This is a genomic window from Amphritea sp. 1_MG-2023, assembly GCF_030547545.1.
GTDB lineage: Bacteria > Pseudomonadota > Gammaproteobacteria > Pseudomonadales > Balneatricaceae > Amphritea.
Genome location: NZ_JAUOQE010000012.1, coordinates 1 through 110,324 on the forward strand (window position 1 = coordinate 1; position 110,324 = coordinate 110,324).

At 47.5% G+C, this 110,324-nt stretch carries 49 protein-coding genes, 2 tRNA genes, 3 pseudogenes and 1 CRISPR repeat array; of the genes and pseudogenes, 33 read left to right on the top strand and 21 right to left on the bottom strand.

All coding sequences use genetic code 11. The annotated features are described in order from the left end of the window. Positions 1-730: 730 nt before the first annotated feature. Positions 731-1,171, top strand: a pseudogene (locus Q4488_RS08335) (GNAT family N-acetyltransferase); the annotation flags it as partial. A 342-nt stretch (positions 1,172-1,513) separates the two neighbouring features. Here the strand turns inward: Q4488_RS08335 and Q4488_RS08340 are convergent. The 4 genes and pseudogenes from Q4488_RS08340 to Q4488_RS08355 form a co-directional block, all read right to left on the bottom strand. Beyond that, a pseudogene (locus tag Q4488_RS08340) lies at positions 1,514-2,548 on the bottom strand (IS110 family transposase). A 220-nt stretch (positions 2,549-2,768) separates the two neighbouring features. Beyond that, positions 2,769-4,175 carry an APC family permease gene (locus Q4488_RS08345; protein WP_303580018.1) on the bottom strand — a complete coding sequence of 469 codons (1,407 nt, stop codon included), beginning with the start codon at positions 4,173-4,175 and terminating at the stop codon, positions 2,769-2,771. A 59-nt stretch (positions 4,176-4,234) separates the two neighbouring features. After that, positions 4,235-5,179 (bottom strand): agmatinase, encoded by a 945-nt coding sequence (gene speB / locus Q4488_RS08350; RefSeq protein ID WP_303580019.1) that lies wholly within the window; start codon positions 5,177-5,179, stop codon positions 4,235-4,237. Between the two features lie 164 nt (positions 5,180-5,343). Then, positions 5,344-6,765 carry an aminotransferase gene (locus Q4488_RS08355; RefSeq protein ID WP_303580020.1) on the bottom strand — a complete coding sequence of 474 codons (1,422 nt, stop codon included), beginning with the start codon at positions 6,763-6,765 and terminating at the stop codon, positions 5,344-5,346. Positions 6,766-6,940: 175 nt separating this feature from the next. On the opposite strand from Q4488_RS08355, the gene Q4488_RS08360 reads away from it, so the two are divergent. Further along, positions 6,941-9,088 carry a methyl-accepting chemotaxis protein gene (locus Q4488_RS08360; RefSeq protein ID WP_303580063.1) on the top strand — a complete coding sequence of 716 codons (2,148 nt, stop codon included), beginning with the start codon at positions 6,941-6,943 and terminating at the stop codon, positions 9,086-9,088. Positions 9,089-9,238: 150 nt separating this feature from the next. Next, a complete protein-coding gene (locus tag Q4488_RS08365) occupies positions 9,239-10,099 on the top strand; it encodes a response regulator transcription factor (RefSeq protein ID WP_303580021.1) in 861 nt (286 codons plus the stop codon). 294 nt (positions 10,100-10,393) lie between these two features. Here Q4488_RS08365 and Q4488_RS08370 read toward each other — a convergent pair whose 3' ends face one another. The 6 genes from Q4488_RS08370 to Q4488_RS08395 form a co-directional block, all read right to left on the bottom strand. Next, positions 10,394-11,812: an aldehyde dehydrogenase family protein gene (locus Q4488_RS08370; RefSeq protein ID WP_303580022.1), complete on the bottom strand. Its 1,419-nt coding sequence runs from the start codon at positions 11,810-11,812 to the stop codon at positions 10,394-10,396. Between the two features lie 421 nt (positions 11,813-12,233). After that, complete coding sequence (locus tag Q4488_RS08375) at positions 12,234-13,034, bottom strand: ABC transporter permease subunit (protein WP_303580023.1); 801 nt, start codon at positions 13,032-13,034, stop codon at positions 12,234-12,236. Continuing rightward, complete coding sequence (locus tag Q4488_RS08380; RefSeq protein WP_303580024.1) at positions 13,034-14,005, bottom strand: ABC transporter permease subunit; 972 nt, start codon at positions 14,003-14,005, stop codon at positions 13,034-13,036. The genes Q4488_RS08375 and Q4488_RS08380 overlap by 1 nt, the downstream gene beginning before the upstream one ends. Before the next feature lie 12 nt (positions 14,006-14,017). Then, positions 14,018-15,169, bottom strand: a complete 1,152-nt coding sequence (locus Q4488_RS08385) for an ABC transporter ATP-binding protein (protein WP_303580025.1) — start codon at positions 15,167-15,169, stop codon at positions 14,018-14,020. Between the two features lie 83 nt (positions 15,170-15,252). Continuing rightward, on the bottom strand, positions 15,253-16,359 hold the full coding sequence (locus Q4488_RS08390; protein WP_303580026.1) for a polyamine ABC transporter substrate-binding protein: 1,107 nt from the start codon (positions 16,357-16,359) through the stop codon (positions 15,253-15,255). 120 nt (positions 16,360-16,479) lie between these two features. Next, positions 16,480-17,229: a TorF family putative porin gene (locus Q4488_RS08395; RefSeq protein ID WP_303580027.1), complete on the bottom strand. Its 750-nt coding sequence runs from the start codon at positions 17,227-17,229 to the stop codon at positions 16,480-16,482. Between the two features lie 229 nt (positions 17,230-17,458). On the opposite strand from Q4488_RS08395, the gene Q4488_RS08400 reads away from it, so the two are divergent. The 3 genes from Q4488_RS08400 (at position 17,459) to Q4488_RS08405 (ending at position 19,519) form a co-directional block, all read left to right on the top strand. Beyond that, positions 17,459-18,424: an IS5 family transposase gene (locus tag Q4488_RS08400; RefSeq protein ID WP_303580028.1), complete on the top strand. Its 966-nt coding sequence runs from the start codon at positions 17,459-17,461 to the stop codon at positions 18,422-18,424. Further along, positions 18,417-18,761 carry a TetR family transcriptional regulator C-terminal domain-containing protein gene (locus Q4488_RS18840; protein ID WP_368411569.1) on the top strand — a complete coding sequence of 115 codons (345 nt, stop codon included), beginning with the start codon at positions 18,417-18,419 and terminating at the stop codon, positions 18,759-18,761. Before Q4488_RS08400 ends, Q4488_RS18840 begins: the two co-directional genes overlap by 8 nt. A 329-nt stretch (positions 18,762-19,090) precedes the next feature. After that, complete coding sequence (locus tag Q4488_RS08405) at positions 19,091-19,519, top strand: transposase (protein ID WP_303580064.1); 429 nt, start codon at positions 19,091-19,093, stop codon at positions 19,517-19,519. Here Q4488_RS08405 and Q4488_RS08410 read toward each other — a convergent pair. Together Q4488_RS08410 and Q4488_RS08415 are read right to left on the bottom strand one after the other, a co-directional pair. Continuing rightward, positions 19,490-20,455 (bottom strand): hypothetical protein, encoded by a 966-nt coding sequence (locus tag Q4488_RS08410; protein WP_303580029.1) that lies wholly within the window; start codon positions 20,453-20,455, stop codon positions 19,490-19,492. The genes Q4488_RS08405 and Q4488_RS08410 overlap by 30 nt on opposite strands. Before the next feature lie 214 nt (positions 20,456-20,669). Beyond that, complete coding sequence (locus Q4488_RS08415; protein WP_303580030.1) at positions 20,670-20,876, bottom strand: helix-turn-helix domain-containing protein; 207 nt, start codon at positions 20,874-20,876, stop codon at positions 20,670-20,672. A gap of 86 nt (positions 20,877-20,962) precedes the next feature. Here Q4488_RS08415 and Q4488_RS08420 point away from each other — a divergent pair, with 86 nt between their 5' ends. The 7 genes from Q4488_RS08420 (at position 20,963) to cas6f (ending at position 30,900) form a co-directional block, all read left to right on the top strand. After that, complete coding sequence (locus Q4488_RS08420) at positions 20,963-21,670, top strand: hypothetical protein (protein WP_303580031.1); 708 nt, start codon at positions 20,963-20,965, stop codon at positions 21,668-21,670. Between the two features lie 726 nt (positions 21,671-22,396). Beyond that, positions 22,397-23,365, top strand: a complete 969-nt coding sequence (cas1f, locus tag Q4488_RS08425) for a type I-F CRISPR-associated endonuclease Cas1f (protein ID WP_320136062.1) — start codon at positions 22,397-22,399, stop codon at positions 23,363-23,365. Next, positions 23,362-26,760, top strand: coding sequence for a type I-F CRISPR-associated helicase Cas3f (gene cas3f / locus Q4488_RS08430; RefSeq protein WP_303580032.1), 3,399 nt, complete (start codon positions 23,362-23,364; stop codon positions 26,758-26,760). Before cas1f ends, cas3f begins: the two co-directional genes overlap by 4 nt. Before the next feature lie 236 nt (positions 26,761-26,996). Further along, positions 26,997-28,259 (top strand): type I-F CRISPR-associated protein Csy1, encoded by a 1,263-nt coding sequence (gene csy1, locus Q4488_RS08435; protein WP_303580033.1) that lies wholly within the window; start codon positions 26,997-26,999, stop codon positions 28,257-28,259. Next, the gene (gene csy2 / locus Q4488_RS08440; RefSeq protein ID WP_303580034.1) at positions 28,256-29,203 is read left to right on the top strand and encodes a type I-F CRISPR-associated protein Csy2; all 948 of its coding nucleotides are present in this window, start codon (positions 28,256-28,258) and stop codon (positions 29,201-29,203) included. The genes csy1 and csy2 overlap by 4 nt, the downstream gene beginning before the upstream one ends. Positions 29,204-29,232: 29 nt before the next feature. Beyond that, entirely contained in the window at positions 29,233-30,258 is a 1,026-nt protein-coding gene (gene csy3 / locus Q4488_RS08445; protein ID WP_303580035.1) for a type I-F CRISPR-associated protein Csy3, read from the top strand. A gap of 9 nt (positions 30,259-30,267) precedes the next feature. Beyond that, complete coding sequence (gene cas6f, locus Q4488_RS08450) at positions 30,268-30,900, top strand: type I-F CRISPR-associated endoribonuclease Cas6/Csy4 (protein WP_303580036.1); 633 nt, start codon at positions 30,268-30,270, stop codon at positions 30,898-30,900. A 128-nt stretch (positions 30,901-31,028) separates the two neighbouring features. Beyond that, positions 31,029-37,897: a CRISPR direct-repeat array (repeat unit 28 nt; unit sequence GTTCACTGCCGCACAGGCAGCTTAGAAA). A gap of 356 nt (positions 37,898-38,253) precedes the next feature. Here the strand turns inward: cas6f and Q4488_RS08455 are convergent. Further along, positions 38,254-38,340 (bottom strand) — tRNA-Leu (locus Q4488_RS08455). A 90-nt stretch (positions 38,341-38,430) separates the two neighbouring features. Next, on the bottom strand, positions 38,431-39,204 hold the full coding sequence (locus Q4488_RS08460) for a ferredoxin--NADP reductase (RefSeq protein ID WP_303580037.1): 774 nt from the start codon (positions 39,202-39,204) through the stop codon (positions 38,431-38,433). Positions 39,205-39,349: 145 nt separating this feature from the next. On the opposite strand from Q4488_RS08460, the gene Q4488_RS08465 reads away from it, so the two are divergent. The 4 genes from Q4488_RS08465 (at position 39,350) to Q4488_RS08480 (ending at position 44,293) form a co-directional block, all read left to right on the top strand. Continuing rightward, positions 39,350-40,228 carry a LysR family transcriptional regulator gene (locus tag Q4488_RS08465; RefSeq protein ID WP_303580038.1) on the top strand — a complete coding sequence of 293 codons (879 nt, stop codon included), beginning with the start codon at positions 39,350-39,352 and terminating at the stop codon, positions 40,226-40,228. A gap of 202 nt (positions 40,229-40,430) precedes the next feature. Next, the gene (locus Q4488_RS08470; protein ID WP_303580039.1) at positions 40,431-41,777 is read left to right on the top strand and encodes a VWA domain-containing protein; all 1,347 of its coding nucleotides are present in this window, start codon (positions 40,431-40,433) and stop codon (positions 41,775-41,777) included. A 46-nt stretch (positions 41,778-41,823) separates the two neighbouring features. Beyond that, the gene (locus Q4488_RS08475) at positions 41,824-43,575 is read left to right on the top strand and encodes a HAMP domain-containing sensor histidine kinase (RefSeq protein ID WP_303580040.1); all 1,752 of its coding nucleotides are present in this window, start codon (positions 41,824-41,826) and stop codon (positions 43,573-43,575) included. A gap of 22 nt (positions 43,576-43,597) precedes the next feature. Next, the gene (locus tag Q4488_RS08480; protein WP_303580041.1) at positions 43,598-44,293 is read left to right on the top strand and encodes a response regulator transcription factor; all 696 of its coding nucleotides are present in this window, start codon (positions 43,598-43,600) and stop codon (positions 44,291-44,293) included. A 154-nt stretch (positions 44,294-44,447) separates the two neighbouring features. Here Q4488_RS08480 and Q4488_RS08485 read toward each other — a convergent pair whose 3' ends face one another. The 5 genes from Q4488_RS08485 to hisI form a co-directional block, all read right to left on the bottom strand. Next, complete coding sequence (locus Q4488_RS08485) at positions 44,448-45,434, bottom strand: rhodanese-related sulfurtransferase (RefSeq protein WP_303580042.1); 987 nt, start codon at positions 45,432-45,434, stop codon at positions 44,448-44,450. Positions 45,435-45,902: 468 nt separating this feature from the next. Beyond that, on the bottom strand, positions 45,903-46,463 hold the full coding sequence (locus Q4488_RS08490; protein WP_303580043.1) for a DapH/DapD/GlmU-related protein: 561 nt from the start codon (positions 46,461-46,463) through the stop codon (positions 45,903-45,905). A 3-nt stretch (positions 46,464-46,466) separates the two neighbouring features. Continuing rightward, positions 46,467-47,384, bottom strand: a complete 918-nt coding sequence (gene folE2, locus Q4488_RS08495; RefSeq protein WP_303580044.1) for a GTP cyclohydrolase FolE2 — start codon at positions 47,382-47,384, stop codon at positions 46,467-46,469. A gap of 14 nt (positions 47,385-47,398) precedes the next feature. Then, entirely contained in the window at positions 47,399-48,739 is a 1,341-nt protein-coding gene (locus Q4488_RS08500; RefSeq protein WP_303580045.1) for a dihydroorotase, read from the bottom strand. Then, entirely contained in the window at positions 48,736-49,161 is a 426-nt protein-coding gene (gene hisI, locus Q4488_RS08505) for a phosphoribosyl-AMP cyclohydrolase (protein ID WP_303580046.1), read from the bottom strand. The genes Q4488_RS08500 and hisI overlap by 4 nt, the downstream gene beginning before the upstream one ends. A 244-nt stretch (positions 49,162-49,405) precedes the next feature. Here hisI and Q4488_RS08510 point away from each other — a divergent pair. From Q4488_RS08510 to serB, 16 genes and pseudogenes are all read left to right on the top strand, one after another. Continuing rightward, positions 49,406-49,750, top strand: a pseudogene (locus Q4488_RS08510) (DUF1826 domain-containing protein); the annotation flags it as partial. 34 nt (positions 49,751-49,784) lie between these two features. After that, positions 49,785-49,964 carry a DUF1826 domain-containing protein gene (locus Q4488_RS08515; protein WP_303580047.1) on the top strand — a complete coding sequence of 60 codons (180 nt, stop codon included), beginning with the start codon at positions 49,785-49,787 and terminating at the stop codon, positions 49,962-49,964. A gap of 560 nt (positions 49,965-50,524) precedes the next feature. Continuing rightward, a complete protein-coding gene (gene queA / locus Q4488_RS08520) occupies positions 50,525-51,562 on the top strand; it encodes a tRNA preQ1(34) S-adenosylmethionine ribosyltransferase-isomerase QueA (protein WP_303580048.1) in 1,038 nt (345 codons plus the stop codon). A gap of 193 nt (positions 51,563-51,755) precedes the next feature. Next, a complete protein-coding gene (gene tgt / locus Q4488_RS08525) occupies positions 51,756-52,880 on the top strand; it encodes a tRNA guanosine(34) transglycosylase Tgt (protein ID WP_303580049.1) in 1,125 nt (374 codons plus the stop codon). A gap of 39 nt (positions 52,881-52,919) precedes the next feature. Next, a complete protein-coding gene (yajC, locus tag Q4488_RS08530) occupies positions 52,920-53,255 on the top strand; it encodes a preprotein translocase subunit YajC (RefSeq protein WP_303580050.1) in 336 nt (111 codons plus the stop codon). 172 nt (positions 53,256-53,427) lie between these two features. Further along, complete coding sequence (secD, locus tag Q4488_RS08535; protein ID WP_303580051.1) at positions 53,428-55,278, top strand: protein translocase subunit SecD; 1,851 nt, start codon at positions 53,428-53,430, stop codon at positions 55,276-55,278. A 14-nt stretch (positions 55,279-55,292) separates the two neighbouring features. Beyond that, positions 55,293-56,216 (top strand): protein translocase subunit SecF, encoded by a 924-nt coding sequence (gene secF, locus Q4488_RS08540; RefSeq protein ID WP_303580052.1) that lies wholly within the window; start codon positions 55,293-55,295, stop codon positions 56,214-56,216. Between the two features lie 357 nt (positions 56,217-56,573). After that, positions 56,574-59,306 (top strand): ribonuclease R, encoded by a 2,733-nt coding sequence (gene rnr, locus Q4488_RS08545; RefSeq protein ID WP_303580053.1) that lies wholly within the window; start codon positions 56,574-56,576, stop codon positions 59,304-59,306. Positions 59,307-59,792: 486 nt separating this feature from the next. Further along, positions 59,793-61,148 (top strand): TolC family outer membrane protein, encoded by a 1,356-nt coding sequence (locus Q4488_RS08550; protein WP_303580054.1) that lies wholly within the window; start codon positions 59,793-59,795, stop codon positions 61,146-61,148. A gap of 119 nt (positions 61,149-61,267) precedes the next feature. Then, entirely contained in the window at positions 61,268-99,109 is a 37,842-nt protein-coding gene (locus tag Q4488_RS08555; RefSeq protein WP_303580055.1) for a DUF4347 domain-containing protein, read from the top strand. Between the two features lie 33 nt (positions 99,110-99,142). Continuing rightward, positions 99,143-99,448, top strand: a complete 306-nt coding sequence (locus Q4488_RS08560) for a DUF3467 domain-containing protein (RefSeq protein WP_303580056.1) — start codon at positions 99,143-99,145, stop codon at positions 99,446-99,448. A 93-nt stretch (positions 99,449-99,541) separates the two neighbouring features. Next, a complete protein-coding gene (locus tag Q4488_RS08565; RefSeq protein WP_303580057.1) occupies positions 99,542-101,365 on the top strand; it encodes an HlyD family efflux transporter periplasmic adaptor subunit in 1,824 nt (607 codons plus the stop codon). A 34-nt stretch (positions 101,366-101,399) separates the two neighbouring features. Further along, on the top strand, positions 101,400-103,547 hold the full coding sequence (locus Q4488_RS08570; protein ID WP_303580058.1) for an efflux RND transporter periplasmic adaptor subunit: 2,148 nt from the start codon (positions 101,400-101,402) through the stop codon (positions 103,545-103,547). Then, the gene (locus tag Q4488_RS08575; RefSeq protein ID WP_303580059.1) at positions 103,540-105,534 is read left to right on the top strand and encodes a prepilin peptidase; all 1,995 of its coding nucleotides are present in this window, start codon (positions 103,540-103,542) and stop codon (positions 105,532-105,534) included. Before Q4488_RS08570 ends, Q4488_RS08575 begins: the two co-directional genes overlap by 8 nt. After that, a complete protein-coding gene (locus tag Q4488_RS08580; protein ID WP_303580060.1) occupies positions 105,531-106,277 on the top strand; it encodes an efflux RND transporter periplasmic adaptor subunit in 747 nt (248 codons plus the stop codon). Before Q4488_RS08575 ends, Q4488_RS08580 begins: the two co-directional genes overlap by 4 nt. 181 nt (positions 106,278-106,458) lie before the next feature. Next, positions 106,459-107,685, top strand: a complete 1,227-nt coding sequence (serB, locus tag Q4488_RS08585) for a phosphoserine phosphatase SerB (RefSeq protein ID WP_303580061.1) — start codon at positions 106,459-106,461, stop codon at positions 107,683-107,685. 84 nt (positions 107,686-107,769) lie between these two features. Here the strand turns inward: serB and Q4488_RS08590 are convergent, their stop codons facing one another. Further along, complete coding sequence (locus tag Q4488_RS08590; RefSeq protein WP_303580062.1) at positions 107,770-109,905, bottom strand: EAL domain-containing protein; 2,136 nt, start codon at positions 109,903-109,905, stop codon at positions 107,770-107,772. A gap of 343 nt (positions 109,906-110,248) precedes the next feature. Beyond that, positions 110,249-110,323: transfer RNA gene (locus tag Q4488_RS08595), tRNA-Gln, on the bottom strand. Position 110,324: the final 1 nt, after the last annotated feature.

Genomic DNA, 110,324 nt, shown 5'->3' on the forward strand with positions numbered 1-110,324 from the left:
CCGATGTATGACTGGTTGAGAAAGCTACGCGCAAACAAATCATTCAATACGGTGTGCATTGCCTTAGCGAATAAGCTGTCGAGAATAGCCTATGCCATTTTAAGTAAGAATGAGCCTTATCAAGCGCAGCAAGTTTAATCCGGTTTGCAATAATAGAGCGTGATGATGAAAACGGTTGACCGTCTGGGTAGTAAACTTGTCACAAAAAACAGCTGTTATAGGCTGTCGGCTTTTTAAGGGCTATCTGGAGTGGATGCTCATCGTGGAGCGGGAATAAAAGCTTCCCAACTTAAGACTCCGAATACATTAGCGCAAAACCACCTCACGATCACAAATCTATGTTGCAATCATGAGGGGAACCATACATTTTTGTAAGGGCTGGTGAGGTACGAACCACACTATTAGCTGTTTTCAGAAGTTTAGCAAGTATTCTACAGAGGCCGCTCAGTGCCAAGAGCTGGCATCGGCACTTGTATCTGGCTTGGCTCTTACCGACCCTGAGGGGATATCTTCTTGATAGCAGAGCTGGATTCTTGTCGCCCCAAGCGGGATTCCAGGTCGATCTGTGTCGAAAATTCTCTACGAGGCAAGGCATGAGCTAATAGTTGGCATGTTGTATCTACCAACCAAATAACTGCATGCTCTTTCAAGATAGAATTTACGGGAGGTGCCCATGAAAATAATCTAGGCTGATCTATCACATGTTGCGGTAGTTGCTCGCTTATTTGATCTATATCGTCAGTTTTATAACTGTGAAACCGATCTCGAGCTTGCCACTGAATTTATAACAGAACGTCTGATTAATAACGAATCAGTGATCTTTTTAGCACTAGATGATCAGGGTAAAGAGATGGGATTTACGCAGCTTTACCCCTCATTCTGTTCAGTTGAAGCAGTCAAAATCTATATTCTGTATGATTTGTATGTAGATATTAGTTCACGCGAATTAGGTCTTGGGCGCTCATTGATGAAGAAGGCGAATGAATACGCCAGGGAAACGGGGACTGCTCGTATTGATTTACTCACAGCCAAGGATAATCTCCCAGGCCAAAAGCTTTATGAGCAACTAGGGTATATGAGAACTAATGAAGATTTTTTCGCCTATTCTTTAGCTATAACCAGCTATAACCAGCTAAAACGTCTTAGTCGCTTCCAAAAACGTTTGAAATAAAACACGTCAGATGGCTGTTAGCAGAAATCATGTCGATCAAAATCGAAGGTTCGCTTTGTGCCCTTTGCTAAAATTCAGAAGTACATGCTGGAGGTCGGCTTTGTATATGGACTCCTCCTGTTTAGCAAGGAAGCATTGTTTCAGAGTTAAGACGCGTCTGTACATTCGGCTTTTCGGTGGAGACGCTATCTTCTAGCCCACTATGTATGCGCACCCCAATTCTTCTACGTGTCGTTGGCTTCTAGGGCCACAAAGCGGAACAGGTTTAATCAGGGCGGATATCTCTATCTGATCCTGGCTTGCTTGCTGAACTCGTTACATTTCTATCTGAGCTATCGGGCTTCAGGCTACTGATGGCTCACTTAATATTGCTCTATTGTATTCTGAACCTGTGGTTAGCAGCACCCAGACAGTGCGGACATTCTTGTTGGCCAGAGTAACTGCGGCCTTTCCGTATCCTGCCCGCTGAATCAGTGACTAAAGCCACTTTTGTTTCGGTGTCTGAGGTTCTTTCAGTCGATGTACATAGGCTCTTGCTCCTTGGGTCAGGACCGATCTCAAGCGGTGATTGGCAATATGTCGACTGATACCTATCAGATTGGTCTTCCCGCCACTGCTGTATTGCTTGGGCGTCAGGCTGATATAAGCAGAGAACTCACGGCCATTCTTGAATGCTTTTCCTGTGCCCAAAGTGGCAAAGAGTAAAGCTGCGCTGATAGGGCCAACACCTTCAATATTCAGTAAGCGGGTGCAGGCTTCGTTTTGTTTAACTAGTTGTTTGATCTGTTCATTTAGGAAATTGATATCCTCTTTAAGCTGGAGATACCGTTGGTACATCCGATGTAACGTAGGGCGAAACATATGCGGAATACCGTTTTCTGCATCCTCCAGTACAAGAGAAATATGTTGATGCAAAGCAGCCCACCCTTTGGGTATAACAACATCAAATTCCATCAAAAGACCGAGAATATGATTCGATAGCGCTGCTCTGTTTTGTACCAGCAGCTCACGAGAACGTTGCACGGATTGAAGACCTTGCTGTTCAACACTTTTCAGCGGGGCTTCTTTAATGTTGAGACGGCTTGCTGTTTCGGCAACCGCCAAAGCATCAGTCTTGTGCCCTTGTCGAAAAGGAGCTACTGCAACAGCAGGGATGATCTTGGCCTGGTGATCATGCTCCTGTGCATATCTAGCTCAGTAATGCGAGCTGGCACAGGCTTCGAAAGCAACCAGATACGGTTTCTGTTTGATTAGAAATTCAGCGAACTTGGTACGGGACAGGTCTTTATTCTGGAGTTCTTTACCTGAGGGCGATACGACAGAAACCTGAATGACATTCTTTGCCAGATCGAAGCCAATAGTATTAACTTTAGCTATGTGTGGATTCCTCTTTTAGTGTTTTGGTCGACACTAAGCCTAGTATCTCGCTGGGAGGGAGGAGTCCATACATTGTGTCGAAACCAGTCCCGGGCTTATATAAAACCGAGCTTACAAACCCAAACATTACGCCCATAAAAAAACTCGACGAACAATCCTGAACGGCGAGCTTATACCTGCTGGGTTCTCTTTATTCAGTCATAACATTATTTTGAGCTGATTAATTACTTGGTTGTAGTGCTTCTTCATGCTTTGTGATGGTGTTCTTCTTTTTTTCGCAATATCGGATAATCAGCTCGCCTACGATCAGTGAAGACGCGATGCCACCCAGTACCTGCAGGGTAAATGTCCAGTCGATAGGCTCACCAGGGATGTAAACAAACATTACAATACCACCGATGATATTCAGTACTACGAAACCGGCAATGACTACCGCTACTGAATTTGAAACAGGCATTCTGAATGGTCGTTCAGTATTGTCGGTCAGGCGCAGTTTGATGAAAGCCAGTACCATCGCAACATATGGCATCAGGAAGATCATGGCGCTGAATGACATCAACGACCAGAACAGATCTTCAGCGGTGTTAGCCATCAGGCTGTAAATCAGCAGTGAAGCTGAGCTGACTGCTGCCGCCAGCAGGGCTGAACCTAACGGTGTCTGGTATTTAGAATGGACGATACCAAATACCCGTGGTAATTCACCCTCATCTGCTGCTTCTATCGCCGCACGGTTGGTACCCATGCTCCAGGTAACCATGTTGGTGAACAGGGTAAAGATCACAAAGCAGGCGATTAGGGTGGCAAACAGATAACCAAATCCGGTATCACCATAGAGATTGTACAGGGAGTGGACAAAGATCTGAGTGATTTCGGTCTGCTCGATAGGTACTGCCGCCAGTACGCCTAAAGTACCGAAGATGTTGAAAGCTGCAACGATCAGGCTGGAAGCCAGGATCGCCCGTGGAATATCCCTAGTCGGGTTTTTCATTTCATCGGCACTGCTACAGGCCAGCTCTGTTCCCATTACGCCGTAAACCATAATGCCCAGGGCGGCAATCTCCAGCCCTGAAGTCGGCACCATGGTTTCCCATGTCAGCACGTTGGCAAAACCGTTGGCCATACCATAATTGATGCCGGCAATACCGATCGCCAGTACGCAGATTATTTTTAGCACAGCGCCCAGGTTAGGTAGCCATTTACCCATTTTCAGGGAAACAATATTGAAGATGGCAGTGAAGATACTCAGGGCTATACCGATAAAGACCTGTTGCCAGAGGCTGAGTCCTGGAAAGAATAGCTCGCTGAGCATGCCGGCGAAGAGAATGTATACGGTTGGCATCCAGGTAGCGTTGGTGATCCAGTACAACCAGGAAATTCGAGCTCCCCAGCGGTAGCCGAAAGCGGTTCTTACCCACTGGTATACCCCGCCATTTTTAGGATAGGTGGTACCCAGTTCGGAACTGATCATTGCCATTGGGATAAACAGGAAAATCAGCACATAGCCCCACCAGAACATACTAGTGGCGCCGAGGGAAGCTGCCAGTGCAATCTGATCCATGAAGAGCATGGCGGAAACGGTATAGAGGGTTACATCCTTGAACCCGAGAACTTTATATTTATGATGCATAATATGTACTTCTTATACTTATAATTTAGATTAGTTGATAAAGCAGTGCTCGGTCAGCGTTAAGGCAACTGTTTTTGTCTTTTGTTTGCAGCTAGCACATAGAGCATCTCTAGTGCCAGGGTGGCGCCTGCCAGTGCTGTGACTTCTGCGTGATCGTATGAAGGGGATACTTCCACGACATCCATACCGACAAGATCTATGCCTACCATACCGCGAACTATTCTTAGCGCTGCGGTAGTGCTAAGGCCGCCGGATACCGGGGTACCGGTGCCAGGTGCAAAGGCTGGGTCCAGGCAGTCGATATCGAAGGTCAGGTAGGTTTTTCGGTCGCCAACAATTTCTCTGATCCGTTCCAGCGTTGCTTCTGCGCCGTGCTGGTCTACCCAAGCGGCATCCAGAACATTGTATTTATGGTTTTCTGCGTCATAGGAGGTGCGGATACCAATCTGAACTGAATACTCAGGATTGACCAGGCCTTCTACCATTGCATGGTGGAACATAGTTCCATGATCGATAGCACCGCCTTCGGAATAGGTATCGGTGTGTGCATCGAAGTGAATAAGGGACAGTGGCCCATGTTTTTCGGCGTGGGCTCGCAACACTGGCAGGGTGATGAAGTGATCGCCGCCAAAGGTCAGCATGGTTTTATCGTTTTCCAGCAATCGCTGGGCGTGAGCCGTCAGATTTTCAACCAGCATGGCAGGCTCGCCGTATTTAAACCAGACATCACCGTAATCAGCGACCTTCAGTTCATCTTGTACCGCAAACTGCCAGGGCCAGCGATATTCTTCCCAAGCCAGGTTGGCTGAGGCCAACCGAATTCCTTTAGGACCGAGTCTTGCTCCTGGGCGGCCGGATGTTGCCAGGTCGAAAGGTACACCTGATACCACGACATCTGCATCAGACTGCTCTATATTGCGGACCGGAGGGACTCCCATAAAAGTGGGAAGCAGGCCGTAGAGTGATTGCTCGTCGCTGGAAACATCATTGTGATCGTTCATCATTTCTCTCGCTTTGAAATCTTTTCGGAACAGCTGTTACAAGAGGGGGCTGAAATTGCTGTGGCGGAGGAATCAGCTACTGTGACCGAGGTTACAGTTAGCTGATAGATTGAAAAAGCACACAGGGCCGGGAGCAGTAATATCTTGATTTGCTCCCGGAGGGCATATTACATATGCCCGGCTTTTTCTAGGTCTTCGACGGTATCAGCGATACTTAGACGCAGTGTGCTTACGATCTCATCCACCTGATCATGGGTTAGAATCAACGATGGTGACATGATATTTAGGTGCACAGTTGGGCGGACAATAAGACCGCGCTTTTGTGCGTGCTCATGAACGATACCCCCTATGTTGAGCTCTTCAGGGAATAAGGCTTTAGTTTCCTGGCTGGCAACAAACTCCACGCAAGCCATAAAGTGTGAACCTCGTACTTCGCCAACGATCGGTAGGTCTGAGAGTGTTTTCAGTTGTTCCATGAAGTAGGTACCCACCTCTTCGACATGGCTTAGAATATTTTCACGCTCAATAATTTCGATGTTTTTCAGGGCTGCGGCACAAGCGACTGGATGGCCGCTGTAAGTGAAACCATGAACAAAACAGCGTCCCTTGCCTTCTTCGGCGATAACATCCCAAATCTTATCGGATAGAATGCAGGCACCTAGCGGCATATAGCCCGAGGTTAAGCCCTTGGCGGTTGTGATGATATCCGGCTGGATATTAAATCGGTCTTTTGAAGCAAAAAACTTACCTAGACGGCCGAAGGAGGTTACCACTTCATCGGAAACATATAGCAGATCGTATTTTTGACAGATCTGCCACATTCGGTAGTGATAGCCTTCAGGTGGCACAATTACACCGCCGGAACCCATGATTGGCTCAGCAAAAAAAGCTGCGACATTGTCTGCTCCCAGCTCCAGAATCTTGTCTTCGAACTCCTTTACCAGAGATTCAAGAAAATCCGCTTCGGTCATGCCTTCAGGGGCACGGTAATAGCCAGGGCTGGAAATATGATGAATAGTGTCGGAAATATAATCGAACTCTTCCGGGTGGTCAGATTTCTTGCCGCCGATCGACATAGAAACATAGGTTGACCCATGGTATGCATTTACCCGGGAGATAATATGTTTCTTCTGGTGCTTGCCGCGGCTGTTCTGATAATACTGAATCATTCGATATGCAGTATCGACAGCGGTAGAACCACCCGTTGTCAGGAATACATGATTAAGATCGCCAGGCGCCAGCTCTGCCAGTTTCTTACTCAGCTCGATGGCGGTTACGTTCGCCATATCGGCAAATGGGTTTGAGTATGCACAGTTGCGCACCTGTTCTGCGATAGTGTCGGCCATTTCATCACGGCCCAGCCCGATGTTGGTACACCACATGCCACCGACAGCATCCAGGTATTTGTTGCCTTCAGCGTCGTAAATGTAAGCTCCTTCACCTGCCGCCACGTTAAGAGAGCCATCTGCTCTATGTTCATCAAAACAGTGATACGCATGCATATAGTGAGCCTTATCGGACTCAGTGATTGCGGCATTATCAAACTTAGAAAAGTGTTCTTTTGGAAAAGAAGCCATAGTGATCTCCATTTGTTCTTGTTGCCCTCTATCGTGTCAAGCAAGTGGAATCTTACACATACCGCATTTGGGGGGGAGGGTTGCGAAACTTCTGTCCATATAATCGTATGTCTTGGTTCTTAAAGGGAATTTGGATACTAAGGAATAGCGCTAACCAGACATAATTATAAAAAGAGGGCTTGTGCGAATGATCGCAATAAGAAAATTGAAAACAATTTCATTTTTCAGCAAATTTCTGTTTATCTCCGTAACGCTGATCGTATTAACTAATTTGCTTCAGCTGTATCGTTCATATCAGACCATGCAGGTCACGAATCAGTTCTCCGTGGAGCAAAGTCAGAAAGCTCTGAAAAAGGAAGCAATACATCGGCTGGAGTCAGCGGCTAAAGAGCTGGCTGGAGAAAGTGCCGCTTATCTGGAGAATGCTTTTCAGACCTCATCTTTCGTAGCCAGCCAGCTCGAAGAGTCGATCCGGGGGGAGTATTCCAACCGTTTGTCGCGGCGCCAGGTGGAGTTAATTACTAAAACCGCACTGGAGGATAATGCCCTGATTAACTCTATTTATGTGGACTTTGAGGCGGATGCCTTTGATGGCTCCGATGATCTGTATGCCAGGGGCTTTAGTCACAGTATTCCTGAAACGGGTATTTTTTCATTGTACTTTGTGCGCCAGAGGGATGAAATTATTCAGTATGAAAACGATGCGGCGACCAACGATCTGCGGTATAGCCAGTCGCTTAATGAGTTTGGTTTTCGTGATGGTGAGTGGTATCTATGCCCGATGGAAGGGCTTACGGCCTGCCTGCTGGAACCATACTTTTATGAGTATGAAGAGGGGCGCTCTGATTACTTGACGTCACTGACTATGCCTATGGTCGTTGATGGAGAGTTTCTGGGGGTTGTAGGTGTCGATATCAACCTGCCAAAGTTTCAGGCGTTAACCATTGAATTGTCAGCGCGGTTGTATCAGGGGAAGACCCGGGTGACGCTGGTTAGCAGGTCGGGGGTGATTGTTGGCTCCAGTAACTATCCGGAGGCGATTGCAAAGCGATTAGCTGAAGTGGACCAAAATATAACCGACTATCTGGGCAATTCTGACGGCAAGGCCCGGATAGAGGATTTGGGGGAGCAGCTACTGCTGACTCAACCGGTGACTATTTCTCATGTTGAACAACCCTGGACACTGGTGCTGGAAGTTCCTGTCGCAGAGATCTATGCAACTGCTGAGCAGATAAAGCAGGAGATAGAAATTATTCAGCAGGAGAACACTTTTGATAATGTTTTGTTAGGGATAACCATCACGGTACTCGCAGGATTATTTATCTGGATGCTGGTGAAAAGTGCAACCGGACCAGTCAGGCAGATTAATAATAAAGTTGAGGCGCTATCTGATCAGGAAGGCAGTCTGAATATGATGTTGGATGTGCGTCAGCATGCTGAGTTTATTCGGATGTCGGAACTGATTAATCGGTTTATCGTCAAATTACGGAATATGGTGGTTGCATTGCAACAGGTTAATGTCAATGTCACCGCCGGTACAGATCTGGTTACCGGACAAATGGATACAATAAATAAACAAGTGGCGGAGCAAAGAGCTAATCTCGAAAGTGTTGCTTGTGCGATGCAGCAGATGAGTTCAACCTCAGTCCAATTAGCTGAAAATGCAGAACGCGCAGCCGATAATAGCCAGCAGGTAAAAGAGGCTGTGGTGTCTACTCAGCAAACGGTTATTACTGCCCAGCAGCAAATTCATGAGCTGACTGAGGATATGAGTCACACCCATGAGGTGTTTAACCGTGTTGCCAGCCAGAGTAAAGATATCAGTATGATTCTTGATGTGATTCGTAATGTTTCAGAACAGACCAATTTGCTGGCGTTGAATGCGGCGATAGAGGCCTCGAGAGGGGGTGAAAGTGGCAGAGGTTTTGCCGTAGTTGCAGAAGAGGTCAGGATGCTGGCCCAGAAAACCAGGAACTCAGTAGACGAAATCAGCAACAATATTCATGGTTTGATGGGCGAGATTGATAAAACCAGCGGGCTGATTCAGAACAGTTTTGAAAATGCGGACCAGGTCCATCAACTGACGTCGACAGCGTTTGAGGCGATGAATCAGACTGTCAATTCTGTTATCAGGGTTGCAGATGATATCACCCAGATGGCGTCTGCAGTTGAGCAGCAGAGTCTCGTGAATGAGGAAATTAATAATCGCCTATCCGATATAGCTAGTGGTGCCAGAGGGCTAGATGAAGCTGCCGAAATTGTCAGTGAACATTGCGATCGGTTGCACCGTGAAACTAGCCGACAAGAACAGCTGCTGTCGGGTTTACGTACCTGAAGAATGATCTGAGCCATCCCATCTTGGTTAATTCGGTTGTATACTAAAAACAGTTTGTTCTGATATTCAATTACCAGAATATTATTAATAATCGCTACTTTTGTCTGATTAGATCTAATCAGATTGAGCTGCAATGACCGGACAAAGTCTATGGATGTATCACTTTCTTCCTTCCAGAAGTGGCACCAAGCAGTTGCCCAGGCGGTTGCAAATCTAAATACCAACCAGTTTCCTGTAGCCCTGATCTCGGCGCTAGAAACTCTGGTACAAGGTGAAGCAGCCATGATTAGCCTGGAGTATAAGAATCGCTCTCCTGTTCTGTTGTTTGATCATGGTATTCCGTTGGAGAAAAGAGACCTGCTGGTCAGTCGTTATTTTTCCCGAGGTTATATGCTGGATCCTTTTTGCCTGGCTGTTTCGGGTGGATTACAGCAGGGATTCTATCATCTGGCTGAAATTGCCCCGGATGACTTTTTTAACAGTGATTACTATAAGACTTACTACATCAAAGCCGGCTCTGTAGAAGACTGCTACTTTGTTGTTGACCTTGGTGAAAACAGAAAGATAACGGTCTGTTTATATCATGGAGATCCTGCCTACCGTTATTCGCAAACAGAGTTTTCCCAGCTGCGGGCAGTAGAGCCTCTGGTGCGCGAACTAGTCCTGCGTCATTGGGGAGATACTAGCTTTGAGGAAACCGATCAGCAGTCGGGTGCACAAAGTCTGGCACGACCGCTGGATGCAGCATTCATGAATTTTGGTCGATCGATTCTGACTGAGCGGGAGCTTGAGACTACCCACCTGATTTTGCGTGGCCATTCATCCAAATCTGCCGCACGGGAGCTTGATATTTCACCTGATACGGTGCGTGAGCACCGTAAAAATCTGTACCGCAAGTTGTGTGTAAGTTCGCAATCCGAGTTGTTTTCGCTATTCATCGATGCAATTTCGCAGTTCAGCGAGGGCAGTAGTGAGGATCCGATGGAGAATCTTCTGAATAGCAAAACATAGTTGTACAAACTCAAACTAGATCAACTAAAAAGGTAAATTTGTTTGATATCTCCGTACTTTGTGAGTGAAGTGATAACTTATAGGCAAAACAGTTTTTTTTCTGTTATTGCTCACTGCATTTATTAGTTGAGATAGCTGATCTAGGTATTCTGTAATGTTTTTTAGTATTACAGCTTCAGGGTCTGAAACAGTTTTTTTCATAGAATACGAAATGAAAAAAGGCGGGCCAAAGGCCCGCCAAAAAGCGCGGGAGCGCAGGCATCGCGAATGCGATAGTGAAGGAGATGAATAGTTTCAGCGGAGCATGGATTTAGTTTCGAAGTACTCTTCTACCCCTATGTATCCTAGTTCCCGGCCATTTCCGGATTGTTTGTAGCCACCGAATGGTGCCGCATTGTTCCATAAGGCATCGTTGATATAGACTTGACCAGCCTGAATACGGCGGGCCAAGGCTTCAGCGTGTTGTTTGTCTTCGCACCATACCCTTGCTGATAGCCCATAAGGAGTGTCATTAGCAATATTTATCGCTTCTTCCTCATCGCTATAGGGAATCATGCAAAGCACGGGACCAAAGATCTCTTCCCTAGCAATTGTCATATCGTTGGTTACGTCGGCAAAAATAGTCGGTTGGATGTAATATCCAGTCTGCAGCCCGACGGGTTTGTCCAGTCCTCCTGTTACCAGTCTGGCGCCTTCACTTATTCCTTTTTCAATGTACATCAATACTGTTTCTAGTTGGGCTAACGAAGCCATTGGCCCCATAAAAGTTTCTTCATCCTGAGGATCGCCTACGTTGATGTTTTCAACATGTGATTTAGCGATAGCAACGGCTTCCTCATAGCGTTTGGCAGGTATCAGCATACGAGTAAGTGCTGTGCAGGTTTGACCGCTGTTGTACATGACATCGTCAACGCCAAGCTTTACTGCTACCTCTAGATCAGCATCCTCGCCTATTAGGAAAGGCGATTTACCGCCTAATTCAAGGCAAACTCGTTTTATCGCAGGAGCTGCTAGCTGGGAAATTCTCACCCCTGCTAAGGTGGAACCGGTGAAGGAGATTAGATCTACTTGCGGATGAGTGCAGAGTGGTTCGCCAACTTTTGGACCGTTACCGTTGACCAGGTTGAAAACTCCTGCAGGAAGACCTGCTTCATCGATTATTTCTGCCAGTAGGAACGCGTGTAAAGGGGTGATTTCGCTTGGCTTTAGGACCATAGTGCAACCCGCAGCTAGTGCTGGTGCTACCTTACCGATCAATTGATGTAGAGGATAGTTCCATGGCGTAATCAGGGCGCAGACACCAATGGGTTCATTGATTACTTTTGAATTACCGATTAGTTTTTCCTGATCGAGGAGTATGGTATGTTCAGCATGTTTGTAAAGCGCATCAATCGGGTCAAGCACCTGAACATCACGACAAAAGTTCAAAGGCGCGCCCATTTCTGAGGTGATGGTGGCAACCATTTCCTCACTGCGTTCACGTAAACGGTCAGCTATAGCGGTAATATAGCCAGCGCGCTCCTCCGCACTAGTTTGTGACCAGGAGATAAAGGCTTTTTGTGCGGCATTTATGGCCCGATTTACATCACTTGCATCGGCGAGTACTGCCTGTCCTGCTAGTGTTTCTGTTGCCGGATTGATAACGTCGATCAGTGTATCGTTGGTTGCTGAGCTCCAGCATCCATCGATGTACAATTGGTTATATACTTTCATTATTATCGTCCTGTTTGTAGCCGGGTGTTTAGCAGTAATTACGTATTAAACTCATCATATCCATCGTATAGAGAGCGGGCCTCCCCCCATTTGTGGTAGCTAAACGGTTTTGCTTCTGATCGTCTATTTCACAGCTAGTCTGGGCTTGTGATCGTACTGGTATATGTGGTGGGGCTGCTGTTAAAAGTTGCGATTCAAGCTGGATGTCGGGAGTGATCTGCCTGAGTTGCTTAAAGTCCTAGTGCAGCCTGTTGTTGGCTATAGGGAGAGCCAGAAAGTGAAGTGGCAATTTTCCTGAGAGGCTATTAGAAAACTAAAAAAAATAATAAACATAATTGCCTGTTATAACGTAAAAAACGGCGCTCAGGTGAGCGCCGGTTATACATACCCTGAGAACCCAGGCTATGCTGCCTGGCCTGTCTTAGTTTGATGTCTTTCGGTTTATCCAGCTTGATGCCAATACGCCGGTAAAAACCAGGAAGATAACAATCGTAGCAAGGGCATTGATATCCGGACTGATGCCCAGTTTGATCTTTGAAAAAATCACCATCGGCAGGGTACTTGCGCCAGGGCCGGTAACAAAGGTGGCAATTACCAGGTCATCCAGTGACAGGGTAAAGGCCAGTAGCCAGCCTGATATTATCGCGGGCAGGATCATTGGCAGGGTGATGTCGTACAGTATCCGAAGTGGTCGGCAACCCAGATCCATAGCAGCCTCTTCGATGGATTGATCGATACTAGCTAGGCGAGACTGAACAACTACTGTCACATAAGCCATTGCAAAGGTCACATGGGCAATGATGATTGTCGTAGTGCCACGTTCAGCAGGCCAGCCAAGTAGAGATTCCATCGATACGAACAGTAACAGCAGGGAAAGGCCGGTGATGACTTCGGGCATCACCATCGGTGCGGTAATCATGCCGGTAAACAGCATACGTCCCTTAAAGCGGCCATAGCGGATAATAGCGATACCCGCCATAGTGCCTAATATGACAGCAAAGGTGGCGGTTAAAAAGGCAATTTTAAGGCTTAGCCAGGCTGCTGCCATTATCTGTTCATTCTGAAACAGTTCAACATACCAGCGGGTTGAGAACCCGCCCCACACCGTCGCCAGCTTTGAATCATTAAACGAGTAAGCGATCAGCAGAAAGATTGGTATATATAAAAAGGCATAGCCAAAGCACATGGCCGACAGAACAAATGTTGAGCTTCTTTTAGCCATTATTTTGCCTCCATCTCTTTAGACTGAAAGTGGTTGAACAGCACGATTGGTGCGACCAGGAATATAAGCATCGCCACAGCGACAGTGGAAGCCATAGGCCAGTCCCGGTTAAGGAAGAACTCATCGAATAGCACACGTCCGATCATCAGGCTGTCATCGCCACCAAGCAATGCCGGGATAACGAATTCACCCAGTGCAGGGATAAAGACCAGCATCGATCCGGCAATTATGCCTGGAACTGACAGGGGCAGTGTTATGCGCATGAATGTTGTAACGGGCCGTCCGCCCAAGTCACTGGATGCTTCCATTAAGGACAGATCCATCTTCTCTAGAGTGGTATAGATCGGCAAAATCATAAATGGCAGATAGGTATAGACGATACCAATATAGATCGCAAAGTCGGTATACAGAAACTGGATAGGGGTGTCCGTTAGCCCCAGCCATTGCAGAATGTTGTTAAGGATACCGTTATTGTTGAGTATGCCGACCCATGCATAAACTCTTAGAATAAAGGCTGTCCAGAATGGCAGAATGATAAACAGCAACAGCCTGCGGCGAGTATGGGCAGGAGCTCTGGCGATACCATAGGCCATCGGATAGCCGATTAGAAAGCAGATTAAGGTCGATGTGGCTGCAATCCATGCTGAATTCAGATAGGACTTCCAGTAAATATCATCTTCAAATAGCATCAGATAGCTTTCGGTTACCAGTCTGATCTGAATCAGTCCCTCTTCTATCTCAACCAGTGATGTATAAGGTGGCCGGGCAATGATCGCTTCAGTAAAGCTTATTTGAAAAATAATAAAGAACGGCACCAGAAAAAAAACGCTTAGCCATAGATAAGGTACAGCTAGAATTGTTTTCTTACCGATTTCGTCAGCTTTTTTTGCCGGCAGAATATTTCGAACCAGGGTGCTAATCCGTGATTTGTTTGCAGTCCGGAAATGGTCTTGTTTTTCAGGAATACCCATTATACGTCTCCACTATTCAGCCAGTAGCAGTGCTGTCTGCTGGTGCCAGGAAATATATACAGCGTCGCCAATATTAATGCTGCGGTCTGATGAGTGCCGCATATTCTGCACCATTACTTTGACAGATTTGCCGCTATCCAGCTCAGCCTGGAAGGTTGATTGATTACCCAGATAACCGATGCCTTTTACTGTCGCCGGAACGGATATTATTCCGGCTTCGTTACTAGCTTCACGTTTGATTTTAAGCTTTTCCGGGCGAATGGCGATCGAAACTTCATTACCGTTTTTTGCGGGAAATTGTGCGTTTACAAATTCCAGTTGGCTGTTTAGTTCTGGGCTTGTCACAAATATTTTATCGCCCTGACGCTTGTCTACAGTCGCATCGAAAATATTAATCGAACCAACAAACTCGGCAATGTGTCGGTTTTTAGGAAATTCATAGACTTCTCTGGGTGTCCCTTTCTGAATAATCTGGCCTGAATTCATCACCGCCATGCGTGATGATAGTGTCATTGCCTCTTCCTGATCGTGAGTAACAACGACAAAAGTGGTGCCCAAAGATTGTTGTATGTTCATCAGTTCAAATTGTGTCTCTTCGCGCAATTTTTTATCTAGTGCCCCCAGCGGTTCATCCAGTAGCAATACCTTTGGATGCTTGGCCAGTGCTCGAGCCAATGCAACCCTCTGTCGCTGTCCGCCCGACAATTGATGCGGTTTGCGATCAGAGAATTGCTCCAACTGAACCAGTCCTAACATTTCCTGTACGCGAGACTGGATCTCTTGCTTAGGTAAACCATCGCGCTCCAGTCCATAGGCAATGTTCTTAGCTACTGTCATGTGAGGGAACAGTGCGTAAGACTGGAACATCATATTGACGGGACGTTCGTAAGGGGGGAGGTCGGTGACATCCACCCCGTCTAATATGATTCGCCCAGAGGAAGGGTTTTCAAATCCAGATAACATGCGTAATAAAGTTGTTTTTCCGCACCCTGATCCACCCAGCAGAGAAAACAACTCTCCCTTATAGATTTTCAGATCGACGTTATTAACCGCTGTGAAGTCTCCGAACTTTTTGTTTACATTACGAAACTCTATGATCGGTTTTTCTTTATCAAAGTTTTCAATGTTTTTGCTGGCAGATAAATTTTCAACTTTCTTATTCATGCGAAATCACTTCCTAAACCTGGACTCAGGTTTTTTAAAACACGGGCGTATATGTTATACGCCCGTTATATTGCGGTGGTGTATTAACGGCCTGTTTTTATTCGGCTCCAGGCCTTAGTGATTTGTCGAACGCTTTTGCTATCTTTAGGTGCTTTACTGATCAGTTGATTCAGGGTGTCCTCATCAGGATAAATGCCAGGATCGCTGGATATAGAAGCATCAATTAGTTCAGTCGACTTTTGGTTAGCGTTGGCATAGCCAATATAGTTAGTTACATCAGCAATGATTTCTGGTTGTAGCAGGAATGCCATAAACTGATGAGCAGCATCGACATTTTCTGAATCTGAGGGGATGTAAAGCGAATCAAACCAGATCGGTACACCTTCCTTAGGAATGGTGTATTTCAGGTTAACATTTGATCCTGCTTCTGCAGCACGCATAGAAGCGACTGCATAATCTCCTGACCAGGTAACCGACAAGCAATTCTCTCTATTTGGCAGAGCGCTTAGATATCCGGTGGAATCAAACTTTTTAATGTAGGGGCGAATATTGGAAAAGAGTTCCTCTACCGCTTTGATATCCGATTTCTTATTACTGTTTGGATCCAAGCCTAAATAGGACAGTGCAGCAGGCACCATGTCTGATGAAACATCGACAACGGTCACGCCGCAGTCTGCAAACTTAGATATAACCTCGGGCTTAAATAGCATGTCGAGTGAATCAACTGGCGCATCAGCCATTCTTTCGTTAATCATATCGACGTTATAGGTAAAGCCAACGGTGCCCCAGGTATAAGGCAGAGTGTATTTCAACCCAGGATCATAGCTTTCAAGCTTGCTCAGAACAGCTGTATCAAGGTTTGACCAGCCCGGAAGTTTGGATTTATCCAGTTGTTTGAAAATTTCGGCTTTAATTAGTCGTGGTGACAAAGAAGAGTCAAACATCACGAGGTCGTAACCAGATTTACCAGCCAGCAGTTTTGCCTCAACAGATTCATAAGAATCAAAAGTGTCATAAACAACCTTAATTCCTGTTTTTTGTTCAAACTTCGCGATAGTGTCTTCAGCGATATAATCTGACCAGTTATAAATGTGTAAAGTATTTTCGTCCGAAGCAGCCATTAAAGAACTGCTGAATAGGGCTGTGCTAAGAAGAACAGATTTAACTGTCGTAGATGTCTTATGTTTCATGACTTGACGCTCCTGATATTTTAATTTTGGAGTGTTAATTTGAAAACGTTTTTGTCGAGCTGGGTTACGTTGATTATTACTGTAATAAAAAAGCCTGCCCGAAAGGGGCAGGCTTAGATATCAGAAGCTCTTACTTACGCTGAATACAACAGCGTCAGAGTTGGCAAAATAATCTTTTTTTACCGAATAAAGATCATCAATATCGGTATCCATATAGGCCAGAGACAGGTCCAAGCCAGCAACACTCTTGTTCAGCGTGACGGAGTAATCGGTGTACTCTTCTAGCCATAGGTTATTCGGATCATCAAAGATCCCGCCAAATGAATGACCAGCATGCAGAGTCAGACCAAACTCATTAGGTAGTTCAAAGGTGTAATCCGCTTCAATGTAGCTGTAATAATCTCCCATATTGAAGTAATCGTTTGCGTGCCAGTAAGAGACGCGTAGCGCTTTGTAGTTAACTCCTACATTGATTTCGCTATAGTCAACATCAGTTGCAGAACCTGGATAGGTGTAATGATACAGGGTAGCGTCGTAGGTTAGGTTTTCATTCAGCTCACCGTAGTAGCCAATGTAGTAATCGCTTTCGAAGCTTTCATTGTTGTCCAGTGAGTCACCCGCTGCATAGTAATCTACGCTGCTGCCCCACCAACCGGCATAGAAGCCAGAGTCATGAAAGTATGAAATGCCGCCCTGAATAGCAGCTTCTTCGCCGCTCTGTGAAACACCGCGGAAACGGTAATCGTTAGTCAGGGAGATTTCTCCGCTGAATTCAGCCTGTGCTGATGTCGCGGAAATAAGTGATGCAACAAGCACCGCGTTGGTTAACAGCTTCTTCATCGTATGAAGTCCTTCTTTTTCAGTTTGCATTTATTTTTTTGAAGGGGATGTTGAGATCCATATTTACTATTCAATGAATGCTACCTTTTAGGTACCCCCCAAACGGGGGGAGGAATGACTTGCGGTAATGTGGATAAATCGTTTTATGACTTTTAATTAGTCTGTTTCGGAGCTGTAGGATTATTAATAGCTAGGGAACATGCGAAAAAGTCCCTCCGTATGAGATAATACCCGCCATAGCGTCAGCCAGGATCAGCACATGGAAAATCAGCTCAGCTTTGCCGATTGCGAGTATCGACAGAAGCGCTACCAAACCCGGAAGGAAAAGTTTCTGGCACGGATGGAAACGCTGGTTCCTTGGCAACGGATAGAAGCCGTCATTGAACCCTATTATCCCAAACTGGGTAACGGTCGACGGCCTTACCCACTGATGACGATGCTGCGCATTCACTGTCTACAACAGTGGTACAGCCTGAGTGATCGGGCAATGGAAGATGCTCTTTATGAAATTGCATCGATACGGATATTTACGAGTCTCTCGCTCGATAAACCAATCCCTGATCACACGACGATTATGAACTTCAGGCATCTACTGGAACGCAATGGACTTGGCCGGCAGATCTTCGAGGGAGTAAACAACTGGCTGACTGAGGCCGGTGTGTTGGTCAAGGAAGGCACCCTAATGGACTCCACCATTATTGAAGCTCCCAGCTCAACGAAGAACAAGGCGGGTGAGCGTGATCCGGAGATGCACCAGACGAAGAAGGGTAATCTCTGGTTTTTCGGCATGAAAGCTCACATTGGCGTTGATGCCAGAACAGGTCTGACGCACAGTCTTGAAACCACTGCTGCCAATGAACATGATTTGAACCAAGCAGACCGATTACTGCATGGTGATGAGCAGTTCGTATTCGCTGATGCGGGCTACCGAGGCATCGATAAGCGGGACAACCTAAAAGACAAAGCCGTTGACTGGCATATTGCGGAGCGGCAAGGAAAAGTCAGGGCTCTTAAGAAACACCCGAGAATCAACAAAGTTCCGATAAACATCGAATATATGAAGGCCAGTATTAGAGCCAAGGTCGAGCATCCATTCAGAATCATAAAATGTCAGTTCGGGTTTACCAAGGCGCGATACCGTGGGCTGATGAAAAACGACAGCAAGCTGCCGACGCTTTTTGCTCTAGCCAATATCGTCAGAGTGGGTCAGGTGCTACGTGCGTAGGACAAATCTATCTTCAGATGTGTTAACCGTGGGTACTGCACAATCATGGCTTACTTTGATATCAGGCTCATTTTCATGTACACAGAGGGAGCGTATTATTCGAATAATAAATCGGCGCCAATTCAGTAACATTATGTATGAATTACGCCTCCTGCTTCCAGACCTGTATGCACAGGATGTATATCGTGCAATTTCATTTTTTCTCGAAGGAATCTGGGTGCATTGTGCCATGCAGCAAGATGATTTCTCGCTTGAAGAATCTAAGAATCAACTAATAAAATTTGTGGATAATCAACTACTAATAGCCGAGAAAAACTCTAAATGGGCTTCTACTTAATTTTTATAACAACATATGCAATATCGTGTTTCAAAATGCCTATCGTTGACTCTTAGAGGCGGTACAATTAAGTAGCTTCATTTTACTAAGTAAGTTCTATACTTGGCTCTATCAGCCCGAAAAAACCATGATTTACGACCATTTCGACCCGCCTGAACAGCCTTTTCGTGGTATCCAGGTGGGCTTGACCTGCGTGACAGTATCGAACCAGCCCTGACAATATTGGCCAGAGCAAAAATCTTCGCTAGGGAAGGTACGATCAAGTCGCTTCTTTCCAGTCAGGCAGTCCCATCTGGCTATATCAGCCAGAAAAACCATGGTTTCTAACCATTTACTTCTGCCGGAATACCCATTTCACGGTATTCAGGCAGAGGTTAACTCAAAGTTTAAGCACGACAGCCACCAACGTACACGACATCACAGAAACAGAAAATCTGCTTCATGGCGAGGAGACCTTTATCTTGGCGGATTCAGGTTATCGGGGCGCACAAAAGCGAGAAGAATTGAAAGACATCGAGGCGGATTGGCTAATTGCGCTATTTATAAAAAAGGGCAAGCAAGGTGCGTCTTATCAAGAAACACCCGAGAATAAGCAATCCATCCGAACGGAATATCTCCAAGCTGGTATCCGAGCGAAAGTAGAGCACTCGTTGCGGATCATTCAGGGTTTTACACAAGCGAGCATTGCTAGTCAGATAGGCGTCAATCGGTTACTGCGACCGGCGGAACTAAAGAAGTTGATCCGGTTCACTGCCTGATTCCGACCTGTGCCTTGTTGAGTACTTTTGTTGTTTGATTTTTATCTCTTCGCTTATTTTTTGTAGGGTCAGTTCTTCTCCAATTTGCTTAGTGAGTCTATGGCTATTTCGCTGCTTTACTTTTTGGACTGTTTCTTTATCCGGTTTTATGTAGCTACGGGAAGACTTCGAGCTGCGGGGGTTGCCGTACACTTCTACGCTGTTGATTGACTGATGCCCCATTATTGCTGAGATTTCTTCTCGCGGCATGTCACTGGCTTTCAAATCAGCGCCCATTTGATGTCGCCATGAATATAGTGACGGGCGTACTTTGCGTTTAGGCCATAATCGTTGGGTCAACGTGTCTAGCCGTTTTTGCACATAGCGAATGGGGTCTGAGTAGGGCGCGTTTATTAGCATTTCATGACATTCTTTGAGACTGTTAAAAATTGAGTTGTCTTTTATCTCAAGAATGCGGTCAAGCCCTCTTGTACCATCTGCTGTTTTTTTAGCTGAAGGGATGGCGATATAGCAGCTTCCAATAAACTGAAGATTTCTGAGCTCAGCTGGGCGACAACCTAAGTGACTAACGAGTGTAACCCCGACAAAAACGGTACTTTCTTTTTCATCAACTAAGTAATTGAGAAGTTGCTTTTCGTCGGCGGCATTAACTGTTTTTTGTCTTTTTTGCTTAGTCTTTATTTGGATGCGTTTTTTGCTATCGGCGGTGATGGGGTTAACGGTTGCTTTAATCTTATTTGCAGCTTTGTAAAAACCACTTTCTTCTGCTGCTAATGCAAGCGCGGTGCGTAGGCGACGCCAATAGTCTGGTCTGTAGTCTGCTGCACAGTGTTTCAGCGCATCGCTAACGGTTTTGGCTGTAGGCTTCACGATTCCGTGCTTGGAATAAAAATGCTTTGCTAGTCTTCTGTATTCTTCCTTTGTTTTTTCATTCATAGTGACACTCCATATCATTGTGTTTTTGACGACAATCCTTGTCGTTATAAACTAGTATAGTGCTTAATTATCAATACCTTGTGATTTTTTAATAAATTTATTTCTTTATGGCATCTGTTGTTTGAGGAGCATTGCTGGTACATCAAATAACGTGGGTGGGGAGCTGCTTTACTGAAGAGTCACCGTTGCGTATCAACAATACGCGACAGTTCAATTAAAATAGCTGGTCAATGTTGACGTTCAATGCTTGTGCTAATGTCAGTGCTTCATAGTCACTGACCTTGCGAACTTTAGACTCTATTTTTGCCAGCGTCCCTCTGCTGATATCCCACCCGCAAATATTGCATTTCGCAGCTAGCTCGTCTTGGGTTAAATGTTGATGTTCTCTTAATTTTCGAACGTTAGGGCCAATAATATTCAATGTAATTGCTCCGTTAGCGGAGCTTGATTGTCGCAATAAATGTTGCTTTAATTGCTCCGTTATCGGAGCAGTTTTGGAGAAGGGTATTGAGCGCTAAGCAGTTAAAATTGATCGAGAGAATTAATGAATTGACTCTGTTAAGGGCATTTGCTCCTAACGACCGATGTTTGACGGTGAATGAACTCAATCGGCGACGTATTACACCGGTTGAAGCGTCTTTCTATGACCTTATTGATCACGCCACAGAAAAAGGGCTGGTTCATTATAAAGATGACATGTATGACAAGCACAACTACAGAGATGGCGAATGTACGGTTACGCTTGTGCGTAGCGTTGATTCTGCGCATATAGAGGCGCTATCTGACAGTATCAAAAAGGCAAAATTTCCAAGTAGTGCTCGGATATGTCCTGAATTGCGCGATCTATATGAGCGTATCGTTTATGCGGAACTAATTCATGTTATGAAAGAGGTTTGCAGGCTCGATGGCAACCGCTTTTATTTTATGACCCACTCGTCTAGGCGACTTTCGAGACCTGAACCATTCGCACTGCATGAAGTGACAGGGTTTATTCAGATGGCGAATAAGTTACTCACTAGGCAGCAATATTATCAATTGGGTACGCTGTTTAAGCTCACCGATGACTTGATGATGTTGGGATACAAATATGATTTCAGCTTGCCAGCAATGACAGAGATTACAAAATCGGACTATATTCAAAACCAAATATTTTTGGATGAATACATGTTCAAGGGCTCATGGTCACTGGCACAGGTGTTGCCTTTGCCGCTCTGAAAAATTAAATCGTACGCCTAATGTAATCGTTTTTTGTTGTCTTCAATGACCTTGTTGTTTTCAATCGTTTGTTGCACCCAATCAGCACCTTTTCAAGGTGCGCCCGCCATTCCAATGGCTGCTCCAAGCGTCAAGCTCTACTCAAAAATCACAAAAAGCGTGATTTTTTGCGTTCCAGCTTGACCCTCTCCGCATCCATTTCCATTCAGGGCCGGGGGTTCTCATCCCCTCTTCGCTCCTTCGTCGCTACGGGGGATTCCGTCGCCGGTACCCGTCGAACACCCCCATACTTGCCATGGCAAGTATGGGGAGAGCGGTTGGGTGCAAGTATGCCTGTTGAGGGCAATAATGTTGGCGCTATTATTTCTATGCTCGCGGCTTGCTGACCTGAAGGTCAGCAAGCTGCTTGCGCCAATTTTTAACACGCAAACATCTCGCTTACTCATCGTTATCGTGTTGATTTGAGTCGGTCAGTTTGGGTGTTGGTTGGCTAAGCCTTAGCCTGAAAAGTCATGTATTTCTATTCTCAAGTTTTGCTAACTATTGGCTTGAGCGGTATCAATAGGCTATAACATATTGTCAGTATTAGAAATAATTTGAACAGGTTTAGTTTGGTTGTTATTTTTGATTCTTTAAGCGATTGTAAACACTATGCTCTAATATAGAGCAGCGGTTCTCCAGAGGGAATGTCTGGGAATGTATGTCTAGATAAGGGATATCACAGGGATGATGGAGCAACTGACTGACCTTAAAGCAATATTGCACTCGAAGCGGGCCAACATCTATTACTTGGAAAAATGTCGGGTAATGCAGAAAGATGGGCGCGTCCTCTATCTCACCGAAGCCAGCAAAGAAAACCTCTATTTTAATATACCCATCGCCAATACTACCGTGTTGCTGCTCGGTAATGGCACGTCTATTACTCAAGCCGCAATGCGTATGCTGGCATCAGCAGGAGTACTGGTAGGTTTTTGCGGTGGCGGTGGGACACCGTTGTTAATGGCGACTGAAATTGAATGGTTATCCCCACAAAGTGAATATCGTCCGACTGAATATGTTCAGGGGTGGATGTCTTTTTGGTTTGATCCAGAAAAGCGTTTGTTGGCGGCAAAGCAGTTTCAGCTCGCACGCATTGAGTTTATGCAAAAGGTTTGGTCGAAAGATAAAGATCTTCAATTGCAGGGTTTTAACCTTAATGATGACACTTTAGTGCCAGCGTTAGATCGATTTACTCTTAAAACAGAAAACGCAATGACTGTTACAGAGTTGCTTCAGGTTGAGGCACAGTTAACCAAAAATCTTTACAAAATAGCCGCTAATCATACCCAATATGGCGATTTTGTTCGCACACGTGAAGCTGAAGATAACGCCAACGCTTTTCTCAATCACGGTAACTACCTCGCTTACGGGCTTGCTGCCACCACGTTGTGGGTATTGGGTATTCCTCATGGTTTTGCGGTGATGCATGGTAAAACCCGCAGAGGCGCGCTTGTATTCGATGTGGCTGACTTGATTAAAGATTCTTTGATTTTGCCTTGGGCTTTTATTTGTGCGAAAGAGGGGGCAACTGAGCAAGAATTTCGTCAGCAATGCCTACAGGCATTTACCGATCATAAAGCGCTGGATTTTATGTTTGATAAAGTCAAAAGTATTGCGATGAAATCAGACTGGGATGAAGAGGACCTCTCAAAATGATGGTCACTTTTGTTTCCCAGTGTGAAAAAAACGCTCTGAAGCGAACCCGCAGAGTGCTAGATGCTTTTGCTAACCGGATCGGCGATAACACTTGGCAGACAGTGATCACTGAGGAAGGTCTGTTAGCGGTTAAAAAACTGCTGCGTAAGACTGCGAGTAAAAGCACAGCTGTAAGCTGCCACTGGATGCGATCGCGATCACGCAGTCAGTTGTTATGGGTGGTGGGGAATAAAAAACAGTTTAATGCTGAAGGTTATGTGCCGGTGAATAGGACTGAACAGGAATTGCCCGGTAGTGATATGGCAGATAACTGGCGTTATTTACCGTTAATTAAAACCTTTACTGGGTTGGCAGCCCTGCTGCATGACTGGGGTAAAGCCACAAAGTTGTTTCAGGATAAGCTGAACCCCCAATCAAAACATAAATTCAAAGGTGATCCGTTGCGTCATGAGTGGATCTCCAGTTTATTGCTGATGTCGTTGATCCGTTCTGGTGAGAACCCTGCACAGGATCAAAGTTGGCTGGCTCCTTTGGTTGAGAAAAAACTAGACGAAAGTCATTTACAAAATGCCTTGTCTATACAAAAGGATCTATCCCGACCTTTTGAAAATCTGCCTGATGCTGCAAGTCTAGTGCTTTGGCTCGTGCTGTCCCATCATAGATTGCCGAAAGCTCAAGATCGGGATAAGGCTAGCTGTGCTGACAGAACCAACCAGACTCCCCAGGAGTTGCTCGCTCGAATCAGTTGTCACTGGGGCTATGAGAACCACTTTGATGACGATGAGTTTCAACAGCGTCTGCCCGATTGTTTTGTCTTTCCGCAGGGCTTGCTGAGTGAGTCATCTAAGTGGTGTACAGAACTTAGCCATCGAGCCCGTCAACTCAGTGAGCAGTTGCCGTTATTTTCCATGGCGGTTAACGATGGTAGCTGGCGAACGATTGCTCACCATGCCCGCTTATGCCTTATGCTAGGCGATCACTATTACTCTTCAAAGGATAGCGACAAAACGTGGGATTCCCCTGTTGATCTTTATGCTAATACGGGCTTGGGTCAGGATAATGAACGTCAGTTAAAGCAGAAACTTGATGAGCACCTAGTCAGGGTGGCAGAGGCGGGTGTAGATGCCTGTCGTTTACTACCTGATTTTGAGACTGAATTGCCGTTAGCTCAGGATATAGCAGAACTTACGCCTAAAAAACGCTTGTCACCGGAACTGAAAAAGCAGTTTGGCTGGCAGGATAAAGCCGTGAACGCTCTCAAAAACTATCGAAAAGAGACTGAGGACAAAATTAGCGGTTATTTTATCGTTAATATGGCCAGCACTGGACGTGGTAAAACGCTGGCCAACGCTAAAATAATGCAGGCGCTTTCGGACGACCAACAAAGCTTGCGTTTTATTCTGGCATTGGGTCTTAGAACGCTAACCCTACAGACCGGTGATGAATACCGGGACCGAATCGGCCTGAAAGAGGATGAGTTGGCAGTATTGATTGGATCAAAAGCGATTCTGGAACTGCATCAAGGGGATAAGACGCCTCACGAGAAGGAAGAGCTCGACTCTGATGAAGAAGGGTTGGGGTCAGAGTCTGCAGAGTCTCTTTTAGATACAGGTGAGCAGATTGACTGGAACGAAAATGACGAATGCTGGCAGAACCTGTTACCGGAAGAAGGCCTGACGACCGTATTAGAGAATAAAAAAGACCGAGCACTGCTTTATGCACCAGTACTGGCCTGTACCATCGACCATATTATGGGGGCGACAGAAACCATACGAGGCGGTCGTTATATTTTACCTTGTCTGCGATTGATGTCATCGGACCTAGTGATTGATGAAATTGATGACTTTGTCGGTGAAGACCTAGTGGCTATTGGTCGTTTGATCCATTTGGCTGGCATGTTGGGGCGCAAAGTGATGATATCCTCGGCCACTATTCCGCCGGATTTGGCCCTGGCTTATTTTACCGCCTATCAAAAAGGTTGGTCGCTATTTGCCGCTAGCCGTAATCAGAACGATCAGGTTGCTGCGGGTTGGACCGACGAGTTTAAAACCAGTCTGGTAACGATCAATCAGGATGAAAACGCAGTTCAGTATTATCAGAACGCCCATAAAGGCTTTGTTGCCGAACGTATCGTCAAACTGAAACAGGAGCCGGCTAAGCGACGGGCTGAAATTTTGCTTCTACCGGCAAAAGATGAAGTGAATACCGTTGAAAACCTGTTTTTTAGTACCGTGCAGCAAGGCATTCTGAGCAAACACCAGCAGCATTTCACGGTTGATAATAAAACCGGTGCACAGGCCTCTTTTGGCGTCGTACGTTGTGCCAATATCAAACCCTGCATTGAACTGACCGAATACCTGTTAGCTGCGGATTGGCCGGAAGATACCGAAGTACGGGTAATGGCCTACCACAGCCAGCAGGTACTGCTACTACGCCATGCCCAGGAGCAGCATTTAGATAAGGTATTAAAACGCAAACATTCGGTTAATGACCTGAAAGAAGGCGCTTTTTATCAGCCGGAGATACGGCAGCATCTGGATACTTGCGGCACCAAAAATCTGATTTTTATTCTGGTAGCGACGCCTGTTGAAGAAGTGGGCCGTGACCATGATTTCGACTGGGCGGTGGTGGAGCCTTCTTCTTATCGCTCTATTATTCAGTTGGCGGGCCGAGTGCGACGTCATCGAAGGGCTCTGGATAATGACAGCCCCAATATGGCTCTGCTGCAATACAACCTTAAGGGGTATAAGGATCCAAAAGCGGATAATGTTTTTAGTAAACCGGGTTATGAGCAGGGTAAATGGCAACTAAACCCTTCAAAAAGCTTGAATGACGTGCTGGATCTGAAAGTGATAACAAAAAGTGTGGATGCAATACCACGCATTGAAAAAGATTCAGCGCCACCTTCTAAGAAGCTTGCGGCCCTAGAGCACTTTTCCATCAGTCGAACGTTGGGCTGTCACTACCTGACCGGAGAAGCTAAAAGCGGTGTGTCGAGAAGCCCGAAAACGATATGGGGCTACACTGATGATTATTGGTGGATGACTGCACTGCCACAGCAGTTTAACCGTTTTCGTCACAGCGCCCCTAGCCTAAGTCTGTATCGGGTATTGGATGAAAAATCAGGACCCATCTTTAAGATTTATGATCGCCGAAACAGGTGCTGGGTGCCTGTTGAAAGAGAATTAGGTATAGCGTCAGAGCAACTGAAGGTACAGATTAGCAAGCGTTTATGGCTAGTACGGGATTATGAAGCGCTGATCGTAGAGCAAAGCGAAATCAGAGACGAAGATCCAGAACGTACATCGCAACGGCTGGGTGAATTGAATTTGAGTTTTTATCAGGATGGCAGCCGCTATCGTTATAACGACCAATTGGGGTTGGTTAGGGTTTAGTTAGCTACTCCAAAAGGAGTAGCTAACTAAGCTGCCTGTTTGGCAGTGAACTAAATAATAAGCATATAGTTTTCTAAGCTGCCTGTTTGGGCAGGCAAAGGATACTATCAGTCTTATGTTTTTTTTACCAAACTTGGCTTATCTTTTAACTTTTATAATAATAAACATATAGTGGTTGTTTTTTTGTGGCGATCAATTTATTCTGATTCTATCGTTAAGAGGGATAGGGATAGAAAATGCTTGATGCAGCAATAGAAACCTTCTTTGTAGAGCGCAAAGAGGGCTGGTTAAAGAAGAACATAAAAGCCAGCATGACTGAGGGAGAGGTTAGGGATAAAACCTTAGAGTGTGAAGAAGTTTTCGCGTTGAAAAATTGGTTGCCTAATGCTGCTAAGCGGGCAGGGCAGATCTCTTTATCAACACACCCAGTGACGTTTAGTCATCCGAGTGCGCGCAAAAATAAAAATGGTTACGCTAGCTCTATCATAGCTAAAGCTGATTTCAGGCCCGATGGTTTTTTGCGTACTGGTAATGTGCAGACAGAGCATGATGCTTTGGGTAATGCCGCAGCGCTGGATGTTTATAAATTTCTGACTTTGGTTATGGCGGATGGCGACACTTTACTGCATCACCTACAGCAGGGCAGCGAGTTGGCAATAGAGTTGTTAGAAATAGCTGGGGATGTAGAATCGTTGAAGCAAGGCTTTCTGGAGATGGTTGTTGCTAATGATGAGGCCGTCACTAGCTCAAAAATCAAGCAGGTCTATTTTCCAGTTGAGGAAGAGAAAGAAGGCTATCACCTGCTTTCCGTGCTTAGTCATTCCGGTCATCTATTTGAGATGCGTAAGCGTTTAGATCATTTACGCTTTTCTGATTTCACGAAAGAAAAGCGGGAGTTGAGAAAAAATAATAAATATACTGAAACCGGTTATCAGGAAATTTATAACCTGACGACTATCGGTTACGGCGGCACTAAACCGCAAAATATTAGCGTGCTGAATAATCAAAATGCAGGCAAGGCACATCTGTTGTTATCTATGCCTCCGGAGCTTTCTCCCCGAAATACTCGTTTACCGACCCGTAATTTTTTTGGTGATGTGCTTTATCCCAAACAACTGCAAGAAACCTTTCAGGCTTTTCATCGGCTGATTGCTGCTGATTACAACAACATTAATATTCGCAAAGGCTTGGACTATCGAATTGAAGAGTATCTGGATTATCTGATTTTAAAAATGTGGCAGGTACGTAAAGCGTTCTCAGAACAGACTCATAGTCGACCAGAAGCCTTGCCAACATATCAGAAACTTTGGTTGTTACCAGAACATGAGCAAGATCGTTTAGATAATCAGGTTTGGTTGGATGAGTTAATTCGAGAGGCCGCCCGTCATTTTAATGCTAGCTATAAAAGAGTATTGGGTCGGTCGGCGATGGAGCTGGGAGACGATCTTTATCAACGTGTCACGCTGATTGTTGAACAGAGTAAGGAGGCACTGTTATGAATACCCGCCGCTTATTAGTGTTGCCGCACTTAAAGGTACACAACGCCAACGCCCTATCTAGCCCCTTTACTATTGGTTTTCCCGCGATGACCGCTTGGCTGGGATTTGTCCATGCTCTGCAGCGTCGTTTAAACGCCAAAGGTTATCCTGAGTTAAGATTTACCGGTACCGGTGTCATCAGCCACCAGTGTGACCTGCAAACCTACCAAGGGCCGGGGGATTTTGTTCACTCAATCATCGGTACGGCAAACCCTGTCGATAAAGACGGCAACCGCTCCGCCTTTATTGAAGAAGCACGTTGTCATCTAGATGTATCCCTTCTAATTGAATATCAGGCGGATGAAGCCACTGAAGATGCCGTCTTACTGCCAGCTTTTTTAGACGATGTCAGCCAGCACCTGATGCGAATGAAAGTAGCGGGGGGCGATCTGCAAAGCTTCAAAGCGCCGGTTCTTCCCGTGATAGAAGGAGGCGATGAACAATCTCAAACTAAGTTAATGCGTTCACTGATGCCGGGGTTTGCCCTGATTGAGCGGCGTGAGTTGATGCAACAGGCGATGGAGCAGGGTAGTGATGCGCTGGATGCGATGTTGGAATACCTGACTGTGCATCACACCTGTACGAAGGGGGATGATGATAGCGTGAGTTGGAAAAGCCAGCGTAAATCTGATGCTGACGGTAACAAGCTTGGTTGGATTGTGCCTATAGCGACTGGCTTCCATGGCATTAGTGAATTAGGAGAAGCTAAAAATCAGCGTGACCCTGAAACACCGCACCGCTTTGCTGAGAGCATTGTCACTCTGGGCGAGTTCCGAATGGCGCATAGGATCAAGCAATTGAATGAGGTTTTATGGCACTACCATACTGATACCGGTAGCAACCTTTATCTATGCCAGCAGGTACAAACCCAAACTACAGAAATCGATAACGATGGCTTTCATTAAGCCGGATTAAGGAAGAAACGGAGAACAACATGGCTAAAACAAAAGATACAGCATCGGTATTGGCGTTTGAGAAAAAATTAGTACCGTCGGATGGTTATTTTTACGGCACCACTTGGGCTAACAAAGCAGAATCGACCCCGTTGGCACTACAGGAAAAATCGGTACGAGGTACCATCTCTAACCGTTTGAAGGCAGCGATAAAAAATGATCCAGCCAAACTGGATGCAGAAGTAGAGAAACCTAATCTGCAAACCGTGGATGCCTGCGCGTTAGGTACAGAACAAGATACTCTAAAACATTATTTCACCCTGAAAATTTTGGGTGGTGTTGAAACCCCATCTGCTTGCAACAATGCAGCCTTTAAGACCAGTTATCAGCAGGCCGCAAAAACTTATATCGAAAAAGAGGGCTTTAAAGAGCTGGCTCGTCGTTATGCGGTCAATATTGCCAATGCCCGTTTTTTGTGGCGCAATCGTGTCGGTGTTGAGCAGATAGAGGTAGAGGTTAACGTCCTGAACAAGGGACAGAAAGCCAGTTGGACCTTTGACGCTACTCAGTATAGTACCCGTCATTTTGACTATGAAGATGAGCAGATTAGTCAGCTGAGTGAAAAAATAGCTCATGCCTTGTCAACTGCGGATGGGTGTCTAATGCTGGAAATTACCACCTATGCTCAACTGGGTAAGGCTCAGGAAGTTTATCCATCAGAAGAGCTGGTGCTGGACAAAGGTAAAAGCAAAAAGAGCAAGGTGTTATATCAGGTACAGGGTCATGCGGCGATGCATTCGCAGAAGATCGGTAATGCGTTGCGCACTATCGACACTTGGTACCCTGCTTTTGAAGATGAACAAGCTACAGCAGGGCCGATTGCGATTGAGCCTTATGGCGCGGTTACTAACTTGGGGACTGCGTTTCGCACACCAAAAGAGAAGCAGGATTTTTATACCCATTTTGATAAATGGGCACGTGGCGAAGCGCTGTCACGGGTAGAGGATGAGCACTATGTTATGGCCATTTTGGTGCGCGGCGGTGTCTTCGGCGAGAGCGATAAGTAGGAGTCCGTTATGAACTACTACCAAGACATCACATTGTTACCGGATGCAGATATTGCACTAGGTTTTCTCTGGCAGAAAATCTATCAGCAAGTGCATATAGCCTTAGTGGAGCAGAAGGTGGATGCACAGCATAGTGCTATAGCGGTCAGCTTCCCGGCTTATGGGAGTAAAGGCTTTCCTTTGGGTAATAAGCTGAGGGTGCTGGCTAAAGAAAAAGAGCAATTGGAAACATTAAATCTCGCTGGATTTCTGAGTCGATTCGAGGATTACACGCATCTTAAATCAATACAGCCAGTGCCGGAGGGTGCATCTCTTGTTGCGTTTGTTCGCAAGAATATAAAAGGGCAGGCTCGTATCGAAAAAGATATGCAGGCTAAAGCGGAGCTTTGGGCAAAACAATCAGGACAAAGCATTGCGGACTGTCTAAAACAGCTTGAAAAAACCAAACCAAAGGCAGAATCAAAAGCGCCTTTTATTTGGATGGAAAGCCAAGAAACCAAAGCGAGGAATCTCAAGGGCTCCGCCAGATTCCCACTGTTCATTGAACGAATAAAGGTTAATAACGCGCAAGAAGGGCTCTTTAACTGCTACGGCCTAAGCGCTTTAGGAGGAGATCAAGTTTCTACTGTTCCTGATTTTTAACCAAAAAAATAGCTCTTTAAAAATAAGCAATAAAAACAGACGGTTACAGCAAGGCTGAAAATAAAGGTATTTCTTGGTATTTTTATTTAAGTCTTTGTTGTGACTGTTTTTTGTTGTACATTTTTAGAGTTCACTGCCGCACAGGCAGCTTAGAAAGACGTGCTCGCGCTATCAGTGGGAATACCTGAGTTCACTGCCGCACAGGCAGCTTAGAAAGGTTGTGTGGTTTCGATATCCGGTAGTGTTACGTTCACTGCCGCACAGGCAGCTTAGAAAATTGAAGAGAGTGGCGTGGCTGGCTTTATTGCGTTCACTGCCGCACAGGCAGCTTAGAAAATCGGGTGCATCGGCCAGCAACTTTTCGTCATGTTCACTGCCGCACAGGCAGCTTAGAAAATCAGAATGACTTTTATACAACCCGAAATATTGTTCACTGCCGCACAGGCAGCTTAGAAATACTTATACGATAGAGCGCGGAGCCGTCAACTGTTCACTGCCGCACAGGCAGCTTAGAAAATTCGGCAATAACGCAGACGTTAAGGCTGCTAGTTCACTGCCGCACAGGCAGCTTAGAAAATGTAGGCTCCGGCCTGCTCGGGATCTTTGATGTTCACTGCCGCACAGGCAGCTTAGAAATAGATTTTTCTTTAAGCTGCGTAGTGCGTTGAGTTCACTGCCGCACAGGCAGCTTAGAAATTCTGTGCCGCCGCTTTTTCCATGCCTTCCGGGTTCACTGCCGCACAGGCAGCTTAGAAATCAGAGGCATCGGTTATTGCGTCAACTGCTCCGTTCACTGCCGCACAGGCAGCTTAGAAACGATACCCCCGAGAAATGCAATAGCTTTAGATGTTCACTGCCGCACAGGCAGCTTAGAAATTAACAAAATCGCTCATCTATTGGGCGAAAACGTTCACTGCCGCACAGGCAGCTTAGAAAAGGTAGATCACGCTGCGCGTAAAATTCGGGTTGTTCACTGCCGCACAGGCAGCTTAGAAATTTGCCGTAGTCCTCAACCACATAGTCATCATGTTCACTGCCGCACAGGCAGCTTAGAAATGCCCAAGCGCAGGTGATTGGCATGTTGTACAGTTCACTGCCGCACAGGCAGCTTAGAAAACCGCGATCGGCAAGACTCGCTGTTCGATTGGGTTCACTGCCGCACAGGCAGCTTAGAAATGTTGCAAGGGGGCCGGCCAGCCCCCGCTTTAGTTCACTGCCGCACAGGCAGCTTAGAAAGTCGTCCCAGTTGTCATGTGTATAACAGTTTTGTTCACTGCCGCACAGGCAGCTTAGAAAATAAATGGGTGCATTTGCCGCCGCGGGCGTGGGTTCACTGCCGCACAGGCAGCTTAGAAAAGTTTGGGCGCGCACCGCCGCGATGAGCGAAGGTTCACTGCCGCACAGGCAGCTTAGAAAATCGCTTAAGGCCGTTTCTGGCTAGTTTTTGAGTTCACTGCCGCACAGGCAGCTTAGAAAAATTCGGTTTCTTTGTCCCGCGCCAGCGTTTCGTTCACTGCCGCACAGGCAGCTTAGAAACCTAGCCTATCAGCCAGCCCAAAAGCAAAATCGTTCACTGCCGCACAGGCAGCTTAGAAAGCGTAAGAAGATGGGGAACCATAAATGGGTGCGTTCACTGCCGCACAGGCAGCTTAGAAATATTGAGCGTCTACTCCAGCGATTCCCTACACGTTCACTGCCGCACAGGCAGCTTAGAAATTCAACAGATACCGCAGCGCCAAGCTGAGTTTGTTCACTGCCGCACAGGCAGCTTAGAAAAACCGGAACAGGTTTCAAGTGTGTCAGCCGTTGTTCACTGCCGCACAGGCAGCTTAGAAAACCGATGGAAACAACTTGAGGCGCATCTTCATGTTCACTGCCGCACAGGCAGCTTAGAAAGGACAAGAGTAGTTTTACAGTATGGTGGCAACGTTCACTGCCGCACAGGCAGCTTAGAAACAGTTAGAAGATGGATTCCCTAACTGTTTACCGTTCACTGCCGCACAGGCAGCTTAGAAAATGCAAAAGGGATAGCGACATTTAAAAGTTTTGTTCACTGCCGCACAGGCAGCTTAGAAAGATACGTTGGTGACAGTGAAGACGATGATGTGGTTCACTGCCGCACAGGCAGCTTAGAAATTAGCAACACCCCACGCGAAAGGAATGGCAACGTTCACTGCCGCACAGGCAGCTTAGAAATGAAACTTGCCGTCTTTTAGGATTAGCTGAGCGTTCACTGCCGCACAGGCAGCTTAGAAAAAACACCACCAACCCAGCAAGCAACATCAAAAGTTCACTGCCGCACAGGCAGCTTAGAAATCGATGGGATTGCCGTTTTCATCATGTAGATGGTTCACTGCCGCACAGGCAGCTTAGAAATGATTAACGCGATAACGCCCACCCTCACAACCGTTCACTGCCGCACAGGCAGCTTAGAAACTGAATTTCTCGCATCCATGAACGGCTCCCTGCGTTCACTGCCGCACAGGCAGCTTAGAAATTACGAACGCCACGTTTACCGAGATCAATACCGTTCACTGCCGCACAGGCAGCTTAGAAAATCATTTTACGAGCACCTTTGAACACTACTGGGTTCACTGCCGCACAGGCAGCTTAGAAACAAAGCGAATGGGACGCCGGCGAAGCCCACGAGTTCACTGCCGCACAGGCAGCTTAGAAAATCAGTAAACAACCCGAATGCCTGCAACCCAGGTTCACTGCCGCACAGGCAGCTTAGAAAAACGCCGATCCACTTTCTGAATCATCGTTTCAGTTCACTGCCGCACAGGCAGCTTAGAAAAGTTCAGACAGCAGAGCCAGATCAGCGATGCCGTTCACTGCCGCACAGGCAGCTTAGAAATTTCTGAGCTGCTTTTATTTTTATCTTCGTTCGTTCACTGCCGCACAGGCAGCTTAGAAACCGTCAGGGAACGACACCCCGAGGCCGAACAGGTTCACTGCCGCACAGGCAGCTTAGAAAATAACCGTCTGCTATATCGTAACGCCCGCCCGGTTCACTGCCGCACAGGCAGCTTAGAAAAGAGCTAAGCGCCGCAATAAGCCTGATATTAGGTTCACTGCCGCACAGGCAGCTTAGAAATGGCTCGATCAGCTGCGGTGTGATGCCAGCTTGTTCACTGCCGCACAGGCAGCTTAGAAAAAAGCGTGACGACCTGAACCCCGTGAAGAAACGTTCACTGCCGCACAGGCAGCTTAGAAATTATATTTTATTCTTTGGTGTGGACTTGGGTCGTTCACTGCCGCACAGGCAGCTTAGAAATGAATTCAAGAACGGCGATCTAATGGATCCTAGTTCACTGCCGCACAGGCAGCTTAGAAAAAGACTGCCGATTTTTATTGGCCACGATATTAGTTCACTGCCGCACAGGCAGCTTAGAAAATTACAGCATGAATCATTACCGCCTCTGCATAGTTCACTGCCGCACAGGCAGCTTAGAAAAACAGCTCCATCGAACTCGGGAATTGCTTCCAGTTCACTGCCGCACAGGCAGCTTAGAAAAGAACGCCATATTATTTATCCTTTTTGTTGAAGTTCACTGCCGCACAGGCAGCTTAGAAAAGTTTTGAGCAATAACCGCCATAGCTGGGTAGGTTCACTGCCGCACAGGCAGCTTAGAAAAGTTAGGGAATCTACCCCAAACCCCATCAGCAGTTCACTGCCGCACAGGCAGCTTAGAAATTCAAGGGATCTGAGCGCTTCAATTTGTGTGGGTTCACTGCCGCACAGGCAGCTTAGAAAATTAATAGTTCTTGCCCAGGCGAATACGTTTTGTTCACTGCCGCACAGGCAGCTTAGAAATCGGCAATGGTGCCAATGCGAATCAGGTTTTCGTTCACTGCCGCACAGGCAGCTTAGAAACGCTTTGAGGTTGAACGGCTGCTGATATCCGCGTTCACTGCCGCACAGGCAGCTTAGAAAATTAAGCTTGTGTGGTTGGCTGGTGTAATAGTGTTCACTGCCGCACAGGCAGCTTAGAAATAATTTTTGAGTTCTCAGGTTCATGGCTCGATGTTCACTGCCGCACAGGCAGCTTAGAAATCGAATTGAGAGCATTGAAAAGTGATGAAGCAGTTCACTGCCGCACAGGCAGCTTAGAAAAGTAGCTCGCTAATAGTACGCGCTCTGGACGCGTTCACTGCCGCACAGGCAGCTTAGAAAACCTACAGTGATAGCTGTCATGCCAGTCAAGCGTTCACTGCCGCACAGGCAGCTTAGAAATGTACTACTAAAGGCAAACGGAGTCACACAGCGTTCACTGCCGCACAGGCAGCTTAGAAACTAAAGCCAGCGCTTACCCCAAAGGCACTACCGTTCACTGCCGCACAGGCAGCTTAGAAATTGCCGTACTGCCGGTGATACTTTGTATGTTGGTTCACTGCCGCACAGGCAGCTTAGAAATTCGCGGTCGCCATCGATGTAGCACTGAAGCAGTTCACTGCCGCACAGGCAGCTTAGAAAAGGCTGAGTTTGATGCGCTAAACGAAGAATTCGTTCACTGCCGCACAGGCAGCTTAGAAACATTCGGCCATTTCGCTATGTAGCTCGCTAATGTTCACTGCCGCACAGGCAGCTTAGAAAGTTTGCAGAGTACCACCAGCGGGAACAAGAGAGTTCACTGCCGCACAGGCAGCTTAGAAATTTCTCTAAATCGGCCAACGCATCAAGGATCAGTTCACTGCCGCACAGGCAGCTTAGAAAAGGTTGCAGGGCTGTCTGAATTACAGGCGTACGTTCACTGCCGCACAGGCAGCTTAGAAACTGTAGACACCGCCACAACATTATCGGGGACAGTTCACTGCCGCACAGGCAGCTTAGAAAATTCCTAGTATCTGTTGTTGCTAAAACAATTCGTTCACTGCCGCACAGGCAGCTTAGAAAACCTGCTGGCTACGGATGGGAACAAATAGCATGTTCACTGCCGCACAGGCAGCTTAGAAAACGCAATGCAAGCCAATGCAAGCAAACTAGGAGTTCACTGCCGCACAGGCAGCTTAGAAAACTAGCGAGCCAACACAAAAGCAAAACAATCAGTTCACTGCCGCACAGGCAGCTTAGAAATAGATCAAAAACAACCTTTTTATAATAACGATGTTCACTGCCGCACAGGCAGCTTAGAAATAGCTCGATCTCTTTCTCTTCATCGCTCATGGGTTCACTGCCGCACAGGCAGCTTAGAAACTGATAAAGCAGGAGCATCAGTATCACCAGCTGTTCACTGCCGCACAGGCAGCTTAGAAAGTTACATATTATGACGCACAGCAGGTAATGAGGTTCACTGCCGCACAGGCAGCTTAGAAAAGGACCACCGCACCAGGCATCAGCGCAGCACCGTTCACTGCCGCACAGGCAGCTTAGAAATCTTCAATCAATACCCACATACCTGACTGTATGTTCACTGCCGCACAGGCAGCTTAGAAAGTGCTTTTGCTATACTATCGGTATTGGTTAATGTTCACTGCCGCACAGGCAGCTTAGAAACGCATGAAACGCAATCCCATAGCCGCCGGTTCGTTCACTGCCGCACAGGCAGCTTAGAAATCGTCAATATCGCCGTCACTGTCTGGCGTGATGTTCACTGCCGCACAGGCAGCTTAGAAAAATATATTCACCGCAAAACCTAGCAATAAATCGTTCACTGCCGCACAGGCAGCTTAGAAAGCCGAGATGTTTTAGACCAGTACACAGTATCAGTTCACTGCCGCACAGGCAGCTTAGAAATGGTTCCTGTTGAATGTGTAGATGATACGTTGGTTCACTGCCGCACAGGCAGCTTAGAAATGCCAGCCCTGCAGGCAGACGTTCAAATAGCCGTTCACTGCCGCACAGGCAGCTTAGAAATTGATCAGTTCTTCAAGCGTCATTTTGTCGCCGTTCACTGCCGCACAGGCAGCTTAGAAAGCGCCATGATCTACGGTAGTACCGCCATCTTTGTTCACTGCCGCACAGGCAGCTTAGAAAACAGCCCACCAGCGGCTATTTCATTCCTTGCCGTTCACTGCCGCACAGGCAGCTTAGAAATTCGGCATATATCGCGGGTCTATTGGGTTACTGTTCACTGCCGCACAGGCAGCTTAGAAACTCTTCATCTGCGAAACAACGCGGTAATGGATGTTCACTGCCGCACAGGCAGCTTAGAAAAGACCACCAGTGCAACAAAAACGACCGATTATGTTCACTGCCGCACAGGCAGCTTAGAAATGAACACGCTCAGGCCGAAATTCAATTTCACCGTTCACTGCCGCACAGGCAGCTTAGAAAAAGATGTTCGGTATATTGAGGGCGTCGGATTGGTTAACTGCCGCACAGGCAGTTTAGAAAGCAAGTATATGGATAAACGGGGCGTTACCAGTGTTCACTGCCGCACAGGCAGCTTAGAAATTCTTTTTTTATAATATCAAGCCATTGCTGAAGTTCACTGCCGCACAGGCAGCTTAGAAAACGCAGCGAGAAAACCAAAAAGCCATTTTAAAGTTCACTGCCGCACAGGCAGCTTAGAAAAGATCACCCGGCACCAGTTCACCCGGCACCAGGTTCACTGCCGCACGGGCAGCTTAGAAAGTATCAGTAACAGACCAAGTAGCGCCTACTGTGTTCACTGCCGCACAGGCAGCTTAGAAATTAAGGAGGCAGGGAAAGGGAAGGGAATGAAAGTTCACTGCCGCACAGGCAGCTTAGAAAACTAAAATACCGGATCGCCGAGTTAGAGGCCGGTTCACTGCCGCACAGGCAGCTTAGAAATGTACGCAGCATGTTTTCATAAGACTCGAATAGTTCACTGCCGCACAGGCAGCTTAGAAATGCCCAGGGTGTCCGCGTTCGCCCGTCTTTTCGTTCACTGCCGCACAGGCAGCTTAGAAACAAACGAACAGAGAAGCCCTTAGAGACATAATGTTTACTGCCGCACAGGCAGCTTAGAAAGACCAAATTGTACCGTTTTTTAACGCGTAGCCGTTCACTGCCGCACAGGCAGCCTAATAGAAAAAATTATTAAGTTTTAAGTGGAGCTGTTGCATGACTTGGCTCTGCACCAAAATCTACACGGAAGGGGGCGTTTTCACGGCCTATTTTTTCATGGAAAGTCTACATGGCTATTTCTGTAGACATAAAAAAACCGAGGGCTAAGTCAGCACTCGGTTATCTATTTAGTAGTTTTGAATCAATGAGTTAAGTGGTACCAGTGGCCGCTGATTCAGGATCTTGAACCGGCACGCTTTTAAGGGCGGGCAGAGATCTTATGGAAAGCGAATCCCCGATGTCTTTTTGACCAAACGTCAGATACAAAAAAGCCCTGCTTTCTATATAAGAATTAGCAAGGCTCAAATGATTTACGTTTGTGGTACCAGTGGCCGGACTCGAACCGGCACGCTTTTAAGGGCGGGGGATTTTGAATCCCCTATGTCTACCAATTCCATCACACTGGCCCAAACGTGGAGCGTATTATACGGCTCGTTTTGATGCGGTCAATGGGATTCATGAATATTTTTTTAAATCATGGATCTTATGGCCATTTTTTAACGTTCGACGAAGGCGCGTTCGATGACGTAATGGCCGATATGACCATTACGGGCTTCGGTAAAGCCCATTTTATCAAGGATATTGGTGGTATCTTTGATCATGCTGGGGCTACCGCAGATCATAAAGCGATCGTCGTCGGTATTGAGTGGCGGTAGGCCGAGATCTTGAGCGAGTTTACCCGTGGCGATTAGGTCGGTTAAGCGCCCCTGATTACGGAAGGGTTCACGGGTGACGGTGGGGTAATACAGCAGCTTATCGCTAACCATGTCACCAAAATATTCGTTGCTCGGTAGATGGTCTTGAATGACATCGGCGTAGGCCAACTCAGACAGTTCACGTACTCCGTGAGTTAAGATAACCTGATCATATTGTTCATAGATTTCCGGGTCTTTAATGATGCTCATAAAGGGCGCGAGGCCGGTGCCGGTGCTGATCAGATAAAGGTGCTTACCCGGCAGCAGGTTATCGTTGATTAGGGTGCCGGTGGGCTTGCGGCTGATCAGGATTTGATCGCCAACTTGGATGCGTTGTAGTTTGGAGGTCAGTGGACCGTCCTGTACTTTAATACTGAAGAACTCTAGCTGATCTTCATGGTTAGCACTGGCGATACTGTAAGCGCGCATTAGCGGGCGGCCTTCGTGTTCTAGGCCGATCATGGTGAAGTGGCCATTTTTAAAACGAAAACCGGGATCTCGACTAGTGGTAAAGCTGAACAGGGTATCGTTCCAGTGATGAACGCTGAGCACTTCTTCGCGACCGATGTTTGACATGGAACTACCTCAGACTAAATGGATGATAGTGATTTGGATTCAAGTTATAAGAACTGAGTCACTTATTTCTTAAGTGCATATTAATCCTGCCTGCTATATTGTTAAAGACGATTGTTATGATAATGCTTATCGGAAAAACAGATATATGAAATATACCTTACGGCAGTTGGAAGTCTTCTTGGCGGTCGCGTATTTCGACAATATCTCGCGGGCAGCGGAGAGTTTATCGATGTCGCAGTCGGCTGCCAGTGGTGCCTTGCGTGATCTGGAAGCGCAATTTGATATTCAGCTGTTTGATCGGGTTGGCAAACGATTAAAAATTAATGAGCTGGGACGGTTGCTGCGTCCCCGAGCAGAAGCTTTGCTCGAACGTGCGCGAAGTTTGCAATTAGATATGTCTCAGCATCAGGCGGTGGGACAGTTAAAAATCGGTGCCACCATGACCATTGGTAATTATCTGGCGGTGGGATTAATGGCGCGTTATTTGGATGAACAGCCCCGCGCGAAGTTAGATCTTCAGGTAGCCAATACGTCTGCCATTACGGCTCGCTTGATTAACTTTGAATTGGATATTGGGCTGGTGGAAGGTGAGGTGCAGCATCCTGATCTGGAAGTGATTCCGTGGGTGAAAGATCAATTAGAGGTGTTTTGTGCACCGGATCACCCTTTGGCGACGAAACCGCAGTTGAGTGATACGGATCTGCTGTCGGCGCGCTGGGTATTGCGTGAACAGGGGTCTGGCACTCGTCAGGCGTTTGATTGGGCGTTGCATGGCTTGCTGCCTAATTTGAATGTGTTGTTAGAGTTGGAGCATGTCGAAGGGATTAAACAAGCAGTGACACAGGGGTTAGGTATTGGCTGTTTATCGCGTATCGCCTTGCAAGAATCATTTGAACTCGGCACGCTCATCCCGTTACGCGTAGCGGGCCGTGATTTTAGTCGGCAGTTGTATCTAGTGATTAATCGGCATAAGTATCGTAGTGCGGGGATCGAACGATGGATCGAGCTGTGTTATCAAGCTTAAGCCTAAGGACGGTGCGAATAAGTCAATTACGCCTCTGGCTTACAGAGAATATAACGGACTTATTCGCACCTTCCCTAACTGAGGCTTTTACAAATTTCTTACAAAATTGATAACTTCATCTGACTTTTCCTCTGAGGGCTGAGCGTAGAGTGAAGACAACGATGGTGTTGCGCCATCAGACGTTCAACTCAGGAAGGTAATTATGAACATTCAAACAGATCAATCTATGTTAAGACGAACCCTACGGGCAGTGAGTTGTGTTGTGCTAAGTCTGTTGCCGGTGATGGCTCAGGCTAATCAAGTCAACTTAAATATTAATCTGGCAACGCCGGTGATGGAGGCTGAACAGTCTCACCGAGCGTTTATTAAAGTCTCACTGGAAGGTTTTAAGCAACAGGATAAGCAGGCACGCATCCCGGCGAATGTTGCTATCGTGCTGGATAAGTCTGGCTCGATGGGGGGCGATAAAATTCAGTATGCCCGTGAAGCAGCGATTATGGCGATTAAACGGTTGGATGAGCGGGATATCGTCTCGGTGGTGAGTTACGATTCACGGGTGCAGGTGGTGGTGCCCGCAACTCAAGTGCGTCATCAACAGCGAATTTATCAGGCGATTCGGCATATTCAGGCGAATGGTAATACCGCACTGTTCGCGGGCGTCAGCAAAGGGGCGAATGAGCTGCGTAAGTTTCTCAGCCGCAATAAGGTTAACCGCGTTGTTCTGTTGTCTGACGGATTAGCTAATATTGGCCCACAATCGGCGTCTGAACTAGGCGAGCTAGGGGCATCGTTGGCAAAAGAGGGCATCAGTGTCACCACGATTGGCTTAGGGTTGGGTTATAACGAAGATTTGATGACGCGTTTAGCCGGTTTTAGTGATGGTAATCATGCCTTTGTTGAAAACGCTGAAGATCTTGCATCGGTATTTCAGTATGAGTTTGGTGATGTGCTTTCAGTGGTGGCTCAAGGGGTTAATATTGAGATTCATTGTCACAACGGTGTGAAACCGATTCGTTTGCTAGGGCGAGAGAGCGAAATCATGGGCAGTCGCGTCACCACACGATTGAATCAACTGTATAGTGAGCAGGAAAAATTCGTTATTCTTGAAGTCGAAGTACCTGCTCAGCAAGCCGAAACAGAACTAGAGTTGGTGTCGGTGAATGTGGCTTACGATAATCTATTCACGCAGGATGAAGAACAGTTATCGGGTCAGGGCATCGCTCGCTTTAGTGCGTCAAAACAGGCGGTAACGGCTGCGCGGGATGATAAAGCGTTGGAAGCGGTCGTTGAACAGGTGGCGAATGAATATAGCCGTGAAGCGATTGAGGCGCGAGATAGTGGTGACGTGGCCGGTGCGAAAAAGATCCTTCAGGATAGCGCATCGTATTTGGGGTCTCAGGCTGAATCACTCAGTTCTCCACGGTTACAAAAACAGCAAGAGGAAGCGCTGCAGGATGCCGATGCCTTGGAAACCGAACAGGATTGGAATAAACAGCGTAAAGAGCTGAAAGCACGGCAGTATAAACGTGCCACTCAGCAGACCTATTGAATCTAGCGTGGGGGGATAATAACCCCTCGTTACAGCGGAAGAGTTTGTGAAAAAAACAACGCCTATCTTGCTTGCCGTGATTATTATTCTGCCGCTGTTATTGTTGGCTTGGTTTGGTGTGCGTTTACAACTGAATCAACAGCAAGTGGTTGCTCATCAACTGAGTAATTTGGTCACAGGTCGGTTACAGAGGATTGATGAACAGTTTCAGGAACACTTTTTCCGCTTGCAGCAGGGTTTTATGCGTCAGGCTGAGGGGTTGCAGCAAGCAACGGCGGGGCAGCATTCGGTTGCGCCGGTGCGACGCTTTATCGGACAGTCGGCGGTGGTACAGCAGATGTTCGTGTTATCGGCTAACGGAGAGCGTCGTTTTCCCCCGCGTGATCAGCCGCTGACGCAACAAGAACAGGATTTTGTTGAACTTACCCGTAAACTGCTGCGTGAGCCCGAGCGTTTTATCATGCCGGTGTTAGATCCGGTTGCTCAGGTGCGCCCAAGCATTGTTTCGGCGAGTCGTAGCGAGCTTCAGAGTGCGCCTCTTAGCGAATCGGTGGCACAAAAGTCCCGCTACAGTGCCGATAGGGCGGTAGAATCTCTGTCGGCTTCTGCTGGACTCGGTTTAGCCGAAAACCCTCATGGCTGGATCGCTTGGTTTGCTGAAGCCGGTCTGCAGCAGATATTCTGGTGGCAAGATAGCGATGGCAATACCATTGGCTTTGCACTGAACGCCCCTCGCTTGTTGTCCGATCTGATTAACCTATTACCGAGTAGTGCGGTGATGGGCGAGGGCGATCAAATCGCGGATGCAGATAGCAATAACGAAATTCGACTGATTAATGCTCGAGGTGACATCGCGTATAGTTGGGGTGGGCTGCGCGCAGATGAGGCTCAAAAACCGTTGCAAACCATGCCCTTGAGCCACCCGTTAGCGAGTTGGCATCTGGCCTACTATACCGCTGAACTGCCGGTGGCGATCACCGGTTGGTTGGGATTGATTGTGTTATTGATGTTGCTCGGGGCGGGGTTATCGACGCTGGCTTATGTGTTATATCGCGAACATAGCCGCGAACTAAGGGTTGCTGAGCAGCGGGTTAATTTTGTTAATCAGGTTTCCCATGAACTGAAAACGCCGCTTACCAATGTGCGCTTATATACCGAGATGCTGGAACAAACACTGCCCGATGATGAACCGCTGGCGCAGCGTTATTTGGGCGTGATTAGCAGTGAGGCTGGGCGCTTGTCACGCTTGATCGATAATGTACTGAGCTTTTCTCGCGTCAAGCGCGAAGGCGTGAGGGTTCGTTATCAGCAGGGCGTCATTGATCAATGTCTTGCGCAGGTGGTGGCGTTGTTTACGCCGGTCTTGAGTGCGCATCAATTAAGCCTGCGTTTTACGGGTAAGGCGACGCAGGCGTGCTATTTCGATAGTGAAGCGCTTGAGCAGATTATGAATAACCTGCTGAGCAATTGTGAAAAGTATGCGGCGGCGGGGCGTTTTGTCGATATTCAAAGTTGGCAAACGCAGCAAGCCGATGGTTTATACAGTTACATTCGGGTGACTGATTTTGGCCCCGGGGTGTCGCTAGATGAGGCTGAAAAGCTGTTTGAACCGTTCTATCGGGGCAGCGATAAACTCACCGAAGGAGTGAGCGGCACTGGGATTGGCTTAGGTTTAGCGCGGGATTTAGCCCGAGCTCATGGGGGCGATCTTAGCGTGGATCGCAGTGATACAGATGCCGCGTCGGGCGCTTGTTTTTTAGTCACGCTGGCGACGCCGATTGAGTCAGTAACCGCCTGAGGCATACGATGAATAGAGGGCTATGATGAAGCTATTAATTGCCGAAGATGATCTGCATATTCGTCAGGGATTAGCGCTGTTATTAGAGGCGGAAGGCTATGAGTGTATCGAAGCGGCCGACGGCGAGCAGGCGTGGCAGTTATATCAGCAGCGAGAGCCGGATCTAGTATTGCTGGATATTATGATGCCGAAACAGGATGGTTATGCGGTGTGTCGGCGTATTCGGCAGCACAATGAGCAGTTACCGGTGATCTTTATTACCGCGAAGTCGGAAGAGATCGATCAGGTGCTGGGGTTAGAGTTGGGCGCGGATGATTACATCAAAAAACCCTTCGGTAGCCGAGAAGTGATTGCGCGGATTCGGGCGGTGATGCGTCGAGTACAGCGGCCAGTCGCTGATCTCGCTGAGCAGAATAGCTTTGTCATGGCGGATCTTGAAATTAGGCCCGCTGAGTTTCGTGCCTTACGGGCTGATCAGGTGATTGAGTTAAGCCTCAGGGATCTGAAAATACTACGTTTATTGTTTGAACAGCAGGGCAAAGTGGTCGATCGTGATGCGCTGTTTAATCACTGCTGGGGGCGGGACTATTTTGCCAACAGTCGCACTCTCGATCAGCATATATCAAAACTGCGTAAGGCGATTGAGCTGGATGCTAAAGCGCCCCGCATTATCACCACCGTGCATGGTGTGGGCTATCGTTTTGATGGTTCGCTTTGATGCCGCTTATTTGAAGCTACTGGTTTTATGTGCTTATTTGATGTGCTTATTTGATGCCGTTTATTTAAAGCTATTGGTTTGATGTGCTTATTTGATGTCACTTATGTCGGCGATATAAGAGGGATGGATGATCATCCCTCTGCGGGGGTTGCGTTTATTCGGCGGGATTAGCTTGTTGTGCTTCGCGTCGTTGTTGCTTGAGTTCGCGGCGCTTATGGCTGCTATCGTTGGCATCGGCACCGATATGGGCTTCGCCCCGTTGCTGTGCCAGCTGCATCTGCTTCTGACGTTCCATGAAGCGTTCCCGCTGTTCATCGCTGAGGCTGTCATAACAGTTCGGGCAACTGATACCTGCCTGATATTGCTCGCTTTGCATCTGCTCTTCTGTCAGTGGTAAGCGGCAAGCATGACACTGATCGTAGCTGCCTTTTTCCAGCTGATGATTGACGGTCACACGGTTATCAAACACGAAGCATTCGCCTTCCCATAGGGACTGCTCCTGCGGAACTTCTTCTAGGTATTTAAGAATGCCGCCTTCTAAGTGATAAACCTCATCGAAGCCTTGTTCTTTCAGATAAGCGGTGGATTTTTCGCAGCGAATACCGCCAGTGCAAAACATCGCCACTTTTTTGTTTTTTTGCGGATCGAGTTGTTCTTTGACGTAGCTAGGAAACTCGCGGAAGGTATTGGTATTGGGATTAACCGCCCCTTTAAAGGTACCTACCTGCACTTCATAATCGTTACGGGTATCCACCAGTGTTACCTCGGGGTCGGAGATCAAAGCGTTCCACTCATCCGGTTTCACATAGGTGCCAACGATGCGCTTCGGATCGATACCGTCAACGCCCATGGTGACAATCTCTTTCTTCAGTTTTACTTTAGTGCGATGAAACGGGTTGCTGTCGTCAGTGGATTCTTTGTAGCCGATATCTGCCAAGCGAGGATCGCTCTGCAACCAGCTTAGTAGCGCATCAATACCGGCGCGACTACCCGCCACCGTGCCGTTAATGCCTTCCCGTGCCAGCAATAGTGTGCCGCGCACATCGTTAGTTAACATGACGTTGTGTAGCGGTTCGCGAAGCGCTTCGAAATCTTCTAGCACGACAAATTTATACATCGCGCAAACGATAGTGTGTGACATCTGTTCTCCTCAGCCGATCGGAACGTAAATCCGGAGCCTATGGTTGATAATAAAGTTTTTGATAAAACTTACGTGTTTAAAACTTAAGGGCGCGCATTATACGCGTATCTAAGGGGTATTAAGACGGATAAAAAATAAGGGTATTGTTGCTGCGGCCGTTATTAGCGGGATGACTCATGGATTGCTTAAATGAGGAAATAAAGCGGTGAGTAAAGTCAACGTAATGTCTAGACGCGGTTTAAACATCGAGATAACTTAGGGAAGGTGCTCATTGCAAATCAGAGAATAAGGTTACATGCCCTGTCGCGTCAAAATGATGGTAACTCTGTTCATCGACAAGGATATGCCTCGCGGGTTCGCTTTTGATCTCAGCGAGAGATATATTGCTTAGCGCTTGAGTGTCAAAAGCGAACCGTTATCAGGACGTTGTTAGGTTGTTTGCGACTGAGTTATCGCGCAGGCTCGATGTTACAGTTCGTTAGCGATTTTCTTATAGCCTTCAATTAAGCCGTGGTTCGCCGCCACGACGGATTCAGAAAACGAGGAATAATCTGGAGGTACCTGCTCGATCTGATTAAGATCGAAATCCGGGCCGATATGGGTCATCGGTGGAACATGCAGCTTAAAGGGTAAATCCAGACCGTCGATGACACAGTTATGGCGAATAACACAGCGATCATGAATATGGGCACGGAATACCACGCTATTAAAGCCGATAAAGACATCATCCCCGACTTTACAGGGACCATGAATAATCGAACGATGTGCGATTGAGGTACGCTGACCGATCGTCACCGCCGCGCCAGATTTTGAGTGGATAACCACTCCATCTTGAATATTGGAATCACGTTGAATAATAATCGGCTCCATATGACCCGCGGCATCCACCTCATCGGCACGGATGACCGCGTAGGGGCCGACAAACACGTTGTCTTCAATGATGACATGGCCACAGATAATCGCCGTGGGATCGATAAAGGCTTTCGTCGAGACGTCGGGGCTAAGGCCTGAAGGGTTTTTGCGTAGCATCGGTTAGTTATCCTGAGTGTATTTCTGATCGATGACGACCGCATTATGGGCATGCAGGCTCTCCTGATGCTCCACTTTAAACCAATAGTTGGTTATCTCATCCAGCGCTTCCAGTGATTGCTTGATCCGCCGCGCCGCATCTTCACAGAACATCAGGTTTTCAGCATTCAGTCGGGCGAATTCTTGCTCATCGCTACGTTTAACGGCGGCTTGTACTGGCGTGCCCAGCGCTGCTTCGAAACGTGCGATCAAGCCTGATAGTGGTGGGAAAGAGTGATCATTCAGTTGAATCTTTAGGTAGGCGTAAGAGCGTTGGCTATGAGGCGTGGCAATCGAGCCTGCATCAGACTGAAGCCAGCGCAATAGTGCTTCTTTATCGATGGCTGTTCCGCCAAATTGCTGATCGATCGCCTCGCTGTATAACTGTCTCGATAATGAAGCGGAGCATGGACAGGTGCTGGAGTAGGGGATGGTTAGAGCCAAGGTGATATCAAGGCGGCCCTCTAAGTGTTCAGCATTGAGCGTGCACGGATAGGATTGATAACCCTGTTCATTACTCTTTAGGGAGTTGCGTTGCAATAATAGCTCAAACTGCAGCTGTAGCCGCGCCCCCTGACTGATGCCTTGCTGTGATTCCACCATAAAGGACAATAGCTGTGCGATCGACTCCCTGTTCAGGGGCCGATTCGCTAGATGGTTGTTCATCTGCAGATAGAGCCGCGACATATGGATTCCCTTGGCGTCTGGGTTATCCAAGCTAACATAGAGATTGGCCTTGGCGTTGATCGATAGTTGCTGGTTATCATCAACATTCAAGCGCAGAGGTAGTGCGATATCTTCCATTCCTACCCATTGCAGCGTCAGCGCGTGTGACGCTGCATGGTGAGCTGCGACATCTGGCAGCGGTTTAATTGTTTGCATAGTGGTGTTGTTATTCATGATATTAAGGGTGAAAAATTAAGCGCCATCGCGGTTGATGCTGAACTCAACTGATGACCATCGAAAACCCGAGTGCCATTGACCCAGGTGGAGAGAATCTGTGAACTAAAAGTATGACCATCAAAGGGTGTCCAGCCACAGAGGTAGCGACTCGCGGCATGCGAGGCCTGGGTGACACCCGCGGGGTTAATCAGCACTAGGTCAGCGAAGTAGCCCTCCCGCAGGAAGCCGCGATCGACAACGCCATAACGCAGCGCTGGATTATGCGCGGTTTTTTCGGCTACCTGTGTGATGGTCATACGCCGCTGCTGTACATGATCGAGCAGGCTTAACAGGGCATGCTCGACTAACGGTAATCCCGCCGGTGCTTGCGGATACTGTTGCTGCTTTTCCGCCCATATGTGGGGGGCATGATCGGTGGCGATAATATCGATTTGACCACTATGCAGTGCCTTAATCAACGCACTGCGATCATGGCTTGTCTTGATCGACGGGTTACATTTAATCAGATTTCCCTGGGTCGAATAATCGTCATCGGTAAACCAGAGATGGTGAACACAGGCCTCGGCGGTAATCGATTTGCCTGTGATGGGGCCCGCGTCAAACAGGCTGAGTTCCTCGGCGGTGCTGATATGCAATACATGTAATTGACTGCCATAACGCCGAGCTAACCCCACGGCATAAGATGACGATGCATAGCAGGCTTCCGTTGAACGGATAAGCGGATGATCGTTAATCTTAGCATCGCGACCTGAACGATTATAACTATCAAGATTGCGCTGAATGACCGGTCCGCTTTCGCAATGAGTCACAATCAGTACGGGGCTCTCGCTGAAGATCGCTTCGAGGGCTTGCGGGGCTTCTACCAGTAGGTCACCGGTGGAGGCTCCCATAAACACTTTTACACCGCAATGTCGTGATGGATCCAGTCGTTTGATCTGTTCCAGATTATGCTGAGTGGCACCCAGATAAAACGCATAGTTAGCCACAGCGCTTTGCTCCGCTAGGCGATACTTATGTTCTAAGGCGGAGATTGACGTGGTTGACGGATTGACGTTAGGCATCTCCATAAAGCTGGTGATGCCTCCAGCAACGGCAGCGCGGGATTCACTGGCAATATTGCCTTTGTGCGTCATCCCGGGTTCTCGGAAATGTACCTGATCATCGATCATTCCCGGGAGTAACCAGCAGCCAGCGGCATCGATAACCTCATCCTTGGCTGTGGCGGGGATCTCCTGTGCTATCTGCTCGATACGCAGGTTAGCGATGCGTAAATCAGCGATAAATTCGACACCCTCATTAACCAGCGTCGCTTGCTTAATCAAAGTCGTTTTCATGGCGGATTGGCATCCCCAATAACCCTAACCTGTTGTTGTTCAGGTTCCACCGCGAAATAGAAACAGGCGGGGCGGCCGGTATGACAGGCGGCCCCTTGCTGTTCTACCTGACAAAGAATGACATCACCATCGCAATCGAATGACATCGAGATCAGTTTCTGGCGATGTCCGCTGCTGGCGCCTTTTTCCCACAAACGATGACGACTGCGAGACCAGTACACCATACGCCCTGTGTGCAGGGTTTTATGCAATGCTTCCCGATTCATCCAGGCTTGCATCAATACCGTTTTGCTTGAGCAATCCTGAGCGATGACCGGAATCAGCCCCTGTTCATTAAAACACAGATTATCCACCACCTGAGCTAGGGGGAGTCTGTGATCATGGGCACTGTTCTCCAGTCGCTGAAAAAACGCCTTGCTCATATACTTATTGCTCCTGTCATTAATAACCTCTGTCGCGTTGTTATGGACGTTAGAACTCCTTGATAAAACACGTTATAACATAACATTAATTTTGATAGTTGTAACAAAAATGTCAGGTGTGGGTATGAATGCGGTAGTGAGGGAAGTGAGTTAGGTGAGTGGAATAGGGGGCGGCGGCCCGAGTGATGTCTCAGGGTTATTGCCTGAAGTGATGACAAAAATTTATCAAGAATCGATCAATCTGATGGTGTTACAGGGCACGCTGACAAACGATATATCTGATTATTGTCACCGGCTGATTGAAAGCAAACCGAATTTTAATCTTCGCCTGACTATTAACCCTAATAAAGTCGCCGTGTCACTCAGCCCCTCACTGCCGGTCTCGACCAATCAATCGGCCTTTATCGATGACTTGGTACTGTTACTGGAGATGTATGCCCGTTTGTTTGACCTAGATGAGGTGGGTGTCAGATTGCAGGTGCTGGATCGTGCTATGTGTCCCCGTTTTCATATTGATCAATGAGGTTGTCGTCTGGTCAGTACCTATCAGGGGCTGGGAACCGAATGGCTGTCTAACCATGATGTCGATCGCAGTAAGCTGGGCCGTGAAAATGGAGGATTGAGTGATCACGAGTCGGGGCTGTTTTCTCACTCGGCCTGTATTCAGCAGGCTAAGCCGAGGGGATATTGTGCTGCTAAAAGGCGAAGGCTGGTATGGTAATGATGGTTTGGGTGCGGTGCACTGTTCACCGGCGATTAGCGGGGCTGAAAAACGTCTCGTTGTTACTTTCGATTTTGCGTGAGAATACATCAACAAGCGGTTAGGGAAGGCGCGAATAAGTCAATTACGCCTCTGGCTGACAGAGAATATAACGGACTTATTCGCACCTTCCTTAGTCAGCTCGGAGAGATCATTCAATACGCGTTGCTTTTAATCGGCGCGCCTCTTTTTGTTGAAGAGGGTGTGTGATGTGGATGACAAGTTAACGCTAACTCATTCAAGAATGATTCAGCACGTCTGGCGGCTTGTCTGTGACTATGATGTTATTATGCTTTCCCTCGTAAGCAATGCCGTTACATCGAGGTTGTTAAGCTACGAGGTTCTAAACGACGAGCGTCTAGGTTACGAGGCTCTAGGCGACGAGATTTTATGCGATGAGCGATCAAATCACTCGCGCGCTTTTGTCTATCTGCTTCGCAGTATATGCCGTTGCTAAATCATTAGACTCTGTTCGCTATCTGTTGGCTAATATAGCTGAACTTTAAAGGGGACTCGGGTAGAATATGCCCCCTTTTGTCGGTTGAGCGCAGCTTGTGCGGTTAGCCTTAGCTAAATTATTGAGTGTTAGGTTAACGTTTTTCTATGCAGGTTAAAGATTTTCATTTCGATCTACCCGATGAGCTGATTGCCCGCTATCCGTTGGAAAAGCGTAGCGATAGCCGGTTGTTTTGTGTCGATGGTAATAGTGGTGCATTCGAACATCGGCAATTTTTCGATGTGTTGGAATTGTTACAACCCGGCGATTTAGTGGTATTTAACAACACCCGGGTGATTCCCGCGCGTATGTTCGGCGAAAAAGCCTCGGGCGGTAAGATCGAAGTACTGATTGAACGGGTGTTGGATGAGCGTTCGGCGCTGGCACATATTCGTTCGAGTCGTTCACCGAAGCCCGGTGCCGAATTAACCCTCGATGGTGGCTTGAAAGCGACCATGGTGAGACGTCATGATGATCTGTTCGAGTTGGAATTTGATCTGACAGAAGGCCATCTCATCGATGCCTTAGAGCAGTTTGGCCATATGCCGTTGCCACCGTATATGAAACGTGAAGACGAATTGTCGGATCGCGAACGCTATCAGACGGTGTATAACGAAAAGCCCGGTGCGGTGGCTGCGCCGACAGCGGGTTTGCATTTTGATGATGCGTTACTGCAGCGTTTGGCAGACAAGGGTGTCAATCAAGCGTTTGTTACCCTCCATGTGGGGGCCGGCACTTTTCGGCCGGTGAAAGTCGATAATATTCAGGATCACAAGATGCATGCTGAATATATTGAGGTGTCTGACGAAGTATGTCAGGCGGTGCGTGAAACCAAAGCTCGGGGTAATCGAGTATTGGCCGTGGGTACCACCTCGGTTCGCTGTCTGGAAACGGCCAGTCAGGGAGGCGAGATTGAGCCTTTCTTCGGCGATACCGATATCTTTATCTTCCCCGGTTATGAATTTCGCACGGTGGATCTGTTAATTACTAACTTTCACCTGCCCGAATCAACCCTGTTGATGTTGGTGTCTGCCTTTGCCGGATATGAGCATATGATGGCCGCTTATCAGGAGGCCGTGAAACAACGCTATCGCTTCTTTAGTTATGGGGATGCGATGTTCTTGAGTAAGCAATCGTTGAAATAAGCCCGCTTCGATGCTGGTTTTATGTAATAGCCTAGGCGGATAAGACAAACGAAGGGTGGCTAAGCGGTGGAAATACCGCAAGCGGCCTTTAATTTAGCTAATTAAGCCTTATATAGAGATGAGATAGCCGCTCCCTTGGCGTAACCCAAGTGGAGACATTGATTTAGGAACGCTTGTGACCAGAGAATGTTTTATGAAGTTTGAGCGCTTGGCGACCGATGGTAAAGCACGTCGGGCCCGCTTAAGCTTTCCCCGTGGCGATGTAGAAACACCCGCGTTTATGCCGGTGGGTACTTATGGTTCGGTTAAGGGGATGCTGCCGAAAGATATTGAGGCGATTGGGGCGCAGATTATTCTGGGGAACACCTTTCACCTGATGCTGCGTCCTGGCACCGAAGTGATTAAGGCGCATGGAGATCTGCATGACTTTATGAACTGGAAAGGGCCGATTTTGACCGATTCCGGTGGTTTTCAGGTGTTTAGCCTGGGCGCGATGCGCAAGATCACCGAAGCCGGTGTGCATTTTCAATCCCCGGTAAACGGCTCGAAAGTCTTTATGGGGCCGGAAGAATCGATGCAGGTACAGCGCGATTTGGGCTCTGATATTGTGATGATCTTCGATGAGTGTACGCCATACCCAGCGACAGAGGTTGAAGCGGCTGAATCAATGCGGCTTTCACTACGCTGGGCTAAGCGTTCTAAGGCGGCTCACGGTGATAGTCCTTCTGCACTGTTTGGTATCGTGCAAGGCGGCATGTTCCCTCATCTGCGGGATGAGTCGATCGAAGGGCTAAATGAAATCGGCTTTGATGGGTATGCCATTGGCGGCCTATCCGTCGGCGAGCCGAAAGACGAGATGGTGAAAGTCTTGGATCATCTGGCGTATAAAATGCCGGAAGATAAACCACGCTATCTGATGGGTGTGGGTAAGCCGGAAGATATCGTTGAAGGTGTGCGTCGCGGTGTGGATATGTTTGACTGCGTGATGCCGACCCGCAATGCGCGTAACGGCCATCTATTTACCCGCCACGGTGTGGTAAAGCTGCGTAATTCGGCGAATAAAACCGATACTCGTCCGTTAGATGAGCAGTGCAGTTGCTATACCTGTCAGAACTTTAGTCGTGCCTATTTACATCACCTGGATAAATGTAAAGAGATCGTTGGTTCTCAGCTGAATACGATCCACAACCTACATTATTATCAGGAGCTTATGGCTGGATTGCGTCAGGCCATTGAACAGGGTAAATTGGACGACTTTGTCGAACAGTTCTATCAGCTTAAGGGGATGGATGTTCCGCCGCTTAATGTTGACGTTTAATTTTATTTTTTTACTTTTTAAATAATAGGAGAAGCCTTAATGAGCTTGTTAATCTCTTCAGCACATGCTGCAGATGCTGCCGGTCCGGGTGGTTTAGATCCAAGTATGTTCAACCTGATCTTTCTAGTTGGCTTCGGTGTTATTTTCTACATGTTTATGTGGCGCCCACAAGCTAAGCGTGCCAAAGAACATAAAGCCTTACTCGGTGGTCTGACAAAGGGTGATGAAGTGATCACTGCTGGTGGCCTGATTGGTAAAGTGGTTCGTTTGAATGAAGATTACGTGGTACTGAGCGTAAACGACACGACTGAACTGACGTTCCAAAAGACGCATGTGAGTGCTGCGTTGCCAAAAGGCACGATTAAACAGATCTAAGCATCAACGCTTAATAAAACGCCACTCTCGTGGCGTTTTTTGATGTGAAACCAGGTCGCTTCAACGAACTTGGTTTTATTAACCGTTTAAATCTAAATACTGTTGTCCAGTGCGGTGTGCATTACTCGTTAAATGTACCTACCCATACTGGGCTAGTTAGGGACAGAGCGCCATGCTCAATAAATATCCACTGTGGAAAAACGTGCTGGTCGTGCTGATATTGCTGATCGGCGGTATCTACGCTGCGCCTAACCTCTATCCTGATGATTATGCTGTGCAACTTTCCGGTAGCCGAGAAGCGAATATCGTTAATCAGCCGTTGCTGGATCAGGTAAAGCAGGCGTTGCAGCAGGCTGAGGTGAGTGTTAAAAGTGATGAGCTGACCGATAAAGGCGGGTTGATCCGCTTTAATGACAGCCGTAGTCAGCTAGAGGCGAAAGAAATTATCAGTCGGACGCTGGGTGATAGTTATGTTGTGGCGCTAAACCTAGCACCAACAACGCCGGAATGGCTGAGATCATTAGGGGCTGGCCCGATGAAGTTGGGGCTGGATCTGCGCGGCGGCGTACACTTCCTGTTGGAAGTGGATATGGTGTCTGCCGTGGCGCAACGCCTAGATGTCTATGTCAGCGAGATCAAAACCAAGCTGCGAGCTGAGAAGTTACGCTATCGCTCGGTCGATCATCGTGAAGATGGTAGCCTAGAGTTGAAGTTCTCAACGGCGGTTGTCCGTGATCAGGCCGAGAGCCTGTTACGTAAGGATTACACCGAGTTTCTGATTAATAATGATGACAAGGACGGGGCTTTCTATGTCACTGTTAATCTGGCTGAGAGTAAAGTCCGCGAGATCGAAGACTATGCGATTAAGCAAAACTTAACCACCCTGCGTAACCGAGTGAACGAGTTGGGCGTTGCCGAACCGTTAGTGCAGCGTCAAGGGCGTAACCGTATCGTTGTTCAGTTACCGGGTATTCAAGATGCGGCAGCGGCGAAACGGATTATCGGTAAGACGGCCAACCTTGAGTTCCGTCTAGAGGCGACCACCGATGCCTCACGGGCGACCACCGAGACCTATGCGTTCCGGGATCAAAGCCGTGAAGCAACGCTCGAAAAAGACATTATCATTACCGGCTCTAGCGTCTCGAATGCGCAGTCATCCTTTGATGAGAATGGTCAGCCACAGGTAAATATCTCGCTGGACGCCAAAGGTGGTCAGATGATGAACCGTACCACACGTAATGCGATTCAGCGGCGCATGGCGGTACTGTTTGTCGAGCATAAAAGCCGTACGCTCTACGACACCGTTGATGGTGAGCAAGTCGCTAAGCGTATTCCCTATGTTGAGAAGCGGATTATCTCACTGGCGACGATTCAGAGTGTCTTGGGGGCGAGCTTCCGGATTACCGGTTTGGATAGCGCTACCGAGTCTTCTGAGCTGGCCTTGTTGCTACGCGCAGGAGCACTGGCGGCACCGATCTACTTTGTTGAAGAGCGGACGGTTGGTCCAAGCCTCGGTGAGCAAAACATTGAACTGGGTATGATGTCGGTACAGATCGGCTTTGCCTGTGTGTTGCTGTTTATGGTGGCCTATTACCGCGTGTTCGGCCTGCTGGCTAATATCGCGCTGACGTTTAACCTGATGATGCTGTTGGCGGTCATGTCGATTCTATCGGCCACCCTAACGCTGCCGGGTATTGCCGGTATCGTGCTGACCGTGGGTATGGCGGTGGATGCAAACGTGTTGATCTTCTCGCGAATACGGGAAGAGCTTAAAAATGGACTGCCGGCGCAATCGGCGATCAATGCGGGATTCGATCGAGCCTTCTCAACCATTTTTGATGCCAATATCACTACCTTATTGGCAGCGGTTATTCTGTTTGCGATGGGCTCCGGGCCGGTGAAAGGGTTCGCGATTACCCTGTCGGTGGGTATTTTGACCTCCATGTTCACCGCGATTCTAGTGACCCGGATGTTGGTTAATCTGGTTTACGGCGGTCGTGCGCTGAAAAAACTGTCGATTTGACGGAGTAGAGTACGATGACGACTGAAAAAATCTATAACTTTATGAGGCTGCGCAAGCTAGCCGCTGCTTTATCGATTGCTCTATTGCTGATTTCGATAGCATCATTGGCGATTAACGGATTGAAATTTGGTTTGGATTTCACCGGTGGTTCGCTGATTGAGGTGGGTTATCAACAGGAACCGGATCTAAACAGTATTCGTGATAAGTTGCAGAACGCGGGTTATGACGATGCGGTAGTTCAAACCTTCGGTTCGCCGGTGGATATCCTTATTCGGATGGGGGTCGCGCATGATCCGGAACTCGGTGATCATGTGTTGCAAGCCTTACAAAGCGGTGAAGCCCAGGAATTAACCTTGCGGCGTAACGAGTTTGTCGGTGCACAGGTGGGTGAAGAGCTGCGTGAACAGGGCGGCTTAGGCATGTTGCTGGCGCTGTTTATGGTCATGGTGTACGTGGCTTTCCGCTTTCAGCTGAAGTTCTCGATCGGTGCGGTGGCCGCATTGGCGCATGATGTACTGATTGTGCTGGGCTTCTTCTCGCTGCTTCAGTTGGATTTCGATCTGACGGTGTTAGCGGCGATTTTGGCGGTGATTGGTTACTCGTTGAACGATACCATTGTGGTGTCTGACCGCATTCGGGAAAACTACCGTAAGCTGCGTAAGGGTGATGCACTGGAGATTATGAATGTCTCTTTGAGTCAGACGTTGGGGCGGACGTTGGTTACTTCGTTGACGACCTTATTGGTATTGGTTGCCTTGGCTGTGTTTGGCGGTGAGATGATCTTTGGTTTTGCGGTGGCGCTGTTGGTCGGCGTTGGTGTGGGTACCTATTCCTCCATCTATGTGGCGGCTAATGTGTTGGTCATGCTGGGTCTGTGTAAAGAGGATCTATTGCCGCCAGAAAAACCTGAAGGCGAAGAAGTCGACGAGATGCCCTAGTGGCATTGCGAGTCTAAGCGTTGATAGCGAGGCAATGTGCCTCAGCTAATAAAAAAACCGCGAACATTGCTCGCGGTTTTTTATTGCCTATCGTTAATGGCTGCGTATTTGGATTATGTTTTGAGCCTCACTCAATGTGATATCTCAGTGATATGCTATCAGCGTCGATAGAGTGACTCGGCGGTTATTGACGGCGGCGGGCCTGATCTTTGGTTTGACGTTTATGGTGCGCGAGAACGTGATTGAGCGTTTAGCTGGCATTTCTATTTCTGCGTATGATGTGGGCTCGGCAAAACGTTCCAGATTGAGGTATGGTTGGAGTATAGTTACTCAAAACCTACAAGCAGAAGATAATGAATGTCTGAGCCAAAAAAATTATCCACAGACCCACAGGCCGACCGCGAAGCGGAAAAGTATGAATCGCCCATTGCCAGCCGAGAGCTGATTATGACGCTGTTGGCTGAGCAGGGCGAACCTCTGACGCGACCGCAGCTCGAAGCGCTACTCGATCTGACCGATGAAGACCAATCTGAGGCGTTGCGACGTCGTTTGCGCGCCATGGAGCGCGATGGTCAATTAATGCGTAACCGTAAAGCGCAATACGTACTGCTGAGTAAGCTTGATCTAGTGGCGGGGCGAGTCATGGGTCATCGGGATGGTTTTGGTTTTATGATTCCAGATGAAGGGGGTGAAGATATCTTTCTCTCCGCCCGAGAAATGCGGCAGGTATTCGATGGTGATCGAGTGCTGGTACGCGCCACTGGGGAAGATCGTAAAGGCCGACTGGAAGGCGCTATTGTTGAGGTGCTCGAACGTAAAACCCGTAAACTGGTAGGTCGGTTTCATGGTCATAACGGGTTTGGTTATATGACGCCCGAAAATCAGCGGATCAATAATGATATTCAGATTTTGCCTGATCCTGACGGACAATTGAGCTATAAACAGGGGCAATTGGTGGTGGTCGAGTTGATTACGCCACCCTCCAAGCGTGCCAAAGCCACGGCGCGAGTCACCGAAGTATTGGGTGATCATATGGCGCCGGGGATGGAGATTAAGGTTGCCATCCATAACTATGATATCCCCAACGAATGGAGCGATACGATACGGCAAGAGGTGAGTGAGTTTGGCCCCGACGTGCCGGATTCAGCCCTCGCGAATCGGGTTGATCTTCGCGACCTACCGTTAGTGACTATCGATGGTGAAGATGCGAAAGACTTTGATGATGCGGTGTACTGTGAGCCGATTCGTTCTGGTGGCTGGCGCTTATGGGTGGCGATCGCCGATGTATCGGCCTATGTTCATCCGGGTAGTCCGTTGGATATTGAGGCGCATCTACGCGGTAATTCGGTCTATTTTCCCGAATTTGTCGTGCCGATGTTACCGGAGATACTGTCCAACGGGTTGTGCTCTTTGAACCCAGATGTTAATCGTTTAGCGATGGTCTGTGAGATGACCATTAGCGATGCGGGAAAATTAAAAGATTATCATTTTTATGAAGCCGTGATTCGTTCTAAGGCACGGCTAACCTATACCAAGGTTGGGGCTATGCTGGAACAGCCTGATTCCGAGCAGGGCATTGCGATGCGACAGCAATATGCTGAGGTATTGCCGCATATTATCGACCTGCATGATCTCTACTTTTCCCTGCGTCGAGCGCGTGAAGAACGTGGTGCGATTGATTTTGATACCACCGAAACCCGTATCCTGTTTAGTGAAGAGCGTAAGATCGAGAAGATTGTGCCGGTGGTGCGTAACGATGCCCATAAGATTATTGAGGAGTGTATGCTCTGTGCGAATGTCGCGGCCGCGAGTTTACTGCAAAAACTAAAACAGCCGGCACTGTTTCGTGTACATGATGGTCCGAAAGATTCAAAACTACAGACACTGCGTTCTTATCTCGGGCCATTAGGGCTGAGTTTAGGAGGCGGTGATGAGCCCACGCCACCGGATTATCAAGCCCTATCGGAATCGTTAGAAGGACGAGCCGATAAGCATGTAATTCAAATCATGATGCTACGATCTATGTCTCAGGCGGTTTACAGCCCCGAGCATAAGGGGCACTTTGGGTTGCATTATGAGGCCTATGCTCACTTTACCTCACCGATTCGTCGTTATCCTGATCTGTTAGTGCATCGCGCGATACGCGGCTTGATACACTCCGAGAGTAACAGCCCGCATATTACTCGGCCGACAGGATTTAAGCTCGATAAGCGTTTTATGCATCGTTATACCTTGGGGCAAATGGTCGAATTGGGTGAACACTGTTCGATGACCGAACGACGTGCCGATGATGCCACCCGCGATGTTATGTCTTGGCTCAAATGTGAATATATGCAGGATTGCGTCGGTGACGAGTTCAGTGGTGTGATCTCGGCCGTCACAGGCTTTGGTGTGTTTGTTGAACTAGAAGAGGTATATGTTGAGGGCTTAATTCATATTTCCGCACTGCCGGGCGATTACTATCATTATGATGCGAGTCTGCAGCGCTTGTATGGCGAGCGCAGCGGTAAATCGTTCCGTCTAGGTGATCGGCTGCAGGTGGTGGTCGCTAGAGTGGATCTCGATGATCGTAAAATCGATTTTGACCTGGTGAAAAGGCTGCAAGCGGGGGATACTGCGGATAGTGACGCATCGCAACCGGAACCTAAACGTTTGAGTAAACGTGAACTGTTACGACAGGGTAAACTGTCCTTGGCTGAATTAGAGAGCCGGCAGCGACGCAAGCCCTCCGGGGGGCGATCATCGGCTAAAATTAGCTCGACTAAATCGGCAGGGGCTAAGCCCAGTGGCCGATCTGCTGATTCGTCTGAGCGTAAACGATCTCGGCAGGGAGCCGCTGAATCGGCTGCGCCAAGGGGGAAATCTGAACAGCGTAAAGCCGATCATAGTAGCCGTAAGCGTGGGGCAGAAGCGAAACCAGGTAAGGCAACACGGCAAAAGCTTGAGGCAAAACCTGAGAGTCGAGGCGCCAAATTAAGTGATGCCGAGCAAGAAGTGAATCGGCTATCCAGAAAACCGGCTAAAGGGCTTAGTAATCGAGCGAAAAAGCGTAAATTGAAAAAGCTGCGGGGTAAGCGCAGCAGTCAATAAGAGTCTAAACGGCTGCCATCAGACGGTTGATGCGTTTGACTTAGCGTAGGTATTGTCAGCGGATTAAGGCAGATATCATCACTGATGATATCTGCCTTTTTTGTTTTTATAAGCCAGCGGGAATGAGGTTGAATGTTGGTTTTAGCGCCTTGTCGAATCTCGTTTTTGAGGCTGAAGCGTCTCTTAAAATTCAAAAAATACCCATAATGAGTAGTTTTTTTCTTATATTAGAGAACGTTAATTTATTGTTTTTATTGATTTTTATTTTAAATGTATGATTTTTAAGGATTTGCTTTTTATGTTTTAGAAGGAGCGGCTATTGACAATTTATTTATTTGAACTGAGGTTAAAAATTGATCATACTGCGGGGAGGACAAAAAGAATTTTATGCTGTTATACACACTAATAATTAAATATAGCATCGGATGCTGACTCTCCTGTTAGGTTGCCAGAGAGAGGCCTCAAGATGAGGACTAGGGGGGAACCATGGAAAATAAAAATATCCCCCGTGCTATTGTTAGCGCGGGTTTTTGTGCTTTATTGCTTTCTACGGCGCCGGTTCATGCCGAGGACTTGATGGATGTATGGCAAGTCGCCGAAGAGAACGATACGAAATACCTTTCTGCCTACCATAAATATCGCGCCGATCAAGAAATTATCAATCTAAGTCGTGCCGATCTACTGCCCACTATCTCACTTCAATACGAACATACAGAAACTAGCAAAACCATTAATGAGTCGGATAATGCTGTGTTTTATGGTAATTCTGCTGATTACCCCACCGATACTTATAGTTTGACACTGACTCAATCAATCTTCGATTATTCCCGCTGGCAGCGTTACGATCAATCCAAAATCAGCGCTAATCGAGCCGAGGTTGAATATACGTTATCTAAACAGCAGTTATTATTACGCCTGTCAGAAAGCTACTTTTTAGTGCTTGAACGGATTGATCAGTTGGAAGCCGTTGAAGCTGAAAAGAAAGCGATGCTTAAACATTTAGAAGTATCTGAAAAGAAGCATAAAACGGGGCTCGTTAGAACCGTTGATTTACAGGACGCCTCGGCGCGTTACTTGAATGCCTTGAGTAAAGAGGTTGAATTGCAGAGTCGTCTAATGGATAGCCGCTATGCGTTGCGGGAATCGTTGGGCACAATTCCAGGAGAGTTATCTCGGTTACGTACGGATATTCAACTTGAGATGCCGATGCCTGCCGATCCTGAAGAGTGGGTTCGACTCGCCGCCAAGAATAATCCCGAATTACACGCCCTCAATCTATCTTTAGATGAAGCCAACAAAGAGATCAATGCCTTACGCGGCGGTCACTATCCCACTCTCGACTTTGTATTAACTCACGGTAATGAAGTGATAGAAGGGTCGCCATTTGGTGGTGGCAGTGATATCGATACGACTGAGATGTCAGTGCAGTTGAATATACCCTTATATTCTGGTGGCAAAACATCTGCCAAGTTACGTCAAGCCATCGAAAAACGTAGCAGTGTGCTGGAGGATCGCAACGATAAACAGCGCTCTGTTGAACGTTCAGCCCATGATGCTTATTACCGTATCAATGAGGCCATTGTGCAAATCGGTGCGCTAGAAAAGTCTCTGCAAGCACAGGAAGGACGTTTGAAGTCGAAGTCGGCAGGGTATCGTGGTGGTCAAAATAGCCTTGTCGAGGTGCTTGATGTTGAGCAAGACCTTTCTGATGCAAGGCAGGCTTTAATTAAGGCTCGTTACGATTATGTGCTTAATGTTTTACGACTGAAGTTTGCGGTGGGTGCTTTACAGGAAGAAGACCTAGCGACCATCAATAACTGGCTGATTCGTGAAGCGTCATAACAGATATATCCGTATCTCTCTTTATCTCGCATTGCCATAACGGCTACCCAGGAATTAACTGAAAAAAGTGTATTGTTTCGTTGCTTTTTTCAAATGAAAAAAATCATTGGATGAAAATTATGTCGTATATATTCAATCGTCTACTCAGAATGCGCTATGACAAATTCCGCAATTTAAGACAATATATTTGGAGCAGTCAAGGCATCACTGCTCGACGACGTAATACGTATCTGATGGAACAGATGGAAAATCGCTACCTGTTATCGGCCGATGCGGCTCCGCTGGCATTAAGTGCGGAGCTACTGAACGAAGAGGTTGTCGTAGAACAGCTTATCGATGCAGGTTTAGCTGATGCGAACAATACACAAGAACTGCAATTGATTCGTCAGCACAATGATGATTTGAAGCATGCAGATACGAACAGCGACAGTCATGCTGATATTGAAAACTTGAATTTAGCTGATCTACAGGTTGCTACTGAAGAATTAGATAAATTGGCGGACTTGCCGCCTAAAGAGGCTGAAGAGCAGCCGAGTGCAGAGGGTGAGGCCGAGGTGTTGCCGACTGCGGTTGCGATTCAACATATTCAACAGTTGAGTGGTCATCAGTTTGTTGTCATTGACCGTTCAGTTGAGGATTATCGCGCACTGTTGAGCACCTTTATGGGAGATGCGGGTAGCGATCTTGAATGGCATACAGAGGCGACCAGTGCAGGTGATGCCATGGTCGCAGATTGGTACCCTGCTCAGGATAGCGCTGACGCATTGTTAGTAGTGGATACGGAGCGAACCGATGAATTAGTTGATGCCTCGGTTGCTCGTTCGCAGGCGGAGCGCGTCACGGTTGTTTTGCTAGATGCAGAAGGTGATGGCGTCGAACAACTGGCTGATATTCTTTCCGCTTATGAAGATATTGCCGCATTGCATGTGTTATCTCATGGCGCAACCGGTTTACTGCGTCTCGGTACGGCTTCTTTAGGTAGTGCTTCGTTAGAGCGTTACCGTCAACAATTGGCAGCTTGGGGGAAAGCATTAAAATCAGATGGCGATATTCTGATCTACGGCTGCAATGTTGCTCAAGGTGAGGTGGGTATTGCGTTTGTCGACCGGTTGGCGGGTGCTACACAGGCCGATATTGCCGCGTCTGATGACCTGACGGGGAATCGCTTTATCGGTGGCGATTGGATACTGGAAACTGAGTCAGGCTATGTCACCCATACCCTAGATATGATGTCGACTGAACAGTTCTCGTTTGCCTCCAATGATCCGCTGTATAGCGGGCTGTTAGCTGTTGATAAATCGGTGACTTTAGGGGAGTTAAATGGCACGGCTACCCCTGTAATCCTGACGGCAGGCACTGATACCATCAACTTTACTAATGTTGGCAGTGATATTCGTATTACTGTGACCGGGAAGACTGCGACCACACCGTTTAAAATTACGGCACAGACTATCAATGAAACTACGGGTGCGCTCGTACCCAATACGTTACGTACTTTTCAGTTTGCCGACGGTGATGATGCCACGATTAAGAATATTAAAGTGGGCCGGCTTGGTTATAAAACCGAACTTGAATTACAGACTAAAATAGATGTTTTAGATACATCCACACTCTCCTCCGCCCACATCGCTATCAGTAAAAAAGGTACCGCTTTATCGAGTGATGATGCCTATAAATGGGTTAAAGACTATGCGGTGATGGGGATCGACCCTACCGCCACGGATGCTGCTACCCAGTTAGATACTAAAAGCGCAGTTGCAGTGGTGACTACCGGTACGGGTGAGATTGGCAAATTATCGATCGGTAAGGCCCTAGATACTGGGAATACCCGACTTATTATCGACGATGTTGGCGCGCCCATCGATATTGTTAGAGCGAATACAAATTACAGCGGCAAAATTGATCTGTTGTATAACTCCGGTGCTTCAAATACGGCGTTGACCAATTACGTTAATCTGTCGGCGGGCAATATCATTAAGGGGGTCGACACGTTAACGGGCTTTACTACCGCATCATTTGCCTCATTTACCGCCGATAAGGGCGATCAAAAATTTGATGTGACGGGCTTAACTGATGTGACCGTAGCTGCCGGAGCGGGTGAAGACTATCTCGTCGGTGGGGCCGGAAGTCAGACTCTAGTGGGCGGGGCTGGAAGCGACAGTTATGTGTTTAAAGATAACTGGGGCGCTGATCAGGTTATCGAGCAAGCGGATAGCAAAGATGGCTTAACGGTGATTAAAGGCGGTGATGCCGATGCGCTAGATTTTTCCGCGCTAACTCAAGCTATCACCGTTGAGTTTCATCCGTCGGTTAAATCGACCAAACCATTATCAACGACCACAACAACGGCGATTCCGGTGGTATCTGAGGTGTCGGATACTGACCGAATATCGGCCGAGAAATACGGCGTGCAGGTGTTCCAAGGCGCAAATGTCACCGCCAGTACGCACTCAGTAAAAAATGCCATCAATGTTGAAAAAGTGGTTGGCGGTCTAGGTGATAACACCTATAAGTTTAATAATGATTGGGGGCAGTTCTATCCGGACACGACACCAGCACTGACAGAAACGGTTAACTTTTTTATTGATGATACTCAATCGACCAGCAAAAAAGGGACGTTAGATTTCCGTGAGGTCACTCACGACTTAATCTTTGAGTTGGATAGCGTCAGCACGACCTCTACCGGTACACCGGCGGTCACGACGATAACCTCTTCAGTGAAAGTGACGGCTGTTGTCGAGAAGCAAATTAATATTGGGACGACGGCAGCTCCCATCTTAAAAACAATTACTTACACCTATGTTGTCAACGCAGATAATGTGGCTAACATCATTGGTGGTCAGGGTAAAAATACCTACATTATCAAAGATCAAGATGCCTTGCAGGGTAAGATTCTGACCGCGAAGACAACCGGTAGCTTGGCTGAAGGCTTGGTGACCGGTGATGTCTATGTGGCTGGTGCCAAGATCGCCAAAACCGATGGTGTGAATATCCTCGATTACTCTCAGTATAAGTCTACCAACACTAACGATGTGGTTGTGGATCTGGGTAAATCATCGACAGGTATCGTTAATAAAGCGGTCACCGGTATTTTAAATGCGGCTGATGGTGTCACGACCCCCGCAGCGACTAATGAAGTACAAAAGCTGACGGTGCCAAAAGTTAAAGCGTCACCGACCGTCGCCCAAGAACTGTCCAATATCACCAGCTTTAGGTTGTCTCTGGGTGGGGTAGAAACCATAGAGATTAGCAACTCAGGCACGGCTTCTGCTATTGCTGCAGACATGACTAAAGCGCTGAATGGCTTATTACTACAAGCGACACCGGTTGTGTCGACTAATACAGCGCCGACGACCCCTGCTGCCACTCCTGCCGCTCTGGTCAAGGTAACCGGCACAGGCACGGCTACGGGTACCAGTCCTTACGACTTCACGATTACGTTTCAATCGTTAGCGGCTGGGATGAATATTCCAGAAATTAAGCTGATAGCGGAGGCTCGTCAGGAGAAAAAAACCTCAGGAGGGACGACTCAAGCGACGGTTGTTTTAAGTGCAGAAACTGAAACCAACCCAGACCCCCTTACTATTATTAAGAAGTATACCTCCAGCGGACCGACTGCCGAAGATCGCTATACCCTGACAACGACAATTAAGACCATCACTATTGATGCAGTCGAGCTGACGGCTGCCAGTACAGGCTTAAAAGCAGGTGGTATCGACCGTATCGACGGTTTGAAAGGTACTGACGATTCGGGCGTGGGTACGACTAAGAGCATGACCGTCTTAGGCGATTTTGGTTTGTTGGTTAATGGTACCGGGAGTGGCGATGACCTCATCTTCTCCGATAATTACACTCAGGCTGTCAGTGTAAAAACTGGGCGTGTTTGGGATGGTGGTGCGGGCCAAGATATTCTGACAGGCACGGAGAAGGGCGATATCCTTTATGGCGGTTTGGGCAATGATGCCATCGGTGGCGGGGAAGGTGATGACAACCTCAGTGGCGGCGCAGGCAATGACCGAATCAGTGGTGGCTTAGGTGATGATGCTATCAACGGTGGTGCGGGTAATGACCATCTCAGTGGTGGCTTGGGCGATGACAGTATCGTGGGTGGCACCGGTCATGACGTCCTCTATGGCGGCATAGGTAACGATACCCTCCTTGGTGGTAAAGGCTACGATCATTATGTGTTTATCAATGATTGGGGCCAAGATGAAGTAATTGAAAGTCAGAAAGGTAAAGACGATAAAACCACCGATGAAGGCTTAAAAGCGCGTGGTGATGTACTCGACTTCTCTAACGTTACCCAAGAGATGACCTACTTATTTAACAGTTCTAACCTGTTGGCGGGTACCGGCACTTTCGTTAAAGATAAAACCAGTTGGACTAAAACGCTTTCTGGATTTGGTGATGTGTCGGGTCATTTTGCACTGACCGCCAATACGGTGCGGGTCAACAGTGAAGGTAATGCTAATGAGGTGCAGCGACTATACCTAGGAGGCGCTAAATCTGGCGATTTCACCGTAAAGCTGAATAAGTTTCCTAAACCTGATGGTACTTTTGAAACGACAGCACCGATCTCAATATCAGTGGGCACTACCACGACGGCAACCGCGGAAAATATAAAAACGGCGCTGGAAACAGTGCTTAGAACACTCTTGACTGATAATGGCGTAGCGCCCGTCGGTGATTTGGTATCGGTTAAATCTGCAGGGTCAGGAACCGGTGCTTTTGATGTTGAGTTCAAAAAGCCGATCTACACGAATATTCCATTAATGACGATTGTCAGTACCACGGGGCTAACCTATACGCCGCCGGTGGTCGGTACGGTGGTGCCGGGTGTTAATAGCGTCGATGCGACGACTCATTTAATAACTAAACACACCAACGGCTCAATTAATATCGACCTCGGCTTAGCGGAGTCGGGCAGCTTTACCTTCGGTTTCAAGTATACTAAAACCGTATCCGGGGTAGACACGCCCAACCAGTCTGTATCCATTACCGTGCCTATCGCATCCGGCTCTACTCCTAACGATATTGCTGCCCAGATTCAGCAAAAATTAAACGATCATAGTCCACAAATATTTGCCAATGTCGTGGTGTCTGGTGCCGGCAATAAATTTGAAATTACCGTCTTGAACCCTGAAATCAGTGGGCTAAATACGGTCACCATCACGAACGCGACAACCCTTAAAGGTAAACCCGACATCTGGTCGACCGTTGAAGGCTCTTCGGTTCGAGAGGTGAAGCAACTAACACTCAATAACGTCACCGAAGGTAGCTTTGTCTTAACCATTGGTAAGTATTCCACCGGCCCTATTACCATTGATACGACGGGGTCGATCGATCAGCAAAAAGAAACTACGCGCTTAGCTATTCAGACGGAGCTCAATAAACTTAAGCGTAATTTTGTCCAGAAGTACACGGTAGAAGTCCGCGCCGATAGTTTTACTGATGTACTGAAAGAGTGGCAAATCACCTTTAAAACGCCGGGTGAAAATGATGTAACGGATATGTCCGTCGACGTGACCGGCTTAACCGGGACGAATAATTTACAAGGCCGTGTAACGACTCTGGCCGATGGTAGCTTGCCTGGTAATATTCACGCGTTTGAGACGATTTTGGCGCCTAATGCGGACGCGACCTTTATCTTTGGTTCGGCGTCGATAACCGACATGTTAGCGGCTATTGCGGTGCCAGAGGCGTTACGTAAAACCAATTCTGTCACCATCGATACCAGTACTTTGACCGCGAATGACCATGTATTGGATATCGATTTTAGTCAGGTCGCTGATGAGCTGAATTTTAACTTTGAGCAAACGGGAGCAGTTAAAGAGGTACAGCCGCTCATTATCAGTAGCACCACTGAAGGTGAGTTTGCGCTTGATTATAAGGTTCAAGAAGTGCAGCGATTGGCCTTTACCGGTGCAGAGCAGCCCAGTGGAACCTTTAAGTTAAGCTTTACCGATCCAGGCGGCGCTAATGCGTTAAAAACCACCGCGACACCGATTGAAATTGTGACCAATGCAGCGACCGGTAAGGTCGATGTAAAAGCCACCGCTGTAAAAATTCAAACCGAATTGAATAAGTTGAAATTTACATCGTCTACCGGCAGCCAAGTAAACCTTGCAGTGAAGGTGACAGGTGTGACGGTTGATGGGGAGCCTATCACCGCCGAAACAACCAATGAAAGCTTTAAAGCCAATAGCTGGAATATCACTTTTACCAACAAAGAGTTAGTCGATGTCGATCTGTTGCAAGTCACTTCTGCAACGGTGGCACCTGTGGTTACCACGGTGACAGAAGGTGTACACAAAATAACCGATAAGATTACGTTTGTTGCTGGTAACAACGCGGCAAATATCACTGAACTGAAGAATAAGCTGAATGAGCTACTGGGTGAAGGCTCCGTTACCGTTAAGGAGCCGCGTTTTGGCAACACGGCGGCGCAAACTAAGCTAAATATTACCTTTAATAATCCGGGTGATGTGGTCTTAACAAAAGCTTTGAAGAACCTAGATGGCTCTGCTTTAGGTTATACCGCTCCGGTGAGCGGTGCATTTGAATTAGCCACGACTGCGGCGAAGGGCAAGGTAGAAGGTAATACCGGCCAACTCTCGCTTACCGTCGAACGTGTTGCGCCAAGGCCTACGGCGTTAAGCACCGATGCTCAGGCATCGGGCCTTGTTGATCAATTACTGGGTGAAAGTATTTTTGAAACCTTTGTCTTTACCGATGTAGGTGAAAATACCATTGTGCGTGGTGGCGTTAATTCGAATACGTTCTCCATCTCGGGTAATACGACGTTTAAAGGCACCATTATTGGGGGTACGGGGCTTAAACCCCTATCCGCACAACTCAATGTCGATGGCTTGATAGACCTCTTGTCGCTAACACCACCTGATTTAGCCGTCAAAAATACTGTTGATATATCGGGGGGGAATTTCGCGGATCTGAGCAAGATTTCGTATGTGAATTTAGCCGAAACTTCTAAATCATCCGTGGCGGTTGATACGGTTGTTGATGGCCATCGAGGTGCTGAAGTCCAACGTCTGTCTATCCCAGAAGCTCAGCGTGGCGGCTTTACATTAACCGTACAGGGGGACGCGACGACGGTCACCACGGCCCCTATCTATATGACGCCGCCGGTTCAGCAACAGCTATTGGTAACCGACTCGACGAATTTTGATCTGACCTATGTCACGGCTGCGGGTATTCAAACGATCACCGGTTTAAGCACCGGCGCCGCAACGAGCGATAATTCAACGGCTATTGCGGATAAAATAAACACGCAATTAGCCACCGAGTTTGGTTTGGCTGCGGGCTCCAAGGTGGTGTCGGTGACTAAGAATGAGGGAGGCTACCTCATTGCTTATACGAACCAGAATAACATGGTGGAGTTTACCGGTGTCCTGACGTCTGCGTCAGGTAGCGTGGCGGTCTTTACTCAAGAAACAGTAACAACGCTTAATTATGTTGCCCTAGCGCAGCGTATTGAAAACGCGATATACGCCGCGATGGCACTGCCTGTCGGCACACCAAAAGTCGTTTTAGTCACGGCGGGTGATACGGCGGGAACATTTGATCTGCGGTGGCGTGCCGAAGGTGATAAAGCGCTGACGACGCTGACGGATATTTCTCTTTCTGCACCCGCGGTTGATCTGGTTTTAACGCCTTCGACAACAACGACACCGCAGGAACATTCGTTAACGATTACTCATGGTGTGAATCCTGATCCTTATAATTTATACATTGGTACCTATAAAACAGTAGATTTAGCTCAGGATGCCGATAAGGATGCTATTGAGGCTGCCTTACAGCAGCTTATTAATCAGCAACCGAGTTTAACAGGTACCGTGACGGTGACGGGCACGGGGCCCTTCACTATTAGTATTGCGGGTGGCTCTGTTGCATCCATCGTGGCTAAGAACAGTCTTTTTTCAACGGTAATGGGTACATCGACTGTCACCAGTCAGTCGACCAATGGTCAGGAGGTTCAAACTCTTAATATTAACGGCGCCTCGCAGGGCATCGTGGGCCTGAAATACAACTTGAAGGCCCTCGCTGATAATAGCCTAGTCACCGATTCTGTCTATGTGGATGTTGCGCTACAAACAGGCGAGACAGCCGATACTCTGCGTGGGCGTATCGAAGCGGCACTGAATACCCAATTGGCGGGTATGGCGACGGCTGTCGTTACCCTCGTTGACGACAATTTCAGTATTAAGCTGACGCCTGCCGCGACGCATATTGTCGAATCGATGGGGGGCACCGGCTATGGTTTATCATCGGCCACGAGCGATCAATCCTTAACGCCGGTGAAGGTAGGGCAAATAGATGCCTATCTGGATCGCACGGATAGTAGCAATGCCTCTCTGGTTGAGACTAATCGAATTTATAAATTTACCCTGCCGCCGGTGGTTGCCGGTGAGGCTATTAGCGGTACATTCACGCTCAGCTTTGGAGGGGTGACCACCGGCCCAATTGATTATGACGCTGACAGTAACGCACTACTAACGAACATTAACGCGGCCCTAACTGCATCCGCTATCAATACCTTACCCGCCACCTTCGTGGGTAATGAGTTTGTCGTTGAAGTGGTGGTTGATCTTAGCGCAGCTGAACAGCCGTTTATCGTTGATGGTTCAAACTTAGCGATTGTGAAAACCAGCGCCGTTGCTGCACCGGGTGTAGCCGCTAATATCGTGACCATAGCCAATGGCAGCGCGGCGAGTAGTGTGGCAGAAAAACAACGTGTTACGTTGGTAGATCAGTCTCTAACGACCTTCCGTTTATCTGTTAATGGCGTCAGTACGCTGGATATTCCGGTCAATCAAAATGATGATACGACCAAGGGCGCTATTCAGAGCGCTCTGAATGCGGCCTTAGGGGCCAATAAAATTACCGTTACGGTCAATCCGGATAGTAGTAAGACTAAGTCCTGGATACTCGAAGTTACCGGGGCAACTCGCCTTAGCGATACGGATAATCTTGTTATTGGTGATAATGCGAATGCCATTACGGGCTATGCAAAAGACGATTTTACGCAAACGGTTTTAACCAGTTTATTGGGCAAGCAGGCGGGTTTTACTGGCCGTATTCAGAACATCGATAATGTGACCTATGGCGCGGGTGTCAACATCGCTTTAAATACGACACTCAACCCTATTGCAGCGTTGGGCAACGCCTCGTTGGGCAGCAATGTGTTTGAGGTTGGCGGTAACTTAATTGAAAACTCAATTACTAACCCTTATGCACAATTTGTTGCAAATGCGGTGCTTTCGACGGTAATCAACGGTGAACCTTCACTGTTTTCAGAAAATGTTGTCGCTCCCGGTATCCATATTCTTGCGGGTGGTTGGGGGGCCGATACCTATAAGTTTAGTGGTTTATGGGGCGCCGCGGCTGTTATTGAAGCACCGGATATCCAGGTGCTAGGTGTCAGTGATTTCTTTGATACCTTAGATCTTTCTGAGGCCGGTTATGGCCTTAAAGGTCAGTTGGGTAGCGGAGATGTTAAGAACACTCTGCATTATGATATTTGGGAAATTACCACCGATAACATTAGTGAACTCACCGACCTTATCAGTGTTGGTCGCGATGATGCTGAAGTTCCCCTTCTATCGATTGGTGCTAATTTCATTATGGTCCGTGACGAGATATTCGGATCAGCATTGAAGCAATTTGGCATTCCGTTGTCCGAAGATATCTTGCTGGGTAACTACGTTTTTGCCACGGGTATTGAAAATATTGTTGGCGGTGGTGGTGATAATATCTTCACTTTCCATGGTGATGCTCGTTTACGTGGCGTCATCTCTTCTGAAGGTGATATCACGCTTAATTATGAAGATTACGATACTGAACTTGATGCTACAGGTCAGGTTATCGGTGCCACAGTTGATGGTACTGCGGGGATTGCTTATACCTTATGGGACGCGGTTGATGTACCCGTTTGGGGGGAAATTGCCGAATCTAAAGTTTTGTTTGGCAGTGCAACTTCCGTATTAGGCGAGCGTTGGAGTTCGCTTTCCGGCTTGATTAATTCAGCAGTTGCTGCCGATTCGCAGTATAACCTGTCTAATAATGCCGTAGCAGGCTTTACCAAAGTGATCGGTTCGAGCGGTGATGACACCTTTGTTGGTAACAGTAACGATAATATTTTTGTCATTGGTCAGGGGGGTGTCGATACGATTGATGGGGGGGAATCCGATGAAAACGGTAATACCCTGAGTTTGGAAGGCCAAAGTGCAGACTATTCTATCGATTTAGCGCAGGGCACCGCGTTGCGAGCTCAAGGGAATGAGCAGCAGTCTTTAGTGCTTAATGCTGTAGAGGGCGACCAGTTTACCCTCGAGTTACCTTCAAGTGATGCTTCGGCGGTTGGTGGCTTTACCACCGCGGATATTGCTGTTGGAGCAAATGCCATTGTGACCGCCGCGAATATTAAAGCTGCGCTTGAATTATTCCTTGGGGCTAATAATGTCGGCGTAACTCCCGATGATGTGACGGCGGGTAAGTTTGCGATCACCTTCTTGAATCTAGATCGGTTTGATAATCCCGCACAGCTGCTCTTTACTCCAACCCACTTAACGGCTTCGAGCGATACGTCGGTTCAACCGGCGGTGGCAGCGCAGTCTCCCTTAGATGGTACTGAGCAAAACTACATTCATCAGATTACTTTGGGTAATCAGGTCAGCGGTGGTGAGTTTACGCTTAGCTTTGATCACCCCGATGGTTCGAGTGGCTTGGTCACCGCTGTTATCCCAGCATTGACCGATTATTCGGCGATGATGCAGCAGATTGAAGATGAACTGAATGGGGTTACAGGCTTGACGGTCAATGTGACTCAGCCGGACCCTGCCTTGGCAGAAGATCAACGTAACTTCACTTTTAATATTGAATTTATTACCCCCGCCTATACCGCTGTGACGAATGTTAGCTTGGCTACAGGGAACCTAGAAAATGGGTCGACCATTGTTACGGTTTTGGATGGTTCGGTCATTGTTGCCAACTACAAAAATATCCAAAATTTAGAGAGTGGTGAAGGCAATGATGTCTTTATCGATAATAGCGGTGGTGTGGTTGTCACGGATCTGGTGGATAGAAGCGCAAATCCGACTGACCCCGCCTCGTTTGAGCTAGATTTTACGGCGAACACCTTTAATGAAGGTGAATTAGTCACTTTGTCATTTGCCAATTTTGAAACAACCGCGGGTGTGACACCCGCCCCCGCACGTTTGGCAGCGGTTTTTGCTATGGGTGCCGATAATGCTGGCACCGTTGCTAATATAACAGCGGCACTGGATGAGCTGACGGGTATCACGGTTGCGGTTAGTAGCGCGGTTGATGGTAAGTTTACGGTGCTGTTTTCAGCCTCGCCTGCCCCTGTGGTGAGTGACTTTAAGGTGGATTTGGCTAAAACCACTTTTACCTTTAATGACAAATTTGGTCAGGATCAGGTTTTCTCCAGCGGCACATCAGATGTGCTCGACTTTTCTTCGATCACGGCAGAGGTAACTCAATCGGCACTGCAGACAGACGCCGATGGCGACTATACCTCATACTCATATAGCGACGAATCCGGCACCCTTCATGAGGTTAAAGCTTATGGCACCTTCGAAACAAAAGGCTTAGAGGGAATTGCGTCAGGAGAGGGGTTGTGGACAGCCTTCAAATCATCTCAAGGCTTTGGTGATATTGTTACGACGGCGGCAATAGCGGGAACCGGCGCGACGCTTGACGCAGTAGCCGATGTAACGGCGATAGACGTACTTAAAACGGAAGCCATTGCTCGGTGGACAGAGGTATTGCCAGCGGCAGCATTGACCAACTTACAAAATATTACGGTGACCGTAGGTGACATTGGTGGGAATGTTGTCGGTAGAACGACCAGTGCGAATGGATTGGATTACACCATCACGCTGGATGATAATGCCGCCGGTGCGACTTGGTATTTAGATGCAACGGCGAGCGATGACACCGATGATGGTGTTTATGATGGCATCGACTTACTGACGGTATTAATGCACGAGATGGGGCATGTACTGGGCATGAGTCACCCTGATTTCGCTACCACCGATCTAATGATGGAAGAGATCGATAAAGGTCAGCGCTTGTTGCCAACATCTGATCACTTTAAGAGTTTGTCGGATCAAACCAAGTTAAGTATTGGCTTGGGCGAGCTGGCCACTTGGTCGTCGCATATCGGCACTAAAATTGATAACTATTTGGATGACTCAACGGCTATTCCGTTTACTGATTTATCCTTGTCTGACCTATTGGGAGACAAAGTCACCAATTTAGATGGCACGATACAAACCAAAGTGCAGTCCTTTGTCGACACCATTGATGCTTATCTCGATTTAAATAGTTCGGCCACGACCAAAGACCTTTTAGAGCATTTACAAACCACCGGTTCGACTGATGGTTTCGCCATCAATGTCGCCTCATCCTCTAATTTAAAAGAGTATAGCGTTGCGCTGACGCTCGAAAGCTTTAGTGAATTGGTCAATCTAGATCTGAATGAACTGATTTCATTTGGTGACTTTGATTTTGATTTGCCGATTGATATTACCCAATCACAACCATTGGTGATCAGTGGCGGTATCGACTTCATGTTTAACTTTGGTGTGGACGATGACGGCGCCTTCTATGTTCGAGATCCTGGGTTAGATGCGCACTTCAATTTCGGCGAAGAATATATTGATATTGTCGGTATGACGGCGGGTTCTGCTGACACCACACCGGCGACTGTGACGATTGACGGCGATCATATTGGCGCGATCAAAAGTACCAGTGCCGGTCAGTTTATGGTCGGTGATAGTTTTTACCTACAAGGGTCTGGTTATACCGATGAGCTCTACACGGTTGCAGCGATTGAATTAAGCCCCGATGGTAATTCGACGATCATTACGGTTGCAGAAACCATTTTTGCTGCAGATCTCTCTGATGATGTAGCCGGTAATGTGATAAAAGCCTTTGATTTTGGTGTCAATTTAGGACCGGTTGGTTTTGAAGTGAACGATGCGGCGCTCTCCCTCGGCGCGTCTATTGGCATGGGTTTCGATGGTGTGCTGAATTATCAGGACATGCTCAACGATAGTACAGCGTCGTTAATGGGGCTACCGAGCTTAGAAGGCGATGCTCACTTTGAAGTGTTGCTGCCGGTGTCACTCTCGGGCGCGTTGGACGGTTTCAGTAATGACGTTGGCTTTATCACCGCTAGTAGCAGTGGGTTGCCTGAAGATGCCTCCATGGCACAGTTCCTCGCCAGTATTCCAAGCTCGGTTCAGTTTGATAATTTAGAAGAGGTCTTCTCATTGGGAGGCCTGTCACTCGATATGATTATCGGGGGCGTTGATGAGCTGCTGAAGGATGTTGTCGGCACCGACCGCGAAGTATTAGGTCAGCAGGTCGGTAATACCGTTAATTTCTATGAAGAGCGTTGGGCGGCCAGTGCCACTCTGGCGCCAGACAGCTATGGCATTTCCCCCGTCGGTGGGCCACAGGCCAGTCGTTATGAAATTCGTGAAGACGGTACAGGTATTACCCTGTTCGAGTGGACGGAGACTGCCAGTGGCGATACGTTCTGGGGCGTTGAGCTGTTCGAAAATGATGAGCGAGTTGTTCAAACCTATACGCATACCTCGTGGGAGTTGATGGGAAGCTATGATGCTGACGATGTATTGGTTGAGTCGATTACCGAAAATGAGGTAACCGGCGCTACGTTTATCGATACAACGGGGGTTAATCCTTCTACGACCGGCGAAACCCTGTCACGTTTCAATATTAAGGACGGCGTGCTCTATGACAAAATCGCCCTTATTGATGCCAGTCTCGCCGATATCCTAGGTGATGGTAGTGTTAGTTTTGCGGCGGGCCTGAGCAATGCCGTCAGTACTGTACGTGATGCGGCGCGAAATGTTCAGCAGCTGGAAGATATGCTCAACGAAGAGCTGCGTATTTTGTTGGCACCACTGGGCATTGCCTCGGACGCCGATATGGTTGATATGAGCTATGCTAATTCAGCGTTTGATTTCGATCTCAACCTTGATCTGATTGCGGAAACAAAATTAGACCTCGCACTCGATATTGATGATCTGGGTTTAGATACATGGCTAGGCCTGTCGGCTGGAGCCTTAGATGCTATCAATGTGGAAGCGAATGGGCAAATAGACCTGAGGGCTGAAGCTGGCTTAGATCTTGGTTTTGGTTTTGATTTAAGCGATGTACGTACACCGATTTTCTACATTGATGAAGCGACAGGTATTCATGCGTCATTACATGGCGGGGTTGATAACCTTGATGTTGAGCTAGGCTTTGATGCTGGGCCGTTGGGCACCATCGGGCTGCTAGGTAAGTATGGTAGCGCCAATATCGATTTAGGCTTTTATGCCAATATGGGTAGCCCGGGGGCTGATGCGAATGGTAACGGTTATCTAGATTTAACCGAAGTAACAGATGGTTTCCAAGCGTCGGCTTTTGGTTCTGCTGACCTGAATCTACCGATGTTCTTTCCTATTGAAGCGCTGCCTCTGGGCGGAACCGATAAAGACTTAGATGCTGATGGCGTTGCGGATAACGTCCTATTTGCCAAAGCGGCATTTAGTATCGATCAAAGCCAGAATTTTGTGAGTACCTTCGATTATAACCTGCCGAAATTCGATATGAACTTCGATGTCATTGTACTGTTATTGGATCTATTGAATGATCCGAAAACGGTTCGGGAAGGTTTGGAAGGCGCATTTTCAGCGATCAACGAAGTGGCTAATGGTATCGATAATATCGTACTGCCGCTGGTGGGTGATGAACCGTTTGATGACCTAGCAAACAGTTTACGTAGTATAGAGACCAGTGTGCTGGGTGAAAAAGATGCTAGCGGTTATATCAACGGCTTAGGTAAGAAATTACAAGACCTTGAAGCCGTTGGTGGCAAGGTATTTGAAGCCCTTCTTAATGAGATTCGTCAAGGGCTGTATGACGGACTGAAAACCATCAATAGTCCTCTATTTGCTTTCGTTGTACCAACGTTAGATGCGTCCGGTGCCGTTCAATATGATGAAAACGGTAAGATCGTAACAGCCCCACCGGAAAACGCAGATGATATTGAGTTAACTTTCTCGGCTAATGGCTTATTAAGCTTCAATCTTAAATTTGGTGGTGTCTTAGTCGATGGTGAATTGCCGATTGATTTTGATAAGACGATGCCCGGTTTAGGTTTGGATATTGATGCCGCTTTGATTGCTGAAATTGATTACCTGATGGGCTTGGGGATTGGTTTAGGTAATATGGCGGCGGTAGGCAGTGGCCCTGATTTTGGTCTGTTCCTCGATACCTCGGGTATCAACGCGAAGGGCGAAGAGATTGCACTCGATGTCGATGCTCGGTTGAAAAATGGTTCCACTGCACAGGGTACATTGGGCTTCTTAAAGGTTGATGTGACTGACGAAACCGCTGGTAAGGATCTTCAATATGATGCGGCGGGCAATGTCATCAATGATAAAGGTGCAGGCATTAGCGGCCACTTTGGTTTTGATATTAAAGATATTGGTGGAAAAACCGGAACCGTGGCTGCTGATGGGCGTTTGGAGTTAGGCGAAAAAGTTGAACTGGTTATCAACGCCAATGCGTATGCTGAGGCGAAGTTGTTTACTAAGGTATCTACATCGGCTGCCGATGTATTGCCGTCTATCGATACCACCATCGTTTACTACCAAGATCTAGCCAGCGGTTCCCTATCTACGACGAGTGGTGCGAGTATTTCGTTTGGCGATCCGAATATCACTCTACAAAATGTGCGCTTAGATGCAGGTTCGGTGTTTGAAAGCTTCTTGGGCGATACATTCGACACCATTGCCGATATTATTTTGCCACTTCAACCGGTGATCGACCTGCTGAATACCGAGATCGATATGGGCGTTGCCAAGCTTAAAATCTTAGATATCGCCTATCTTCGTTTGCCAGCCACAACAGTGGATACCGCGAAGAAAGTGATCGCCGCCTTAGCAGCGACCATCGATTTCTTAGAGAAAGCACAAACCTTAAAGTCGGCTGGTTATATCGATTTCGGTGATTTTAACTTAACCGGTGGTTATGCGACGGATACCTCGTCGGCGGTAACGTCACAAAATACCGCAGGGGCAAAATCGGAGGCTGACCGTAATGCCCAGCTCGGTTCGCATGCAGCCACGGTTGCCGGCCCGTCACAAGATGGCGTAGAAGGCGGTAAATCCAGTGCCAATCAGTCGTCGACCAATAATCGGGCCACCTTTGGTAACCCCGCAGGTCAGAAGAATTTCAGAATTCCAATTTTGGAAGATCCAGCCAGCTTGCTGCAATTTATTACCGGCCGTGGTGAAGTTGACCTGTTTTGGTACGATTTGCCTGATTTGGATCTGTTCTTTGAGTATCAAAAAACCTTCCCGGTTTATCCTGGTTTCAACGTTGGCTTTTTTGGTGAAATTGGTGCTAGCACTAACTTTGATTTTGGTTTCGATACGCGCGGGTTCCGTGAATGGATGGAAACTGATTTTGATGTGGCTGAATCTTGGCGCTTAATTAATGGCTTCTATCTGGATGATCACGGCATTGAAAACACTGTTGGCGATCAAGCGGAAGTAACGCTGCGCGCGGCGGTCGGTGTTATCGCTAGTTTGGGACTTGGCGGCCTAGTCGAGGCGGGTGTTAAAGGGGGTATTGAAGCAATTATCGGTTTCGATCTTAACGATATGGAAACCAACTTTCTTGATGACTTACCGGTCGGTGATGGCAAGCTTTATGGTTCAGAACTGATTGAACGTATCACCCATGGCCCGCAGTGTCTGTTTGATATGACCGGTTCTCTTAACCTATTCTTGGAAGCTTTCTTATGGGTCGGGATTGATGCCGGTATCAGTAAGATAACCCTGTTCGAAGCGCGTAACCGTTTTGTGAATCAAGTGTTGGCAACATTCGAGCTGGAGTGTATTCATCACGCGCCGGATCATATCGCTTCTTGGGAGAATGATGACCAAAGCACGGGTAACCTGATCTTAAGTTATGACAAGGGTGCCGATGCCGATCCGCATAATTACACCGTTGATATCATTACGCCGGATATTGATTTAACCCTGCAAAAACTATCGGAAGAAGGCTATCTCGATACCGAGTATTACACCAAAGCGGAAGAAACCGCGCTGCGTGATCGTATCCGCACTTTGACAAGTGACAACCCGGGTGAAGATATCATTGTTGTGAGTACCGGGCTTGTGGCCGAGGTTTATCTTGCTAAGAATGTTAGTACATTAACGATTGCGGGTACCTCCGGTAACGACCGGTATAGCTTAAAACGCTTAAATGGTCGGGTCGATCATATTGACGTTGAGCTTGGCGGTGGCAGCGACTTCATTGAGATGATTGCCGATACCGAGAATACGGAGATCTTGGCCGGTCTGTATATTAGCGGTGGTGCGAATAGGGGTGCTGCATTGGTTGCAGGGATTGATGATGATGTAATCTCGGTCGATGCCGGTTATTTCGGCATCGGTCATGCTAATGATACTTATGAAATTGTTACCGGTGACGGTAATGATCAGGTGGTGGTGAGCGGTGAAAACGTTGCTTATGACGGTTTAACGGTTCGGGGTAATGCCGGTGATGACATCATCTTTACCGGTGAAGGGCACGACCGCGTCTTTGGTGGTGAAGGTTTCGATACCATCGCCACGTATGGTGGTAATGATTATGTTGAGGGCGGCGATGAAGATATATCCACCGATATCGCGACCTTTACCGATCCCGATGGGGTGGTGCGGTTAACGCCAATCTATCAATTGGATGGCACGCCTTACGCACATTACAACGATCAAGGTATGCCCACCGATGGCGCTGGCGGCCCCGCTTTAACGGTGACTAAAGAAAATTCACAGTTTAGGACGCAGTTTGGCGATTACATCGACGCTGGCTTAGGCGATAACACCATCAGAGGCGGTGCCGGTAATGATGAAATATCGGTGGGGGGTGTCGATGATGACGGTAATCCTATTCTGGGCGGGGTGAATGATATTCAGGGTAATGCCGGGGACGATATCATTAATGCCGGCACCGGCTCCGTGAATGTTGATGCCGGTGAAGGTGATGATACCGTGGTGTGGAATTATGCACCGCTGGCGGCTGGCGCCAATCTACTGATGCTGGGTGGCTTGGGCACCGATAGTTTTGATATCACGGTGAATGACGATGCCAGTCATGTTGATTTACGTAAGCTCAATGCTGGCACTGCCGACACTTTGGCTAAATTAACCATCGATTATGCGTCTGATTATATTGTTATGGATGATATCGAGTCATTAAAACTCGATACTCAGAAAGAAAGTGATGACATCACCATTGGCGATTTGATGGATACGGGGTTGCTCAGTGTCGATATCACTCTAGGTCAGGATAAAGCGCGCGAATGGCAGCCTGATCGCGATGTTGATGGCAACTATCAGGTTTATCCTGCGGATTACTCCGCTTTCTTGGCACAAACCCCTCAGTTGGATGACAACGGGGATGCGGTCAAAGATTCGAATGGCAACGTTATTTATGTACCGGTAGAGCCGCAGAGTTACATCACTAATGTGCGCCAAGGCGAGTACTTCTATCGTTTTGATTTACAAGAAGGTGGTCAGTATCTGACCACCTCCAACGGAGCACCGATACTCGAATCAATTGTCAATGTTGCCGATTATTTAGCCTCGTCACCTGAAAATAACCAACAAGAGCTGTGGTTGGCTGATGGACTGGATAACGTGACGCTGTTTTACGGCTACGATGGCACCAAAGCCGATGACGGCCGCACAGCGGGTAATTCAGCAACGATTACTGCTGGTATGAGTGCCGCAGAGGTGCAGGCTGCGCTTGAGTCTATAACCGCTATCGGTGTGGGTAACGTGACTGTTACGCCTGCCGCAGCGGCAACTGAGAGCACACATGGTACGCAAGCGAACCCATGGGTGATTACCTTTGACGGTGCGACCACTGATTTGAACAGTAACTATTTAGTTCTGGCGCATCAGTATTTCGTACAGAAGCATAGCGGCCCAATGACTGAGCGTGACGATACACGTGCGCAGCAGTATCTGTATCATCTGGATGTGGTGGGTGCTGACTATTTGTCAAATGCTGATCACACCCCTGATGTCACCACCATCACCGATACCATGAGTGAAGTCCCACGCAACGGTGCGCAACTGTTGGCCTTTGATGTGCTGGATTATAATGAAGACGCGCCTGTCGAGGTGAATGGTATTGTTTGGTACAACAACGAAGGTGTCGCTGTATCGTCATTAATGACGACAGACGAAGTACAGACGGCACTCGAAAGCCTGACCGATATTCCTGCCAACAGTGTGGGTGTGAGTGGACAGGGAACGATTAACAATCCTTGGTTGATTCGTTTCTCTGATAATCCGTCTGGGTCGGCGGCGGATGAAGCGACTAAAGGTGTGGATGGTAACTTCCATACCCTCGAATTTGTTGTCGGAGGCAATGCCTTAAACGCTGGAATCATCACCAAAACAACGGCGTTGGGCGATGATATTAATCTTCCGACTAATATCGAGCAGTCATTTACGCTTCCTGTCGGTAGTAAAGTGACCTCTATTAGTTACGCTGGTGGCACTGTTGCAGTCGATGCTGATGGCACGCAAGCGTCCATAGAACAGGCATTGTTAGCGCATTTTGGTATTGATAATGTGGTGGTGACTGAGGGTGATGCTGCTGGTAGTTGGGTTATACAAATACTCGATGCTATTACCGATGCGGATGGTAATTACAGTATCTTAAGCTTTGAATTCGTGGACAGCGCCGCTGCGGTTAGCACACAAACGGCGATCTCTTCGACGCTGACTGATCATGTCGTTTTCCCTGCTAATGACCGCCAAGCGCTCACGATTCCGGCCAATGCTTTTGCCGCTGAATTCGCTTATAACGGTCAGACGGTAGCAATCTCTTTTGATCTACAAGCTTCAGACAGTGTGACATTGGCACAAGCCACGGCCAACGCTATCGAAACGGCACTGCTAAACCACCCCGATATTGGCGCGGTTAAAGCGACCTCGGGTGCTGAGCCCGGTCAGTGGATTGTACAATTATTGGACGCTAGCACGGATGCGCAGGGTAACTTCTTTGGCTTGAGCCTGACCGTATCAGAACAGATCACCGACGCATTGTTAGTGCCGGCTAGCACCACAACACGGGTAAACCCTGATTATGTTGATGGTGTTAGCGATCCCGCAGAGGCGGTGTTTAGCTTTACCAATGGCGAACAGGAACTCAATTTCAGTACCGACACGGCCATGGTTTGGTACGGTACAGAGAAGGTGCTATTGAATAGCAGCATGAGTGAGGCAGATATTCTCGCTGCATTTGATAGCATCGATGCGTTAAGGGCATCAACGGTGGCGGTTACTCAAGCCGTTGATGGTTTGGGTAATCCTGATTGGACTATAACGCTCTCACCTCTGGATGCGAGTAACGTCACTTATGACGTGATGAAGTTGGCTGAAATTACCTCTGTGGCGGTCGTTGATCAAGTCAGTATTGAGTCACAGCTATTGGATAATGTCGGGCGGGTTCAGAACCTCACGTTAGCTGCCGGCCCTGTGTCGCTTTGGTATGGTGATCAAGCGATTGATATCAGTGTGTTGAGCGCTGCAGCGATAGAAACGACACTAGAAAAATTTGATTCAATTGATGACGTGCATGTCACGGGAACAGGTTCTGCAGCTGATCCATGGCAGGTCACTTTCTTGCAAGCAGAGCAATCAGACGATGGCGCTTATCTGCAATTACGCGCCGAACAATACACCCTGAATGGGGCTGTGGTTCAGGCTTCGACTGCATTTTCACGGGGATTGAGTAACGGCGTTGCTGCGACGCAAACGTTGTATCTGGAAGACTGGCAGGATCATGCTTATTTTTCCTACAACGGTGAATCGGTGGTCTTACAGCGTGATATGAGTGCGCTTGAAGTGGAGTTGTATCTTGAAACGCTTGATACCATTACCGATGTGTGGGTCGGTGGTACGGGTATTGAAAATGACCCATGGACCGTTGCCATCATTGATGCAGACCAGAATAGCGGTGCTAACTATGTATTCGAACGCTTTATTAATATCCAGAATATGGCAGTTAAAGCGGATGTCAATACGGCTGATAACAAACAGCAGCAATACATCGATAAGGCAGACGTTGTTGCCGGTACCTATCTGTATTACGGAGATTTTAGTGTTGAACTGGAGGCTGCCGATCTAACGGCGGCGGGTTTGCAAACGGCATTGATTAGCGGTGGCATCAATGTCGCTGTGTATGATGAAACCAGCGTTTTCAGAATAGAGTTTGTTAATACCGCGAGTCAGGCCATTATGGTCAACCCTGCCGGGGGCGGTTCGATTGATAAGTTAACAGTAGCGCAGGACATTAATGTCCAAATGACGCTGCCTTTGGGGGTGTCCAGCACCACCTTTACTCACCCAGATTATGCTTCAATTACGGTTGATCTGACCGCGCTGAATGCCGCTAAAGCCGCAGGCGATAGCGTTGCAATGACCGCGGCCGCGAATGCGGTTGTTACGAATCTCGAAGCTCAGTTTGGTGCTTGGAATGCTGTTGATCAATTAGGTGTGGCGACGCAGATCATTGTTGCTGGTGATGGTTTAAGCCGAAATACGGCCTTTACTATTGAATTAAACGGCTTCTCATCTCAGACACCGATCACTCAAACCTATGATTTCAGCGGTCCAGGTGTACAGGCACTGATTGATAATATGTCATCCAGCTACAAAGTTATCGAGCGGGTGGATACTGCAGGTAACTGGAACATTGAACTCGATGGTGCAGGTAATTACGCTGTGCTGCCGCTGAATTCACTGACAGGCACGGCTGAGGGATATTTATCATCGTTCCAGACCATTGAGCAAAATGTACCACGTATGGTTGAGAAGCCAACGTGGTCGATTCCTGAGGGGGGTGGTGAAGCGGTACTGGACGGCGGCACTGATTGGTTTGAAGATCCTACCTACAATACCGATAACGCTAATGACAGTGTGTTAATCGAAGGGGGCGATGATGCTAGTACCCGAGATTACTTTACCGTAGGCCATGAGCTGCAGGACACCGGCCTTGTTGATGCGAGTCTCGATCCGATTCTGCAGAAAAATACCGATACTGTGCAGGTTGTTCACCGTCGGGTTGATTTAGCTGAAGCGGATAACCTCAGCGAACGTCAAGTGACGATCACTATTCGGGGGATTGATCGTAAAGCAGATGAAGCGGACACCAGCGATAAATTCGACACCATTAATATCAATGCCTTGGGCGGTGATGATTTCATTATTGCCGGCTTTAGTCCCAATGAAGAGCTCATTTTAGGCAACACCATTAATTCTGATTCGGTCATACTCTCCCGTGCTGTGGATAACCTGGGCCTCAGCGGTGGTGACGGTGATGATCGTTTGATCGGTAGTCAATATAATGACCTGATCAATGGCGGTGAGGGCAATGATGTCATTACCGGCGGTCGTGGTACCGATACCTTTGAAGATGTCGATCTTGATGATAATGACATTGATACCCTGATAGAGCAGCGTGATTTGAACTTCAGCTTGTCGGATGGTTCATTCAAGGTGACCGGACAGCAGCAATCATTGCTTGATCCGACAGAAGACGTTGCTGTGTATGAAGACGAAACCAGCGTTGGCGTGTTTGAACAGTTTGAAATATATGGCGGTGCGAGCAGCAATAATTACGGCGTTTTAGACTTTACTAAAGGCGCCTATTTCGACGGAGGCTTTGGCTCTGATAACTATGTGACGACCCTGAGTGGAGTTGTCGATGATCAGTCAAATATCCATATCATGGATAGTGGCACGGGGGCCACTGAGAGCGATACGCTAGAAATTCGCGGTGCCGATGATGCGGATGACCTGTTTCACCTAGATGTTGATACCCAGTATCAGCTGTTAGAAAGGGCGAGAGATTCGATAACCCATGCGCTGAGTGACTTCGTGCTTAGCTATGACGATATCAGCATCAATGTCCTTATCTCTGATACGGCTAGCAGCCTACAAACTAAATTGGCGAATGCCGGTATCACGGCTCGCGTGGCTGAGGTGGGCGGCGATGCGCTGATGATCGAGCTGATAACGGCCCCGCAGACGGCAGAAGAAAAATTCATGCGTTTTGAGGTGTCGGATGCCGCGGCGGCTTCGGTCTCTGTTATTCGCTCATTTGTCGAGCGTTTGGCCGAAGATGGTACGGGGGATGCGTTGCTGGCGGGTAAGCCTGATATCGATGCGATGTTCGAACGTAAAGATAATGAGATTCAGGTTTACAGCCTATTGCCCGGCCAAACTGGTAGCTATACCTTGAGTTATGATGGCTTCACAACGGGTTTATTAAGTCATACCGATGATGCGGCTACTATTAAAGCGGCATTGTTGGCGCTCATTGATCCTGCGACCGGTGAGAATGTCATTAGAGAATTGAACATAAAGGGGACGGGGACTAACCGCGATCCTTGGTATGTCAGTATTAAAGATGCAACGCAAGATGTCCAAGGCAATTTCTATCTGTTGCAGTCGAGCAATGCGGCACTGATCAACAAGCCGGTTGATATTGCGGATGCGATTGCCAGTACGACCCCTTCAATCTCAATGGCCGATCCGGAGTTCTACCAACGGGTTTATTACACGGATGGTCTGGGTAGCGTCTTGGTACATGGTGGCGGCGGTAACGATACCTTCGTTGTCGATGGCAGCATGGCGTCTCTGAATGTTTCGGGTGATGAAGGCGATGATAATTTCCTAATCGGACGGGTCATCGAAACGCATTTTGTTGATGATGGTCATGGTGAGTTGATCGAGGTGGTCAAAGGCCTGAATGGTATTACCGCCGGTGTAAATAACAATAGCTTCTTCTATGGCGGTATCGGTGACGATTATTTTGAGGTTAACCACAATATTGGCCAGTTATCTTTATATGGTGAGGCAGATGACGATACCTTCTTCCTGAAATCACACTTACAAAGTGGCGTGTCGGCTTCAAGTGTGGCAAGCGACACCGGCGGTGGTGGCATTATTGCAGGCGCAGGCGATGAGAATAACCTCACCGCTGACGATGAAAAAGACACCATGATTAACTACGTACAGAATAATCGCGTGTCTATTTTTGGTGGGTCAGGTTTTGATACGTTGATTCTATCCGGCACCCGCTTAGGGGATGAGTTTAATATTTTCACTGACGAAAATGATAAACAGTACATCTATGGTGCAGGCCTTAAAATTGAGGGTGTTAGTGGCATTGAACGATTAGCCCTACTTACAGGAGCCGGTGAGGATGTGATTAACCTCTATGGCTTAAATGCTGATATCACCCTGTTGTTGAGTCTGGGGTCGGGTAATGATCACATCAATTACGGTGGCGCAGCTGATACTTTTGAAGTCATTTATCCTGAATCCAATGCGACTTACACGGTTGAGCAGAATGTGTTGCAGGACGTGCTTGATGCACAAAATGTGACTAATAATGAGATTGTCTTTTCGAAGCGGGAAAACAGTTTTGATGCTGCTGCGTGGGAAGCATTCTTCCAGAAATGGGTGAAGGCAGATGCCAACCCTGTGATTGATGAGGCCCATTGGCGCTTATTTGAGGCTAACTTAACCGTTGCGTTAAAACTCTTTGCTCAGGGGGTTGAGCGGGCTCGCACCAACCCGGTGAATGGCGTCGGTTTGTCTAGTCTCGAAAGGAAAAATTTCGGTCCATGGACATTTACGGTTCGTCAGGACAATACCGCCGCCGTTGATGCTTATGTGCACAATACCAATTTGCTCGAAGACGCGTTGAACTTTACGGGTCAAGAGTGGGGGCAAAGTTTCTCTGATGGCGATTGGGAAAATTATTTCGCCAGTTACGCGCCGATCGAAGCTGTCAAAGTTAGCGAATTGGGACATGCGATCGCACCAGCGCTGCCGGATGAAATTGATTTTGATCTGTTCAATAACCTTGCTGATACAGGGGCAATCTATGCCGGTAATAACGCACTGGATGATATTTTCTTCGGCACCTATCTAAACTGGGTAATCGGCCAGACCGTTACCGGTAGCATTATCCAAAGTGATGGCGTTCGTCTGGGGTCATCGAATAGTGATAGTGAAATTGATAACTGGGGCTACGACCCTGATCTGTATTTGACGGATCTATATACGCGCAGTGTGCCGGTTTATCATCAGGCGAGTTACTGGTTTTTTGGTACGCATCATTACACTTATACCACGGCCTGGGAGGGTGTGACGGGTGTGGGTGAAGAGAAATACGCTTCAAACGATCGTATCGGTGTAGCAGGGACAACCCCTGGCAAAGATATGTTCTGGGATATGATTTCGCTGTTTTATGATGTTGAGGCGAAGAAGGAAAGTGATACGACGATTAACGTCGTGCAAGATTATAGCGCCGATGAGGTAACCGGTACCGCTGCGTATAAGTTCGATAATTTACCCGAACGAAGTGTGCTCAAAATACTACCTGAAAACTATGATATGTCGCGTATTGCGGGCCTGGTTCGCGTTGTGGGCGGTGCTGATACCGATACGGTTACGGTAAATGCTCGGGATAGTGCGGGGCTGGACATTACCTTAGAGAAGCAAGCATTAGAAACGGTTGATTTTGATTTTAACCTCACTAAATTAGCCGAGCTGACCGATGGTACTGGCTTTACGCCGGATGATTTGAAGAGTGCTTTAATCCGCGCTCATAACGATACTCAAGTCGGTGTTCTGGATGACCTACTCAATGGTGATGTTGCCGAAGCCAGCGTCACCCTGTCGAAAGACTTGTTGGTTGAGGAGTTTACCGCACTCGACTACCTCAACCCATTACAGGCGGCCGTCACGGCATTGGCTAACACTAACCCCGTTGTCTCGGATACGACCTTTATTGATCGCTTAGATGGTTTTGTGAAGCGCGGTCTGCAGCTGATGGGTGAAAACCTGATCAGCACCTATGATTTCTCTCTCGATGTATTGGATGCCTTGCTGATTGATCCAATGCTGGATGAGCTCTCTTCTTCTAGCCTGAAGACCGATGTTATTACTCGTCTTGAAGGCTTGAGAAGCTATCTTGATCTGTCCGGTGTCCGTGCACAACTGAAAGATGGCAGTTTGCCGGGTGGTCGAGTTTATGACATCGCTTCGGATTCCGCACTTAGAGTCTATAAGCAGACTCAACTGGATACATCAATACGGTCAACGCGTTATGAATACTCTCAGAACATTTGGGATAACGAAACCTGGGATGCAGCGTATGACTGGAATGCCTCGCTGGGGGAATATGTTCGTCGTTTAGATCCTAACGTTGATGATGTGCAAGCGCTGACACGCAATGATAACGGTTATGGGGACGGCCCGCAGGCGGATAGTACCGCGGGTAAAACAAATTATAGCGTCGTCCGTGAAATTGATACCCGTGAAATTTTAGCAATTAATTACACCGTGGGTGATACCTCAGGAATCTTTGGTGTGAATTGGGTCAGTGGTACGGTGGGTAATACCGATGCGACCCGGGGTAAAGAGATTCTACTTAATAATCAGTATGCAGAGATCGTTGATAATCTGGATCACTCTTATTACAGCTATTCCTACTATGGTGTGGGTGCCCACCACGAAGAAATTCTGGAAGCGGTCGCGTTGCGTCGTTTTAATCAGGATAGTGGCGCCAATGATGTGGCGGCGAGCAATATATTAGACGACGGCGTGTATCTCACTGCAGATAACTGGAAAGACTACGCTATTGCTGTTGGCCAGAGTGCGTTGGGGAATCTTGACTTCAACGATACCAATGTCACTCGCTTAATCGAAACGCTCGATGGCGGGCAAGCGCTACGCACCGACGTAGAAGCACCGTTACTCGATGGTTTAATCATCACCCGTGATATCAATGGCAATGCCGTGGATCACGAGATTAATATCAATGGTGTACAAGACGACTACGGCTTCTATTTAGCCGAGTCGGTAGAAATAATCATGACGATCAACGAAACGCTGGTGGTCACCGATGAATTTGTTACCGGCAAAGGCGCGGTTGAGAAGGTTGTCTCTTTCGATACGCTGCAAGGTTTAGGGGAATATGCCGTACGCATGGTCGGTGTAGAAGATATCGTGCTTAACCTGAATGCCGATGATGCTAATGACAACAGCCAAGTCGTTGTTGATAAGGTCTCGGTTGAAAGTCTACATCATGCCACAGATGTTACAGTTAACACCGGTGCCGGTGGCGATAGCGTGTTTGTGTCAGCCGCAGACGCTGAGAATATCACCTTGAATACAGGCGCGGATAATGACTTCATTACGTTGTCTGATACTGGCACATACGCTGAAGTCAATGCTGGGGCTGACAATGATACGGTTAGGGTTAATTACAACGCTAATAATTTGCAAACTAATGTCAATGGTATTGGCGGTGAACTGGTACTCCGTGGTGAAACTGGTTCCGATTGGTATTACATTGGCTTAGCTAATGAAGGTGAGTCTGTTATCACTATCGATGACGATACTGCGGATACGGGCTTTGATCGAGTGGCGATTCAGGGGACTGATCAAGCGGATAATTTCTTATTCCGTCCGGATACTATTTTTGCCCTAGAAGTGGATGCTGATGGTAATCCAGTGATGGGTGCACCTGTTCAGCGGGTGAATTACAACATCGATAGCAATGATGAGATCAATGTCTATGGTCGAGATGGTCATGATAATTTCACCTTTGATGATACCACTGCGAAGATCTCTGTTTACGGTGATGCCGGCGATGATACCTTCCAAGTGGGTCAGGTATTCAACTCCGCTAGGAATAATGTGGAGTCGGGTTTAGCACCTGAAGATTATTTTGATACGACCTTGGTGACACAGGGCTATATTAGTAACGGTATCAGCTACGATGCGTCACTTAATGGCGGTATTGGCGAGGATAATTTTATTGTTTATCGCAATGTTGCGTCTGTGGATCTGAACGGTGATGAAGATAACGATACATTTTTGATTCGTAGTTTTGTTCTCGTTGATCCCGATGATGAAAACGCCCCGGTCGCCAATATTAATGGTGGTCAGGGGGCTGATTTCATCAACTATGCGATGAATGCGCCGGTTAATATACGTGGCGGCGATGGTTTGGATACCGTGACGATTCTCGGGACTGAATTCGGTGATGATTACGTTATTACCGCAGCGGGTGTTTATGGTGCGGGTCGCTTTATTGGTTTTGAAGGGATTGAGCGATTAATTATTAACGGCATGGAAGGTAATGATAACTTCTATGTTTATAGTACCAGTGAAAACCTAGATCTGAACCTGATCGGTGGCTTAGGCAGCGATACCTTTAATACCGCCGGTGGCAACGATGATGAGTCGGTCACGGTGGTCGCCGATGACCTACAGGGTCATAGTGGTTTATTGAAACATACCTTGACGACGGATGATGATCGTTTTCAGGCACTGATTCAAACAATCTCAACCGATGTGATGGACGATGACGAAGCGGGGGTGATTGTTCGTCCGGTTAGTTCATCAATCCGTACTTACGAAAAGGCTGCAGGCGTTATTTTGGCCGATCGCAACAAGACTAATAATATCTATGAAGTGGTTTTAACTCAGGCACCACAGGATGTTGTACGGGTGACGGCAAGTGCGGTTTTGGCGACTGAACTCGAATTGAAACAGGGTGGGAAAGGCGTTGCGCTTAATGGCAGCGAAGACACCACCACACTGATGTTTGATCGTACCAACTGGTTCATTCCACAGTTAGTGTCGGTGACGGCACCGGATGATGATTTGGCGGAAGGTGTGCGTAATGTCGTTATACGGCATTCGGTACAAGAGGGCGATACCGATCAGGATGGCGATGCTTATGATCGTCTTCTGGTGAGCCAGATTTCAGCAGAAGTGGTGGATGATGATTTGACGTCGCATAAAGTGATTGATGCCAATCCAGATGTTGCCGTGACCCTGATGAGTAATAATCGCTATCAAGTCACGTTATCGCAAGCACCTACCGCGGATGTTGTGATTGAAATCGATACGCCAGATTCAATGGCGACAGATAAAACAACCTTAACCTTTACAGCAGCAGACTGGGGGCCGCAAGTCGTCACTTATAGTGACGTGAGTGGCGGCGCAGCGGACGGATTGATTTCCCATTTAGTGATCACCGATGATGCTTTCTTTAGTGGACAAGTGATGGGTAGCATTGATGTTCGCTCGGTATCACCCACGGTTCTGATTGCTAAGAGCAGCAGTGAGCCTCTGGTTGCTGAAGCGGTCACCTCTCTGCGCAGTGATAGTTATGAGGTGATGTTAAGCCATCAACCATCGGCTAACGTGACTATCACGATAGAAAGTGATGGACAGTTATCAACCGGCGGCGTTAGCGCACTAACGTTTACTCCAAGCGATTGGTATAAAGCGCAAACCGTTACCTTCACGGCGATAGATGATTCAGTCACGGAAGGTATTCACTATGGTCGTTTAAGTCATACCGTGAGCAGTGCTGATCCTTATTATGATGACCTAGCAATGGCTGTGGTTGACGTTACCATCGCCGATGATGAGTCGCCTACCTTACTGATTCTGCAAGAAAATGGACGGGCACAGGTGACTGAAACCGGTGCAGAAGCGGTCTTAGGCGAGGGCATGGTGCTTGTTGACAGTACGGGCCGTTCGGCTCAGGCAAGCTTTGGTCTGGCTGAAGTGGAAGAGTTGCTGGGCAACGACACGGTTAAGTCGGCTCAGGATTTAAGTGCCGCTCGCTGGACAACGGCTACCGATCCAACGATCGCCAATTCTAAGGCATTACCGCACATTACCGTTAACGGTCGTGGCGATGACTCCAAAGATTACTTTAAATTCACCGTTACGCAAACGATGATTGATAATGCGGGTGTGACGGGTGTTGATTTCTGGGCCGATGTGGATGCCGACTATGCTGCAGGTGATAGTGTCTATTGGCAGAGCAAAACTAACTTATTGAAATCGGATCAGGGTAAAACGTCTGTTGTACCGGTGACCTATTACAATAGCAGCTACATCAATCACAAAATCACAGAAGCGGGTACCTACTTTGTAGAGGTTGAGGGGAATACCAATCGTAATACCCCCCGCTGGGAAGGTGTCCCTGAGGGTACCGATTATAAGCTGCACCTTAGCTTGCAGGGACAGGTAACCACGGAGTTCGATTTCACTCAGTCACCCCTGCTCGAAGTTGAAAATGAAACGGCCTTCGTTAACGGTAACGGTGGTCAGAGCATCAGTGATATCGATGGTGACATCGGTACAGGGACTAATAATAAAGGTTGGTATTCTGAACCTGATACGCTGATCGGCAATACCGAAGTGGGCGGTGTTATTAACGATTCAATGGCACATATGACCATTGAAGGCGGTGGGTCTGATAAAGCCGATAGTTATATCTTCGAAGTAACAGATGAGATGTTGTTCAGCTCTGCTGGGGCGTTGAATAGCGGTGACTCTGTTGCGGGTAGTAAAAGCGATTGGTACACATCAGCGGGTATCAACTTCCCTACGTCGGTTACAGTGGGGGATAAGTGGCATGTGACGGTTTCCGGTATCACTTATGACATTGAAGCGGTGAGCACCAGTGGGGCTGATGTCGCTACTTCACTGCTGAATAAGCTGAAAGATACCACGAACGGACTGGATAGTTTCTTTGTCGCCACGCAAGGGAGTTCTGCCGAGGGTGTGCTCATTAGCAATGTAGACAACGGTTTTAAGCTGTCTATTACTCATGAGACCGCCTATTCTGCTGTGCCAACATCGACGTCCCTACAAGCCACCAATGTTGTGTTAAAAGCGCCATCATTTGGTGTGGAAAATGGACAAGATTGGATCGTCAGCATCGATGGTCAGGATTACATCTTTGATAAAACTTCAGGGGCTAACAGTCTTAATACCGTTGGTGCGGGTATGGTTGAAGCGGTGAAGGCTGTGTTAGGTACTGATTATCGTATTAAGTACGACGATGCTAGCAAAACCCTAACCGTGACGGACGATGCCAGCAAAGCGGTCAGTGTTCGCGTGGTTGATGATCGTGCTGTCGATACCGGTTCCACTCAATTAATTGAAACAACCTTGACTGTGTCTGGTCCCGTAAACACGGGCAAGACCTGGTGGGTGGAGGTCGATGGTCAAAAAGGTAGCTTTACCAGCAATTATACCAACGCCGCAGACGCACCTAGCTTGGCAGATATCGCTGCCGGTATTCAAACGGATCTGAATACTAAGTTACAGGCGCTGGCTGCTGCCACTTATCAACTCACGGCAACGACCAATGGTTTCAGTGTTACACAACTGAAAAATCAGAATATGGTTATCGCTGATAGTGGCACGGGTGGTACAGGGGCCGTAGATCGGTCTGGTGACGTTATTCAGCAAAAACTGGTACTGGATAGCGCGCTGACTGCTGAAAACTGGCGTGTATTGTCAGGCGCTACCACGGTGGCCAGTAATGTTTCAGCTACCGATGTCGACATTGTCGGCGATGATCTAGCTACTCAGCTGACCACGGGTGATTATGTCGCTGATTATGTGGCATCTGATACTACACTAGTGATAACCCGTGATACGGGAACCACAAGCCCGGGACTGACGCTGAATGCATTGGTAACGGAGAGCGTTGAAGCCTCACGCAGCACTGCCAATGTGACTGTTTATTCTCAGGCCGTCAGCATCGATTCGGCTTATAGTCACAGCAGCAGTGACGTTTGGACCGTCGCTGTTAAAGATGCAAATGGTGATGATGTTGCCTATACGGGCACGTCATTATCGGCTATTTATGGCACGGCGGGCGCTGCGGGAGGGTTAGACGGTGTCGCGACGGCGCTGACCAATGGCTTAGCGGGCATTACGGTTACTGTTGATACGGCAAACTTAGTTTTTGTGGCTGATGATGAAAGTCGTGTTTCGGCGAGTCTAACGATTGAAAATAATGAAACCATCGACCTGTCGCTATCCGATCCCCGAGATCGATATGATCTGTATGCCTTAGATTTGGAAGTGGACGCTTCACCTGCGGTTGGGGATGCTTGGTCGATCACGGTTAATGGCATTATCTATACGCATACAGTGAGTCAGAGTGATATCGATGCGTCTGCACCGATTAATGAAGTCGTTGCTGATGGTCTGATGAGTCAGCTATATACAGCGGGCCTGAGTACAACGGCAACGGCTATTGGTAATCAGGTGTTGGTTAATCGCGGTATCGATGATGCGATTATTTCGAATGGGCGTAAGACTCAGGTTCAGGGCTTGTTCGATATTGATTTTGGTAGAGCCTATAGTGATAGCTCGACTAACGTCTATCGAAGCGAGTCGCTTTCATCTTCAGGTTCTATTTTCAGTACTTATACACAGGTTAACCGAGTGGTGGAAACTCAAGTGACCTCGACGCAAGCCTATTTGCCGTATATGAAGGTGTTTGATATGAACTCTGCTGCTGTCAATGGCACAGAGATGAGCTTCGATAAAGACTTTAGCTGGCTGGCAGATAATGGCAGCAGCAGTCAACAAGACCCGATGCTGGAGTTCTTGTTTGCTAATAAAGGCACGTATCGGATTGAGGTTGGCTATTCAGTTACTTACACCACCGATGTTGATGTGCGTACGGAAGTCACGACAGTAGAACAAGCGCTGTTCAGTCGATCCATCAACAACACGGTTACCTATGAAAGCAAGACTTATTCAGATACTAACTTACAGGGGATGACCGAGAACTATAAGCTTAATATCTCACTCGACGGCCATGCGACGGACAGTAATTATGTGAGAATGGATGGCATGTTACTGAAAGTAACTGCCGGTACGAATATGGGTAAAGTCGCCATTATTGAGAGCTATGATGCGTTAACCGATACTTATACCTTTAAGGATGCCATCGATATACTGACTGATCCTAACTACGCTGAATATCATCAGCGTCATGGGTCCAATCTGGTTTCTGATTTGAGCCTTAGCAGGGGGGATCGATTCGAAGTCAGCTATCTGATGACCGATGTAGAGGGGTATGTGGATGAAACTTGGCAGGATGATTCATATCAGATGGTCTTGTCTGGTGCGCCAATGGTTGTTGATCCGGTGACCGGCTTGCGGGTGCCGGATGCTGTTACCGTCGATTTTGCAGGAATAGACACGCGTACATATCATAGCAACTACGCTTTCGAAGATGGTAAAACGGCCGAGCATAATCAGGTTCAAGTAGGCACAGACACGTCGAGTATTACCTTTGTCGGCGGTACGCCCAGTGCTGGCCAAGTGGCTTGGGATGATATTCAAACCGTTACCTTATTCGCCGTTGATGACAACATTATTGATGGTGGCGATGCGCAGGTCTTTGCTCCCTTAGGTGAACGCCTTAATAGCATTCGAGGGCCTATCTCTATCGATGGCGGTTTGGGGGATAGCGCGGGTCAGACCCTCAATAACCCACTCTTGTTACCGGAAGAAAATAATTGGTTTAAGACTGAAGGTACGCTCACATCCATTACTCATGTTGGCGGTAAAATTGAAGTGACAGATAGCGCCGCTGAGTATTGGGATAAAGATGCGCGAATACATAAACCGGGCTTTAATTTAGACCTTGAGAATGGCCTGTTTGAGTTGGTGGTGGTTGATAACGCTACTGGCGAAACTGTCACTATGGAGATTGAATCGCAAAATGGTCAGACATTCACCTTAGTGGGTGACTGGCCCAATAGTACGCTACCGACGGCACGCGACTATTACATCAACCCAGTTAACATGAATACCCGGGTGACAGAAGAGACTCAAGTCGATGTGTTGAACCTGTATAACAGTGCTAGCCCTGCTGCTGAAAAGGGTACCTTAACGGCTGACAGTATTATCGGCTTCGGTATGGGTGAGAGCATTAAGCTGGGTAATGAAGAGATTCCGGGTGGTATACGTTATGCCAATCTTGAAACGCTATCGATTGAGTTAGGCGAGGGGGTTGATGATCTGACAATTAAGTCTACTCATGCTGGCAGTACGACAATCGATAGCCGTGGCGGAGATGATCTCGTTAGCGTTGAGACAGTGGCTGGCGCTTTGACCCTGAAAACAGGCGATGACGACGATATTATTAGCGTGGGTAGCGAGCAACAATTAGCCGATGAGGTCGCGGCATTGCTGGTAGTCGATGGTGGTGAAGGTGATAATCAGCTGATCGTTAATGATTCTGGTGATGTTGATAGTAATGAATTGCTCGTCACTTATGACAGCATAACGGGCTTAGATATGCCGTCGCTGTCTGAGGTGCAATCGCTCTATATACGGGCGGTATCGGGTAACTACACACTCGATATCGATGGTGCCGCAATAGCCATTGCAGATCTAGAAGAAGCCACTTTACTCGCGGCATTAAAGGCACACTTTAATGCGGCTTCCGGCTTAGTTGTCGAGCGTCAGGATATTGTGAATGGTTATACCTTCACTATCACTTTTGGCGGTGAGTTGGCAGGCAAATCTATCCCATCATTGGTAATTACCGATATCACTGGGCTAAATGCGGCAACCGATGCGACCGTAGAAGTTAAAACAAGTACCGTAAGAGAAGGTTCGTTAACAGCTCAAACCGGTCGGATTCAAACGCTAACTCCGGCAGCTACAGGCGCTTATCAGTTAGAGGTTCTCAATCAGCTAACCACATCACTTTCTGTTACAGCTACTCAGGCGGAAATCATTGAAGCGTTACGGCCAATACTGAACCCGAATAACAAGCCAGCAGCGTTTGTAAACGATGATCTGTCAGACCAACAGGATTACTTGCCGTACACGGATAATGTTTCAGTTATTCGGGTTGGCAATGAATGGCTAATACAGTTCCAAGGAGCCTATGCGGGGGTTGAAATTACTCGCGTTGTGGGTGATGCCTCCGTTGAAAAACGTATGGAGGGTATTAACTATTACAATATCGGACAGTTGGATATTAATTTAGGCCGTGGCAGCGATATCGTTAATGTTCAATCGACACACCAAGACACGGTAACCAATATCAATACCTTTGCGGGCGAAGATTCGATCTATGTTACTAGCGATGCTAACGCTGATTTGACCAATCAGCCTGATGCGCATGGTAGCTTGGATGGCATTAATGGCTTGTTGAATGTTGATGCGGGAAGCGATGAAAACGCGCTGTATATCAGCGACTTTGATGATGTCGATGTTGATAACGCGACCTTAAGTAGCGACCGTCTCAGCGGCATGGCGTTAGGCGATATTACTTATACTGCAACCAACGGCGACTTTAATAACGATTTGGTTATCTGGGCCGGTAAAGGTGCCGATCAAATCTTGGTTAACAGCGTGTACGTTGAAGGCATTAGCGTGACCACCTTGTATGGCAATGAGGGGGATGACAGCATTACGGTCACGGCTAGCGATGACCTAACGAACCCAGCACATATAGCGTTGGCACCGTTAGGTGACAGTGAAGCTCGTCGTTTAGATATCTACGGTAACAGGGGCGAGGATAATGTCTATGCCGGTGCGGCGACGATGGCTATTCGTGTGCATGGCAATGAAGATGATGATTTGATCTTCGGTAGTCAAGGTGATGATGTCCTGCATGGTAATGAAGGTGACGATCGTATTTACGCGAATGCGGGTAATGACACCGTTTACGGTAATACCGGGCGCGATACCTTAGAGGGTAACGAGGGTAACGATAGAATAAGCGGCGGTTCCGAGGACGATATCATCAGGGGTAATGCAGGTAATGATTCCCTCTTAGGAGAAACCGGTAACGACATTATCTTTGGTGAAGGTGGCGCGGCACAAAACGCTGCAGGCAATGATTTGCTCGCTAGTGAGTTGGATGAGCTTTCATTGATTACCAGCGATGACCTCAGCGCTGATGGCCGCGATACGATCGATGGTGGTGAAGGTAATGACCGCATCATGGCCGGTTTAGGTGGCGACTTTGTCTCGGATAGGGTCGGCGATAATATTGTGCTAGGTGACCTAGGCGCAATCGGCTATACCGATGTGAGTGCCATGAGCGCCGGTGTTGTTACCTTGGTTCGTTCAAGCAGCGTTCAGGGGGGGGATGATGATATCCGCGTGGGAAGTCTCTCAGGTAATAATATTGTGCTGGGCGGCCAAGGCGCAGACTTTATTGAGACGAGTGTTGGTCATGACCGCATTATCGGTGATAACGGTGAAATCGTTATAGGCAACGACGGTGTTATCCAAATGATGCAAAGCATCAATATTATCCATGGCGGCGATGACGTTATTATCACGATAGGTGGTAACAATACTGTTCTGGCAGGCCAGGGTAATGATCGGGTTACGGCGGCTGACGGTGATGATGATATCTTCGGCGATAATGGTTTGATTGAGTATGTTGATGGATTGGCGGTACGTTTGGTGTCGACGGATATCGATGCCACAACCACCGGTCTGGATACTATTGATGCAGGCGAAGGCAGTAATCGGGTGATCGGTGGCTTTAATGCCGATAACGTGACCACCGGCGATGGTGTGGATGTTATTCTCGGAGATGCCGGTGAGTTGATCTATGTGAATCATGTTATGACGCGAGTAACGTCAGCGAAAACCTCAATCGGTGGTGCTGACACGCTTCAAGGTGGGCATGGTGATAATGTTATTTTGGCAGGTCCAGGGGCGGATGACGTGGTCACGGGTATCGGTGAAGATGTTGTTCTAGGCGATACCGGTGAGGTGCTATTTGACGCAGGCCAACTACAAAGCATTGTCACCAGTAACGAAGGTGATGGTGAAGATCATATCAGCACGGATGCTGGTGATGACATCATCTTTGGCGGTTTAGGCAGCGATATTATCGACTCTGGCGCAGATAACGACATTGTGATTGCCGATACCGGTGTCCTTAATTATAACTTTATATCAGAGCCAGCAGTATTAATCAGGAATGATGTCGATGCGAGCTTAGGCGGAAATGACATTGTTAATCTAGGGGCTGGTAATGATATAGGACTCGGCGGAGCCGGTTCCGATTCGATTCGAGGCGAAGCGGGCGAGGATGCCATCTTTGGTGACTTTGTGAATATTACGATAGCGGCCTCGGGGCTGAGGGACTTCCAGTCTACCTTACCGCTCTTCGGTGCAAGTGACATTCTTTCAGGTGGAGATGGGTTTGACATTCTCGTGGGTGGGCATGGGTTTGATTATTACGATGGTAGTTTAATTACTGATGTCATTATCGGTAACTATGCGCGTATTCAGGATGCGGCAGACTTCACCTCTCTATTAATCGTTTCTGATCCGACCGATCGTGAAGTCATCTCTTCCAGTCTGTTTAATATCTATGGTGTTAACACCGATATTGGACGAGAGGAGGATAGCGTTATATTTGTCGATACTGAGGGCTCTGAGGTTGAACCACTGCGTACGGATACCGCTTTGCGATTAACCCCATTGTTGAATGGTGAGGCGCTTTCTCGGCTGTCGGATAGCGAGTTGAAAGAGTTTTTACGCAATCTTCCCTTACTCGGCGGTGAGCAAAGAAGAGGTTCCGGTCATGCATCACCCCCTGTTTCTGTGCCAAGTGAAGAACCAGCGCTTACTGTACCTGAAGAGCCTGATGATGCCATAATCCCAGTGGCGATGGTGGATAAACTGTCAGCGCAAGATGGATCTTGGCTACCCGCCGATAGTTATTCTGAGGATAGTGTTGCAGCTGACATGGAGGCAGAGGGCAGTGAGTTTACAGCACCTGTCAGTGGCTCCTTGTCAGATTCGTTAGCCGTTGGCCTTCTGCTTGCGGCTAATGTGGCAGGGCAGCGAGGATGGCGGTTGGGACGCTTAAGTAATGAAGACAATGTTATTCAGGGAGACTTGCAAGATTTGCGTAGAGCTCAGACCAGTCGGAAGTATTCGGTCTGGCAGAAAAAGGATTTAACATGAAGTTATTTAATCGAAAAACATTGAGGAAGTAAGATGTCTGGCGATACTGTAGAAAATAAAAAGACGAGCGGACCGACAATTCGTTGGGACGACAGTAAGATGCGTAGCACTTACGCTAATGTATGCAACGTTTCCAGTACACGAGAGGAAGTGACGTTATTGTTTGGTACCAATCAAGCATGGCGTGCGGGTCAAAAAGAAGTGGGGATTGAATTAACTGATCGTATGATTGTTAGTCCTTTTGCAGCGAAGCGGTTGTCGCTGTTGTTGAATGGCGTAGTTGAAGAGTATGAAAAGCGCTTTGGTAAACTTGATGATGCCGGCGTAAACAAAAAATAATGAGTCAACGGTGAGTTGGTTTATAAACGCTTCGGTATGTTTTTGCATACCGGGGCATTTTTATATTTAGACGCATAAAAAAAGAATCTATCTATGGGTGAGATAACGGTTTCGTTGCCAGACTCTATTCAGCAGTTGAATGGGTTGCTGGATACTCATCATGACAATTGGTATTTTACCTGGCTGGAGTGGCTGTGCGGTCAGCTACCGCAGGTTCGCGTAGCACTCGTTGTCGCCGATGAATCGCACAACGGACAGTTCTATTCAGTCGCGGTCTGGCCTGAAGAGGGTACTCAGGATAAATTATTACTCGATGCGGCTGATGAGACACTGAAGAAAAAGCAGCCGTTGATCATGCCTTTAGATGATGGAAAACATCATATCGGCAGTTATCCTGTGTTTGTCGATGGTGCGGTGCGAACTGTGGTTACGGTGTTGCTGAATGCCACCGATGAAGAGGCGTTACATAAGTCCTTGGCGACCATCGAGTATGCTGCTGGCTGGCTTGAATTACGTTTATCTCGCAACCTGTTAAGTACGGTTGCTGAAGATAATCAGCGGCAACATATTGTCATCGATAGTATTGCTCATGTGCTTGGTGAGCGGGACTTTGAGCATGCGGCCCTGCGCTTTGTGAACCTGATGGGACAATATCTACACGCCGAACGGGTCGTGCTTGGATTTGTTAAAAATGCAGAGTTAGAGGTTCATTCAGAGTCAAATAGTAGCGGCCATAGTAAGAAACATGAGTTGGTTAAGTTAACCGCGCAGGCTATGCAAGAAGCCGTTGATCAACAAGAATCAATAGTATGGCCGATACAGGATAACCTTAACTGTGTCACACACGCGCATAGCCTTTTAGCGGATGAGAAAGGGCACCGAGCCTTGATGACGATTCCGCTGGTTGATAAAGAAGATTGTTATGGTGCGGTACTGTTTGATCGGCCTGTCGATCAACCATTTAGTCAAGAAGAGCAACTCACAGCTCAAGCACTGACTAATTTTGTGGGGGTCGTGCTGGAGGAAAAACGTCAGTCTTGTTTACCTTTGTATGCCTATGTATACCGTAGTTTTAAGAATCAATTGAGCTTGTTGTTTGGCCCGGGTCATCTTGGTCGAAAAATTACCTTGTTGAGTTTGGTCGTATTATCCCTGTTTTTTAGTTTGATGCCTGGCCGTTACAATATTGGTGCGGATGCTGTTATTGAGGGCGCGGAGATTCGTTCAATTGTTGTTCCTTATGATGGGTATTTACAGCGTGCGACGTTTAGAGCCGGAGATACCCTGAAAAAAGGTGCCTTATTAGCCGAATTGGACACCCGAGAGTTACGCTTGCAGCTGATGAGCTGGGTTAATCAAGAGGCGACATCACGGCGCAAGTACGAAGAAGCTTTAGCTAGAAATGAGCGTACACAAGTACAGATTAATAGTGCTCAGGGAAAGCGGGCACAGGCTGAAATCGAGCTGCTTGAGTATCAGATCTCGCAGGCGGTGATGAAAGCGCCGTTTGATGCCCTGATTGTGTCAGGGGATTTGAGTCAGAGGATTGGTACATTAGTTCGACAGGGGGATGTGTTATTTGAACTGTCACCACGACGTGACTTTAGGTTAGCCATGTATGTGGACGAGTTTCGGATTAATGATATCCGTCAAGCGCAAACGGGGCAGTTGGTTTTAGCTGCACTACCTGATCAGAAGTTTTCATTTACGGTCACGCGAATCAATCCTATGGCCGAAGTCATAGAGGGTGCTACGGTTTATCGCGTCGAAGCTGATTTTGAGAATAAAGCAGACATGCTCCGTGTTGGCCTCGAAGGGGTGGCGCAGATATATGTTGATGAACGGCTGTTGATCAGTATCTGGACGCGAAGCATGGTTGATTGGATGAAACTTCAATGGTGGCGTTTCTGGGGATAGTGCTGCTATCTTGGTGGCTAGATAGGGAGTTATCATGAGTGCTAATTTGTTTTCCAGTGATTGGTATCAGATTGCCGAGTTAAAGCCCCGCCTGAGGCATCATGTGACGGTGAATGCACATCGCTATCGAGGCAAACGTTGGTATGTGCTTGAAGACCATGTCACCGGGCAGGTAAGACGTCTGTCGCCACAGTCTTATCTCATTGTTGGACTGATGAATGGTGAGCGTACAATTGATCGGCTATGGGAGCTAGCATCTCAGCGTCTTGGTGAAGAGATGCCGACGCATGAAGAGATGCTTCAGTTACTGGCGAGCCTGTATCAAGCCAATCTCGTTGGTATGGATACCAGTGGGGATATCAGTGAATTATTTGAGCGAGGTAAGGAAGCAGAAAGAACACGCTGGATGTCTAAACTTAAATCACCGCTATCCATTAAAATCCCCCTGCTCGATCCGGAACGTTTCTTAGTTGCCACGCAACACTATATACGGCCTTTTATTTCTAAAGCGGCGCTTTGCGTTTGGTGTTTATTAGTTATTGGTTTGTTGGTTATGGCCGGTCAGCACTGGGATGAGTTAACCGAGAATGTAACTGATCGGGTGCTAGCGGCGGATAACTTGGTACTGTTATGGTTTGTTTATCCGGTAATTAAGCTCATTCATGAACTTGGGCATGGTTATTGTGTGAAACGGGGCGGTGGTGAAGTTCACGAGCTGGGTATCATGTTATTGGTACTGCTACCGATGCCCTACGTGGATGCTTCATCAACCAACGCCTTTGCCGATAAGAAACAACGTATCTTAGTCAGCTCTGCGGGTATTATCGTCGAGCTGTTTATTGCTGCAGTGGCAATGTTTGTCTGGGTTAATGCGGCCCCAGGAATGGTTAAATCGATAGCCTACAATATTATTTTTATTGCCGGATTATCCACGGTGCTGGTGAACGGTAATCCTCTGCTTAGGTTCGATGGTTATTACATACTGGCTGATTTGATTGAGATTCCTAATTTGGGTCAACGCGCTAATCAATATTGGGGATGGTTGAGCAAACGCTTTATGTTTGGTGTGGGTGGCTTGGCCTCACCTGCCTATGATCGTCGTGAAGCGTTGTGGTTATTTTTTTACGGTTTTGCCTCCTATATTTATCGCATGTTTTTAATGGTCACCATTGTGCTATTTGTGGCGCAACAATATTTCTTTGTCGGTATTGTTTTGGCTATTTGGGCGCTCGTGGGGACGTTACTCGTGCCAAACGTCAAGCTACTCAAAAAAGCGTGGCAAGACTCGGATATTCGTGCGGGTCGGCGTAGCCCAACGTTAATGATTCCTCTCGTCGCTGGCATTGTTGCGTTGCTGTTGTGTGTCATGCCGTTACCGCTGAACACTAGTATTGAGGGCGTTGTGCAGCTCGATGAGCAACGTCGTGTTTTAGCCGAGGAAAACTGTTTTGTGGAGCAATTGCATAAACGTCCCGGTTCAAATGTTGTAAAGGGTGATTTACTGATCAGTTGTAGTAACCCACAGTTGCGTACGGAACAATTAGTTTTACAACAGCAGTTCCTCGAGGCGAGTGCCGAACGTCAAGGTGTTTGGAACGATCCGGTTCAATTAAAAATATATGATGATCAATTATCGCGGTTGAGTCTGGAGCTGAAAGAGAGCGAGGCTCGAATGTCAGCTTTAAACATCTATGCTCAGGCCGATGGACTTTGGTCGCTCAGAAACGCGGCTGATCTGTCGGGCAAGTTTTTGCAGCGCGGTGATCTTATCGGTCATGTTATCAGTAATGACAATGTTTCTATTTTAGGAATGGTACCGGAAGCGGATATTGGCTTAGTACGGGATAAATCGGTCGTGGTATCCGCTCTGCAAACGTCAGATCTCAATACGTTGTTAACGCCCCAACATTGGTCTGTTTTTCCAGCGGCAACTAAAGAGCCAGTGAGTGGAATACTGACTGAAACGGCGGGGGGGAGTGTCATAATGGACCCTTCTTCCTCCTCTACGGAAGCGCCTCAATCGTTGAGGCGCTACTTTATCGTTGCGTTGGAGTTTGAGCGTTTTCCGATAGTCTTTGTTGAAGAACGAATTCATCTAAAGTTTGAACACCCGCCCGAAGCAATCATTTATCGACTATATCGCGTGGTTCGTCGTACGTTCTTGGAGTACTTTGATGTCTGAGTACGTGCGTAAACAGCCTGTTATCGCCGGATTACGTAACGAATATAAATGGCAGGAAAGTAATCGGTTCGATACTTTTTTACAGAGATCGAAAGAGCTGTCGAAGAAAGTAAGCGGTAAGCTGTTAAGACGCAATGAACGGATAGTAAACGCAATATTTAAGCGTTCGCTAGCGCTTGAACATTATCAAGCCGATGAGCTTGCGCTAGCGCTGAAGGCTATTCGTCAAATATTACGTTTGCAAGGCATCAGTACGGTAACGGTTATCGAAGCGTTTGCGGTGATACGAGAGATTAGTGGTCGTGTCCTCGGCATGCGCCATCATCATACGCAGATTCGTACATCGCTAACGATGCTCCGTGGTGGTATTGCCGAAATGTCTACTGGGGAGGGGAAAACTCTCGCCGCCACGTTAGCGGCTGCAACAGCGGGTCTTGCCGGTATTCCGGTGCATGTCGTGACGATCAATGATTATCTAGCTGAACGAGATGGCGAAGAGATGTTGCCTCTGTATCAGGCGTTAGGATTATCCGTTGGCATTATTACGCATGAAAAAGAGTTGCACGAACGGCGTGAAATCTATGCCTGCAATATATGCTATTGCAGTAATAAAGAGCTTACCTTTGATTTTTTGAAAGATAGTTTGGTCTTGGCCCATAGAAAAACCACCCGTCTACAGCAAGCATCACTGTTGACCGGAGATGCATCTTGGGCAGAGAGCCTATTGTTACGGGGTTTACATTTTGCCATCGTCGATGAGGCCGATAGTGTATTTATCGATGAGGCTCGAACGCCACTGATTATTTCAGGGCAAGAAAAATTCGGTCAACGAGAGGAGCAGTTATTGAAGACCGCGATGGAAATTGCGGCAAAATATCAAAAAGAGATCCATTTTAAGCAGGACGAACACGCCAAAATACATCTAACCTCGGCAGGGAATCAGCTTTTAGTTGATTGCTGTGAACCCCTTGAGGGGTTGTGGAATAGCAGTTTCTATCGTGAACCATTGGTCAAGCAGGCCTTGGCTGCGTTACATGTTTATCATCGTGATAGGGATTATATTATTGATGATGACGGCGCCATCCAAATCGTTGATCTATACACGGGTCGTGTGATGCCTGGACGAAGTTGGGGACAAGGCTTACAGCAAATGATTGAAATGAAAGAAGGTTGCGAGCTGACCAAGCCACGGGAAACTAACGCTGAAATAAGTTATCAGAATTTTTTTAGGAAATATCATCATCTATGTGGCATGACCGGTACTGTACGAGAGGTTGCCGGTGAGTTGTTGGATGTCTACCGGCTGCGGAGTGAAACGATTCCTTTACTCAAAAAAAGTCAGCGAAAAAAAGGTTACTGTGAAGTGTACCTAACCGAGCAAGAAAAATGGCAGCGGGTTGCCGAGGTGACGCGTGAACTGGTGACAAAAGGTCAAGCTGTATTGATTGGCACTAACTCAGTGGCCTCATCGGAGGCGATAAGTCATGTGCTGACCAAGGTATCGATTGCGCATAAGATACTGAATGCGCGACAGGATAAGGAGGAAGCTGATATCGTTTCAATGGCGGGTCAGTCCGGTGCGGTGATGGTAGCTACCAGTATGGCCGGACGAGGAACGGATATTAAGCTAACGGATGAAACCCGAGCAGCGGGTGGTTTGCATGTTGTCATAACGGAGCTTCAGGATGCTGCTAGGATAGATAGGCAGTTAGCCGGTCGGAGTGCTCGTCAGGGCGATCCCGGGGCTGTCAGTGAAATTTTATCATGTGAAGATCAACTGATTAAAAAGATGGCGGGGCCATTACTACGCAAGCTGCTAAAAGTAATAAGCGCAACGGGCCTCATGATACCTCATCGCTTGGGTTATCATATTCAGCAAAATTGTCAGAAAAAGCTGTCACGCAATCATTACAAACAGCGCCTGCAACTTATTAAAGTGGATACTCAGCGTCAACGAACGTTAGCGTTTACTGGAGATAAAAAATGAAGAAACAACTGCTCGTGTGTATGGTTGCGATTGGCTTAGTATTTGTTCCGTTTAGTAACCCTCAAGCAGAAGAGTTAACCTTATCTACCCTAGGGTGTATGTTAGAACCAAGTGAAAAAGTGGATATCAGTTCGCCGGTGATAGGGGTGCTAGATAAGGTAATGGTTAAGCGTGGAGATCATGTTAAAAAGGGTCAGTTGTTATTTCAGCTTAAAGCCGGTGTTGAGAGGGAAGGTGTGCAATTAGCGAAAGTTAGAGCTGAGTTTGCCAGAAGGAAAGAACAACGAAATAAAGATCTCTATGATGATGATATTTTAACGGCCAGTGAGAGGGATGAAATTGAAACAGAGTTATTGATCGCTAAGTCTGAGCTGCGCTTGAAGCAACAAGAACTAGCCTTACGTAGGGTCTCAAGCCCAATTAAAGGGGTGGTTGTTAATCGATTCAATAATGCGGGTGAGTTTGTTAACACCGATCCTATTTTGTCCCTTGCAACCTTAGACCCACTACATGTTGATCTATTGCTGCCTGCCAGTGATTTTGGTCTGGTTTCGCTCAACCAAGAGTTATTAATTAAGCCTGACTCAGAGATGCTGAATGTTAGCCGTGCTACAGTCATCATCGTTGACCCTTTGATCGACTCTGCCAGTGGCACTTTTCGTGTGCAGTTAGTAATGCAAAACCCAGATGGTAATATTCCGGCGGGCATCCGTTGTGCGACTCAGACAGTCAATCAGCCGTAGGCTGCTGCAAGGTAAATATATTCGTCTGGTACTGCCGTTAGCGGAGCGTAAGGGCTGCTTGGCTGATGTTAGTCAAGCGTCGATTCAGTAACGAGAATATCGTATCCACTTTGATCTTTAACGGTAATAAATTATAGCGATGGTATAATCCAGACACCTTTAGTCTGTATGCGAATAGGTCATGAAAGAGATCATCCTGCTTAACATTTCCGGCCAAGATAAGCCGGGCGTCACGTCTTCTATCGCCAATATTCTGGCGCAGTTCGATATCAATATTCTGGATATAGGTCAGGCGGTTATACATAACACGCTATCACTGGGTATCCTGATCGGGGTGCCTGAGGAAGCAGAGGCATCTAGTTTATTACGCGATATTCTGTTTAAGGCTCATGCGCTAGATATGACTATTCGCTTTGAGCCTGTCACCGAAGAGGAATACCAAAGCTGGGTCGGTGAGCAGGGTAAGTCTCGTCATATTATTACGCTGTTAGCACGTAAGATCACGGCTGAACATATCGGTAAGGTGACTCAGACGGCAGCGGATCATGGCTTGAATATCGATAATATCAGTCGCTTATCAGGACGCGTATCACTCGAGAATGCTGCCAAGCATCAAGGTGGTGAAAAGACCCGTGCTTGCGTTGAGTTTTCAGTACGGGGCGCGCCTAGCGATTCTGCTCAATTGCGCGAGGAGTTTCTGCGCATAGCCAGTGATCTCGATGTGGATATTGCGTTCCAGAAAGATGATATCTTCCGCCGTAATCGTCGCCTAGTGGTGTTTGATATGGATTCCACCTTGATTGAAGCCGAAGTGATTGATGAACTGGCTAAAGAGGCGGGTGTCGGCGCTCAGGTCGCTGAGATTACTGAAGCGGCGATGCGGGGTGAGATCGATTTTACCGAGAGCTTTAAGCGGCGTATGGCGCTGCTGAAAGGCTTGGATGAATCTGTGTTAGAACGCATCGCACATAATTTGCCCTTAACCGAAGGGGTGGAAGAGTTAGTCTCTAATCTGAAGGCGCTGGGCTTCAAAACCGCGATTTTGTCAGGCGGTTTTAATTATTTTGCCAATTATTTGCAGCACAAGATGGGCTTCGATTACGTCTATGCGAATGAACTTGAGATTGTCGATGGTAAGGTGACGGGGAATGTAACCGGTAGTGTCGTCGATGGTAAACGTAAAGCTGAACTACTGCGAAAAATTGCCGAGAAAGAAGGCGTGCGATTGGAACAAACGATCGCCGTGGGTGATGGAGCTAATGATCTACCGATGCTTTCTATAGCAGGTTTAGGTATCGCTTTTCGCGCCAAGCCACTGGTCCGTCAGAGTGCCAAGCAGGCTATTTCTACCTTAGGTTTGGATGGTATTCTTTATCTTATCGGTTTTAGAGATCGGGATACCTTGTAAGAAGATTTTTAAGGGGATTATGCGAGTGAGTCATTGAGGCTGACTCGTGAGGATGAAAACCGCCAGTTGGCGGTTTTTTTCTCTTTATTCAAAGAAATCGTAATTCATCTCGTCGGTAGGAGGTTGTAAGTAGTACCCCTGAATATAATTGACGCCGACCTGCCAGAGTTTACCCATCAGTCGAGTATCCTCAACCAAGGGGGCGATACTTCTAATGTCAGCGTGTTTAAGGTTTTTGATGAGTTCGGCGAAGACTTGATCCGCTTCTGCGGAACTACCGAGATCTTGTATGTAGGAGCCATCAAGCTTAATTAAATCGGGCTTTAGCTTGATACGTAATAATTCACGGTTTTCAGATATGCCGAAATGTTTAATACAAAACTTACATCCCAGTTGTTTTAGCCCGAACCTGAACTGTTCTGCTTTGACTTGACTGGTACTTAAATCGGACTCACTCACCTGAAAAACGACTAATTCTGCGGGGATACGAAATGCTTTGAGCTTATCGGCTAGCCAGTTGAGATCTTCAGGGTCTTGATAAAAACTCGCGGTTAGGTTGATAAAAACCCGGCTGCGCTGATAGGTTTTCAGCTGCTCAGCCATCTGCATAAACGTGTGTTCAATCACCCATTTGTCGATTTGAATATTGGTGTCGGCATGATCCAGAGTGGACAGGAAAATATTCGGTGATAAACCCTCCACGTCATTATTGTCTTGTAAGCGGAGAAATACTTCGTAATTACCGCCTTCATTGCTGGAGGTGAGTGCCACGATCGGTTGAAATAGAATGCGGAATTTATCATGCTTCAGTGCATCATAAATCATTGTGATGGATGCATCGTCGATATCCGCGGTTTCCTCAGCGGTGGTTTCAAACAGTTTTATACTGTTACCCCGTTGCCCATTATTGCGCGCTTCATCGGCGGCTAATCGAGCTCGCTCAATCAATTCTATATAGTCTGGCGCGTTATCATTGATTGAACAGACTCCGATGCTACAACTGGTGGTGACGACAGTGCCAGTGACATCGATCTTGAGTTGTGCAATTGATGTACACAATAAGTCAGCCAGCTTCATGGCTTTATCTGGGCTCGGATCATGAAATAGAATGGCAAAAACGTCCTCTTCTAGACGGGCGCAGAGATGAGTTTTATTGATTTTTTGTTGTAATAGATCGGCGATATCGGATAACACAATATCCGTACTCGTCACCCCAAGTTCGGATTGTAAGGCGCTATAGTTATCAAACCGAATGTATAGCAGACTGCAATCCGCACCGCCGGTTAGGGCTCGGTGAGCGGCCTTCTCTAAGGCGTTGACCAGATAGTTACCATCATACAGTCGAGTGGTCGGATCGATATTCTCAAAGGTCGCTTCACTGGTATCATTATTGGGGCTAATCATTACTTGCAAACAGTCTTGACTCATATAATGAGCAGATTGAATGGTAAAGGTTGCTTGAAAATTAGTGCCATCGATACGTCTTGCTTTTAGCTCTGTTTTGATCTTGTGGCTGCCACTATCTAAGGCATCTTCCAGTGCGGTTTTTAGTTGATCACGATCTTTGAAAACAGTGAACTTATCCAGTGTTTCATGTAAGCCACTGTCATTTTCATCTAGCCCAAACAGTTCAGCAAAGGCTGGATTGCTATAGATAGGTAAAAAATCGTTACTAAGATAGATAATCGGTAGACCAGCAAGAGACACTAAGGCCTGACACTGTTTATCTGTCTGAGCCAGTTCAGCTTCGACAATCCGTAAGCGTCGACGGGTTTCAAGATGTTCGAGTTGTCGTCGAATTTGAATTAATAGTAGTTCCTGCTCTTCTAGCGAGATCACGGTTGCCATGCGGGCTTTTAAGCCTTGCAGTAGCGTCTGACTGTCGCTGTTAGGCACGAGTTGAATAATCGGGATATCTTTACTCAGCCGTTGCAGAATTTGTGCGGCTTCTTTTGCACCAAACTGTCCCTCAACCTGAGGACTGAGGATAATATCCCACGAGCGCTCGCTCAGCGCGACATTAAACTCTTCGGCTGACTGTACCTGTTGCCCCCTAGGCGAGAGCCTAGCGCCACGTAACAGAGTGATAATCGGATCGACTTCCTCAGCGGTTAGACCGAGAAAGAGAATTTGTATATTTTTACGTAGCCGTTGGCGCTTCTCTGAGACCACTCGATTAAAGAGGCCGGTTGGGGCGCTGGTTGTTACTTGTCCGCTCATTGCACCTTCTACTTTGAATACTCCCTTATGTATATCGAGTGTATCTGCTTTGAACTATTCTGTCAGCGTTCAATACGGGAATATAGGCGAGACGCTGGTTATTGACGGTAGTAGAAAAACTCGGTGACAGGAGCTTCGTACAAGCTGGCTTTATTAGTTTACTTGATGGTGGCGGCGATGATTGGCTGTAGATCGATGACTATCCTGAGGCTGGCTGTGAGGCTTCAAGTGTCGTGCTGTTGTCGCAGCGTTATCAAGAACTGGATTTGAACTTTAAATAATAGAGAAAGAAATGACTGGGCGAAACAAGTAGGATTTGAACTTTAAAGAATAGAGAAAGAAATGGCTGGGGTAGGAGGATTCGAACCTCCGCATGACGAGATCAAAACCCGTTGCCTTACCGCTTGGCGATACCCCAG

Bases quoted from the DNA above. Each gene is read 5' to 3' on its own strand.
- Q4488_RS08390 (WP_303580026.1), bottom strand. From the start codon at position 16,359: ATGAAACATAAGACATCTACGACAGTTAAATCTGTTCTTCTTAGCACA.
- Q4488_RS08385 (WP_303580025.1), bottom strand. From the start codon at position 15,169: ATGAATAAGAAAGTTGAAAATTTATCTGCCAGCAAAAACATTGAAAAC.
- Q4488_RS08465 (WP_303580038.1), top strand. From the start codon at position 39,350: ATGAAATATACCTTACGGCAGTTGGAAGTCTTCTTGGCGGTCGCGTAT.
- yajC (WP_303580050.1), top strand. From the start codon at position 52,920: ATGAGCTTGTTAATCTCTTCAGCACATGCTGCAGATGCTGCCGGTCCG.
- Q4488_RS08345 (WP_303580018.1), bottom strand. From the start codon at position 4,175: ATGCATCATAAATATAAAGTTCTCGGGTTCAAGGATGTAACCCTCTAT.
- Q4488_RS08570 (WP_303580058.1), top strand. From the start codon at position 101,400: ATGAGTGCTAATTTGTTTTCCAGTGATTGGTATCAGATTGCCGAGTTA.
- Q4488_RS08365 (WP_303580021.1), top strand. From the start codon at position 9,239: ATGGATGTATCACTTTCTTCCTTCCAGAAGTGGCACCAAGCAGTTGCC.
- Q4488_RS08575 (WP_303580059.1), top strand. From the start codon at position 103,540: ATGTCTGAGTACGTGCGTAAACAGCCTGTTATCGCCGGATTACGTAAC.
- Q4488_RS08565 (WP_303580057.1), top strand. From the start codon at position 99,542: ATGGGTGAGATAACGGTTTCGTTGCCAGACTCTATTCAGCAGTTGAAT.
- Q4488_RS08460 (WP_303580037.1), bottom strand. From the start codon at position 39,204: ATGTCAAACATCGGTCGCGAAGAAGTGCTCAGCGTTCATCACTGGAAC.
- Q4488_RS08500 (WP_303580045.1), bottom strand. From the start codon at position 48,739: ATGAAAACGACTTTGATTAAGCAAGCGACGCTGGTTAATGAGGGTGTC.
- cas6f (WP_303580036.1), top strand. From the start codon at position 30,268: ATGAACTACTACCAAGACATCACATTGTTACCGGATGCAGATATTGCA.
- Q4488_RS08375 (WP_303580023.1), bottom strand. From the start codon at position 13,034: ATGGCTAAAAGAAGCTCAACATTTGTTCTGTCGGCCATGTGCTTTGGC.
- Q4488_RS08410 (WP_303580029.1), bottom strand. From the start codon at position 20,455: ATGAATGAAAAAACAAAGGAAGAATACAGAAGACTAGCAAAGCATTTT.
- Q4488_RS08590 (WP_303580062.1), bottom strand. From the start codon at position 109,905: ATGAGCGGACAAGTAACAACCAGCGCCCCAACCGGCCTCTTTAATCGA.
- Q4488_RS08480 (WP_303580041.1), top strand. From the start codon at position 43,598: ATGATGAAGCTATTAATTGCCGAAGATGATCTGCATATTCGTCAGGGA.
- hisI (WP_303580046.1), bottom strand. From the start codon at position 49,161: ATGAGCAAGGCGTTTTTTCAGCGACTGGAGAACAGTGCCCATGATCAC.
- Q4488_RS08490 (WP_303580043.1), bottom strand. From the start codon at position 46,463: ATGCTACGCAAAAACCCTTCAGGCCTTAGCCCCGACGTCTCGACGAAA.
- Q4488_RS08550 (WP_303580054.1), top strand. From the start codon at position 59,793: ATGGAAAATAAAAATATCCCCCGTGCTATTGTTAGCGCGGGTTTTTGT.
- Q4488_RS08580 (WP_303580060.1), top strand. From the start codon at position 105,531: ATGAAGAAACAACTGCTCGTGTGTATGGTTGCGATTGGCTTAGTATTT.
- Q4488_RS08470 (WP_303580039.1), top strand. From the start codon at position 40,431: ATGAACATTCAAACAGATCAATCTATGTTAAGACGAACCCTACGGGCA.
- cas1f (WP_320136062.1), top strand. From the start codon at position 22,397: ATGATGGAGCAACTGACTGACCTTAAAGCAATATTGCACTCGAAGCGG.
- Q4488_RS08400 (WP_303580028.1), top strand. From the start codon at position 17,459: ATGGAAAATCAGCTCAGCTTTGCCGATTGCGAGTATCGACAGAAGCGC.
- Q4488_RS08360 (WP_303580063.1), top strand. From the start codon at position 6,941: ATGATCGCAATAAGAAAATTGAAAACAATTTCATTTTTCAGCAAATTT.
- csy1 (WP_303580033.1), top strand. From the start codon at position 26,997: ATGCTTGATGCAGCAATAGAAACCTTCTTTGTAGAGCGCAAAGAGGGC.
- csy3 (WP_303580035.1), top strand. From the start codon at position 29,233: ATGGCTAAAACAAAAGATACAGCATCGGTATTGGCGTTTGAGAAAAAA.
- csy2 (WP_303580034.1), top strand. From the start codon at position 28,256: ATGAATACCCGCCGCTTATTAGTGTTGCCGCACTTAAAGGTACACAAC.
- folE2 (WP_303580044.1), bottom strand. From the start codon at position 47,384: ATGCAAACAATTAAACCGCTGCCAGATGTCGCAGCTCACCATGCAGCG.
- secD (WP_303580051.1), top strand. From the start codon at position 53,428: ATGCTCAATAAATATCCACTGTGGAAAAACGTGCTGGTCGTGCTGATA.
- cas3f (WP_303580032.1), top strand. From the start codon at position 23,362: ATGATGGTCACTTTTGTTTCCCAGTGTGAAAAAAACGCTCTGAAGCGA.
- queA (WP_303580048.1), top strand. From the start codon at position 50,525: ATGCAGGTTAAAGATTTTCATTTCGATCTACCCGATGAGCTGATTGCC.
- Q4488_RS08555 (WP_303580055.1), top strand. From the start codon at position 61,268: ATGTCGTATATATTCAATCGTCTACTCAGAATGCGCTATGACAAATTC.
- Q4488_RS08380 (WP_303580024.1), bottom strand. From the start codon at position 14,005: ATGGGTATTCCTGAAAAACAAGACCATTTCCGGACTGCAAACAAATCA.
- speB (WP_303580019.1), bottom strand. From the start codon at position 5,179: ATGATGAACGATCACAATGATGTTTCCAGCGACGAGCAATCACTCTAC.
- Q4488_RS08370 (WP_303580022.1), bottom strand. From the start codon at position 11,812: ATGAAAGTATATAACCAATTGTACATCGATGGATGCTGGAGCTCAGCA.
- Q4488_RS08355 (WP_303580020.1), bottom strand. From the start codon at position 6,765: ATGGAGATCACTATGGCTTCTTTTCCAAAAGAACACTTTTCTAAGTTT.
- tgt (WP_303580049.1), top strand. From the start codon at position 51,756: ATGAAGTTTGAGCGCTTGGCGACCGATGGTAAAGCACGTCGGGCCCGC.
- Q4488_RS08560 (WP_303580056.1), top strand. From the start codon at position 99,143: ATGTCTGGCGATACTGTAGAAAATAAAAAGACGAGCGGACCGACAATT.
- Q4488_RS08395 (WP_303580027.1), bottom strand. From the start codon at position 17,229: ATGCAAACTGAAAAAGAAGGACTTCATACGATGAAGAAGCTGTTAACC.
- secF (WP_303580052.1), top strand. From the start codon at position 55,293: ATGACGACTGAAAAAATCTATAACTTTATGAGGCTGCGCAAGCTAGCC.
- rnr (WP_303580053.1), top strand. From the start codon at position 56,574: ATGTCTGAGCCAAAAAAATTATCCACAGACCCACAGGCCGACCGCGAA.
- Q4488_RS08485 (WP_303580042.1), bottom strand. From the start codon at position 45,434: ATGTCACACACTATCGTTTGCGCGATGTATAAATTTGTCGTGCTAGAA.
- serB (WP_303580061.1), top strand. From the start codon at position 106,459: ATGAAAGAGATCATCCTGCTTAACATTTCCGGCCAAGATAAGCCGGGC.